This window comes from Rhizobium sp. ZK1 (assembly GCF_047782645.1).
In the GTDB taxonomy this organism is placed as follows: Bacteria; Pseudomonadota; Alphaproteobacteria; order Rhizobiales; family Rhizobiaceae; genus Rhizobium.
In genome coordinates, this window is record NZ_CP180586.1 from 3492880 (window position 1) to 3607253 (window position 114374).

The 114374-nt window shown below is 60.0% G+C and carries 102 protein-coding genes and 2 pseudogenes (2 of these 104 only partly in view); 57 read left to right on the forward strand and 47 right to left on the reverse strand.

Going from position 1 to position 114374, the window contains the following annotated elements; translation table 11 throughout:
• The 11 genes from ACK9YZ_RS17820 to ACK9YZ_RS17870 form a co-directional block, all read left to right on the forward strand.
• Positions 1 to 2946: the 3' portion of a DUF2126 domain-containing protein gene (locus tag ACK9YZ_RS17820; protein WP_416064692.1), read on the forward strand. Its footprint begins 381 nt before the window's first position; the window shows 2946 of its 3327 coding nt (coding positions 382-3327); its start codon lies off the left edge, out of view; its stop codon occupies positions 2944 to 2946.
• A 14-nt stretch (positions 2947 to 2960) separates the two neighbouring features.
• Positions 2961 to 5378 (forward strand): circularly permuted type 2 ATP-grasp protein, encoded by a 2418-nt coding sequence (locus ACK9YZ_RS17825; RefSeq protein WP_416064693.1) that lies wholly within the window; start codon positions 2961 to 2963, stop codon positions 5376 to 5378.
• Complete coding sequence (locus ACK9YZ_RS17830) at positions 5375 to 6262, forward strand: transglutaminase family protein (protein WP_416064694.1); 888 nt, start codon at positions 5375 to 5377, stop codon at positions 6260 to 6262. The genes ACK9YZ_RS17825 and ACK9YZ_RS17830 overlap by 4 nt, the downstream gene beginning before the upstream one ends.
• A gap of 116 nt (positions 6263 to 6378) precedes the next feature.
• Complete coding sequence (locus ACK9YZ_RS17835) at positions 6379 to 7563, forward strand: vWA domain-containing protein (RefSeq protein WP_416064695.1); 1185 nt, start codon at positions 6379 to 6381, stop codon at positions 7561 to 7563.
• A 278-nt stretch (positions 7564 to 7841) separates the two neighbouring features.
• A complete protein-coding gene (locus ACK9YZ_RS17840) occupies positions 7842 to 10301 on the forward strand; it encodes a glycogen/starch/alpha-glucan phosphorylase (RefSeq protein ID WP_416064696.1) in 2460 nt (819 codons plus the stop codon).
• Positions 10301 to 12508 (forward strand): 1,4-alpha-glucan branching protein GlgB, encoded by a 2208-nt coding sequence (gene glgB, locus ACK9YZ_RS17845; RefSeq protein WP_216755918.1) that lies wholly within the window; start codon positions 10301 to 10303, stop codon positions 12506 to 12508. Before ACK9YZ_RS17840 ends, glgB begins: the two co-directional genes overlap by 1 nt.
• A gap of 19 nt (positions 12509 to 12527) precedes the next feature.
• Positions 12528 to 13790, forward strand: a complete 1263-nt coding sequence (gene glgC, locus ACK9YZ_RS17850; protein WP_183735298.1) for a glucose-1-phosphate adenylyltransferase — start codon at positions 12528 to 12530, stop codon at positions 13788 to 13790.
• Between the two features lie 3 nt (positions 13791 to 13793).
• A complete protein-coding gene (gene glgA / locus ACK9YZ_RS17855; protein WP_416064697.1) occupies positions 13794 to 15236 on the forward strand; it encodes a glycogen synthase GlgA in 1443 nt (480 codons plus the stop codon).
• A gap of 6 nt (positions 15237 to 15242) precedes the next feature.
• Positions 15243 to 16874 carry an alpha-D-glucose phosphate-specific phosphoglucomutase gene (locus ACK9YZ_RS17860; RefSeq protein ID WP_416064698.1) on the forward strand — a complete coding sequence of 544 codons (1632 nt, stop codon included), beginning with the start codon at positions 15243 to 15245 and terminating at the stop codon, positions 16872 to 16874.
• Positions 16875 to 16886: 12 nt separating this feature from the next.
• Positions 16887 to 18857, forward strand: a complete 1971-nt coding sequence (gene glgX, locus ACK9YZ_RS17865) for a glycogen debranching protein GlgX (RefSeq protein ID WP_416064699.1) — start codon at positions 16887 to 16889, stop codon at positions 18855 to 18857.
• Positions 18858 to 18944: 87 nt separating this feature from the next.
• On the forward strand, positions 18945 to 19433 hold the full coding sequence (locus ACK9YZ_RS17870; RefSeq protein WP_416064700.1) for a MaoC family dehydratase: 489 nt from the start codon (positions 18945 to 18947) through the stop codon (positions 19431 to 19433).
• Positions 19434 to 19448: 15 nt separating this feature from the next.
• On the opposite strand, the gene ACK9YZ_RS17875 is transcribed toward ACK9YZ_RS17870, so the two are convergent.
• Genes ACK9YZ_RS17875 through ACK9YZ_RS17890 form a run of 4 tightly spaced genes read right to left on the reverse strand, consistent with a single transcriptional unit; the run spans position 19449 to position 24587 of the window.
• The gene (locus tag ACK9YZ_RS17875) at positions 19449 to 19997 is read right to left on the reverse strand and encodes a sarcosine oxidase subunit gamma (protein ID WP_416064701.1); all 549 of its coding nucleotides are present in this window, start codon (positions 19995 to 19997) and stop codon (positions 19449 to 19451) included.
• Entirely contained in the window at positions 19990 to 22983 is a 2994-nt protein-coding gene (locus ACK9YZ_RS17880) for a sarcosine oxidase subunit alpha (RefSeq protein WP_416064702.1), read from the reverse strand. The genes ACK9YZ_RS17875 and ACK9YZ_RS17880 overlap by 8 nt, the downstream gene beginning before the upstream one ends.
• Positions 22980 to 23321 (reverse strand): sarcosine oxidase subunit delta, encoded by a 342-nt coding sequence (locus ACK9YZ_RS17885; RefSeq protein WP_183735305.1) that lies wholly within the window; start codon positions 23319 to 23321, stop codon positions 22980 to 22982. Before ACK9YZ_RS17885 ends, ACK9YZ_RS17880 begins: the two co-directional genes overlap by 4 nt.
• 12 nt (positions 23322 to 23333) lie before the next feature.
• Positions 23334 to 24587 (reverse strand): sarcosine oxidase subunit beta family protein, encoded by a 1254-nt coding sequence (locus tag ACK9YZ_RS17890; protein ID WP_416064703.1) that lies wholly within the window; start codon positions 24585 to 24587, stop codon positions 23334 to 23336.
• Positions 24588 to 24827: 240 nt separating this feature from the next.
• On the opposite strand from ACK9YZ_RS17890, the gene ACK9YZ_RS17895 reads away from it, so the two are divergent.
• Entirely contained in the window at positions 24828 to 25979 is a 1152-nt protein-coding gene (locus ACK9YZ_RS17895) for a FecR domain-containing protein (RefSeq protein ID WP_416064704.1), read from the forward strand.
• A 4-nt stretch (positions 25980 to 25983) separates the two neighbouring features.
• Here the strand turns inward: ACK9YZ_RS17895 and ACK9YZ_RS17900 are convergent, their stop codons facing one another.
• Entirely contained in the window at positions 25984 to 28155 is a 2172-nt protein-coding gene (locus tag ACK9YZ_RS17900; protein WP_416064705.1) for a CHASE2 domain-containing protein, read from the reverse strand.
• Positions 28156 to 28442: 287 nt separating this feature from the next.
• Here ACK9YZ_RS17900 and ACK9YZ_RS17905 point away from each other — a divergent pair, with 287 nt between their 5' ends.
• From ACK9YZ_RS17905 to ACK9YZ_RS17930, 6 genes are all read left to right on the forward strand, one after another.
• A complete protein-coding gene (locus ACK9YZ_RS17905) occupies positions 28443 to 30071 on the forward strand; it encodes an adenylate/guanylate cyclase domain-containing protein (RefSeq protein ID WP_416064706.1) in 1629 nt (542 codons plus the stop codon).
• A 179-nt stretch (positions 30072 to 30250) separates the two neighbouring features.
• Positions 30251 to 30466 carry a 30S ribosomal protein S21 gene (gene rpsU, locus ACK9YZ_RS17910; protein ID WP_003542939.1) on the forward strand — a complete coding sequence of 72 codons (216 nt, stop codon included), beginning with the start codon at positions 30251 to 30253 and terminating at the stop codon, positions 30464 to 30466.
• A gap of 139 nt (positions 30467 to 30605) precedes the next feature.
• Positions 30606 to 31472, forward strand: a complete 867-nt coding sequence (locus tag ACK9YZ_RS17915) for a tetratricopeptide repeat protein (protein ID WP_216755929.1) — start codon at positions 30606 to 30608, stop codon at positions 31470 to 31472.
• A 24-nt stretch (positions 31473 to 31496) separates the two neighbouring features.
• Entirely contained in the window at positions 31497 to 32585 is a 1089-nt protein-coding gene (locus ACK9YZ_RS17920) for an NAD(P)/FAD-dependent oxidoreductase (protein WP_416066765.1), read from the forward strand.
• Positions 32586 to 32780: 195 nt separating this feature from the next.
• Positions 32781 to 34424 (forward strand): sensor histidine kinase, encoded by a 1644-nt coding sequence (locus ACK9YZ_RS17925; protein ID WP_216755930.1) that lies wholly within the window; start codon positions 32781 to 32783, stop codon positions 34422 to 34424.
• A 62-nt stretch (positions 34425 to 34486) separates the two neighbouring features.
• Positions 34487 to 34969 (forward strand): DUF992 domain-containing protein, encoded by a 483-nt coding sequence (locus tag ACK9YZ_RS17930; protein WP_416064707.1) that lies wholly within the window; start codon positions 34487 to 34489, stop codon positions 34967 to 34969.
• A gap of 45 nt (positions 34970 to 35014) precedes the next feature.
• Here ACK9YZ_RS17930 and ACK9YZ_RS17935 read toward each other — a convergent pair whose 3' ends face one another.
• The 6 genes from ACK9YZ_RS17935 to ACK9YZ_RS17960 form a co-directional block, all read right to left on the reverse strand.
• Positions 35015 to 36409 (reverse strand): NAD(P)(+) transhydrogenase (Re/Si-specific) subunit beta, encoded by a 1395-nt coding sequence (locus tag ACK9YZ_RS17935; RefSeq protein WP_416064708.1) that lies wholly within the window; start codon positions 36407 to 36409, stop codon positions 35015 to 35017.
• A 7-nt stretch (positions 36410 to 36416) separates the two neighbouring features.
• Positions 36417 to 36815: a proton-translocating transhydrogenase family protein gene (locus ACK9YZ_RS17940; protein ID WP_007817406.1), complete on the reverse strand. Its 399-nt coding sequence runs from the start codon at positions 36813 to 36815 to the stop codon at positions 36417 to 36419.
• Entirely contained in the window at positions 36815 to 37963 is a 1149-nt protein-coding gene (locus ACK9YZ_RS17945; protein WP_416064709.1) for a Re/Si-specific NAD(P)(+) transhydrogenase subunit alpha, read from the reverse strand. The genes ACK9YZ_RS17940 and ACK9YZ_RS17945 overlap by 1 nt, the downstream gene beginning before the upstream one ends.
• 105 nt (positions 37964 to 38068) lie before the next feature.
• Positions 38069 to 38293 (reverse strand): aa3-type cytochrome c oxidase subunit IV, encoded by a 225-nt coding sequence (locus tag ACK9YZ_RS17950; protein WP_216755934.1) that lies wholly within the window; start codon positions 38291 to 38293, stop codon positions 38069 to 38071.
• 165 nt (positions 38294 to 38458) lie between these two features.
• On the reverse strand, positions 38459 to 39211 hold the full coding sequence (locus ACK9YZ_RS17955) for an N-acyl amino acid synthase FeeM domain-containing protein (protein WP_216755935.1): 753 nt from the start codon (positions 39209 to 39211) through the stop codon (positions 38459 to 38461).
• 143 nt (positions 39212 to 39354) lie between these two features.
• Entirely contained in the window at positions 39355 to 41658 is a 2304-nt protein-coding gene (locus tag ACK9YZ_RS17960) for a putative bifunctional diguanylate cyclase/phosphodiesterase (protein ID WP_216755936.1), read from the reverse strand.
• A 317-nt stretch (positions 41659 to 41975) separates the two neighbouring features.
• On the opposite strand from ACK9YZ_RS17960, the gene ACK9YZ_RS17965 reads away from it, so the two are divergent.
• Together ACK9YZ_RS17965 and ACK9YZ_RS17970 are read left to right on the forward strand one after the other, a co-directional pair.
• On the forward strand, positions 41976 to 42515 hold the full coding sequence (locus ACK9YZ_RS17965; RefSeq protein ID WP_216755937.1) for a TRAP transporter small permease subunit: 540 nt from the start codon (positions 41976 to 41978) through the stop codon (positions 42513 to 42515).
• Positions 42516 to 42536: 21 nt separating this feature from the next.
• On the forward strand, positions 42537 to 44027 hold the full coding sequence (locus ACK9YZ_RS17970; RefSeq protein ID WP_416064710.1) for a TRAP transporter large permease: 1491 nt from the start codon (positions 42537 to 42539) through the stop codon (positions 44025 to 44027).
• Positions 44028 to 44201: 174 nt separating this feature from the next.
• Here ACK9YZ_RS17970 and ACK9YZ_RS17975 read toward each other — a convergent pair whose 3' ends face one another.
• Positions 44202 to 45308, reverse strand: a complete 1107-nt coding sequence (locus ACK9YZ_RS17975) for a TRAP transporter substrate-binding protein (protein WP_416064711.1) — start codon at positions 45306 to 45308, stop codon at positions 44202 to 44204.
• A 289-nt stretch (positions 45309 to 45597) separates the two neighbouring features.
• On the opposite strand from ACK9YZ_RS17975, the gene ACK9YZ_RS17980 reads away from it, so the two are divergent.
• Positions 45598 to 46377 carry a gamma-glutamyl-gamma-aminobutyrate hydrolase family protein gene (locus tag ACK9YZ_RS17980; RefSeq protein WP_416064712.1) on the forward strand — a complete coding sequence of 260 codons (780 nt, stop codon included), beginning with the start codon at positions 45598 to 45600 and terminating at the stop codon, positions 46375 to 46377.
• 55 nt (positions 46378 to 46432) lie between these two features.
• On the opposite strand, the gene ACK9YZ_RS17985 is transcribed toward ACK9YZ_RS17980, so the two are convergent.
• The 4 genes from ACK9YZ_RS17985 to ACK9YZ_RS18000 all read right to left on the reverse strand — a co-directional run bounded on the left by ACK9YZ_RS17985 (position 46433) and on the right by ACK9YZ_RS18000 (position 50362).
• Positions 46433 to 47464 (reverse strand): aldo/keto reductase, encoded by a 1032-nt coding sequence (locus tag ACK9YZ_RS17985; protein WP_416064713.1) that lies wholly within the window; start codon positions 47462 to 47464, stop codon positions 46433 to 46435.
• Between the two features lie 265 nt (positions 47465 to 47729).
• Positions 47730 to 48686, reverse strand: a complete 957-nt coding sequence (locus tag ACK9YZ_RS17990; protein ID WP_216755942.1) for a 2-hydroxyacid dehydrogenase — start codon at positions 48684 to 48686, stop codon at positions 47730 to 47732.
• 24 nt (positions 48687 to 48710) lie between these two features.
• The gene (locus ACK9YZ_RS17995) at positions 48711 to 49733 is read right to left on the reverse strand and encodes a LacI family DNA-binding transcriptional regulator (protein ID WP_216755943.1); all 1023 of its coding nucleotides are present in this window, start codon (positions 49731 to 49733) and stop codon (positions 48711 to 48713) included.
• A 119-nt stretch (positions 49734 to 49852) separates the two neighbouring features.
• Positions 49853 to 50362 carry a MarR family winged helix-turn-helix transcriptional regulator gene (locus tag ACK9YZ_RS18000; RefSeq protein ID WP_216755944.1) on the reverse strand — a complete coding sequence of 170 codons (510 nt, stop codon included), beginning with the start codon at positions 50360 to 50362 and terminating at the stop codon, positions 49853 to 49855.
• An 83-nt stretch (positions 50363 to 50445) separates the two neighbouring features.
• On the opposite strand from ACK9YZ_RS18000, the gene ACK9YZ_RS18005 reads away from it, so the two are divergent.
• The 5 genes from ACK9YZ_RS18005 (at position 50446) to cysE (ending at position 54778) form a co-directional block, all read left to right on the forward strand.
• A complete protein-coding gene (locus ACK9YZ_RS18005; protein WP_416064714.1) occupies positions 50446 to 51237 on the forward strand; it encodes a creatininase family protein in 792 nt (263 codons plus the stop codon).
• A 143-nt stretch (positions 51238 to 51380) separates the two neighbouring features.
• A complete protein-coding gene (locus ACK9YZ_RS18010) occupies positions 51381 to 52445 on the forward strand; it encodes a CobW family GTP-binding protein (protein WP_416064715.1) in 1065 nt (354 codons plus the stop codon).
• Positions 52445 to 53437, forward strand: a complete 993-nt coding sequence (locus tag ACK9YZ_RS18015; protein ID WP_416064716.1) for a WD40 repeat domain-containing protein — start codon at positions 52445 to 52447, stop codon at positions 53435 to 53437. Before ACK9YZ_RS18010 ends, ACK9YZ_RS18015 begins: the two co-directional genes overlap by 1 nt.
• A gap of 4 nt (positions 53438 to 53441) precedes the next feature.
• Positions 53442 to 53924 carry a GNAT family N-acetyltransferase gene (locus ACK9YZ_RS18020; RefSeq protein WP_416064717.1) on the forward strand — a complete coding sequence of 161 codons (483 nt, stop codon included), beginning with the start codon at positions 53442 to 53444 and terminating at the stop codon, positions 53922 to 53924.
• Between the two features lie 41 nt (positions 53925 to 53965).
• Positions 53966 to 54778: a serine O-acetyltransferase gene (gene cysE, locus ACK9YZ_RS18025; RefSeq protein WP_416064718.1), complete on the forward strand. Its 813-nt coding sequence runs from the start codon at positions 53966 to 53968 to the stop codon at positions 54776 to 54778.
• A 12-nt stretch (positions 54779 to 54790) separates the two neighbouring features.
• Here the strand turns inward: cysE and ACK9YZ_RS18030 are convergent, their stop codons facing one another.
• Entirely contained in the window at positions 54791 to 55948 is a 1158-nt protein-coding gene (locus tag ACK9YZ_RS18030) for a GGDEF domain-containing protein (protein ID WP_416064719.1), read from the reverse strand.
• Between the two features lie 101 nt (positions 55949 to 56049).
• Positions 56050 to 57060: a serine hydrolase domain-containing protein gene (locus tag ACK9YZ_RS18035; RefSeq protein WP_416064720.1), complete on the reverse strand. Its 1011-nt coding sequence runs from the start codon at positions 57058 to 57060 to the stop codon at positions 56050 to 56052.
• 163 nt (positions 57061 to 57223) lie between these two features.
• Here ACK9YZ_RS18035 and ACK9YZ_RS18040 point away from each other — a divergent pair, with 163 nt between their 5' ends.
• Positions 57224 to 58189 carry an NAD-dependent epimerase/dehydratase family protein gene (locus tag ACK9YZ_RS18040; protein ID WP_216755951.1) on the forward strand — a complete coding sequence of 322 codons (966 nt, stop codon included), beginning with the start codon at positions 57224 to 57226 and terminating at the stop codon, positions 58187 to 58189.
• 61 nt (positions 58190 to 58250) lie between these two features.
• Here ACK9YZ_RS18040 and ACK9YZ_RS18045 read toward each other — a convergent pair whose 3' ends face one another.
• A complete protein-coding gene (locus ACK9YZ_RS18045) occupies positions 58251 to 58841 on the reverse strand; it encodes a GNAT family N-acetyltransferase (protein ID WP_416064721.1) in 591 nt (196 codons plus the stop codon).
• Between the two features lie 96 nt (positions 58842 to 58937).
• Positions 58938 to 60071 carry an ornithine/lysine decarboxylase gene (odc2, locus tag ACK9YZ_RS18050; RefSeq protein ID WP_183735340.1) on the reverse strand — a complete coding sequence of 378 codons (1134 nt, stop codon included), beginning with the start codon at positions 60069 to 60071 and terminating at the stop codon, positions 58938 to 58940.
• A gap of 530 nt (positions 60072 to 60601) precedes the next feature.
• Between odc2 and ACK9YZ_RS18055 the strand changes: the two genes are divergently transcribed.
• The 3 genes from ACK9YZ_RS18055 to ACK9YZ_RS18065 all read left to right on the forward strand — a co-directional run bounded on the left by ACK9YZ_RS18055 (position 60602) and on the right by ACK9YZ_RS18065 (position 63299).
• Entirely contained in the window at positions 60602 to 61495 is an 894-nt protein-coding gene (locus ACK9YZ_RS18055) for a LysR family transcriptional regulator (protein ID WP_216755953.1), read from the forward strand.
• A gap of 98 nt (positions 61496 to 61593) precedes the next feature.
• Complete coding sequence (locus ACK9YZ_RS18060) at positions 61594 to 62235, forward strand: DUF1007 family protein (RefSeq protein WP_216755954.1); 642 nt, start codon at positions 61594 to 61596, stop codon at positions 62233 to 62235.
• Positions 62229 to 63299, forward strand: a complete 1071-nt coding sequence (locus tag ACK9YZ_RS18065) for a nickel/cobalt transporter (RefSeq protein ID WP_416064722.1) — start codon at positions 62229 to 62231, stop codon at positions 63297 to 63299. The genes ACK9YZ_RS18060 and ACK9YZ_RS18065 overlap by 7 nt, the downstream gene beginning before the upstream one ends.
• A 4-nt stretch (positions 63300 to 63303) precedes the next feature.
• Here the strand turns inward: ACK9YZ_RS18065 and ACK9YZ_RS18070 are convergent, their stop codons facing one another.
• From ACK9YZ_RS18070 to ACK9YZ_RS18080, 3 genes are all read right to left on the reverse strand, one after another.
• The gene (locus ACK9YZ_RS18070; RefSeq protein ID WP_216758935.1) at positions 63304 to 63510 is read right to left on the reverse strand and encodes a hypothetical protein; all 207 of its coding nucleotides are present in this window, start codon (positions 63508 to 63510) and stop codon (positions 63304 to 63306) included.
• An 87-nt stretch (positions 63511 to 63597) separates the two neighbouring features.
• Positions 63598 to 64317 (reverse strand): tellurite resistance TerB family protein, encoded by a 720-nt coding sequence (locus tag ACK9YZ_RS18075; protein ID WP_416064723.1) that lies wholly within the window; start codon positions 64315 to 64317, stop codon positions 63598 to 63600.
• Between the two features lie 131 nt (positions 64318 to 64448).
• Complete coding sequence (locus ACK9YZ_RS18080) at positions 64449 to 65087, reverse strand: 2-dehydro-3-deoxy-phosphogluconate aldolase (RefSeq protein ID WP_416064724.1); 639 nt, start codon at positions 65085 to 65087, stop codon at positions 64449 to 64451.
• A gap of 152 nt (positions 65088 to 65239) precedes the next feature.
• Between ACK9YZ_RS18080 and ACK9YZ_RS18085 the strand changes: the two genes are divergently transcribed.
• The 4 genes from ACK9YZ_RS18085 (at position 65240) to ACK9YZ_RS18100 (ending at position 68166) form a co-directional block, all read left to right on the forward strand.
• Positions 65240 to 65728: a CYTH domain-containing protein gene (locus ACK9YZ_RS18085; RefSeq protein ID WP_416064725.1), complete on the forward strand. Its 489-nt coding sequence runs from the start codon at positions 65240 to 65242 to the stop codon at positions 65726 to 65728.
• On the forward strand, positions 65706 to 66614 hold the full coding sequence (locus ACK9YZ_RS18090) for a CHAD domain-containing protein (protein ID WP_416064726.1): 909 nt from the start codon (positions 65706 to 65708) through the stop codon (positions 66612 to 66614). The genes ACK9YZ_RS18085 and ACK9YZ_RS18090 overlap by 23 nt, the downstream gene beginning before the upstream one ends.
• A gap of 73 nt (positions 66615 to 66687) precedes the next feature.
• Positions 66688 to 67164: a VOC family protein gene (locus ACK9YZ_RS18095; protein ID WP_216755959.1), complete on the forward strand. Its 477-nt coding sequence runs from the start codon at positions 66688 to 66690 to the stop codon at positions 67162 to 67164.
• Between the two features lie 72 nt (positions 67165 to 67236).
• A complete protein-coding gene (locus ACK9YZ_RS18100; protein WP_416064727.1) occupies positions 67237 to 68166 on the forward strand; it encodes a rhodanese-related sulfurtransferase in 930 nt (309 codons plus the stop codon).
• Between the two features lie 8 nt (positions 68167 to 68174).
• Here the strand turns inward: ACK9YZ_RS18100 and ACK9YZ_RS18105 are convergent, their stop codons facing one another.
• Positions 68175 to 70379, reverse strand: a complete 2205-nt coding sequence (locus tag ACK9YZ_RS18105; RefSeq protein ID WP_416064728.1) for an EAL domain-containing protein — start codon at positions 70377 to 70379, stop codon at positions 68175 to 68177.
• A 182-nt stretch (positions 70380 to 70561) separates the two neighbouring features.
• On the opposite strand from ACK9YZ_RS18105, the gene ACK9YZ_RS18110 reads away from it, so the two are divergent.
• Together ACK9YZ_RS18110 and ACK9YZ_RS18115 are read left to right on the forward strand one after the other, a co-directional pair.
• A complete protein-coding gene (locus ACK9YZ_RS18110) occupies positions 70562 to 71032 on the forward strand; it encodes a MarR family winged helix-turn-helix transcriptional regulator (RefSeq protein WP_216755962.1) in 471 nt (156 codons plus the stop codon).
• The gene (locus tag ACK9YZ_RS18115; protein ID WP_416064729.1) at positions 71029 to 71493 is read left to right on the forward strand and encodes a hypothetical protein; all 465 of its coding nucleotides are present in this window, start codon (positions 71029 to 71031) and stop codon (positions 71491 to 71493) included. Before ACK9YZ_RS18110 ends, ACK9YZ_RS18115 begins: the two co-directional genes overlap by 4 nt.
• A 40-nt stretch (positions 71494 to 71533) precedes the next feature.
• Here ACK9YZ_RS18115 and ACK9YZ_RS18120 read toward each other — a convergent pair whose 3' ends face one another.
• Positions 71534 to 72907, reverse strand: coding sequence for a GH1 family beta-glucosidase (locus ACK9YZ_RS18120; RefSeq protein ID WP_416064730.1), 1374 nt, complete (start codon positions 72905 to 72907; stop codon positions 71534 to 71536).
• Between the two features lie 241 nt (positions 72908 to 73148).
• Here ACK9YZ_RS18120 and ACK9YZ_RS18125 point away from each other — a divergent pair, with 241 nt between their 5' ends.
• Positions 73149 to 73556, forward strand: coding sequence for a DoxX family protein (locus tag ACK9YZ_RS18125; RefSeq protein WP_216755965.1), 408 nt, complete (start codon positions 73149 to 73151; stop codon positions 73554 to 73556).
• 79 nt (positions 73557 to 73635) lie between these two features.
• Here the strand turns inward: ACK9YZ_RS18125 and ACK9YZ_RS18130 are convergent, their stop codons facing one another.
• The 5 genes from ACK9YZ_RS18130 to ACK9YZ_RS18150 all read right to left on the reverse strand — a co-directional run bounded on the left by ACK9YZ_RS18130 (position 73636) and on the right by ACK9YZ_RS18150 (position 79797).
• Positions 73636 to 74823, reverse strand: coding sequence for a Gfo/Idh/MocA family protein (locus ACK9YZ_RS18130; RefSeq protein WP_183735361.1), 1188 nt, complete (start codon positions 74821 to 74823; stop codon positions 73636 to 73638).
• 27 nt (positions 74824 to 74850) lie between these two features.
• Positions 74851 to 75906: a sugar phosphate isomerase/epimerase family protein gene (locus tag ACK9YZ_RS18135; protein ID WP_416064731.1), complete on the reverse strand. Its 1056-nt coding sequence runs from the start codon at positions 75904 to 75906 to the stop codon at positions 74851 to 74853.
• A 249-nt stretch (positions 75907 to 76155) separates the two neighbouring features.
• A complete protein-coding gene (locus ACK9YZ_RS18140; RefSeq protein WP_216755967.1) occupies positions 76156 to 77103 on the reverse strand; it encodes a substrate-binding domain-containing protein in 948 nt (315 codons plus the stop codon).
• Between the two features lie 87 nt (positions 77104 to 77190).
• On the reverse strand, positions 77191 to 78195 hold the full coding sequence (locus ACK9YZ_RS18145) for an ABC transporter permease (protein WP_416066766.1): 1005 nt from the start codon (positions 78193 to 78195) through the stop codon (positions 77191 to 77193).
• A gap of 75 nt (positions 78196 to 78270) precedes the next feature.
• On the reverse strand, positions 78271 to 79797 hold the full coding sequence (locus ACK9YZ_RS18150) for a sugar ABC transporter ATP-binding protein (protein ID WP_416064732.1): 1527 nt from the start codon (positions 79795 to 79797) through the stop codon (positions 78271 to 78273).
• Between the two features lie 166 nt (positions 79798 to 79963).
• Between ACK9YZ_RS18150 and ACK9YZ_RS18155 the strand changes: the two genes are divergently transcribed.
• The gene (locus tag ACK9YZ_RS18155; protein ID WP_216755969.1) at positions 79964 to 80995 is read left to right on the forward strand and encodes a LacI family DNA-binding transcriptional regulator; all 1032 of its coding nucleotides are present in this window, start codon (positions 79964 to 79966) and stop codon (positions 80993 to 80995) included.
• A 92-nt stretch (positions 80996 to 81087) separates the two neighbouring features.
• Positions 81088 to 81474, forward strand: coding sequence for an ester cyclase (locus ACK9YZ_RS18160; protein ID WP_416064733.1), 387 nt, complete (start codon positions 81088 to 81090; stop codon positions 81472 to 81474).
• Positions 81475 to 81496: 22 nt separating this feature from the next.
• Here ACK9YZ_RS18160 and ACK9YZ_RS18165 read toward each other — a convergent pair whose 3' ends face one another.
• From ACK9YZ_RS18165 to ACK9YZ_RS18190, 6 genes are all read right to left on the reverse strand, one after another.
• The gene (locus tag ACK9YZ_RS18165; protein ID WP_416066767.1) at positions 81497 to 82117 is read right to left on the reverse strand and encodes a class I SAM-dependent methyltransferase; all 621 of its coding nucleotides are present in this window, start codon (positions 82115 to 82117) and stop codon (positions 81497 to 81499) included.
• Positions 82118 to 82266: 149 nt separating this feature from the next.
• On the reverse strand, positions 82267 to 83577 hold the full coding sequence (gene xylA / locus ACK9YZ_RS18170; RefSeq protein ID WP_216755972.1) for a xylose isomerase: 1311 nt from the start codon (positions 83575 to 83577) through the stop codon (positions 82267 to 82269).
• Positions 83578 to 83682: 105 nt separating this feature from the next.
• Positions 83683 to 85137: a xylulokinase gene (xylB, locus tag ACK9YZ_RS18175; RefSeq protein WP_416064734.1), complete on the reverse strand. Its 1455-nt coding sequence runs from the start codon at positions 85135 to 85137 to the stop codon at positions 83683 to 83685.
• A gap of 21 nt (positions 85138 to 85158) precedes the next feature.
• On the reverse strand, positions 85159 to 86184 hold the full coding sequence (locus ACK9YZ_RS18180) for a LacI family DNA-binding transcriptional regulator (protein ID WP_216755974.1): 1026 nt from the start codon (positions 86182 to 86184) through the stop codon (positions 85159 to 85161).
• Positions 86185 to 86341: 157 nt separating this feature from the next.
• Positions 86342 to 87943 (reverse strand): DHA2 family efflux MFS transporter permease subunit, encoded by a 1602-nt coding sequence (locus ACK9YZ_RS18185; protein WP_416064735.1) that lies wholly within the window; start codon positions 87941 to 87943, stop codon positions 86342 to 86344.
• 23 nt (positions 87944 to 87966) lie between these two features.
• Positions 87967 to 89175, reverse strand: coding sequence for an HlyD family secretion protein (locus ACK9YZ_RS18190; RefSeq protein WP_416064736.1), 1209 nt, complete (start codon positions 89173 to 89175; stop codon positions 87967 to 87969).
• A gap of 151 nt (positions 89176 to 89326) precedes the next feature.
• On the opposite strand from ACK9YZ_RS18190, the gene ACK9YZ_RS18195 reads away from it, so the two are divergent.
• From ACK9YZ_RS18195 to lysS, 5 genes and pseudogenes are all read left to right on the forward strand, one after another.
• Positions 89327 to 90007, forward strand: a complete 681-nt coding sequence (locus ACK9YZ_RS18195; protein ID WP_216755977.1) for a TetR/AcrR family transcriptional regulator — start codon at positions 89327 to 89329, stop codon at positions 90005 to 90007.
• 105 nt (positions 90008 to 90112) lie between these two features.
• Positions 90113 to 90954 (forward strand): annotated as a pseudogene (locus ACK9YZ_RS18200) (GyrI-like domain-containing protein).
• A 101-nt stretch (positions 90955 to 91055) separates the two neighbouring features.
• Positions 91056 to 91805 carry a TerC family protein gene (locus ACK9YZ_RS18205; RefSeq protein WP_216755978.1) on the forward strand — a complete coding sequence of 250 codons (750 nt, stop codon included), beginning with the start codon at positions 91056 to 91058 and terminating at the stop codon, positions 91803 to 91805.
• A gap of 317 nt (positions 91806 to 92122) precedes the next feature.
• A complete protein-coding gene (gene gltX / locus ACK9YZ_RS18210; protein WP_416064737.1) occupies positions 92123 to 93577 on the forward strand; it encodes a glutamate--tRNA ligase in 1455 nt (484 codons plus the stop codon).
• A gap of 22 nt (positions 93578 to 93599) precedes the next feature.
• Entirely contained in the window at positions 93600 to 95096 is a 1497-nt protein-coding gene (gene lysS / locus ACK9YZ_RS18215; RefSeq protein ID WP_416064738.1) for a lysine--tRNA ligase, read from the forward strand.
• Positions 95097 to 95151: 55 nt separating this feature from the next.
• On the opposite strand, the gene ACK9YZ_RS18220 is transcribed toward lysS, so the two are convergent.
• Both ACK9YZ_RS18220 and ACK9YZ_RS18225 read right to left on the reverse strand, forming a co-directional pair.
• Positions 95152 to 95454 carry a hypothetical protein gene (locus tag ACK9YZ_RS18220; protein ID WP_216755981.1) on the reverse strand — a complete coding sequence of 101 codons (303 nt, stop codon included), beginning with the start codon at positions 95452 to 95454 and terminating at the stop codon, positions 95152 to 95154.
• A gap of 16 nt (positions 95455 to 95470) precedes the next feature.
• Positions 95471 to 96223, reverse strand: coding sequence for an SDR family NAD(P)-dependent oxidoreductase (locus ACK9YZ_RS18225; RefSeq protein ID WP_416064739.1), 753 nt, complete (start codon positions 96221 to 96223; stop codon positions 95471 to 95473).
• Positions 96224 to 96355: 132 nt separating this feature from the next.
• Between ACK9YZ_RS18225 and ACK9YZ_RS18230 the strand changes: the two genes are divergently transcribed.
• Complete coding sequence (locus ACK9YZ_RS18230) at positions 96356 to 97267, forward strand: AraC family transcriptional regulator (protein ID WP_216755983.1); 912 nt, start codon at positions 96356 to 96358, stop codon at positions 97265 to 97267.
• Positions 97268 to 97279: 12 nt separating this feature from the next.
• Here ACK9YZ_RS18230 and ACK9YZ_RS18235 read toward each other — a convergent pair whose 3' ends face one another.
• Positions 97280 to 98002: a hypothetical protein gene (locus ACK9YZ_RS18235; RefSeq protein WP_216755984.1), complete on the reverse strand. Its 723-nt coding sequence runs from the start codon at positions 98000 to 98002 to the stop codon at positions 97280 to 97282.
• A 180-nt stretch (positions 98003 to 98182) separates the two neighbouring features.
• Between ACK9YZ_RS18235 and ACK9YZ_RS18240 the strand changes: the two genes are divergently transcribed.
• The 8 genes from ACK9YZ_RS18240 (at position 98183) to ACK9YZ_RS18275 (ending at position 106474) form a co-directional block, all read left to right on the forward strand.
• The gene (locus ACK9YZ_RS18240) at positions 98183 to 99091 is read left to right on the forward strand and encodes a LysR family transcriptional regulator (protein WP_416064740.1); all 909 of its coding nucleotides are present in this window, start codon (positions 98183 to 98185) and stop codon (positions 99089 to 99091) included.
• A gap of 120 nt (positions 99092 to 99211) precedes the next feature.
• The gene (locus ACK9YZ_RS18245; RefSeq protein ID WP_416064741.1) at positions 99212 to 100372 is read left to right on the forward strand and encodes an ABC transporter substrate-binding protein; all 1161 of its coding nucleotides are present in this window, start codon (positions 99212 to 99214) and stop codon (positions 100370 to 100372) included.
• 209 nt (positions 100373 to 100581) lie between these two features.
• A complete protein-coding gene (locus ACK9YZ_RS18250) occupies positions 100582 to 101568 on the forward strand; it encodes an ABC transporter ATP-binding protein (RefSeq protein ID WP_216755987.1) in 987 nt (328 codons plus the stop codon).
• Positions 101565 to 102527, forward strand: coding sequence for an ABC transporter permease (locus ACK9YZ_RS18255; RefSeq protein WP_216755988.1), 963 nt, complete (start codon positions 101565 to 101567; stop codon positions 102525 to 102527). The genes ACK9YZ_RS18250 and ACK9YZ_RS18255 overlap by 4 nt, the downstream gene beginning before the upstream one ends.
• Positions 102517 to 103332: an ABC transporter permease gene (locus tag ACK9YZ_RS18260; protein ID WP_216755989.1), complete on the forward strand. Its 816-nt coding sequence runs from the start codon at positions 102517 to 102519 to the stop codon at positions 103330 to 103332. The genes ACK9YZ_RS18255 and ACK9YZ_RS18260 overlap by 11 nt, the downstream gene beginning before the upstream one ends.
• A gap of 75 nt (positions 103333 to 103407) precedes the next feature.
• Positions 103408 to 104835 carry a gamma-aminobutyraldehyde dehydrogenase gene (locus ACK9YZ_RS18265; protein WP_216755990.1) on the forward strand — a complete coding sequence of 476 codons (1428 nt, stop codon included), beginning with the start codon at positions 103408 to 103410 and terminating at the stop codon, positions 104833 to 104835.
• Between the two features lie 185 nt (positions 104836 to 105020).
• Positions 105021 to 106127 carry a helix-turn-helix transcriptional regulator gene (locus ACK9YZ_RS18270; protein WP_416064742.1) on the forward strand — a complete coding sequence of 369 codons (1107 nt, stop codon included), beginning with the start codon at positions 105021 to 105023 and terminating at the stop codon, positions 106125 to 106127.
• 173 nt (positions 106128 to 106300) lie between these two features.
• Entirely contained in the window at positions 106301 to 106474 is a 174-nt protein-coding gene (locus ACK9YZ_RS18275) for a DUF1328 domain-containing protein (protein ID WP_007817547.1), read from the forward strand.
• A gap of 56 nt (positions 106475 to 106530) precedes the next feature.
• On the opposite strand, the gene ACK9YZ_RS18280 is transcribed toward ACK9YZ_RS18275, so the two are convergent.
• A complete protein-coding gene (locus tag ACK9YZ_RS18280) occupies positions 106531 to 106977 on the reverse strand; it encodes a DoxX family protein (protein ID WP_216755992.1) in 447 nt (148 codons plus the stop codon).
• Positions 106978 to 106990: 13 nt separating this feature from the next.
• On the opposite strand from ACK9YZ_RS18280, the pseudogene ACK9YZ_RS18285 reads away from it, so the two are divergent.
• A pseudogene (locus tag ACK9YZ_RS18285) lies at positions 106991 to 107335 on the forward strand (anti-sigma factor family protein); the annotation flags it as partial.
• Here the strand turns inward: ACK9YZ_RS18285 and ACK9YZ_RS18290 are convergent.
• The 3 genes from ACK9YZ_RS18290 to ACK9YZ_RS18300 form a co-directional block, all read right to left on the reverse strand.
• Entirely contained in the window at positions 107332 to 108000 is a 669-nt protein-coding gene (locus ACK9YZ_RS18290) for a DUF1345 domain-containing protein (RefSeq protein WP_416064743.1), read from the reverse strand. The pseudogene ACK9YZ_RS18285 and the gene ACK9YZ_RS18290 overlap by 4 nt on opposite strands.
• Positions 108001 to 108097: 97 nt before the next feature.
• Entirely contained in the window at positions 108098 to 109063 is a 966-nt protein-coding gene (tal, locus tag ACK9YZ_RS18295) for a transaldolase (RefSeq protein WP_416064744.1), read from the reverse strand.
• The gene (locus ACK9YZ_RS18300) at positions 109047 to 109391 is read right to left on the reverse strand and encodes a hypothetical protein (protein ID WP_416064745.1); all 345 of its coding nucleotides are present in this window, start codon (positions 109389 to 109391) and stop codon (positions 109047 to 109049) included. The genes tal and ACK9YZ_RS18300 overlap by 17 nt, the downstream gene beginning before the upstream one ends.
• 118 nt (positions 109392 to 109509) lie before the next feature.
• On the opposite strand from ACK9YZ_RS18300, the gene ACK9YZ_RS18305 reads away from it, so the two are divergent.
• A complete protein-coding gene (locus ACK9YZ_RS18305; RefSeq protein ID WP_216755995.1) occupies positions 109510 to 110493 on the forward strand; it encodes a sugar-binding transcriptional regulator in 984 nt (327 codons plus the stop codon).
• Positions 110494 to 110516: 23 nt separating this feature from the next.
• Here ACK9YZ_RS18305 and ACK9YZ_RS18310 read toward each other — a convergent pair whose 3' ends face one another.
• Together ACK9YZ_RS18310 and ACK9YZ_RS18315 are read right to left on the reverse strand one after the other, a co-directional pair.
• On the reverse strand, positions 110517 to 111389 hold the full coding sequence (locus tag ACK9YZ_RS18310) for a methylated-DNA--[protein]-cysteine S-methyltransferase (protein ID WP_416064746.1): 873 nt from the start codon (positions 111387 to 111389) through the stop codon (positions 110517 to 110519).
• A gap of 83 nt (positions 111390 to 111472) precedes the next feature.
• The gene (locus ACK9YZ_RS18315) at positions 111473 to 111970 is read right to left on the reverse strand and encodes a DUF2244 domain-containing protein (RefSeq protein ID WP_416066768.1); all 498 of its coding nucleotides are present in this window, start codon (positions 111968 to 111970) and stop codon (positions 111473 to 111475) included.
• Between the two features lie 22 nt (positions 111971 to 111992).
• Here ACK9YZ_RS18315 and nth point away from each other — a divergent pair, with 22 nt between their 5' ends.
• On the forward strand, positions 111993 to 112775 hold the full coding sequence (gene nth, locus ACK9YZ_RS18320) for an endonuclease III (RefSeq protein WP_416064747.1): 783 nt from the start codon (positions 111993 to 111995) through the stop codon (positions 112773 to 112775).
• Here nth and ACK9YZ_RS18325 read toward each other — a convergent pair.
• Complete coding sequence (locus ACK9YZ_RS18325) at positions 112740 to 113318, reverse strand: TetR family transcriptional regulator (protein WP_416064748.1); 579 nt, start codon at positions 113316 to 113318, stop codon at positions 112740 to 112742. The genes nth and ACK9YZ_RS18325 overlap by 36 nt on opposite strands.
• An 83-nt stretch (positions 113319 to 113401) precedes the next feature.
• Between ACK9YZ_RS18325 and ACK9YZ_RS18330 the strand changes: the two genes are divergently transcribed.
• The gene (locus ACK9YZ_RS18330; protein ID WP_416064749.1) at positions 113402 to 113827 is read left to right on the forward strand and encodes a VOC family protein; all 426 of its coding nucleotides are present in this window, start codon (positions 113402 to 113404) and stop codon (positions 113825 to 113827) included.
• A gap of 55 nt (positions 113828 to 113882) precedes the next feature.
• On the opposite strand, the gene ACK9YZ_RS18335 is transcribed toward ACK9YZ_RS18330, so the two are convergent.
• A protein-coding gene (locus tag ACK9YZ_RS18335) for a sulfate transporter family protein (RefSeq protein ID WP_216756000.1) crosses the window boundary here: on the reverse strand, positions 113883 to 114374 show its 3' portion. Its footprint extends 222 nt past the window's final position; the window shows 492 of its 714 coding nt (coding positions 223-714); its start codon lies off the right edge, out of view — the gene reads right to left on this strand; it ends in the stop codon at positions 113883 to 113885.

Genomic DNA, 114374 nt, shown 5'->3' on the forward strand with positions numbered 1-114374 from the left:
AAGGCACTGCTGCCGACGCTCGACTGGTCGCCCGATCAGCCGACGGTGGACATGATCGTGGGCCTCAATGCCCGTCTGCAGCGGCAGATCGGTTATGTGATCCGTATGGAAGCCGGCGTCCAGACGCCGGAGGAGACGCTGGAAACAGCCAAGGGATCCTGCCGCGACACCAGCTGGCTGCTTGTGCAGATTCTGCGCCATCTCGGGCTCGCCGCCCGCTTCGTCTCCGGCTATCTCATCCAGTTGGCACCGGACCTGAAAGCGCTCGATGGCCCTTCCGGTACTGAGGTCGATTTCACTGATCTGCATGCCTGGGCGGAGGTCTATCTGCCCGGCGCCGGTTGGGTCGGTCTCGATCCGACCTCCGGCCTGCTGACCGGCGAAAGCCACATTCCGCTCGCAGCCACACCGCATTACAGCAATGCCGCCCCGATCTCCGGCGGCTATTTCGGCGAGGCCGAAACCGAATTCGCCTTCGACATGAAGGTTTCCCGCGTCGCCGAGCATCCGCGCATCACCAAACCTTTCTCCGATGAGAGCTGGGACGAGCTCAATCAGCTCGGCGAGAAGGTCGACCGCGTTCTCGAAGCCGAGGATGTGCGCCTGACGATGGGCGGCGAGCCGACTTTCGTCTCCATCGACGATTTTCAATCCGACGAATGGAACACCGCCGCAGTCGGACCGACCAAGCGCGAAAAGGCCGACAGCCTGATCCGCAGGCTGCAGGAGCGTTTCGCTCCCGGCGGCTTCCTGCATTACGGCCAGGGTAAATGGTATCCCGGCGAGAGCCTGCCGCGCTGGACCTTCTCTCTCTACTGGCGCCGCGACGGCAAACCGATCTGGCAGAACCTCGATCTGATCGCCGCTGAAGGCAAGGATACCGGCGTCAAGGCCGAGGATGCGGAAAAGCTCCTGACGGTGATTGCCAGGGAACTGGCAATCAAGCCCGATATGGTGCAGCCGGCCTATGAGGATCCTGCAGACTGGATCATCAAGGAAGGCAGCCTTCCCGAAAACGTTGATCCGTCGAATTCGAAGCTGAAGGACCCCGAGGAGCGCAGCCGCATTGCCCGCGTCTTCGCCCGCGGCCTCACCGTGCCGACGGGTTATGTCCTTCCCGTTCAGGTATGGAATGCCAGGGCCGCCGCAAGCCGGACCTGGGTCAGCGAAAAATGGCGCACGCGCCGCGGAAAGATCTTTCTTGTACCGGGCGACAGCCCGATCGGCTATCGCCTGCCGCTCGGCACGCTGCCCTATGTCCCGCCGGCGCGCTATCCTTATATCCACCCCGCAGATCCGTCGATACCGCGCCCGCCATTGCCTGACGTCTTCGTGCCCGCCGGCCGAGCCATGCCAGAAGCATCGTTCCAGACGGACGAAAGCCACGCCGTCCGTGTCGAACAGACCCTTGGCGACATAGGCGGCGCCGTGCGCACTGCCTTGTCGGTCGAACCGCGCGAAGGCCGGCTCTGCGTCTTCATGCCGCCAGTCGAGCGCATCGAGGATTATCTGGAGCTGATCGCGGCTGCCGAAAACGCGGCTGCCGAACTCAAGCTTCCCGTTCACATCGAAGGCTACCCGCCGCCGCAGGACGAGCGCATCAACGTCATCCGTGTCGCCCCCGATCCAGGCGTCATCGAAGTCAACATCCACCCGGCTTCCAACTGGCAGGATTGCGTCGACATCACCACGGCGATCTACGAGGAAGCGCGGGCCACCCGGCTCGGCGCCGACAAGTTCATGATCGATGGTCGCCACACCGGCACCGGCGGCGGCAACCACGTCGTCGTCGGCGCCGCCAATCCAAACAACAGCCCCTTCCTGCGCCGCCCGGACCTGCTGAAGAGCATCATTCTCCACTGGCAGCGCCATCCCTCGCTCTCCTACCTGTTTTCCGGCATGTTCATCGGTCCGACCAGCCAGGCGCCGCGCATTGACGAGGCCCGCCACGACAGTCTCTATGAGCTGGAGATCGCCATGGCGCAGGTCGGAGCGCCGGGTCGCGGTCAACTGCCGCTGCCCTGGCTTGTCGACCGACTGTTCCGAAATCTTTTGACCGATGTCACCGGCAATACCCACCGTGCAGAGATCTGTATCGACAAGCTCTTCTCGCCGGATGGCCCGACCGGGCGGCTCGGCCTCATCGAGTTCCGCGGCTTTGAGATGCCGCCGAACGCACGTATGTCGCTTGCCCAGCAATTGCTGGTGCGCGCGCTGATTGCCCGCTTTTGGACGAACCCCGCCGACGGCAAGTTCGTCCGTTGGGGTACGACCCTGCACGACCGTTTCATGCTGCCGCACTTCGTCTGGACTGATTTCCTCGACGTGCTCGCGGACTTGCGCGAAAACGGCTTCGACCTCAGCCCCGAATGGTTCAAAGCGCAGCTTGAATTCCGCTTTCCTTTCTGCGGCGAGGTCGAATACGAGGGGTCGAAGCTGGAACTGCGCCAGGCGCTGGAGCCCTGGCACGTCATGGGCGAGGAAGGCGCGCCGGGCGGCACCGTCCGCTACGTCGACAGCTCCGTCGAGCGCCTTCAGGTTCGGCTCGAAACGAACAACGCCTCGCGCTACTCCGTCACCTGCAATGGCCGAATCGTACCATTGACGCCGACGGGCACATCGGGCGTGTCCGTCGCCGGCGTGCGTTTCAAGGCCTGGCAGCCGGCTTCCGGCCTGCACCCTGTACTGCCGGTGAATACGCCTTTGACTTTTGATATTTATGATACATGGTCGAAACGTTCGATCGGCGGCTGCATCTATCACGTTGCCCATCCGGGTGGTCGGAATTATGAAACCTTCCCGGTCAACGGCAACGAGGCGGAAGCACGACGGCTTGCCCGTTTCGAACCGTGGGGACATACAGCGGGTGGTTATATTCCACGCGCCGAAACGGTTTCGCCTGAATTCCCGCTGACGCTGGATCTGAGGCGGCCCGCTGGAATTTGAAGAAACTGGGTCTGATGGGCAAGAAGCCTGCACTGGAACTGAGGGACGAGATCGAAGAACGCGCCGGCGCGGATGCGGTCTTCGACTATGCTCCTCTACCCGGCATTGCCGACGAGATGGTGGACAACAACGGTGCCATCCGCCCCGTCTGGCAGCGTTTCCTCTCCCATCTGAACCTTATGCCGGAAAAGGATCTGACCGAGCGCTTCGCCCGCGCCGACCGTTACCTGCGCGATGCCGGCGTCTTCTATCGGGCTTACGGCGCCAAGGGCAGCGGCGAGCGCGCCTGGCCGCTCTCCCACATCCCGGTGCTGATCGACGAGCGCGAATGGCAGGTGCTTTCGGCAGGCCTCGTACAGCGCGCCGATCTGCTCGAAGCGATGGTCGCCGATATCTATGGCGACAACAGGCTTGTTGAGGAGGGCATTGTTCCCCCAGCCCTCATCGCCGCCAACCCTGAATTCCAGCGGCCTCTGGTCGGCGTGAAGCCGGCAACCGGGCACTATCTGCATTTCTGCGCTTTCGAGATCGGCCGCGGACCCGATGGCAACTGGTGGGTGCTCGCCGACCGCACGCAAGCTCCCTCGGGCGCGGGATTCGCACTCGAAAACCGGGTGGCGACCACCCGATCCTTTTCCGACGTCTATGCTGAAACGCCGGTTCACCGCCTCGCCTCTTTCTTCGGTGCTTTCCGCGACGCCCTGCAGACGATGAAACATTCGGGCGACGACCGCATCGCGGTTCTGACCCCCGGCCCGGCCAACGAAACCTACTACGAGCATGCCTATATCGCTCGCTACCTCGGTTTCATGCTGCTTGAAGGCGAGGATCTGACCGTCGTCAACGGTCGCGTCATGGTCCGCACTGTCGCCGGCCTGAAGCCGATCGGCGTACTCTGGCGTCGTCTCGATTCCGCCTACGCCGATCCCCTGGAATTGAACCAGAATTCGCATATCGGCACGCCTGGCCTTGTCGAAGCGCTACGCGCCGAAACCGTCACCATCGTCAATGCGCTCGGCACCGGCGTTCTTGAGACGCGTGCCTTGCTTGCCTTCATGCCCGCCGTCTGTCGTGCGCTGCTGGGCGAAGATCTTCGCCTGCCGTCCATTGCCACATGGTGGTGCGGCCAAAAGGATGAGCGCGACCATGTGGCTGCCAATATCGAGAAGATGGTGATCGGCCCTGCCTATTCCCGCGCACCCTTCTTCGATGACGGCGGCGAATCCGTTCTCGGCTCGTCGCTTCGCGCCACGGCCAGGGATTCGATTTCGGGCTGGTTGGCGAGCGACGGCGCAAAACTTGTTGGTCAGGAAGTCGTTACCCTCTCCACAACCCCCGCCTGGGTCAACGGCAAGCTGACCCCCCGGCCGATGTCATTGCGCGTCTTCGCCGCGCGCACCGCCGCCGGCTGGCAGATCATGCCCGGCGGCTTTGCCCGCATCGGCTCGGGAGACGATGCCGCCGCCATCGCCATGCAGTCCGGCGGCGCGGCCGCCGACGTCTGGATCGTCAGCGACAAGCCGGTCGAGCGCCACACTCTCCTGCCCGCCGAAGGCAGCTTCACCCGCAACATGCCGGGGAGCCTGCCGAGCCGCGCGGCCGACAACCTCTTCTGGCTGGGCCGCTATATCGAGCGCGCAGAAGGGGCGCTGCGCATCCTGCGCGCCTGGCATGCGCGTTACGCCGAGGCCGCCGACCCGAACCAGCCGCTGCTGGCAGACGTCACCGAATATCTGGCCGCGGTCGATATCGACACGGCCGAACCGGTGCCGGAATCGCTGCTGCGCAATATCGATAGCGCCGTCTATTCGGCGAGCAATATCCGCGACCGCTTCTCGCCCGACGGATGGCTGGCCCTGAACGATCTCGCCAAGACCGCCCGCCGTTTCCATACCACGATTACATCAGGCGACGACGCCAGCCATGCGATGACCATCCTGCTGCGAAAACTTGCGGGCTTCGCCGGTCTCGTGCACGAAAACATGTACCGCTTCACCGGCTGGCGTTTCCTCTCGCTCGGCCGATACATCGAGCGCGGGTTGCACATGACGCGTCTTCTCGGTCACATGTCCGGCCCGGAAGCACCCGATGGCGCGCTCGATATGCTGCTCGAAATCGGTGATAGCGTCATGACCCACCGCCGCCGCTACAATGTGAACACCGCGCGGCTGACGGTGACCGACCTCCTGGCGCTCGATCCGCTCAACCCGCGCTCGATCCTCTTCCAGATGAACGAGATCCATCGCGAGGTCGAACAGCTGCCGAATGCCTTCATCAACGGCCAGATGTCGCCTTTCTATCGCGAGGCGATGCGCCTGCATTCCGGCCTCGCCGTCATGACGCCGGAAACGATGAGCGGCGATGTCTATCACCGGCTGGAGCATGAGTTGGAACACCTCTCCGACCTCCTGGCGCAGACCTATCTCGGATGACGGCCGTGCTCTACGATCTCACTTTGCATATGGGCTATGCCTACGACACGCCGGCATCTGGCGCGCGCCACATCATGCGCCTCATGCCGCTCTCGCTGCCGAACCGCCAGCGCCTTGTCGCAGGCTCGATCAGCATTTCGCCGCAGCCGGACGAACAGTCCCATTTCGTCGACTTCTTCGAACATCCGGCCACATCCTTCCTGCTGCGCTCGCCACATGAAACGCTCGATATCCGCATGCAGGCCCGTGTGCAGGTCGAAAGCCAAGCCATATCGGCGGACTTCTCGCCGCTGCTGGCCGAGCTCCCGGAGGACGTCGCCGGAATCTGGTCACTCGATCCGGGATCGCCCCACCATTTCCTTGGCGACAGCCCGCGCCTGACCGAAACCAAGATCATCAGTGAGTACGCAAGGACCTGTATCCAGCCTTCGCTGACGGTGATACAGATCGCCTATGCGCTTTGTGCCCGCATCAACGAGGATTTCACCTACGATTCGGAAGCGACGAGTGTCGAGACGACGCCGCTGGAAGCCTTCAAGCTGAAGCGCGGAGTCTGCCAGGATTTCACTCATATCATGATCCTTGCATTGCGCAGCCTCGGCATTCCCGCCGGCTACGTTTCCGGCTTCCTGCGCACCATCCCGCCACCGGGCAAGGAACGGCTGGAGGGGGCCGATGCCATGCATGCATGGGTGCGCGTCTGGTGCGGCGAGACGGCCGGCTGGATCGAGCTCGACCCCACCAACAATATCCCCGCCGGAACCGACCATATCGTCGTCGCCTACGGCCGCGACTATGCCGACGTCGCTCCCGTAATTGGTGTACTCAAAAGCTACGGAAGCCAGCGTTCCGTGCAGGCGGTAGATGTAATTCCGCTGAAATAATCCCGAAATAGGAAAAAACGGCCGGTTGCCTACAATTTTAGATACAGGGTTTAGCACCCATTAGATTAATCCGATCCATGAATGGCGCCTAGTTAGGTTCCTTTGGATCGGTGGGCATGATGAACACCCTGCATTCGCATTTTGATCGGCTGCGGCACGACCGAGGCGGCAATTTCGGCATCATTACAGCCATCCTGCTGCCTTTGCTAATTGGTACAGCCGGGTTCGCAATCGACACGATGAACATCATCGCTTCGCAGCGTCAACTCCAGGAAGCCGCCGACGCAGGAGCTCTTGCAACGGCCACCGCACTTGCTGCCGGAAAGGTCACGACCGATGATCAGGCGAAGGCCTTGGCCAAGGACTTCGTCACTGGCCAGATGGCAAATTACGTCGATGCAGCAACTATCAGCGCCATTAAGTCATCTACGACCGTAAACATTGACACGACTACCTCGTCAAACGGCAAAAGCTACAAAATCGCGGTCAACGCGTCTTATCCGCTGAGCCTTACACCTTTCATGAACGTCCTGGGATTCAAGACGTCGACGATCGCGGCGGCAAGCACGACAAGTAGCGGCATCAACCAAGAGCGCAGTGCCGTTTCTCTCACACTCGTGCTCGACGAATCCGGCTCCATGCTCGCCAATACCGGCACCAAAATCGTTCCGACTACGAGCTGCCAGCAATATAATAGCAGCGGTCAGTCGATCGGGACGAAGAGCCCGTGTTACGTCAAGAAGATCGACGCACTGAAAACGGCCGCCAATCTTCTTCTCGATCAGCTAGACAAGGCCGATCCGCAATCTAAATACGTTCGCACCAACGCCATCGCATGGAGCGGGACCGTCCAGGACTATAATAATTTCAATTGGGGCACGTCCAAGACGAGGACGGAAGTCATCAATACTATGTCGGCTGGCGGCAACACGGAATCGGCAGCCCCGATGCTGCAGGCCTACAACGGCCTTAAATCGACGGGCGCGGGCTCTGAGTCGAAAATTCAGTCGGATGCTGGCAATACAAAGCTCACGAAATACATCGTCTTCATGACGGATGGTGAAAATAACAAGTCTACATCCGATACAAATACGCTGACGACCTGCACCAATGCCAAGAATGCCGGGATCAAGATCTATTCGATCGCCTTCATGGCACCAGCCGCCGGGAAAACCTTGCTTAGTACCTGCGCCAGCGGTAGCGCCTACTATTTCCAGGCAGAAAGCATGAACGACCTTATCTCCGCGTTCCAGGCCATTGGTCAGAATGCGGCGGCCGACAAGACCCTGCTGACCCAGTAGTTACAGCACGCATTTACCACCAACAAAAAGCCGCTCCGGAACAAACCGGCGCGGCTTTTCGTTTAAGCTTTATTCGGCCTATCAGATCGGGAAAACCGATTGAAATCAAGTCCCTTGGGCCTGTCGAATATGAAGGTTCCGCAAATTTTTCGTTTGCCCAATTACCTTGTTGCAAGTGCGTGATAACGGTGCATAAACTGCCCTGTCGGTGTAAGCGACAAATCGATTGAATCAGGCGTAAGATACTGTAACCAAATAAAAATTGGCGAGACCTGACCATGAATACTGTTTCGAAGCCGATCATTCCCGCCCCCGCTCCGCGCAGTTCCCGGCCGGAAATCCTGGCTGAGGAAATCATCGAGCGCCTGACCTACCGTATCGGAAAGGACGCCAAGGTCGCCAAGCCGCATGACTGGCTGACGGCAACCATTCTTGTCGTGCGTGACCGCATCATCGACAAGTGGATGGAGTCCACCCGCAAGGTTTACGAAACCGGCGCCAAGCGCGTCTATTACATGTCTCTCGAATTCCTGATCGGCCGCCTGATGCGCGATGCCGTATCCAACCTCAACCTCATGGAAGAGGTGAGCGATGCGCTCGCTTCGCTCGGCGTCGATATCAACGTCATTGCCGGCCTCGAACCGGATGCTGCCCTCGGCAACGGCGGTCTCGGCCGTCTCGCAGCCTGTTTCATGGAGTCGATGGCAACTGTCGATGTCCCGGCCTATGGCTATGGCATCCGCTACGTCCACGGCCTCTTCCGGCAGCAGATGGCAGATGGCTGGCAGGTCGAACTGCCGGAAAACTGGCTTGCGCACGGCAATCCCTGGGAATTTGAGCGCCGCGAGAGCGCCTATGAAATCGGCTTTGGCGGCTCGATCGAGGTCATCAGCGGCCATGATGAGCAACCGCGTTACGTCTGGAAGCCCGCCGAGCGCGTCATCGCCGCCGCCTTCGATACGCCGGTCGTCGGCTGGCGCGGCAAGCGCGTCAATACGCTTCGCCTGTGGTCGGCCCAGCCGATCGATCCGATCCTGCTCGACGCCTTCAATGCCGGCGACCATATCGGCGCTCTGCGCGAGAGCAACAGGGCTGAAAGCCTGACGCGCGTTCTCTATCCGGCGGATGCAACGCCTGCCGGCCAGGAACTGCGCCTGCGCCAGGAATATTTCTTCTCGTCCGCCTCGCTGCAGGACATCCTGCGCCGTCACCTGCAGCAGTATGACGACTTTACCTCGCTGCCGGACAAGGTGGCGATCCAGCTCAACGACACCCATCCGGCCGTTTCAGTCGCCGAACTGACGCGACTTCTCTGTGACGTGCACGGCCTGGATTTCGATACGGCCTGGGATATCACCCGTCGTACGTTCTCCTACACAAACCACACGCTTCTTCCCGAAGCGCTGGAAAGCTGGCCGGTTCCGCTGTTCGAGCGCCTGTTGCCGCGCCATATGCAGATCATCTATGCGATCAACGCCAAGATCCTGATCGAGGCGCGCAAGAGCCGCAATTTCTCCGATACGGAAATCCGCTCGATCTCGCTGATCGATGAAAGCGGCGACCGCCGCGTGCGCATGGGCAACCTCGCCTTTGTCGGCTCGCATTCGATCAACGGCGTCTCGGCACTGCACACGGACCTGATGAAGGTCACGGTCTTCGCAGACCTGCACAAGCTCTACCCTGATCGCATCAACAACAAGACCAACGGCATCACGCCGCGCCGCTGGCTGCAGCAGTGCAACCCCGGCCTGACCAGCCTGGTGCGCGAAGCGATCGGCGATGAATTCCTCGACGACGCCGAGAAGCTGAGGGCGCTCGACAAGTTCGCTACCGACCCGAGCTTCCAGCAGAAATTCGCTGCTGTGAAGCGCACGAACAAAGTGGCGCTTTCCAATCTCGTCGCCAGCCGCATGGGCGTGAAGCTCGATCCGTCGGCCATGTTCGACATCCAGATCAAGCGCATCCACGAATACAAGCGCCAACTCCTGAACATCATCGAAGCCGTGGCGCTTTACGACCAGATCCGCTCGCACCCGGAGCTGGACTGGGTACCGCGTGTCAAGCTCTTCGCCGGCAAAGCGGCGCCGAGCTACTACAATGCCAAGCTCATCATCAAGCTCATCAACGACGTTGCGCGCACCATCAACAACGACCCATCGGTCCGCGGCCTGCTGAAGGTCGTCTTCGTGCCGAACTACAATGTCTCGCTAGCGGAAGTCATGGTTCCGGCCGCCGACCTATCCGAGCAGATCTCGACGGCAGGCATGGAAGCGTCGGGTACCGGCAACATGAAGTTCGGCCTGAATGGCGCACTGACGATCGGCACGCTCGACGGCGCCAATGTCGAAATGCGCGACAATGTCGGCGAAGACAATATCGTCATCTTCGGGCTCCAGGCCGATGAAGTCGCCAAGATCCGCAGCGAGGGCCATAATCCACGTGCGATCATCGAGGGTTCGCGGGAGCTATCCCAGGCGCTGGCCGCCATCAGCTCGGGTGTCTTCTCTCCTGACGATCGCAACCGCTATACCGGCCTTATCGACGGCATCTATTCTCACGACTGGTTCATGGTCGCCGGCGATTTCGACGCCTATGCCGCCGCCCAGCGTGAGGTCGATCAGATCTGGACCAACCAGTCCTCCTGGTATGAGAAGACGATCAATAATACGGCGCGGATGGGCTGGTTCTCTTCCGACCGCACGATCCGACAGTATGCCGACGAGATCTGGAGAGCTTGATGAAGCCGCCGAAAGCCGCCCCTGAAGTGAAGCTTCCCTGGGAAATTTCGGCAGACGAGATCGCGGCAATCCTCAGTGGCTCGCAGGCCAATCCTTTTGCCGTCCTGGGCGTACACCAGGCCGGCGAGGCCTTCATCGCCAGGTGCTTCATTTCGGGTGCGGAAGCCGTCACCGCAATGACGCTGGATGGGACACCGATCGGCGATCTCCACCAGCTCCATCCGGACGGCCTCTTCGGCGGCCAGGTTTCCATCACCAAATTCCAGCCGGTGCGCTATCGTGCCCGGCGCGCCGACGCCGAATGGGCCGTGACCGACCCTTACAGCTTCGGCCCGGTGCTCGGCCCGATGGACGATTATTACGCCCGTCAGGGTTCGCATCTGCGGCTTTTCGACAAGATGGGCGCCCATCGCATCAAGCACGAGGGTGCAACCGGCATCCACTTCGCCGTATGGGCGCCGAATGCGCAGCGCGTCTCCGTCGTCGGTGATTTCAACAATTGGGATGGTCGCCGCCACGTCATGCGCTTCCGGTCCGACAGCGGCATCTGGGAAATCTTCGCCCCCGACGTGCCGCTCGGTGTTCCCTACAAATTCGAGATCCGCGGTCACGACGGCGTGCTGTTGCCGCTGAAGGCCGATCCCTTTGCCCGCCGCAGCGAACTGCGCCCGAAGACGGCTTCCGTGACGGCCGCCGAGCTTTTACAGGAATGGCAGGACGAGCCGCATCTGAAGCATTGGCGCGAAACCGACAAGCGCCGCCAGCCGATCAGCATCTATGAGGTTCATGCCGGCTCCTGGCAGCGTCGCCAGGACGGTTCCATGCTGTCTTGGGATGAGCTTGCCTCGAGCCTCATCCCCTACTGCGTCGATATGGGCTTCACCCATATCGAATTCCTGCCGATCACCGAGCACCCCTACGACCCCTCCTGGGGCTACCAGACGACCGGCCTCTATGCCCCGACCGCCCGCTTCGGCGAGCCGGAGGGCTTCGCCCGTTTTGTCAATGGCTGTCACAAGGTCGGCCTCGGCGTCATTCTCGACTGGGTGCCGGCGCATTTCCCGACTGATGAGCACGGCCTCGGCTGGTTCGACGGCACAGCACTTTACGAACATGCCGACCCGCGAAAGGGCTTCCACCCGGACTGGAACACGGCGATCTATAATTTCGGCCGCACGGAAGTCGTGTCCTACCTTGTCAACAACGCACTCTACTGGGCCGAGAAATTCCATCTCGATGGCCTGCGCGTCGATGCGGTCGCCTCGATGCTCTATCTCGACTATTCGCGCAAGCACGGCGAATGGATCCCGAACGAATATGGCGGCAACGAAAATCTCGAAGCCGTCCGCTTCCTGCAGAACCTCAACACCCGAATCTATGGCGAGCATCCTGGCGTCATGACCATCGCCGAGGAATCGACCTCCTGGCCGAAGGTTTCCCAACCGGTTCATGAAGGCGGCCTCGGCTTCGGTTTCAAATGGAACATGGGCTTCATGCACGACACGCTGAGCTACATGAGCCGCGAACCGGTGCACCGCAAGCATCACCATAACGAACTGACCTTCGGGCTGCTCTACGCCTATTCGGAAAATTTCGTCCTGCCGCTGTCCCATGACGAAGTCGTGCACGGCAAGGGTTCGCTGATCGCCAAGATGCCGGGCGACGACTGGCAGAAATTCGCCAATCTGCGCGCCTACTACGCTTTCATGTGGGGCTATCCCGGCAAGAAACTGCTCTTCATGGGACAGGAATTTGCCCAATGGGCTGAATGGAGCGAAAACAAGTCGCTCGACTGGAACCTCCTCCAGTATCGGATGCACGAAGGCATGCGCCGCCTGGTGCGCGACCTCAACTTCACCTACCGCAGCAAGGCAGCGCTCCATGCGCGCGACTGCGAAGGCGACGGTTTCGAATGGCTGATCGCCGACGACTACGAGAACTCAGTCTTCGCCTGGCTGCGCAAGGCGCCCGGTCAGAAGCCGGTTGCCGTCATCAGCAACTTTACGCCTGTCTATCGCGAGAATTACTCGATCCGGCTGCCTTCGTCGGGACGCTGGCGGGAAATCCTCAATACCGATGCCGACATCTATGGCGGTAGCGGAAAAGGCAATGGCGGGCGCGTGCAGGCCGTCGATGCCGGCGGCGAGATAAGCTGCTCGATAACCCTGCCGCCACTGGCGACGATCATGCTTGAACCCGAGAATTAGTGACTGGTGGGAGGAGAAAATGGTAGAAAGACGCATTCAGCCACTTGCCCGCGATGCAATGGCCTATGTTCTCGCCGGCGGCAGGGGAAGCCGCCTCAAGGAGCTGACTGACCGGCGCGCCAAACCGGCCGTCTATTTCGGCGGCAAGGCGCGCATCATCGATTTCGCATTGTCCAATGCCTTGAATTCCGGCATCCGCCGCATCGGTGTCGCCACGCAATACAAGGCGCATTCGCTGATCCGCCACATGCAGCGCGGTTGGAACTTCTTCCGTCCGGAACGCAACGAAAGCTTCGACATTCTGCCGGCATCGCAACGCGTTTCCGAAACGCAGTGGTATGAAGGCACTGCCGATGCCGTCTATCAGAACATCGATATCATCGAGGATTACGGCGTCGAATACATGGTCATCCTCGCCGGCGACCATGTGTACAAGATGGACTACGAATACATGCTCCAGCAGCATGTCGATTCTGGCGCCGACGTGACGATCGGCTGCCTGGAAGTGCCCCGTATGGAAGCGGTCGGTTTCGGCGTCATGCATGTCAACGACAAGGACGAGATTTTCGCCTTCATAGAAAAGCCGGCCGATCCTCCAGGCATTCCGGACAAGCCGGATTTCGCTCTCGCCTCCATGGGCATCTATGTCTTCCGCACGAAGTTCCTCCTTGAGGCGTTGCGCCGCGATGCCGCCGATCCAACCTCGAGCCGCGACTTCGGCAAGGATATCATCCCCTATATCGTCGAGCATGGTAAGGCGGTCGCCCACCGCTTCGCCAAGTCCTGCGTCCGCTCGGATTTCGAACACGAGCCCTACTGGCGCGACGTCGGTACGATCGACGCCTATTGGCAGGCCAATATCGACCTGACGGCGATCGTTCCGGCCCTCGATATCTACGACAAGTCCTGGCCGATCTGGACCTACGCCGAAATCACGCCACCGGCGAAATTCGTCCATGACGACGAAGACCGCCGCGGTTCGGCAACGTCGTCCGTCGTTGCAGGCGACTGCATCATTTCAGGCGCAAGCCTCAACCGGAGCCTTCTTTTCACCGGCGTACGGGCCAATTCCTTCTCCAAACTGGATGGAGCGGTCATCCTGCCCAATGTGAAGATCGGCCGGCGCGCGCAACTCAAGGATGTTGTGATCGACCATGGTGTCGTCATTCCGGAAGGTCTCGTCGTCGGCGAGGATCCGGAACTCGATGCACGGCGCTTCCGACGGACGGAAAGCGGCATTTGCCTGATCACGCAACCGATGATCGACAAGCTGGATATCTGACTTATGAAAGTTCTTTCGGTTTCGTCCGAAGTCTTCCCCCTGATCAAGACAGGGGGCCTTGCCGATGTGGCAGGCGCCCTGCCGATAGCCCTCAAATCCTTTGGCATCGAAACCAAGACGCTCATGCCCGGCTATCCCGGCGTCATGAAACTCTTGCAAAATCCGGCCGTCAGACTGGAATTTTCCGATCTTCTGGGCCAGCCGGCACGCGTGATCGAGGCCCAGCATCAGGGTCTCGATATTCTCGTCCTCGATGCTCCTGCCTATTACGACCGTCCCGGCGGCCCCTATCTCGATGCAAACGGCAAGGATCACCCCGATAACTGGCGCCGCTTCGCAGCCCTTTCGCTGGCGGGTTCCGAGATCGCTGCAGGCCTGCTGCCTGGATGGCGGCCGGATCTCGTGCATGCGCACGATTGGCAAGCCGCCATGGTGCCGGTCTACATGCGCTATTATCCGACGCCAGAACTGCCGAGCATTCTGACGATCCACAACATCGCCTTCCAGGGCCAGTTCGGCGCCGATATCTTCCCACACCTTCGTCTGCCGCCCCACGCTTTCGCTACCGAAAGCATCGAATATTACGGCACGGTCGGCTTCCTGAAGGGTGGCCTGCAGACCGCCACGGCCATCACCACAGTCAGCCCCTCCTATGCCGACGAAATCCTGACTCCGGAATTCGGGATGGGCCTGGAAGGCGTCATCGCCAGCCGTCGTGACGTACTGCATGGCATTGTCAACGGCATCGACGCCGATATCTGGAATCCGGCGACCGATCCGGTCGTCCACACCCACTACGGCCCGACGACGCTGAAAAACCGCGTCGAAAACCGCAGGTCGATCGAGGAGTTCTTCCATCTTGACCATGACGACGCGCCGATATTCTGCGTCATCAGCCGCCTGACCTGGCAAAAAGGCATGGATCTCGTCGCAAGCGCTGCCGACAAGATTGCCGCCTTCGGCGGCAAACTCGTCGTTCTCGGATCCGGCGAAGCGGCCCTCGAAGGCGCGCTGCTGGCTGCCGCCCACCGCAATCCCGGTCGCATCGGCGTTTCCATCGGTTATAACGAGCCGATGTCGCATCTCATGCAAGCCGGCTGCGACGCGATCATCATCCCCTCGCGCTTCGAACCCTGCGGCCTCACTCAGCTCTATGGCCTGCGCTACGGCTGCGTGCCGATCGTGGCGCGCACCGGCGGTCTCAACGATACCGTAATCGATGCCAATCATGCCGCACTTGCAGCAAAGGTGGCGACAGGCATACAATTTGCACCTGTAAACGAAGAAAGCATGCTGCAGGCACTGCGCCGCGCCATGCACCTCTACGCGGATCAAAAAGTCTGGACCCAATTGCAAAAGCAGGGCATGAAGTCGGATGTCTCTTGGGAGAAGAGCGCCGAACGTTATGTTGCCCTGTATTCAAGCCTCGTCTCGAAAGGCATGTGAACTAAAATGATCAAGTCCGTTCCCACCACGCCCTATCAGGACCAGAAACCCGGCACTTCAGGTCTACGCAAGAAGGTTCCCGTCTTCCAGCAACCGAACTATGCTGAGAACTTCATCCAGTCGATCTTCGATTCGCTGGAAGGCTATCAGGGCAAGTGCCTGGTCATCGGCGGCGACGGACGCTACTACAACCGCGAAGTCATCCAGAAGGCGATCAAGATGGCCGCCGCAAATGGTTTCGGCAAGGTCATGGTGGGCAAGGGCGGCATTCTTTCGACACCCGCAGCCTCCCACATCATCCGCAAGTACAAGGCCTTCGGCGGCATCATTCTCTCGGCGAGCCACAACCCAGGCGGCCCGACAGAAGACTTCGGCATCAAGTACAATGTCAACAATGGCGGTCCGGCACCGGAAAAGATCACGGACGCGATCTTCGCCCGCTCCAAGGTGATCGAAAGCTACAAGATCGCCGACTTCGCCGACGTCAATATCGACCGCATCGGCAAGGAAGAGCTGCCCGGCGGCATGATCCTCTCGGTCATCGACCCGGTCGAGGACTATGCCGCGCTGATGGAAGAGCTCTTCGATTTCGGCGCGATCCGCAATCTGATCAGCCTCGGCTTCCGCATCGCCTTCGACGCCATGAGCGCCGTTACCGGCCCTTACGCCAAGGAAATCTTCGAGAATCGTCTTGGTGCTCCGTCGGGTTCCGTGCGCAACTTCATGCCGCTTCCGGATTTCGGCGGCCATCACCCGGACCCGAACCTCGTTCATGCCAAGGAACTCTATGACGAGATGATGGGTGAGGATGCGCCCGATTTCGGCGCCGCATCCGACGGCGACGGCGACCGCAACCTCATCATCGGCCGGGGCATTTTCGTAACCCCGTCCGACAGCCTTGCTATCCTCGCCGCCAATGCCAACCTGGCGCCGGGCTATTCCGGCGGTCTCGCCGGCATTGCCCGCTCCATGCCGACATCGGGCGCGGCCGACCGCGTCGCCGAAAAACGCGGCATCGGCATCTACGAAACGCCGACCGGCTGGAAATTCTTCGGCAATCTGCTCGACGCCGGCATGGCGACGATCTGCGGTGAAGAAAGCGCCGGCACCGGCTCCAGTCATGTCCGCGAGAAGGACGGGCTCTGGGCTGTATTGCTGTGGCTAAACGTTTTGGCCGTGCGCGGCGAAAGCGTGCAGGACATCGTCACCCAGCACTGGCAGACCTACGGCCGCAACTACTATTCCCGCCATGACTACGAAGGCGTCGACAGCGATGCTGCAAACGGCCTTGTCGATAATCTGCGCAGCCAGCTTTCCACCCTGCCTGGCAAGACCTTCGGCGATCTGACCGTCGAGAAGGCCGACGATTTCGCCTATCACGATCCGGTCGACAAGTCGGTCAGCGAACATCAGGGTATCCGCGTCCTCTTCCAGGGCGGCTCCCGCGTTGTCTTCCGTCTTTCCGGCACCGGCACGTCTGGCGCAACCTTGCGCGTTTATATCGAGTGCTACGAGCCGGATTCGACTCGCCATAATATCGAAACGCAGGAAGCGCTCGCAGATCTGATCGCAGCCGCCGAAAGCATCGCTAACATTCGTGAGCGCACGGGCCGCAACGAGCCGACCGTGATCACCTGATCCGGGGGGCATATGGGGGGCAACAGTTCCGTGCAGGGCGGCGCCATCGTCTTCGAAACGGGCGTTGAATTTTCTGTTTGGTCGCATCATGCAGCGCAGATCGATCTCTGCCTCTTCGATGATGACGACAAGGAATATGCAAGGCTCCCCATGGCTCGCGACAGCGGCCATGTCTTCCGTCTTTTCGCCGACAGTGTGAAGGAGGGCGCCCGCTATGGCTACCGCGCGGACGGCATCTACGCCCCGGATAACGGCCTCTGGTTCGACCCTTCGAAACTGCTGATCGATCCCTATGCCAAGGCGGTGGACCGGCCCTTCCATTACGATCCGCGCCTCGGCATTTTCGGCGAGGATACGCAACATCTGATGCCTAAGTCGGTCGTTACCAAAGACGCGCCCGTCAAAATCCGAAAGCCGTTCTTTAAACCGGGCGGCTTTATTTATGAGGTGGCGGTCAAGCCCTTCACCGTCCTGCATCCGGAAGTGCCGGAAGTTCAGCGCGGCACGGTCGCCGCTCTTGCCCATCCCTCCGTTATCGCTCACCTGAAGCGCATTGGCGTCGATGCCGTCGAGCTGATGCCGATCACCGCCTGGATCGACGAGCGGCATCTGCCGCCACTCGGACTGACGAACGGCTGGGGCTACAATCCTGTTGCGTTCATGGCACTCGATCCGCGCATCGTGCCGGGCGGTATTGCAGAGCTCAGCGACACGGTGGCTAGACTGCATGAGGAAGGCATTGCCGTCATTCTCGACCTCGTCTTCAACCATACAGGCGAGAGCGACCGCTACGGCGCAACGCTGTCGCTGCGCGGCATCGACAATCTCAGCTACTACCGTCATGCGCCGGACCGGCCGTCTGTGCTCGTCAACGACACCGGCACCGGCAATACGGTTGCCTGCGATCATCCCTATGTTCAACAGCTCATCATCGACAGCCTGCGCCATTTCGTGCGCAATGCCGGTGTCGACGGTTTCCGCTTCGACCTTGCCCCCATTCTCGGCCGCACAGAAAACGGCTTTGAGCGGAATGGCACGCTGGCCGCGATCCTCACCGACGATCTGCTCACCGATCGCATCATGATCGCCGAACCCTGGGATATCGGCCCAAGCGGCTATCAGCTCGGCAATTTCCCGGCGCCCTTCCTGGAATGGAATGACCGCGCCCGCGATGACGTCAGATGCTATTGGCGCGGCGATGGCTGGAAGACAGGTTCGCTCGCAACCGTGCTGGCCGGCTCGTCGAACATCTTCTCAGCCAATGGCGGAACAGCGACCCGCAGCGTCAATTTCCTCGCGGCCCATGACGGCTTCACGCTCATGGATCTCGTCTCCTACAGCGGCAAGCACAATGAGGCGAACGGCGAGAACAATCGCGACGGTCACAACGAGAACCATTCGTGGAATAACGGCGTCGAAGGCGAGACCGCCTATCCCGTGATCCGCGAGCGCCGCAAGGCCGATGTCATGGCGCTCATCTCTACGCTCTTTGCCAGCCGCGGCAGCATTATGCTCACGGCGGGCGATGAAGGCGGACGCACACAGCATGGCAACAACAATGCCTATTGCCAGGACAATGAAATCACTTGGGTCGATTGGAAGCTGCTGGACGAAGACCTGATCGCCCATACCGCCTTCGTCGCTACGCTTCGTCGCCGCTTCTCGGTATTCTCCGATCTGACCTTCTTCTCTGGCAATGGTGATGTGGAATGGATATCTCCTTCCGGTGAACCGATGACAACAGGCGAATGGGAAACGCCCCCGCTCTCCACCCTCGGCATGATACTTGCGACCCGCGATCGTTCTTCCCGCAAGCAGACCCGCCTCGCCGTCCTGTTTAATCGCTCCGAGCAGCATCAGCTATTCACTCTTCTCTCAGCCGGCGAAGCAAACTGGCGCCAGCTTCTGCCCGGCGAGACGCGAAACGTCGCTGCCCGTGTCATGGTGGAACCGCGTTCAGTCGCCTTTTTCGTGGAAAATTGATCCACGTCACCGGCCTGCGAGAATCGTTGTCGCAATCGTCATGAATGCGCGATAAGGCTTGCGACTGCGGCTTTTTACGAGGAATGCATGGTCACGGAAATTTCGCTCTCGGATGTCCGGGAGCTGGTTGGCACGGAAACAGGATTATCTGACTGGATACTCGTCGATCAGAAGATGATTGATGCCTTTGCCGGGGCAACCGGCGACCATCAGTTCATTCACGTCGATCCTGTTCGCGCAGCAGCCGAAAGCCCTTTCGGCGGCACCATCGCCCATGGTTTCCTGACGCTCTCTTTGCTTTCGACGATGAACTACAACTGCTTGCCCAAGGTGCGCGAGCAGACCATGGGCATCAATTACGGCTTCGACAAAATCCGCTTCATGTCACCGGTCAAAAGCGGCACCCGCATCCGCGGCCACTTCGTGCTTTCGGATGCCCGCTTCAGGGGCGCCGGCATGCTGATGACAACCTATGACATCTCGATCGAAATCGAGAACGAAAAGAAGCCGGCGCTCACCGCCCGCTGGATCACGATCATCCAGTTCGACCCAAAGGATCGACCGGAAGACGCTTAAGGCAAGCTGCGGAGCTTAGTGCCCCGCATCCTCGGCACCCTCTGCCAGCAGCCCGAAAACATAATCCGAAAACGACCGCCAGCATTCCACCCGGAACGTATCGTCCTCGGTTCGAAAGAGCACGATCTCGGCCTTGCCGAAGATCGTCCGCGAGCAGGCGCCCACCGGAAAGACTTCGAGCGAGAGGTCCTGCGGGCAACCAGCGGATAGGGTTACCCCTGCGCCAGGTCCCGAGACGATGATACCGACATTGCGATGGGACACGTCAACTGCCGAATGAAGAGCGTCGGCACCAGTGAGAAGTGCAGGCAGGTCCGAGCCGGCCTCGTCGATCACGAGCCATTCATCCGGTCCAAGCCAAAGTACCGAGCGCCCCGCAGCGCGACCAGACGTCTTGGGTGCAGTCGGCAAAGCCACTCCCAAAGCGGAGGAGAGTGCCGATACGGATTCACCCGGCGCGCGCAGCGAAAGACGGCTGGCGACTGGCGCCACCGTCACGCGCACCGTCGCCGAACCGGCAAGGAGACCGGAAAGCGCCGGTTTGCGAATTGCGACCTCAGCCATGGATACGGCCTCCTTCCTTGTCAAAGAACACCAGATCCGTCACCTCGACCGGAATTGTCCGATCCGGCATAGGCACATAGAGCGTCTCGCCCATGAGGTTGCGCCCGCCTTCAACCAATGCAAAGGCGATGGAGCGGCCACAATTTTCCGACCAGTAGGCCGAGGTCACATGACCGAGCATCGTCATCGGCTTCGGCTGGTTCGGGTTGGCAACGATCTGCGCCCCCTCTTCGAGCACCAGCTTCTCATCCTTGGTGGCAAGACCAACGAGCTGCTTGCGACCTTCCTTCACAAGGTCCGGGCGCTTCAGGCCGCGGATACCGACGAAGTCCGCCTTCTTCTTGGAAACAGCCCAGGAAAGTCCCGCATCGTCGGGCGTCACGGTGCCATCCGTATCCTGGCCAACAATGATGTAGCCCTTTTCGGCACGCAGCACATGCATGGTCTCCGTGCCGTAGACGCAGGCGCCGAGCGGCTCGGCATTGGCCCACACGGCCTCCAGCACCGACTGGCCGTAGTCGGCAGGCACGTTGATTTCGAAGCCCGTCTCGCCGGTGAAGGAGACACGGAAGAGCCGCGCCGGAACGCCGGCTACATTGCATTCCGCAACACTCATATGCGGGAAGGCTTCATTGGAAATATCGAGACCCTCGACCAGCGGCGCTACGATGTCGCGCGCCTTCGGCCCCTGCACGGCGATCACGGCCCATTGCTCGGTCACCGAGGTCAGCCATACCTTCAGATGCGGGAATTCCGTCTGCAGGTAGTCTTCCATATGGTTGAGAACACGCGGCGCCCCCCCGGTCGTGGTCGTCACATGGAAGCGATCCTCGGAGAGACGGCCGACGACGCCGTCATCATAAACGAAACCATCCTCGCGCAGCATGATGCCGTAGCGGCACTTACCTGGTTTCAGCGTATCCCAGGCATTCGTGTACATGAGGTTCATGAATTCGGCGGCATCCGGCCCGACGACCTCGATCTTGCCGAGGGTAGAAGCGTCGAAAATACCGGCAGCGTCGCGTGCCGTCCGGCATTCGCGGGCAACGGCCTGATGCATCGTTTCGCCGGCACGAGGATAAAACCAGGCGCGCTTCCAGTTGCCGACATCTTCGAAGATCGCGCCCTTGGCCTCCTCCCAGGCGTGCAGGGGCGTCTTGCGCGTCGGGTCAAACAACGGCCCACGCGAATGCGAGATCAACGCACCATATGTCACCGGCGTATAGGGCGCGCGGAAGGTGGTGAGACCCACCTGCGGAATATCCTTGCCGAGTGTTTCGGCAGCGATCGCCAAGCCATGCATGTTGGAAAGCTTGCCCTGATCGGACGCCATGCCGTTCGTCGTGAAGCGCTTGATATGCTCGATCGAATGCATGCCCTCGCGCACAGCAAGGCGGATATCCTTGGCGCAGACGTCGTGCTGGAAGTCGATGAAGGCCTTGGCATTCGTGTCCGGCCCGGCACCTTCGGCCGCACCGATCATGCCACCCGTCCAGTTGAAGGCCTGCTCGACCGAAATCCCGATCTTGCTGCCCGCCTGTCTGCCAACAGCCCGCGCCATCAGCTCGCCGGCGGCAAGCGATTCCTCGACGGTTTGCTGCAGGCCGTCCGTCCCGTTGCATGCGCCGACGGAAAGGCAGTCCTGCGCGTAGGTGCCGGGCAGGAAACGCTGCGTCTCCGCATCGAAGGCAACCTTGCCCCGCGACTGCGAGAAGAGATGTACAGAGGGTGTCCAGCCGGCGCAGACGAGCAGCGCATCGACGGCGATCTTGCGTGGCGAACCACCGCCGTTGCGCGCCACCGTCATAGAGGAGATGCGCAACGCGCCCGATGTGTTGACGACCGACTGGCCGGTCAGCACATCGATACCGAGCGCACGAGCCTCAGTGAGCACCGCCGCACCCGGCGCTTGCCTGATATCAACGATCGCTGCAATCGACACACCTGCGCGCTTCAGGTCAAAGGCAGCCTCGTAAGCCGAGTCATGCGCGGTATAGATACCGACCTTCTGGCCGACCGCGACTCCATAATGATTGAGATACATGCGGCCAGCCGAGGCGAGCATGATACCCGGCCGGTCGTTATTCGGAAATACCATGTGCCGCTCGATCGCCCCGGTCGCAAGCACAACGCGCTTGGCGCGGACCTGCCACAGCCGTTCGCGCGGCAGATCGCGGGTGGGACGAGCAATATGGTCCGTGACCCGTTCGACGAGGCCGACGAAATTGTGGTTGTAGTAGCCGAAGGCTGTCGTGCGGGTCAGGACCTGCACATTCTCCATGGCCTTCAGCCGCGCAAGGGTCTTCTGTACCCAGGCGTAGCCGTCAAGCCCATCCACCTTGACGCCAACATCGAAACGCAACGCCCCGCCGGCTTCCGCCTGCTCGTCGCAAAGGATGACTTTGGCGCCGGCTTCTGCAGCGGCAAGTGCTGCAGAAAGCCCGGCAATGCCGGCGCCGGCGACCAGCACGTCGCAATGAGCGTAGCGGCTGGCGTAATGGTCAGGATCGCCCTCTGTGGGTGCGACGCCAAGGCCGGCAGCGCGGCGGATCATCGGCTCGTATACGCGTTTCCACGCGGCCCGAGGCCACATGAAGGTCTTGTAGTAGAAGCCCGCTGCGAAGAAAGGCGAGAACAGGTTATTGATCGCACCGATATCGAAGGAAAGCGACGGCCAGCGGTTCTGCGACTTCACGATCATGCCGTCGAAGACTTCCTGCACGGTTGCCCTGACGTTCGGCTGCTTGCGGGCGCTGTCGCGCGCGACATCGATCAATGCATTCGGCTCCTCGGCGCCAGCCGAAAGAATGCCGCGCGGGCGATGATATTTGAACGACCGGCCGACAAGGTGCACGCCATGGGCAATCAGGGCTGAGGCAACAGTATCGCCTTCGAGCGCCGTATAGCTGTTGCCGTCGAAGGTGAAACGCGCGGTCCTGGCGGGCGTCAGCCGGCCCTTGCCGGCAATACGGTTCGCGCCGCTCATTGGGCCTCTCCTTCAACAGCTTCATAAGTTTCGACCGGCGCATGCGGCTCGGCCGCAGTCCCGATGTCAGGCTTCGGTTCACCGGCCTTGTAGGTCATGATGAACTTGTCGCTCACGGTATCGCGCGCCGCGTTGAAGAAGCGCCCGCAGCCGTGCATGTGCCGCCAGCGTTCAAAGATCAGGCCTTTCGGATTGTCGCGCAGGAAGAAATATTCCTCGAACGCTTCATCCGAGATCGAAGCGATATTGGTCGGCCGAGCGATATGGGCGTCACCGGCTCCACGGAACTCGAGCTCGGAGCGCTCTTCCTGACAGTAAGGGCAGTAGATCAGCAGCATGTCGTCCTCCTGTCAGTGCGCGACGGCGGCAGCTGCCGCCTCGTCGATCAGCCGGCCGGATCGGAAGCGCTCCAGCGTCAGCCCGGCATTGAACTTGTGCGGCTCGTCGCGGGCGATCAGGTGGGCGAAGAGATTGGCCGAACCCGGCGTCGCCTTGAAGCCGCCAGTACCCCAGCCGCAATTGACGTAAAGCCCCGGAACGGGCGTCTTCGACTGGATGGCCGAACGATCCGGCGTGTTGTCGACGATACCGCCCCATTGGCGCATCATCTTCACGCGGCGGAACATCGGGAAGAGTTCGCAGATTGCATCCAGCGTATGCGTGATGATCTGCAGGCCGCCGGTCTGGGAGTAGGAATTATACTGATCCGTGCCAGCGCCGATGACGAGTTCGCCCTTGTCGGACTGCGAGATATAGGCATGCACCGTGTTCGACATCACGACGCAAGGGAAGATCGGTTTGAGCGGCTCGGAAACCAGCGCCTGCAGCGGGCTCGATTGCAGCGGCACGCGCACGTCCGCCATCTTCATGACCGTTGTCGTGTGACCGGCGGCCGAAACGCCGACCTTCTTTGCGCCGATGAAGCCCCTGTTGGTCTCGACACCGGTCACGCGTCCGTCCGGACCGCGGCGGATGCCGGTGACTTCGCAATTCTGTATGATGTGGACGCCACGATCGGACGCCGCACGCGCATAACCCCAGGCAACGGCATCGTGACGTGCCGTACCGCCGCGACGCTGCAGGGCTGCACCGTTGATCGGATAGCGCGCCGTCGCCGAAATATCGAGCGGCGGGCAATAGGCCTTGGCCTGCTCCGGCGCCAACCATTCATTGTCGATACCGTAAAGCCGGTTGGCATGGATATGCCGCTTGAAACTCTGCATGTCGTGCACATTGTGCGACAGCATCATGACGCCACGCGGCGAATACATGACATTATAGTTGAGCTCCTGCGACAGCCCTTCCCAGAGCTTCATCGAGTGCTCGTAGATATGCATGCTCTCTTCATAGAGATAGTTGGAGCGAATGATCGTGGTGTTGCGGCCGGTATTGCCGCCGCCGAGCCAGCCCTTTTCCAGCACCGCCACATTGGTGATGCCATGCTCTTTGGCGAGATAGTAGGCCGCGCCCAGCCCGTGACCGCCGCCGCCGATGATGATGACGTCATATTCGGGTCGCGGCTCCGGCGAGGTCCACTGCTTTTCCCAGCCCCTGTGCCCGCGCAGAGCCTCCCGCGCTACGGCAAAAACCGAATATTTCCGCATCCGCCATCATCTCCTTCAGGCAAAAGCTGTTCGTCGTGGCCATACAAATCGCAAATCGAATTGCGGCACAACGGTTCTTTTGCGACGTGAAAGAGCTTTTGTTTTGACACGACGACAGCTGCACCACCTCCATTTGTGGCCGTCTCCCTTCGCAAAAGCGGCATAACCCTTTTCTCACCCAACAGGGCAGGCAGAAGCGACCGACTGCAAATGCTAATGTTCCGATATGTGGAGTGTCACATGTTGGGTTTGCGTAGCAAAGGGATCGCGGGCTTCTGCCTCGCGCTGTTGAGCGCATGGCCTGCGCTTGCCGCAGAGCCCGTCGGCCAGGCAACCCTCATCAAAACCGAAGTAAGCGGACAGGCCGGTCCGATCATCGTCAATGACGAGGTCCATCGCAACGAGCGTATCCGCACCTCCCAATCGGGGCTCGGCCAGTTCGTCTTCCGCGACGGCACCAAGCTTGCCGTCGGGTGGGGCTCGTCCGTTGTCATAGACAAATATGTTTACGACGATTCCGACTCCGTCAAACGCCTCTCCATCAAGGCGGCCAAGGGCACGTTCCGCTGGGTCAGCGGCAACTCGAAATCCTCGGCTTACCAGATCCAGACGCCGGCGGGCACGATCGGCGTGCGCGGCACCGCTTTCGATTTCTATGTCGGCCCTGACGGTACGACTGCCGTGGTGTTGCTGAACGGTGCGGCCAGCTTCTGCGGCCCGGGCGGCTGCCGGCAATTGCAGCAGCGTTGCGATTGCGTCATTGCGCGGCCGAACGGCAACATGACGGATGCGCAACCCGTCAACCGCGCCGTGCTGCAGCGACTGGGCAACCAGCGCGCCCTTCCCTTCCTTTCCGGCAATCAGAGTCTATCAGGCGGCCTTGGCCTGCTTGGCGGCTGCCGGATGGCCTCGGTTGAGCCCGAGCGCAAAGACCGGCTTCGCCAGGAACCCCGGCCACGGGATCCGGATCCCCCACCCCAGCAGCAACAGCAGAAGCCGGATGATCCGCCGAAGCAGCGGCCGGAAAAACCGCATCACGATAAGCCGCATCATGACAAGCCTCACCATGACAAACCAAGGGACGGCTGGCACGACAAACACGACAAGTATGGCTGGAAGAATAAGGACGATAGAGGCGATCACGGAAGGCCGGACCGGCACGACGGGTCCAATCGTGCGGACAGACATGGCGCGTCTGACAGGCCAAGCCGTACGGAAAGGGCAGATAACCATCAGGACCAGCCGAGCAGACAGGAAAGAGGCGGTGGTGAAAACCAGACCGCCGGCAACGACCAGGGCACGGGAAGAGATCGGGATCGCGACCACCGTGGCCATGACCGGAATCACGGCTGGGGCGGAAACGGGAGCAGGGACTGGAATCGCAATCGCTGACTGATTATTCAACGGCCTGGTTTTCCGGCAGATCGATTTCCTCCCGGAAATGATCATTCCTGCCCGATATCCGCTCGTAGAATTCGGTGAGACCGGGCAAGACCTGTACTCCGGCGAGCTTTGCCGCACCGATCAGCTTGCGGCTGTTCCTCGAGCGCACACGCAAGGCACTCATCACGTCTTCATGGACGAGATGCAGGGCACCAAATTCCGGCGAGGTGGCGACCTTCTCGTCGCCGATCACGGCAAAGATCTGCGTTCGGCTGCTCTTTCCCTTGAGCGGAATGGCTCCCGCCTCCAAGAGCGCCGCGCCGCTCTGTGCCCGCGCCGTGCTGTCGGAGATCAGGATATCGAAACCGACGTCCTTGCAGCAGGACTCGATGCGCGCCGCGACATTCACGGCGTCACCAACCGCCGAATAGTTGAAGCGCGTCTTTGCGCCCATATTTCCGACACAGGCAAGGCCGGTATGGATGCCGATACCGATCCTCACCTGTCGGGCGCTGCCGAAACCGAAAGCATCGCCGGCATTCAGCTCGGCGAGCGTCTCGCGCATGGCAAGTGCCGCCCTCAGCGCTTTTGCTCCATGATCCGAAACATCGACCGGTGCATTCCAGAACGCCATGATGGAATCGCCGATGAATTTATCGAGCGTTCCCTCGTTCCCGATAACATGACGGCTCAGCGCATCGAGCAGCGTATTGAGAAACTGGACGACGGCGGTCGGCGTCAGCCTTTCACTAATTTCGGTGAAATTGCGCACATCGACGAACATCATGGTGAGCTCTCGCTCGTCCCCGCCAAGCTTCAGCGCATCGGGCGTGTGCTCGATCCTGTGGAGGAGCGAAGGCGAGAGGTAATGGCCGAAGGCGCGCCGCACCTCCCGTCGCTCCCTGTCGATGACGAGGATGCGGAACGATGTTGCTGCAAAATGCGTGATGGAGCCGCTGACGATCGGCGCCAACGGATCGAACAGCAGACCGGTATAGAGAAAGCAGAACCACGAAGCGGCAAGCGCCATCGCGGTGATCGCCAGGCCGCAGACCAAAGCCACGGCCGGACTGACGAAGGTTGTGACAAGAACAAGCAGGAAACCGAGCACGGCAATGGAGAGAATCTCCAGCCCGTCGGCCCAGTCCGGCCGTGACAGGTAGCGGCCCGAGAGGATCTGCTCGACCGTCTGTGCCTGTAGCGAAACACCGGGCACATTTTCTCCGAGCGCGGTGGTGCGGATATCCTGCAGTCCGACCGCCGACGTGCCGATGAAGATGATGCTGCCTTCGATCTGAGCAGCAACATCAGGGGCCGCTCCGCCGGCAGCAAGGACCTTTCGGGCCGAGATATAACGTTCCGCCCGGTTCGGCGTCACATAAAGCCAGATCTCTCCGGCAGCCGTCAGCGGGACGATGAAATCACCGATCTTCGCCGAGGTGATGATCCCTGCCCGGTCTGGCGCGCCGGCCAGCACATAGGTCGAAGCACTCTGCACTACCCGCAACGCTTCGATCGCAAGATTGGGATAAAACTGTTCACCATCGCTGAGGAACAGCGGCACTGCGCGCACCACCGATGACGGGCTGCCGGGATTGAGACTGACATGGCCAAGCCCCGCGGCATTCGCCTCCAGCCTCGGCCGGAGCGGCGTCGAAGCGTTAAGATGCGGAGGTGCTGACAGCGGACTTTCGCCGATAAAAGCAAAACCGGCCTTCACCGGCGGCTTGTAATTGCCTTCATTGGAAAGCCCGAAGCCGAGAACGACTGGCTTTCCTTCGATCGATTGCGCGAATATCTCGTCATTGTCAGGCAATTGCGCCGCGAGCGATGGATCGACGCCCTCCACTTCCTGGATGACATTGCGCGGCGACATTCGGTCGGGCTCGGCGAAGATGACGTCGAAGGCGATGGCCGCCGCTCCCATGTCGGAGAGACGCTCGACCAGCGTCGCCAGCCTGTCGCGCGGCCAGGGCCACTGGCCGAACTCCCGCAGGGAAGCCTCGTCGATATCGACCACCCGAACCGGCATCGCTTCGAAGCTGCGCGGCACGAGGCGCTGATACTCATCGAAGGTGACGTCGCGGATCTGCTTCAGCACCGGTGGATCGCTTGCGCGGAACATCGCAAGCGCGGCCACGATGATCAGGCCGATCAGCACACCGATCTGCTGCAAGCGCGTCATGTTTTGCCCGACCTCCCCGCCGCAGGCAGGCTACGCCTGTTCGACGTCAAAGACCATTCGCTCATGCGCACAAGCTGAAAAACAAACAGACGGCAATACAGGATCCGCCCATCGGCACTGGCCCAGTATTTTCGCTGAGATGTAACGGCAACACACCACGGTATTACTTCCAGATTTGGTCCTCGCTTTCGGCCCGACCTACAAGCGTCGGCCTTGCCGCGCACGCGACGAAATGTTTCTGTGTCTCAGGGGATTTAACAATGCGATTGATGTCGAGGGGATGAGCCATGGCAGATCCGCAAGGAGAGACCACGGCAAGAACTGCCGAAGATTCGGCTTTCACCGCGCGCAGAAGCGGCTACTGGCTGGTCGTCGTCGTGCTGGCGATGCTTGCCGGACTGCCGCTTGCTGTCTGGCTCGATATCAGCAATCTTTCCGAAAGCGCTCTGCGCCGGCAGGCACGGGACATGAGTTCGCTTGTCACAAGCATCCGCTCCTATTATTCGGCGAATGTCGTCGGCCGAGTGCTTGCCGCCCATCAGGCAGGTGACGTCAACGGCACCGTCGTCTCCCACAACTATGCCAATATTCCAGGCGCCATTCCGCTGCCGGCGACGCTTTCGCTGGAACTCGGCGACGTCATCAAGGAGCAGCAGGCCAATATTACCTATCGCTTCCTCTCCGACCTGCCCTTCAAGAACCGTGCGCCTCACGATCTCGATAGTTTCGAAAAGGCGTCGCTCACGGCTCTGCGCACCAATTCCGGCCAGACGCTGACGGATCTCATCCGCGTCGGATTTACCGATACCCTGCGGCTCATCACACCTGTCGTCATGGGTCAGGCCTGTGTAGCCTGCCACAATACCCATCCTGAAAGCCCGAAGAAAGACTGGAAGGTGGGCGATGTGCGCGGCATCCAGGAAGTCATCATCCGTCAGCCCTATGCGAGCAATATCCTCGCCTTCAAATATCTGCTCTGCTACTTCTTCTTCGTCGCCATCATCGGCATCAGCTTCATCGTCCTGCAGCGTCAGCAGACGCGCGTCATCCATAGCGCCAACCGCGACCTTGAAGCCGCAAACGAATTCCTCGCCAGCGTTTCTCTCAAGATTTCCCGGTACCTGCCGCCGCAGATCTACAAGAGCATCTTCAGCGGCCAGAAGGATGTGGTCGTCCACACCGAGCGCAAGCGCCTGACGATCTTTTTCTCCGACATCAAGGATTTCACCGCGACGACAGAGCGCCTGCAGCCGGAAGCACTGACGGAGATGCTGAACGAATATCTGACCGAAATGTCCGCCATCGCACTTAACCACGGCGGCACGGTGGACAAGTTCATCGGCGATGCGATGCTGGTGTTCTTCGGCGATCCCGAGACCAAGGGGCCGGAGGAAGATGCCAAGGCATGCCTGCGCATGGCGGTGGACATGCAGCACCGGCTCGGTGAACTGAAGGACAGATGGCGCAGGAACGGCACCGAGGAGCCCTTCGTGGTACGCATGGGGATCAACAGCGGTTACTGCAACGTCGGCAATTTCGGCAGCAACGACCGCATGGACTATACGATCATCGGCGCCGAAGCGAACCTCGCCGCCCGCCTTCAATCGATCGCCCAGGGCGGCGAAATCGTCATCAGCTACGAAACCTATGCGCTGGTGAAGGATATCGTCGACGCCCATCCCCTGCCGCCGATTACCATGAAGGGGATCCAGCGGGAGATCGTACCTTACGCCGTGGACGGGCTGATGCTCGGCACCAATCAGAAGAGCCGCGTTCTGAGCGAACATCTGGCCGGCCTGGACCTGCATCTGGACATGGCCCGGCTTGAGCCCGCCGACCGTTCCCGCGTGATAGCCGCGCTGAAGGAAGCGATCGCCGCGCTCGACGAAACCAAGCCCGAGACGGCGCGTTCCTAGCGCCCTGTAATCATGGGCGGCATTTTTCCGCCCATTCGCACATGCCGTCTGGACTTCACTCCCTCGATCTGCTATCCCGCTTCACCAATCGCAAGGCTGCGGCCGCGCGAACGTTATATTTTTGCCCCAGGCGCTGCGCCGCCTTCCGGCATCAACCAAACCAAAGGAACGTGATTCTCGTGCAGGTACTTGTCCGCGATAACAATGTTGACCAGGCTCTCCGCGCTCTCAAGAAGAAGATGCAGCGCGAAGGCATTTTTCGCGAAATGAAGATGCGCGACTACTACGAGAAGCCGTCGCAGAAGCGTGCTCGCGAAAAGGCTGAGGCTGTTCGTCGTGTTCGCAAGCTGGCCCGCAAGCGCGCGCAGCGCGAAGGTCTGGTTGCAGCACGCTGAGGCGGTGCCGTCGTTTTTTCGACGTTTTCAGGTGCATGTGTGGCGGGGGCGATGAGTTTCGCCGCCGCCTTTTTTAGTTTGCTGCTGAAGATTGCATATCCGCCTTGCCGGATATGATGCATGGGGAAAGCGAGCCCGAATGGCTATAATAACCTTCAATCCGTCCCGCTCGTTGCGTTCGCAGAAATCGGTCTTATTTGCCTCTCTGGCTCTTATCGCCGCACTTGGCCTTGCCGGTTGCGAAACGACCAACACGTCTGATGCTGTGATCCGCATCGACAAGGCGCAGGGCTCGCAGGAAAACATCGCGTCGCTGACGGCCGTCATCAATGCCAATCCGCGCGATCCGGAAGGCTATAATGTCCGCGGTTCCGCCTATGGTCGCGCCGGCGAGTTCCGCAAGGCGCTCGACGACTTCAATACCGCGCTGCAGATCAATCCGCGTTTCTTCCAGGCCTATGCCAACCGCGCGCTGGTCTACCGCAACATGGGTCAGCAGGCGCAGGCGATCGGCGATTACAATGCCGCGCTGCAGATCAATCAGAGCTATGACGTCGCCTATATCGGCCGCGGCAATGTCTACCGCATGGCCGGCCAGGACGATCAGGCCTTCAACGATTTCTCGAAAGCGATCCAGCTCGGCACGACAGATGGCCGCGCCTACCACAACCGTGGCCTGATCTATCAGAAGCGCAATCAGCAGGATAAGGCGATCGACGACTTCTCGAAGGCGATCTCGCTCTCGCCGAACTCGCCCGAGCCCTATAATGGCCGCGGCATTTCCTATATCGCGCTGAACGACGACGACAACGCCTTCGCGGATTTCAACCACGCGATCGAACTGAATGGCAACCTCGCCGAATCCTGGGCAAACCAGGCTCTCGTCTACGAGCGCCGCGGCGAGAAGGATAAGGCAATCCGTTCCTACCGCCACGCTGTCGGCCTCGATCCGAAGTACCAGCCGGCCCGGGACGGCCTTGCCCGCGTCGGCGGCACGGCCGGCTAGCAGAAACAGGAAGAGGTGATGACGATGACAGCGAAACCGCATGTAATCGTCGTCGGCGCCGGCATCATTGGCGCCTCCATCGCCTGGCATCTCACACGCAAGGGTGCAGCAGTCACCATCATCGGCGAAGAACTCGGCGGCGTGGCGACACCTTGCTCTTTTGCCTGGATCAATGCGAGCTGGGGCAATCCTGAATTCTATTTCCATTTCCGCCGCAGGGCGATGGCCGAATGGAAGCGGCTGGCGCGGGAACTGCCCGGCCTGCCGCTTGCCTGGTGCGGCGGTCTCTGCTGGGATATGCCGCCGGCCGATCTCGAAGCCTATGCCGATGAGCATGGCCGTTGGGGCTACGGTATCACCCGGCTGAACCGGGAGGAAAGCGCGCTGCTCGAACCCGGCCTCGGCGAGTATCCGGATTTCGCCCTCCATGTCGCAGAAGAGGGCGCGGTCGAGCCCATTGCCGCCGCACGTTTGCTGCTTGCGGATGCCGAGGCGCATGGTGCGACGTTCGTTCATGCCACGGTCAACGGTCTGCTGCAGAGTGGCGGACGAATCATCGGGGTCGTCACGTCGGAAGGCATGCTCGAAGCCGATCATGTCGTGCTGGCCGCAGGCGCAGGCGCAGTTCCGATCGCTGCCTCGGCGGGAATAACATTGCCGCTCTCCACGCCGGCCGGCCTGATCGTGCACTCCCGTCCTGTCTCGAAACGCTTGAACGGCCTCGTCATGACACCGCGTCTGCATATGCGCCAGACAGCGGAGGGCCGAATCATCGCCGGCACGGATTTCGGTGGCGGCGACCCCGGCGAAGACCATCAGGCAAGCGCTGCGGAACTCTTCGCACGCGTGAAGGCGACGATCATAGACAATGGCGATTTGACGTTCGATTTCTTCACTATCGGCTATCGCCCGACACCGGCTGATGGTTTCCCCATCATCGGAAATGCTGGCCTGCCGGGTCTTTATGCCGCGGTGATGCACTCCGGTGTCACACTTGCTCCGCTTGCAGGCCTGCTTGCCGCCGACGAGCTTCTGTCAGGCAAGAGTGACGAAAGCCTCATGCCCTTCCGGTTGCAGCGCTTCGCCGACGCAGAACAGTCGGGAAAAAATTGACGATTTTACACCTGACTATTTTAGTAGGTTGCAACCAAATGCCCTGCCCCCTAACATGGCCTTGCTTTAATAGCGGGCTATTGGGCGGTACGAATGTAAGGGGCGTTTGCGAGTGATGCGGATTCTTGCTTTCGTGACGGCAGGCGAAACCGTGCTTCCGCAACATCAAGCCCCGACAGACCGGGGGCGGCATCGATGAAGTTTGCCGTACGTCTTTTCCCGAAAGCTTCGATCGGAACATATCTCGTCGCCATGGCCGTGGCGATTGCACTGCCGATCTTCGCCTTCGTTGCCCTTCTCCTCATGCAGCTGGAGGACAATCAGCGGTCCACGCTCAAGCGCGAAACCGCGCAGGATGCGCTGGCGCTGTCGCGAACCATCGATCGCCAGCTTCAGGATATGGCCACGACATTGCGGCTGCTGTCCTCCTCTCCCGAACTGGAGGGCGGCGACTATGAGTCTTTCTACAACCGTACGGAAACGGCACTGCGCGGCGATACGCTCTATGTGATCGCCGTCGACAGGACCGGGCAGCAATTTCTCAATACTCGTCGCGACTTCGGCACCCCGCTTGGCAAGATGACGAATCCAGCGGCTCTCGAAGCCGCCATGAAATCTGGCCGGATCGAAGCCTCGGACGTCTTCATGGGCGCAACGAGCGGCACGTGGGTCTATAACGTCACGCTGCCGCGTGACGAGGATCCTGTCGCCGCGCTGATCATCACCCAGAATGCCAGCGACCTCGCAAAACTCGTCACGACCGAAGGTCTTGCATCCGGCTGGTCGGCAGCGGTGATCGATCAGGGTGGTCATGTCGTAGCAAGCCGCGGCCCCGCCAATCTGCAGCCCGGCGAACCCTTCGACCCGCGTATTCTGCCATCGCTCGTCGCTTCCAGCGGCGTTTTCGAAGACAGCGACATCCTCCCGCACGCCATGCTGGGCTATGCGCAGATTCCCGGCTGGTCCTGGAAGACGGTGGTATGGGGGCCGATCGCAACTGCACAAGCACCGATCGTCAGCACTTGGCGCTTCCTGCTGATCGGCGGCCTCGTGCTGCTGCTCGTCGCCGTGCTTGCCACCTATGCCGTTGCCCGGCAGGTCCGCTCCACGATCCGTGAAATTGCCGACATGGCAAACCGGCTCGGCGAAGGCCATATCGTCTCGCCGGTCGAAACCAGCGTTATCGAGGCCAACCAGGTGGCGATTGCGCTTTCCAATGCCTCTTTCGACCGTAGCCAGAGCGAGGACCGGCTGCGCTTCGTCATGCATGAACTGGTCCATCGTACCAAGAACCTGCTGACGCTTGTTCTCGCCATGATGCGTCAACTCTCCAAGCGGGCCGACAGCGTCGAGACATTCCGGCTAGCCGTCGCCCATCGCCTTGAAGGGCTCGTGCGCTCGATCGAGCTTCTGACAGGCGAGCAGTGGTCCGGCGTCTCGCTGCATCGCGTCATCGATATTCATCTTCAGGCTTTTCCGCAGGCCCGTGAACAGGTGAAAATCGAGGGTACGGATTTTATCCTCAAGCCCGATGCCGTTCAGAACCTCGGCCTGGCACTGCATGAACTTGCTACCAACTCGGTAAAATACGGAGCGCTGTCCGTGCCTCAAGGCCGTGTGCGTTTCGAATGGCAGCCGGCAGAGGACAACATGCTGCGTTTCACCTGGACTGAAAGCAGCGGTCCGGTGGTCAAACCGCCGGCGCGCACCGGCTTCGGCACCACCGTCATCAAGGCACATGCCGCCGCCGCTTTCCGGGGCAAGGTCGATATTGACTTCCGCCCGGAAGGTCTCGTCTGGATCCTCACCGCCCAGCGTGGGATGATGGAGCGCGATTAGCGCGACCGGAACAATCACTGCAACCGCCCGTTTCGAACAGGTCATTCAAAAGGAGAAGGACCATGTTCAAGCAAACCATGATTGCTGCGGCAGTCGTTTCGGCTGCAGCCTGGGCCGGGTCCGCCGCAGCTGCCGACTATATGTCGCTTGGCCGACTCGTCTGCGGATCGGATGGTGGCCAGGGGCTGATCGTCACGTCTGAGAAGAACCTGATCTGCACCTATACGCCAGCTTCCGGCGGCCCGAAGGCGGTCTATGCCGGCAAGATCGAGAAATTCGGCATCGATATCGGCCAGACCGGCAAGAGCGTGATGATCTGGCAGGTGCTTGCCAAGACCGGCACCAATGTTCCCGATTTCGCGCTGACAGGAGAATATTACGGCATTGGCGCCGATGCCAGCCTCGGTGCCGGCGGAGGTGCCAAGGTCATTGCCGGCGGCACCAACAAGGCCTTCATGCTGCAGCCACTGAACCTGCAGGCCCAGGAGGGTCTCAATCTCGCCGTCGGTGTCGAGAAGATGACACTGGTGCCGGGCGAAATCTGATCGCTCGCGGCGCAAATGAAAAGCCCGGCGAAGCGGGCTTTTCGATTAATGAGTGATCGCCTTGTTGATCTCTTCCGTCACCTTCTTGGCATCGCCAAGCAGCATCATCGTGCCGTCCTTGTAGAACAGCGTGTTGTCGATGCCGGCGTAGCCCGAGCCGAGCGAACGCTTGACGAACAGGCAGGTCTTGGCCTTATCGACGTCGAGGATCGGCATGCCGTAGATCGGCGAGGTCTTGTCGTCGCGCGCCGCCGGGTTGGTGACGTCGTTGGCGCCGATGACATAGGCGACATCGGCCTGGGCGAATTCCGAGTTGATGTCCTCAAGCTCGAAGACTTCGTCATAAGGCACATTGGCCTCGGCAAGCAGCACGTTCATATGGCCGGGCATGCGGCCGGCAACCGGATGAATCGCGTACTTCACTTCCACGCCGTTCTTCTTGAGATTATCGGCGAGTTCGCGCAGCGCATGCTGTGCCTGCGCCACCGCCATGCCGTAACCAGGCACGATGATGACTTTCGAGGCATTCGCCATAAGGTAGGCCGCATCCTCGGCCGAGCCGAGCTTGACGGTCTTGTCCGAGTTATCCGCCGCACCACCCGACGTCTCGCCGCCGAAACCGCCAAGGATAACGGAGATGAAGGAGCGATTCATACCCTTGCACATGATATAAGACAGGATCGCGCCCGAGGAACCGACCAGCGCGCCGGTGACGATGAGCGCCAGATTGCCGAGCGTGAAGCCGATGCCGGCGGCGGCCCAGCCCGAATAGGAATTCAGCATCGACACGACGACTGGCATGTCGGCGCCGCCGATCGGCACGATCAGGAGCACGCCGAGCGCCAGCGACAGAGCCACGACCGCCCAGAAGTCGAAATGGCTTTCCGTCACCGCCAGCCCAATGATGAAGAGCACGATCAGGGCAAGCAGGGTGATGTTGATCAGATGCCGAAAGGGCAGCAGGATAGGCTTGCCGGACATGCGCCCGTCGAGCTTAAGAAAAGCGATGATGGAGCCGCTGAAGGTCAGAGCACCGATCGCCACGCCGAGCGCCATTTCGATGCGTGCTTCAGTGTGGATCTGACCGATCTCGCCGATTCCGAAGGCATCAGGCGTATAGAGCGCCGATGCGGCAACCAGAACCGCGGCAAGGCCGACCAGCGAATGGAAGCCGGCCACGAGCTGCGGCATCGAGGTCATGGCGATGGTGCGGGCGATATAGGCGCCCGCACTGCCGCCGATGGCAAGACCGAGGATGATGAGGACGAAGCCGCCGAAATCAGGCGTTGCCAGCACCAGTGTCGTGAGGATCGCAATCCCCATGCCGATCATGCCGTAGAGATTGCCCTTGCGGCTGGTGGCCGGATGCGAGAGCCCGCGCAGCGCCAGAATGAACAGCACGCCGGAGACGAGATAAAGGAAGGCTGCAAGATTGGTCATCGATGCCTCACTTGTCCTTCTTGCGGTACATCGCCAGCATGCGCTGCGTCACGAGGAAGCCGCCGAAGATATTCACCGAGACGAGCACGAGGGCCACGAAACCGAAGCCTGTCGCAAGCCCGCTGGTCGAAATGCCGACTGCAAGCAGCGCACCGACGACGATGACCGAGGAGATCGCGTTGGTCACGGCCATCAGCGGCGTATGCAGCGCCGGCGTCACCGACCAGACGACGTAATAGCCAACGAAGATCGACAGTACGAAGATCGCGAACTGGAAGACGAAGGGATCGATCGCCCCGCCGGTTGCGGCACTTGCCGCCTCAGGTGCCTGGGCAGCAGCGGTGATAACCGCGGTGACGGCTTGGTCGAGCTGTTCCAGCGCCTTGTCCATTGCTTCACTGGCCATCAGTTATCCCCCTTCTTGGCGCCGCCGAATGCCGGATGCACGACATCCCCCGCATAGGTCAGCATCGTCGCCTTGATGAGCTCGTCTTCGAGGTTGAGCACGACCGATTTCGTTTCCTTGTTCACCATCGTCTCCAGGAAGGTGACAAGGTTCTTGGCATAAAGCGCGGAGGCACTGGCGGCCACACGGCCCGCCATGTTCGAGAAGCCGACTACCTTCACGCCTTCGACATCGGCGACCTCGCCCGCGACCACGCCTTCGATATTACCGCCACGCTCGACCGCGAGATCGACAGCCACCGCACCCGGCTTCATCGAAGCCAGCATGGCGCGGGACACCAGCCGCGGCGCCGGACGGCCGGGGATGAGTGCGGTCGTGATGACGATGTCCTGCTTGGCGATGTGCTCGGCGACGAGTGCCGCCTGCTTGGCTTGGTATTCGGTGGACATTTCCTTGGCATAGCCGCCGGCGGTTTCCGCCGCCTTGAACTCTTCGTCCTCGACGGCGATGAACTTGGCGCCGAGCGAGGCGACCTGTTCCTTGGCCGCGGGGCGAACATCTGTCGCCGAGACGGCGGCGCCAAGGCGGCGCGCCGTCGCGATCGCCTGCAGACCGGCAACGCCCGCACCCATGACGAAAACCTTGGCGGCGGGAACCGTGCCTGCCGCCGTCATCATCATCGGCATGGCTCGGTCATAAACGACGGCAGCTTCGATGACGGCCTGATAGCCGGCAAGATTGGCCTGGGATGACAGCACGTCCATCGACTGCGCGCGGGTGATGCGCGGCATCAGTTCCATGGAGAAGGTGGAAAGGCCCGATCGAGCCATCGCGGCAACCGCCTCGTCATTGCCATAGGGATCCATGATGGCAATGACGACGGCACCGGTCTTGTAACCGGAAATTTCGCTTTCGCTCGGCCGGCGGACCTTGAGGATGACATCGGCGGACGCTGCATCCGCGAATGTGCCGATTGCAGCACCCGCGGCCTCGAACTCGCTGTCCGGAATGCGGGAAAGCGTTCCAGCGCCTGCTTCGACGATAATATCGAAGCCGAACGACTTTATCTTTTTCACGGTTTCGACAGACGCGGCAACGCGCGTCTCATCATCAGTGATTTCCTTTGCTACGAAAATGATATTCGCCAACTGCCCCCTCCTCCGGGTCAGCTGGACCGTCGCAGGCTGCTCGCCTGCTCGGGCCAAGCATCTACTTCACAAAGTTCGGAAAACTTGTCTTCCCGCGGGCCGCACTTAGCGGAGCAGGAAGATGCCGGCGACGAGAATGATGAGGAAGACGAGGATGCCGCCGAGGAAGCCGGCGCCGCCGAAGAAACCTGCAGTCATGGCAAGCATCAGGGCAATTAGAAGCATCGTGCCGTATTTCGTGCCGGCAATGAACATGTCGTAGGTCTTTTCATGTTCCTTGTAGTCCATCGGCGCGCCGGTCTCGACCGGTCCGGTATGATGTTCGGCCATGAATATCGTCTCCCTGAAATGCCTTAGCACTGCCTGATTCCCTTGCCTCAGCAAGGCAAATCCCTACCCGCAGGGATTACACAATGACGGGCGAAAGCGCAATGCATGAGAATGCCGCAGGAACGCCCTTCTCCTGATACGGAGAGGGCATTTCCTATGGAAGAGTCAAAGCGGCAGATCCGTTCCGAGCTGGCCTTCCGGCACGAAACGGGCGGTGGGAACGATGGTGAGCGACGGCAGCGTGTTTTCCGCGCCGCGCGCGAACATCATCCGCTGCTCACTGGCGCTGGAAATGAAGAAGGGATAACGCGTAAGAAGCTTGCGGCCGACCTCGATGACGTTGGTCGCCATCAGCGTCATGTCGATCCCGTAATTTTTGGCCTTCTGGCCCGGCACGACGGTGTCTGCATAGAAAACACGCTTGTAGAATGCCGCATGCGGCGGGCGGACGAACTGCAGAACCCGATGTGCGCGGAAATGCGCGGCCGCGACGATGCTTGGCCGCAGCGTCAGGTAGGGAATCCAGGTCAGATCGGCAGTCAGATCGGGATCGGCGGCAAAACGCGCCGGATCGATTAAGCTTAGGCCTGCATCGAGAAGCGCATCGATTGCTTCTGGGAAGGCGCCTGCCGACTGGCTAACGCGATGTTCCGGTGTCACATGGTGAATACGGATCGTGCTGACGAGTTCGCCGTAATAATAAAGCCCGAAAACATGAGCATGGCTGTCGAAATCCGTGTCGTCGAGCAGTCCCTTCGGGGCCAGCGCCAGCGTGTCATGCGCCTTGTAGGCCTTGTAACGCAGCCGCTCGACATCCTCCATGTCTTCAGTGCTTTCGACGCGGCGATATTCGACATTATCAAGAACTTCGAGAACCTTTTTCGAAAAGTCACTCGTACTCAAAGGGACAGACGCCATAGATGCACCCCGTTGTTAACGGGTCATTAATCATACCACATTCATTAAAGCGCAAGATTTGATAAAAATTTGGGGCATATTTGAATCATTAAGGTTAATGGCCGCGAATATGCCCGTGGTCGTACCGCCAGATATGGCCCTGATCAGGCGACCTTGGCGCGGCGACGCGGCGCCGCGCGGCGGTTGAGAGCTTGGGAGAGGATGCCGATTTCCTTCGAGGGAACCGGCGGGGAAAAGACGTAACCCTGTATGAGATCTGTGCTGCGGTGCTTGTTGAGAAGCGCCAGCTGCTCCGGGGTTTCGACCCCCTCGACGACGATCTTGAGACCGAGCTCGCGGGCAAGGTGGACCGTGCCGCGCAACAGTTTCAGGCGGCGCGTATCTTCGACGATGTTACGTACGAAGGAGCGGTCGATCTTGACGATATCGAGCGGCAGAGTGTCGAGATAGCTGAGGCTGGAGAAGCCCGTGCCGAAATCGTCGATGGCGATGGTGATGTCGCGGCTGCGCAATTCGGCAAGGATGGCGCGCACGACCGCCGGCTCGTCGATCAGGCTGCTTTCGGTGATTTCCAGATGCAGGCGCGACGCCTTAAGACCCGAGTGCTCCAGCGCGTCCGAAACGACCGACAGGATGTCCGCATCACGCAAGTCGCGCGCCGATAGGTTGACCGAAACGGCGATATGATCCGGCCAGCTCATGCATTCTTCGCAGGCCTTGAAGAGTACGAACCGCGTAATCTGCGAGATGATGCCCATCTCTTCGGCAAGGCGGATGAAGACGTCGGGCGGAATGTATCCCTTTTCCGGATGTACCCAGCGAGCCAGCGCTTCAGCACATTCGATGCGCAGGCCATCGGCCTTGAACATCGGCTGGAAGACGAGATGAAGCGCATTTGCAGCCACGGCCTCGCGCAGATCCGCCTTGAGCTTCTGCTGCTCGATATAGCGGCCATCCATTTCGCGCTCGAAACCGGCAATTCCGCCCTTCAAGCGCGACTTGCTTTCGAACAGTGCAAGATCAGCCTTAACGCTCCATTCGTCCATGGCGAAGGCGTTGCTTTCGAGAACGGCGTACCCGGCACTGAGCGAGACGAGGAAGGTTACCTCGTCGACTTCATATTGACCCTGGATCGTAGCGTGCAGCTTACGGATGTCGGCATCCAGCACCTGCCGGTCACGCGCATGCGGGAAGAAGAGGATGAATTGATCGCCCATCAGGCGGCCGACGATGGCGTTGCCGGCCATCTCCTTGACCCGCATGGCGATGGCGCAGAGCAGGTGGTCGCCGGTCACGTGCCCCCGCATGTCGTTGACATGCTTGAACTCGTCAATATCGAGGATCATGAAGCCGACAGGACCGCGTTTCTTCGGATGTCTGGCGAGATAATCCTGCACGAGATGGCCGAAATATTCGCGGTTTGGCAGGCCGGTCAGTGCGTCGAAGCGCACCATGTGCAGGATCTTCTGCTCGGCCTTCACACGGCTCGAAACGTCTTCGAAGATCAATACGGCACCGCCATCTGCGCGTCGGCTCGCGGAAAATTCCAGCGATAGCCCCTCGGGGAAATGGATGAGCGTACGCGACAGGCTGCCTTCGGCAACCTGCGTCAGCTGCCGCAGGATCAGCTCCGGCTGCGAAGCGTCCATGAAGCTGTAGCGGGCGCCATAACGCAACACCGCGCCGAGATCGCGATCCTTCAACCGATCCGGTGCCCCGATCTTGAGGAGCTCGCAGGCCTTGCGGTTGATGACCTGGATCCGGTTCTCCGTATCGACCATGACGAGGCCGTGCGGCATGTTGTTCAACGCAGTGTCAAAGCGCTCGGCGATCGAGGCAATCTCACGGCGCGCGATCACATTCTCATAGAGGAATTCACGTACACCGGTCGCCATGGCCCGTGTCGTCAGCCAGAACGGTATGAGGAAGACCGACAGGATGCCGCGGTAGAAATCGAGCGTCATCACGCTGCAGATGATCATCGGCAGGCAACAGGAGAATGTCTGCAGGTCGACCGCCATGCGCGAGCCATAATTGCGGCCGACGACGGAAACCATCGTCGCCATGGTCACTGCGATGCAGGCGAGCTCGGCAAAGGAATCGCGCGTGAAGAAGATGGCATAGCCGCTGCCGATACCGAGGAGTGTCGTCGTGCCCGCTGCTCCGACCACAAGAACCTTCTCCCACCGCTCGATCTCCGCAAAGGACAGCCTGTCCTTGTTTACCTTGTCGAACAGGCGGAAGATCGCCATGCGGGCGCAGAACACCACGATGAAGGCAACTGCCAGGAGTATATAAACGGAAGACTGAGTTTTGGCGGCGACGGCAAGGAAAGTTGCCGAATGTACAATGACGCCAGCCAAAAGCGTCATGCGGTTCCCGGAGAGAGAACTCACAAACGACAGATACACATCCTTAGGGACCCTGTTCGGGTTATGTGGCTTCATCCATACTTTCCCTGTGCGCGGGGAATGTAAACCGAACCCTTTAAAAATTGATTTCAAACGGTTCAAACATTTGGTCAATTTTTCTAAAACCATAGGATGAACTGCACATCCGGCACGCGATATTGCAGCTTTATCGCGAGATTAATGAAAAATATATCCGCGCGAAAGTTGCCGGAATTTTCACCGGGATCACAGGGGTCTGGCCGCATAAGACTATACTCCAAGGCGGGTCATTTATCCTTCCAATTTCAAAAACCCTGTTCTACACCGGTTGCAGGGGAGAACTGCCGAAACGGCAAGACAATAAGGGGAGGCGAATGTCGGTATTCCTGGCCGCCAGTCGGCTGATCGACTCGATCAGCCAGTTCATGGGCAAACTTTCCGAATACATGGTGCTTTTCTGCTGCCTGATCAGCGCCGGAAACGCCATCGTCCGCTATGCCTTCAACTACAGCTCGAACGGCTGGCTCGAGATCCAGTGGTATCTCTTCGCCTTCGTCGTGCTGCTCGGCGCCTCGCATGCGCTGCGCAACAACGAGCATGTCCGCGTCGACCTGATCTATGGTTCGGTTTCCGACAGGGCGAAGATCTGGATCGACGTCATCGGCCTCATCCTCTTCCTCATTCCCGTCTGCGTCTTCCTCACTTGGGTCTGCTGGCCCTTCTTCGCGCTTTCCTACCAACAGGGGGAAATATCGGGCAACGCCGGCGGGTTGATCCGCTGGCCAGTCAAGCTGATCCTGGTCGCCGGTTTCGGCCTGCTTTCCCTTCAGGGCGTTTCCGAGCTGATCAAGCGGATCGCAGCCCTTACCGGCCATATCAACATCGACACGAAATACGAAAAGCCGCTGCAATAACGCGCGCCTGGAGGAACGGATTTGTTTGATTTCGGTATCATTCCGCCGGCCATGTTCCTGGGCATGGTCGTCTTCATGCTCTACGGCTTTCCGGTCGCCTTTTCGCTGGCCGCCGTCGGCCTGTTCTTCGGCATCGTCGGCATCGTCACCGGCCATTTCGGTGCGGTCTGGTTACAAGCACTGCCGCCGCGCTTCTTCGGCATCGTATCCAACGACCTCTTGCTCGCCATTCCCTTCTTCACCTTCATGGGTGCGATACTGGAGCGCTGCGGGCTGGCCGAGGATCTGCTTGAGGGCACCGGCAAACTCTTCGGCGGCATTCCCGGCGGCCTCGCCTATGCAGTCATCCTCGTCGGCGCCGTACTCGGCGCGATCACCGGGACGGTCGCCGCCTCGGTCATCACCATGGGTGTGATTTCGCTGCCGATCATGCTGCGCTACGGCTACAATCCGCGCCTTGCCACCGGCGTCATCGCCGCCTCCGGCACAATCACTCAGGTGATCCCGCCCTCGCTGGTACTCGTCGTTCTCGCCGACCAGCTCGGCAAATCGGTCGGCGACATGTATCGCGGCGCAATCGGCCCCTCGATCCTGCAGGTGGCGATCTTCGTGCTCTTCATTCTGGTGCTGTCGATCGTCCGGCCAAAATCGATGCCACCGCTGCCAAAGGAAGTGCGCGGCGACTTCAATTGGGCGCTGCTCATGAAAGTGCTGATGGGCATGGTGCCCTCGATCGTGCTGATCTTCCTGGTGCTCGGCACGATCTTCATGGGACTTGCGACGCCGACGGAAGCCGGCGCGCTCGGCGTCGTCGGCGCCATGGCGCTCGCAGCCATGAACCGGCGCCTGACGTGGCCGCTGATCCGCGAGGCGATGACATCGACCACGCACATCACCTCCATGGTTGTGATGATCCTGATCGGCTCCACCTGTTTCAGCCTGGTCTTCCAGGGCATGGACGGCTCGCGCTGGATCGAGCACATGCTATCGGGTATTCCCGGCGGCCCGGTCGGTTTCCTGATCTTTGTCAACATTTTCATCTTCATCCTCGCCTTCTTCCTCGATTTCTTCGAGATCGCCTTCATCGTCATCCCGATGCTGGCGCCGGTCGCATCCAATCTCGGTATCGACCTGATCTGGTTCGGCGTCTTGATCTGCGTGAACATGCAGACGAGCTTCATGCATCCGCCCTTCGGCTTCGCGCTCTTCTACCTGCGCTCCATCGCCAATAGGGATGTCCGCACCAAAGATATCTACCTTGGCGCCCTGCCCTGGGTCGGCATGCAGCTCATTCTCGTGGCAATCGTGATCTTTTGGCCGGAATCGGTCACCTACTGGCTGGATCACGGCCCGAAGGTGGATCCGAACTCGATTAAGATCGAAGTACCGGACTTCGGTGGCCAGCTGGGCCTGCCGCCATTGGGAGCCCCAGGTGGAGGAGGGTCTCCGCAGATTCCAGGCCTGACCTTACCGACGCTGCCAAGCACACCTCCGTCGCCACCTGCGCAGTAGAGCAATTCCAGCAAAAATGCGCAGCGGTTCCGAACCATGAATTCTTTGTGACAACAAAGGGATAGAGAATCCCCGTATTCGATGAGAACTGGAAATGACCCATCGAAAACAAAAGCCCCGAATTTTTGTCCGGGGCTTTTTGATCGGTGGCCTGACTAAGAAGCGACAGTCGCCTTATAGTTTGCCTGCACGTTGCTGGATCATCATGAACGTATCGAAAGTGTATTCCGAGAGCTGCATCCAGAGATAGGCATCCCGCTTGAATGCCGTCTGATCGTCGTAGATCTTCCTGAAATACTGGTTCTTCGAGGAGATGTCGCCATAGATGCCGGTTGCAGCCTCGAAGGATGCTTCCATGATTTCCTGGCTGAAGGGACGAAGTGTGGCACCCTCCGCGACGAGCTGCTTCAGCGCGCCAGGGTTCTTCATATCGTATTTCGCCATCATCTTCGTGTTGGAATAAGTGCAGGCATCAGCCAGGATCGTCTGGTAATGCTTCGGCAGGCTGTTCCATTTTTCGAGATTGAAGAAGGCGTGAATCGCCGGACCGCCTTCCCAGAAGCCGGGATAATAGTAGTACTTGGCAACCTTGTGCAGGCCGAGCTTCAGGTCGTCATAGGGGCCAACCCATTCGGATGCATCGATCGTGCCCTTTTCCAGAGCCGGGTAGATGTCGCCGCCAGCAATCTGCTGCGGGATGACACCGAGCTTTTCGAGCACTTTGCCCGCAAGACCGGCAATCCGCATCTTGACGCCCTTGAGATCGTCGAGCGTGTTGATTTCTTTGCGGAACCAGCCGCCCATCTGCACGCCGGTATTGCCTGCCGGAAGGCCGTAAATGCCCTGCGTAGCATAGAACTCGTTCATCAGGCTGATGCCGTTGCCTTCGAAGAACCAGGCATTGGTCAGGCGCGCATTGAGGCCGAAGGGAAGGGCCGTACCGATCGCATAGGTCGGATCCTTGCCGACAAAATAGTAGGAGCAGGTATGCGCTGCCTCGACCGTGCCGGCGCTGACCGCGTCGGCTGCCTGCAGGCCGGGCACGATTTCACCGGCTGCGAAAGGCTGGATCGTGAAATTGCCGCCAGTGGCATCGGAAACATGCTTGGCAATATCTTCAGCGCCGCCATAGATCGTATCCAGGCTCTTCGGAAACGACGAGGTCATACGCCATGCAATCTTTGGGTTTTCCTGCGCAATTGCAGGTGCTGCCAAAGCAGTTGCGGCAACGGCTCCGGCGCCGGCTGTTCCCGCCTTTTTCATAAATGAACGACGATCCATCAAAAACCTCCCATACAGATGGCACTGCGTGGCAATCCTCACCCCTACCCGCAGCAGGGGCAAAGCTAAGCATGGCGGAAGAAGCGTTTCAAGCTTTCGTCTATTAGTCTTTGGGATCACGACGCTTCTGTGGCAGGCCTCGCCCATCCATCGGAATCAGCAGCTTAGCGCGCCCTGATATCGGTCGCACAGCAGGAACCGCCGCAATTTGGCCACCGCTTGAAGCCAAGCGTTGACTTACCGGCCATTCTGGCCGCAGAAACGTCCGATATCTTTCTCAGGGGCGAAAATGACGAAACCGATCGTTGCGATTCCTGCCGATATCCGCAGTCTCGACGGTGCGACTTGGCATGCCGTACAGCATCAATATGTACGCGCGGCCCTGAATGCCGCCGGCGTGATGGCTTTCATCATTCCCGCCTTCGAGGAAGGGTACGACACGGATGCGATCCTCGACCGGGTAGACGGCGTGCTGGTATCCGGCTCAGCCAGCAATGTGCACCCCTCGCTCTACGGCCTCGAAGCTACCGAAGCCGACGGCCCCTTTGACCCGGCCCGCGACGCCACGAGCCTGCCGCTGATCCGCCGTGCGATCGACCGCGCCATTCCACTTCTTGCCATCTGCCGCGGCATTCAGGAATTGAACGTTGCCCTTGGCGGCTCGCTTGCCAGTGAAATCCAGGAGCAACCTGGCATCTGGGATCACCGTAAACCCGATGTCACGGATCGCGACCATATGTACGCGATCCGCCAGAGCGTTTTCATCAGGGAAGGCTCCTGCATTGCCGGTATCGTCGGCGCCGGCGAGATCCGCGTGAACTCCCTGCATCGGCAGGCAATCGCCAGGACCGCGCCGCGCCTTCAGGTGGAAGCAACGGCAGAAGACGGCACGATCGAGGCCGTTTCCGTCGTCGGCGCCAAGGCCTTTGCCGTCGGCGTTCAGTGGCATCCGGAATATTGGGCCGAGACCGACAAGCCCTCAAACAAGCTCTTTACCGCTTTCGGCGACGCGGTCCGGGGTTACGCCGCGAGCAGGCTGTCGCCGTTGCGGGCGCAGGCAACCGCGTGAAACAGAAAGGCCGCCGGATCGCTCCGACGGCCTTGTTTCTTTCTGATCGAATGGCTCAGCGACCGCCTTCGATCTTGCGATGACGCTGACTGGCGCCGTGGACACCATAGGGATATTGCCCCGGTGTCGGCGCACTGATCTCATTGAGCGTCGCCGTCTCCTCCTGTGACAGCACCAGTTTCGCAGCCTCGAGATTGTCGGCAAGCTGTTCTGAGGTGCGGGCGCCGAGGATGACAGACGTCACGGCCGGACGTGCCGCGACCCAGGCGAGCGCCACCTGCGCCATGCTGACGCCACGTGCCCTGGCGATCTCTTCGACTGTGGCGATGATCGCCCAGGTGCGCTCCTGCTCATTGCGGGCCGCATAGGCTTCGCCGCCGCGATTGGGATTTTCGCCGAGGCGTGTAGCACCCGTCGGCATCTCGTCACGCTTGTACTTACCGGTCAGCCAGCCGCCGCCGAGCGGCGACCATGGCAGCAGCCCCATGCCGGCATCCTTGCAGGCATCGACGATCTCGTGCTCGATGTCGCGCATCAGCAAGTTATATTGCGGTTGCAGCGTTACCGGACGCGTATAGCCCTGGGCCTTGGCGATTTCGGAAGCCTTGGCGATATGCCAGCCGACGTAGTTGGAGAAACCATAATAGCCGATCTTGCCGGCGCGGACGGCATCGTCAAGGAAGCGCAGCGTCTCCTCAATCGGCGTCAGGGCATCCCATGCATGCATCTGGTAGAGATCGATATGCTCGACGCCCAGACGGCGCAGCGAGTCGTTGAGCGCCTGATTGAGGTGACGGCGGGAAAGACCGATATCGTTCGGCCCGTCTCCCATCGGGAAACGGCCCTTGGTGGCGATCACCGCCTGTTGTGCCTGCGTCGGGCGAGCCTTGAGCCAACGGCCGATGATTTCCTCCGATGCACCGGCGCTGTAGACGTCTGCAGTATCAATAAAATTGCCGCCCCAGGCGAAGTAGTCGTCGAGCATTTTGAAGGAAGCCGCCTCATCGGATTCCTTCCCGAAAGTCATGGTACCCAGGCAATATGCGGTGACGACGGCCCCGCTGGGACCGAGCTTGCGATAATCCATTTCTGCCTCCTTCCAGAAAACGCCGGCTGCCGGCGTGAAAAAAACGCCGGACGGAGCAGACGCTCCCCGATCAAATCGCTATGTATAAGCTTGAGACGGCGAAATGCCGCCGATGACAGTTACGGCCGCAACAAACGGGCGCGACCGGAACTGACCATAACCAATCCCTCCCGGCCTACCAAGTAGGGAAACGGGAAAAACTCCAAGGAAAAAAAGGAAAAAGCGAAAGCTCCCGCCGTCTTCGCAGAGGGAGTGCATGGGTGCCCTAGTTCTTGACGGGCGTTTCCGCCACCGGGGTAACCGGCTTGCCCTGTTCGAACCAGGTGATCAGGTTTGCTGCCACCAGATCCGCCATGGCATTGCGCGTCGGAACCGAAGCCGAGGCCACATGCGGCAACAGGACCGTATTCGGCGCGGCGATCAGCCCCGCCGGCACGTTCGGCTCGTCATAGAAAACATCCAGGCCGGCAGCACCGATCGTGCCGGCATTCAGCGCGGCGATCAGGTCATCCTCATCGACCGTCCATCCACGGCCGACATTGACCAACACGCCGTCAGGGCCGAGCGCGGAGAGAACTTCCGCATTGATCGTCTTATGCGTCTGCGGCGTCTTCGGCACGATCGCAATCAGCGTATCGACGGCCTCGGAAAGCCCTTTCAGTGTCGGCTGGTAATCATAGGGCGCATCGGCATGACGCGAGCGGGTGTGATAGCTGATCTTCACCTTGAAGGGTTCCAGCCGCTTGGCAATCTCAAGGCCGATACGTCCGAGGCCGTAAAGGCCGACATGCCGGCCCTTCAGCGAAAAGCGCGTCAGCGGATAGGAAGCGCCCTGCTTCCAGTTGCCGTCCCGCAGCCAGTTCTCCGCCTTGGGGATTTCGCGGATGGTGTTGAGCAGAAGCGCAATCGCCGTATCGGCAACCTCGTCGTTCAGCACGTCGGGCGTATTGGTGACGATGATGCCTCTCGAGCCTGCGAGCTTGGCATCGATGCCATCATACCCGACGCCGAAACTGGCGACGATCTCGATAGAAGGCAACTGCTCGAACCACGCAGCCGGAAAGGCTCCGCTGACTGCCACACCGCGAATGTGTTTCGCTGTCTCGGCATCGAGCTTGAGCGTCTCGTCGCGATCGACGGTTATCACCTCGAAGCGGTCCTTAAGCTGGGCGAGAACGCGATCATGCATCTTCCCGGGAACGAGAACGGCGATACGGGACATGGCTTTTCCTCTTGGATTCGGCGGTCAGCTACGCGGCCGATAGGGACTGGTGGACTGGCGGATACGCATTTCCGGCTTGATGAGATGGATGCCATCAGGCTCATGGCTGCCGGCAAGCCGATCAAGTAGGGCGCGGGCGGCAAGACGTCCAACCTCGGTCTGGCCGTTCCAGACGGTGGTCAGCGCCGGCGTCGCAATCGAGGCCTCTTCCAGGTCGTCATAGCCTGTGACCGAAATATCGCGACCGGGCACGAGACCGGCGCGGGCAATGCCGTTCATCAGGCCGATGGCGACCAGATCGTTCCAGCAGACGGCCGCCGTCGGCTTCTGCGGCAGGGAAAGGAAATGCACCGCGGCTTCGAAACCGCCCTGCTTAGAACGCGGGCCGGGAATGCGCAGGTTCGGGTCGACCTCGATGCCGGCCTTGCGCAGCGCATTGACGTAACCCTGATAGCGGTCGCGTCCTGTCGAGGTCTGGTCCGTGCCACCGATCATCGCAATCGTCCGATGGCCGAGACCGATCAGGTGGTTGGTGGCAAGCGAAATACCGTAACTGTCGTCGCCGCGATAAGTCGGCACATCCTGACTGTCCATGGAGCGGGCGACGAGGATGGCCGGCATGCCGTTTTCCTCCGCAAGCTGGATATCTTCCGGCGGCGTACCGATCGCGGGCGACATAATCACGCCATCGCCGCCAAGCTGCAGCAGGGTCTCGATGAAGGTGCGCTGCTTTTCGACGGAATCGTAATGGTTGGAAAGAATGAAGGTGTGTCGGCTGCGGTCGAGTTCGCTTTCGATCGCCTTCAGGATCTCCCCGTAGAACGGGTTCATGATGTCGTGGACGACGACACCGATAATGCCGGAGCGCGAGGTACGAAGGCTGGCAGCGCGGCGATTGTAAATATAACCCAGTGCGCGGGCCTGTTCCTTGATCTTTTCGCGGGTATTGCCTGCAACGAGGGGACTATCGCGTAAGGCCAGGGAAACGGTCGCCGTTGATATGCCGAGCGTTTCGGCAATCGTCGAAAGCTTGATCTTCTGAGCCACGTCTCCTCCTCCAGGCAACGCGTGAAGCCGACAAAGGACTGCCGCAGCGCAGCGACCGCCTTAAAAAATTTAATTAAAAGATTTAAGCGGCACAGGCAATTCGCCTTTTGAGGAAATTTTCAATCTTCCTCATCTTCCTCGGCATGCATCGCCTCGGCCTGCAGATTGGCATCGATCGCCTTCAGCAGCCGCACCAGATTGCGGATTTCCTTTTCGGAGAAATCGAGTGTCGCAAGCTTGTCGCAGGAGGAGGCGGCAAGCTCGATCGCCTGCACGCTGCCGCGGCCGAGTTCAGTGAGATAGACCTTGGTGAGCCGGGCATCCTCGGCATCGGGCTTGCGCTCGAGGAAGCCTTGCGCCTCCATGCGGCCGATGGTGCGGGTCATGGTGGGTGCCTTCACGCCAAGCTTCTGGGCAAGTCCGCCGGCGGTCATCCCGTCGCTTTCGGCAAGCGAAAGAATGACACCGTCCTGGCCGGCATAGAGACCGCTTTCGAGCAGGTTGCGTGACAGGACCGTGCGCATGGAACGGGCAGCCTGCGTCAGGGCCGGCGAAAGATCGGCGAGCGTATACTCGGTCTGATCCTTCTTTTTCTTGTGCTTCTTGCCGTCCTTATGCTTCTTGCCCATTGCCATCCCTTTGATCTTTAAGCACTGCCCAGGCTGCGCTATGACATTGCCCATCATCTCGTCATAAACAAGAGGCAACGCCCGTGTTGGTTCCGTCGTTCCGTTTCGAGGACAATGATCCGGCGCTCGCTCCTGAGGCTCGCCACCACTGGATCGCGGTCCTGCCGCTCGGCGCCCATGAACAGCACGGTCCGCATTTGCCCTTCGAAACCGACACATTGATCGCGCAGGGCATCGTCAACAGGCTGAAAACCGCCCTTCCGGCCGGTTTGCCCATCACCGTACTCCCCATCGAATCGGTCGGCTACTCCTTAGAGCACATGGATGTTGAAGGAACGAAGACGCTCTCTTTTGATTCAGCCGTAAAGCGTTGGCTCGATATCGCTGAAAACCTCTCGAAGCTCGGCATCCGCAAATTCGTGATGCTGAATGCCCATGGCGGCAACTCACCGCTCATGACCATCGTCGCCACGGAAGCGCGCGTGCGCTTCAACATGCTGGCCGTCGCCACCAGTTGGACCCGCTTCGGCCTGCCGGAGGGCATCATTTCACCTCAGGAAAAGGCGATCGGCATTCACGGCGGTGATATCGAAACATCCGTTATGCTGGCCTTGTATCCGGACAAGGTGGATATGGACAAAGCTGCCGATTTTCCCTCTCGCCAGACAGACTTTGCCGAGCGCTTCAAGCACCTGCGCGCCTATGGCCCGCATGCCTTTGGCTGGAAGATGTCGGATCTCAATCTGCAGGGCGTGGCCGGCAATGCCGCTAAGGCTACGGCGGAAAAGGGCGAAGCGCTGATTATCCATGCCGTTAACGGGTTGGTGGAGCTGCTGCAGGATATCGACGCCTTCGACGCAGAAACGCTGCGATGACCATCAGCTTTGCACAAAGGGCAATGTGATCTTATAACATACAAAACCCTTTGAACTGCCGCTTCCAAGCGCCTATATGAAACCGACCCATTCAGGCCCCGGACATTGCCCTCGGGGTCAAGGCCCCATTCCCAGAGGTTCTCATGACCGACGCGATCCAGACACAGCAGAAGCCCATCCCCGTTACCGTGCTCACCGGTTATCTCGGCGCGGGCAAGACGACACTGCTCAACCGCATTCTTTCCGAAAGTCACGGCAAGAAATATGCTGTCATCGTCAACGAGTTTGGCGAGATCGGCATCGACAACGACCTGATCGTCGAATCCGACGAAGAAATCTACGAAATGAACAATGGCTGTGTGTGCTGCACGGTCCGCGGCGACCTGATCCGTGTCGTCGAAGGCCTGATGCGCCGTCCCGGCCGCTTCGATGGCATCATCGTCGAAACCACCGGCCTTGCCGATCCGGTTCCGGTTGCCCAGACATTCTTCATGGATGACGACGTGCGCGCCAAGACCGAACTCGATGCCGTCGTCGCCCTCGTCGATGCCAAGCATCTGCCGCTGCGCCTGAAGGACAGCCGCGAGGCCGAGGACCAGATCGCCTTCGCCGATGTCGTCATCATCAACAAGACCGACCTCGTGACGCCGGAAGAACTGGCTCAGATCGACGATATCGTGCGCGCCATCAACCCGGCCGCCCGCGTCTACAAGACCAGCCGCTCCGGCGTCGATCTCGCCCGTGTGCTGGATCAGGGTGCCTTCAATCTTGAGCGCGCACTGGAAAACGATCCGCATTTCCTCGAGCACGGCCATGACGATCATGTCTGCGGCCCGGATTGCGATCATGACCACCATCATCACGATCATCATCACGATCACCACGGCGAGATGTCGGCCATCCATGACGTGACGGTTCAGTCCGTTTCGCTGCGCGGCGGCGAAATGAACCCGGAGCGCTTCTTCCCCTGGATCCAGAAGATCACCCAGACGCAAGGCCCGAACATCCTGCGCCTCAAGGGCATCATCGCCTTCAAGGATGACGCCGAGCGCTATGTCATCCAGGGCGTGCACATGATCATCGAAGGCGATCACCAGCGTCCCTGGAAGGACGGCGAAAAGCACGAGACCCGTCTCGTCTTCATCGGCCGAGATCTCGATCGCGCAAAGCTGGAAGAATCCTTCAAGGCGTGCGAGGCGGCCGCCTGATGCCAACAGTTGCACCGCTTGATCTCGACGGCCACATTCTGGCCGTCGAATTTTTAGGTGATGTCCCCTTCTTCGCGAGCGCCAGCGGTACCTTTCACCGGCTCGAAGGCAGCGACAAGGTCATCGAAGCCCATCAGGGCATGTTGACGGCGATCCGCGATCCCTACAGCGAGAGCCTGATTTCGGGCGGCGAGGATGGCAAGGTGCTGCGCATCGATGCTAATGGCAGTGTCAGCGAGATCGCATCCGCCCCGCGCAAGTGGATTTCGCAGGTCGCCGCCGGCCCGCAGGGCGCTGTCGCCTATTCCTACGGCAAGAGCACGCTGGTGCGCCTCGCCGATGGCACGACCAAGGATTTCGCGGAAGAGCGCACGGTCGAAGGCATTGCCTTTGCACCGAAAGGCCTGCGCATAGCCGCAGCCCGCTATAACGGTGTTTCGCTGCACTGGGTCGGCATGAGCGCCAAGCCTGTTGATCTCGAATGGAAGGGCGCCCATACCGGCGTGACCTTCTCGCCTGATGGTAATTTCCTCGTCACCTCGATGCAGGAAAACGCGCTGCATGGTTGGAAGCTTGACGTAAAATCGGGCACCGAAGCCCGCCATATGCGCATGACCGGCTATCCCGCCAAGGTCAAATCGCTCTCCTGGTCCGCCAAGGGCAAGTGGCTCGCATCGTCGGGTGCACCGGCCGCCATCGTCTGGCCCTTCCAGGGAAAGGACGGCCCGATGGGCAAGGCGCCGCTGGAACTCGGCACCCGCGCCAACATCATGGCGACCGCAGTGAAATTCCATCCGGCAGAGGATATCCTCGCCATCGGTTTCATCGACGGCATGATCCTCGCCGTCCGTCTCGCCGACAGCAAGGAAGCGCTATTGCGCCGCCCCGGCAAGGGCGCCATCACCAGTATGAGCTGGAGCAAAAACGGTAAGCTGCTCGCCTTCGCCTCCGAAGCCGGCGATTGCGGCGTGGTAAATATCGCAGCGGACTGATTCCATGGCGGTCGAAGTCGCACCTTTGGATGCCGGGCATATGTATCAGGCGGCCATGGTGCGGCGCGTTGCGCTATGGCACGCACTACCGCACCTTCGCGATGTGCACACGCCTGAGGAAGACGAAGCCCATTGGCGAACGCATCTGCTGTCGGAATACACGGTTCTCGGCGCCTTCCTCGACGGTGGGCTTGCCGGCGTTATTGCCTACGGAAATGGCTGGATCGAGCAGCTCTATGTTCTGCCCGATGTCCAGGGCATGGGGATTGGCACAAGGTTTCTCTCTTTGGCGGTAAACGACATGAACGACATCCGTCTCTGGACCTTCCAGAAAAATCGCCGAGCTCGCGCCTTCTATGAAGCGCGTGGCTTCTCATCCGTCGAGGAAACCGACGGCAGTGGCAATGAGGAAGGAGAGCCTGACGTGCTCTACCATTGGCGTCGCCTGCCGGAACCGGTGTATGGTGCTGATCCACTCCGCCACTGAACACTTGGCTGTGCCCAGAGTGCAAGAACAAGGATCCGGGAATGCAAGCTCCGAATAACGCCGCCGCCAAGGAGTTGGGCGCCTTCGCGTCCGTCTGGTCGGCGATCCGTGCCGAAGCGACGGATCTCGCGACGCGTGAGCCGACGCTGCGAACTTTGCTCGAAACGCATGTCATCGGCGCAGAAAGCGATGCTGATATCATCGCGCATGTGATCTCCGCACGCCTCGCGGTGGCAAAGATCGATGCCCAAGACCTTTTCCGGCTGTTTCACGGCATATTGCTGGAACATGCCGATATCCGCGCGGCCATTGAAGCCGATCTTCTGGCGGTGCGCGAACGCGACCCCGCCTGCACCACCTATCTGCACGCACTTCTGAACCTCAAGGGCTTTCACGCCCTGGAGACGCATCGCATTGCCCATGCCCTCTGGACCGACGGCCGCTTCGAGATTGCGAGCTGGCTTTCCAACCTCGCCTCGCTGGTCTTCGGCCCGGATATCCATCCGGCGGCAAGGATCGGTTCCTCGATCATGCTGGACCATGGCTCGGGCATCGTGATTGGCGAAACAGCCGTCATCGAAGATGAAGTCTCTATCCTGCAGAACGTAACGCTTGGCGGTACGGGGAAGGAGACAGGTGATCGCCACCCGAAGATACGCCACGGCGTGATGATCGGCGCCGGTGCGAAGATCCTCGGCAATATCGAGATCGGTGCTTTCAGCAAGGTCGCGGCTGGAAGTGTCGTGCTGAAGCCGGTCCCGGCGCATTGCACAGTCGCCGGCGTTCCGGCAGCCGTCGTGCGCATCCATCGCAATGATGAGATCCCCGCAGAGACCATGGATCAGAATATCTGAAAGCCAGGCCGCTCAGGCAGCCTGCTGGTTTTCCCCTGAGGCTTCGACACGGTTGCGGCCCTCGCGCTTCGAACGATAAAGCGCTTCATCTGCTCTCTGCACCAGCCGGTCGAAATCCACGGTGTTTTCCCTGCGCGTGGCGACGCCAATGCTGAGCGTCGGAGAGATTGCCAGATCCGGCATCTGCATGACGGCTGCCGCAAAGGAGAGACGAATGCGGTTGGCAATCGTGACGGCCTCGTCCTGATCGACATTCCGAAGCACCGCAAGGAATTCATCGCCGCCCTGCCGAGACAGCAGATCACTGGACCGCATGATGCCCTTCGACACGGCAGCAAAGAGCCGCAGGACCTCGTCGCCGGTGGCATGACCGTGCTGATCGTTCAACTGCTTGAAATGATCGATATCGATGATGAGCAGCGATACCGGCTGAGCGCCAAGCAACGGCACATGCTGAGCAAGGCCGCTGCGGTTGAGCGTTCCAGTGAGTGGGTCGTGATGGGCAAGCTCGATGAGCTGATTCCGGCTTCGCTCCGCCGCCATCAACACCATCGCCATGCTGCGCAGCATGATGAAGGCGACAGCCGATACCGCCATCCAGCTGTGGATCACGCTGCTGCCGAAGGGATCCGGTCCGCCGATGTCACCGGTGGCGGCCAAGAAGCTGCGTACCGCGAAGATGGCCGCGGTGGCGACGTAGAGGCCGCAAAGAATGGCCGCCGAATAGAGCTTCTCACAGCGGACGATGCCTGCAGCTTCCCTGACGATGGTGAGATCGCAAAGGCAGCAGATCACCGAGACATAGAGCAGGCGTTCAGATATCGCCGAGGGATCGCTGATGAAAAGCGCCACCGGCATGCTGGCGCTGACGATCACGATCCAGAAATAACGCCGATGGATGGGATGGCCGGCAAAAGCGCGCACCGCAAAGAACATCAGCATGTAGCCGACGATGGTCAGCACATTGCCGGCGTCGACGGAGACATAATTGGGAACGAGATTGCGCAGCGCGACGAGGAAAGAACCGATGCCGACGAGCAGGTTGCTCGCACCCCACCAGAGCGGCCAGCGTTCGAAGCGGCCTGTTGCATAGGCGGCAAACTGCAGAGCGCTCAAAACGACGCAGCTCACCGCAACGATGAAATAGATTGTCCGCAGATCCAGCAGCATCGAGCCTGTCCCGAAGTCCCATGCGGCGAACCCTACAGGAAGCAATTTGCAGTTTGATTGGACGCTTCGCTAAAAATTTAGCGACGTCTCGTTTTTCTGCGTCAGGTTGCCCGTACCGTGCCGATGATGTCAGCCAGCAGGCCGTGCAGCGAATCACGGTAGCCGTTGCGGGCGGAAGGGCCGCTCTCTTCCGAGGTCATGACCACGGTGAGATTGAGCGACGGTACGATATAGAGCATCTGCCCACCGTAGCCCCAAGCGAAATGCACCTGCTCTCCGCCGATCTGCCGAGTGAACCAGCCATAGCCATATTCGTCGCCGGAGAAGCGCGAATTGGTGCGGTACTGCCAGGACTGGGCGACCCAGTCCGCCGGAACCACCTGTTTGCCATCGGCCGTACGCCCGCCATTGCGGTAGAGCTCGCCGAAGGCAAGCAGGGATCGGGCGCTCATCGCCATCTGGTTGCCGCCGAGATAGATGCCCTGCGGGTCACGCTCCCACGCACCGATGCGGAAACCCTCGACAGGGCCGAGCCATTCCCGCGCCAGCGCCAGCGTCGACTTGCCACCAACCTTGGTGAGAATGGCTGAGAGAAGATGCGTGGAGGCCGTGGAATAGAGCATCTCCCCGCCCGGCTGACCGGTGAAAGGTTGCGCCAGTGCAAAGCGCACCCAGTTGCGAGAGGAAACCCAGCGCCCGTAATTCGCCCCCGACAGGCGATCCAGCCCCGCCTGCATGGAGAGAAGATTGCCGACCGTGATCTCGTTGAGGCGAGGATCCGGACGAACGGGCAGATCCGCCTTCAGGATCGGCGCGATCTTCTGGTCCGGTCCTTCCAGCAGGCCCTTGCCGATGGCAATCCCGACCAGTGCCGAAATGATCGACTTCGAGGCGGACTTGATATTGGTCGATTCCGATGGCTTGTGGCCGCGATAGCCATGCTCTGCCACCACGCGCCCATCACGAGCGACAACGACGGTTTTCAGAGGCTTCAGCTCGTCCCGACTTCCGAGGCTGTCCAGAAGAACTGGGACGGAGCCCGCCGCCTGCTGAGCGGCAGCGGCAATCGGGACGAGCAGTAGAAGAAGTAAGAAAGCAAGGCGCTTGATCATGGAGCGATGAGCTAGCGCAAGTGGGCGACGAAATCAGCAGCAGAGACCGGCGATTCACGCGGACGTGAAACTATATGATCCGCGCACTGACCACTTGCAGTCTCGCGAAGCGGCACGACATACTGCACATGACCAGCCCACCTGCGCATCTGGAGGAGACAGCATGGCCCGCGTGATCGTCATCGGAGCAACAGGACATGTCGGCACCTATCTCGTGCCTCGCCTGGTCGAGGCCGGCCATGAGGTGGTGGCGATCAGCCGCGGCGCGGCCGCGCCCTACAAGACGAGTGAAGCGTGGAGCCGCGTCGATATAAGACACATGGATCGCGCAGCGCTCGAGGCCGAAGGCCGCTTCGGCCATGAGATCCGTGCGCTGAATGGCGAGATCGTCATCGACATGATCTGCTTCACGCCTGACAGCAACGAACAACTGACAACCGCCCTCGAAGGCCATGTCGGCCATTTCCTTCACACCGGGACGATCTGGACGCATGGTTTCTCCACCGTCGTCCCGACGCCCGAGGAGGCGCCGAAGAAGCCCTTCGGCGACTACGGCGTGAAGAAAGCGGCGATCGAAGCCTATCTGTTGCGGATGGCGCGGGAGAGGAACTTCCCCGCAACCCTCATCCATCCCGGCCATATCGTCGGTCCCGGCTGGAGCCCTCTGAACCCGGCAGGTCACTTCAATCCCAATGTTTTCACGACACTGGCGCGCGGCGAAACCCTCGCCCTGCCGAATTTCGGCATGGAAACCGTACATCACGTCCATGCCGACGACATTGCCGAACTCTTCATGGCCGCCATTGCCAAGCCGCAGGCGGCGATCGGCGAGGCCTTCCATGCGGTTTCGGAAAAGGCAATCACGCTACGAGGTTATGCTGAGGCGATGGCCGCATGGTTTGGCGAGGAAGCGAAGCTGGAATTCCTCGCATATGACGCCTGGGCGGAAAAACAGATCCCGGAAGAAGCGAGAGCAACCTGGGAACACATCGCCCGCAGCCCCAATTGCTCGATGGAAAAAGCCCGTCGGCTGCTTGGCTTCACCCCACGGCACAGCTCGTTGCAGGCTGTGCAGGAAGCCGTCCGCTGGCTGATTGACAATGGCCGGATACAGACAACGGCTCCCTGATCCCCAGACGACGTCCCCGAAGCAAAAAGCCCCTCCCGGAGATTGGGAGGGGCTTTGCCGGTCAGGCCGCCTTCCGGACCGTCGCGCCAGCCAGCATACGTCCCGAAGGGACGATCATACCAGCCGCGCCGCCAAGCCAGCCCTCAACAAGTTCGAGCGCCAGAAAACGCGAACGTTCGAAGGGGCCGGGCATGACTAGGTGACGAGCCTTTTCGGCGAAGAAGCCGAAACGCTCGTAATAATCCGCATCGCCGACGAGGAGGATTGCACCGTGGCCGCGCTTTTTTGCTTCGAGGATCGCCGCTCGCATCAGTGCAGAACCGATACCCTTGCCGCCATGTTTGCCATCCACGGCGAGCGGGCCGAGCAACAGCGCATCGAGCGGCGAGCCTTCGTAATTGATGCCGGCTTCGACATTCCACAAGCGCACCGTGCCGATGACACGGCCGTCGCGGTCACGCGCGACCAGCGCTAGGCCCTCGGCCGGGACGCGGTTGCGGCGGATCATTTCCGACGACTTCTTGCGACGATCCGGACCCATGACGCGATCGAGCAAGCTCTCGCGAGCGACGACATCGGACGGATTTTCCACGTCGATGGTGAAAGCAACAGGCGCAAAGAATGCGCGGACAGAATCAAGAACAGCGGCCATCTTGGCCTCCCGTACCCAATACCGTTATCAGCGGTGATGACTGGAAATTGTGAAGTTGCCGCCCCGGCTGATTACGGGGCTGGCAGAAACAGGACCTTAGATGACGTAGGCCTTCAGCGGCTCGAAGCCGTTGAAAGCGACCGCCGAGTAGGTCGTCGTATAGGCGCCGGTGCCTTCGATCAGAACCTCGTCGCCAATCGTCAAGGATATCGGCAGCGGATAGAGGTTCTTTTCGTACAGCACATCGGCAGAGTCGCAGGTCGGGCCGGCGATCACGCAGGGTTCCATTTCGTCGCCGTCACGCTCGGTGCGGATCGGGTAACGGATGGCCTCGTCCATCGTTTCGGCGAGACCGCCGAATTTTCCGATGTCGAGGAAAACCCAGCGGGCGTCGTCATTATCAGACTTCTTGGAGATCAGCACGACTTCAGCCTTGATGACGCCGGCATTGCCAACCATGCCGCGACCCGGCTCGATAATCGTCTGCGGGATCTGGTTGCCGAAATGCGTGCGCAGCGCCTGGTAGATCGACTTGCCGTAAGCTTCTGCCGACGGAACGTCGCGCAGGTACTTGGTCGGGAAGCCGCCGCCCATGTTGACCATCTGCAGGTGGATGCCCTGCTTGGCAAGTTGAACGAAAACACGCTTGGCATCGGCAAGGGCCGAATCCCAAGCATCGACCTTAGTCATCTGCGAGCCGACATGGAACGAGACGCCGTAGGACTGCAGGCCGAGCTGATGAGCGTAGACGAGAACGTCGACGGCCATCTGCGGAACGCAGCCGAACTTGCGCGACAGCGGCCATTCGGCACCTTCGCCATCGGTCAGCACGCGGCAGAAAACGCGAGCGCCTGGAGCCGCACGGGAAATCTTCTCGACTTCTTCGTGGCTGTCGACGGCAAAGAGGCTGACGCCAAGCGCATGGGCGCGGGCGACATCGCGTTCCTTCTTGATCGTGTTGCCGTAGGAAATACGGGCCGCGGTCGCACCGGCTTCGAGCGCCATTTCGATTTCTGCGACGGACGCGCAATCGAAATTGGAGCCGAGGCCCGCGAGCAGTTTCAGCACTTCCGGGGCCGGATTGGCCTTGACGGCATAGTAGATAGCGCTGTCCGGCATGGCGTGACGGAAGGCATGGAAATTGTCGCTGATGACGTCGAGGTCAACCACGAGGCAGGGACCGTCGGGACGTCGGGTTGCGAGAAAGTCGCGGATGCGCTGGGTGGTCATATCGATTCCCTCTTCCAATTCCAGAGCTCCGGCATGAACCGGAGGACAAAGGGCATACAAGAACCGCTCAGGAACCAGCCGGTGGAGACCCCGGATCCTTGACGGCGCTTGATGCGCGAATAGTGAACCAACGCCGCTGACGCGGTATAGGTTCGGCTTTGTCTGCCATGGATTGGAGGGAGTATCCCTGCCGCACTTCCGGCAATGAAGGTGTGCCTCTTCAGTAACCCCCGCTGATGGAAAGCAGGGAGAGAACAAAAAGGCCCGCACCGTCGTTGCTTCAGGCGTCCTCGCATTTTCCGGTTGGCCGGAATAGCGACTGGAGGGGTTAATTCCAGGTACCTTACCGATTTCCTCACCAATTCGAGGGTTCGGCGGACACCCATGGGCACGTGCGACTTTGGGCTGAGTGGGAAATAAGAATATTCGCCTTCACAATCAAGAGAAATTTTGACGTGCGGCCCAAAAAAATAATTGAACGATGAGGGACAATTTGTTCAACCTCCTTCAACAGATTTGGAGGACCGCTTATGGACACCCTGACCCGCATACGTGCCTTCATCGATGTTGTTGAAGCAGAAGGCTTTTCCGCCGCGGCGCGACGCACGGGGCGCTCAAAGGCGCTGCTCTCAAAATACGTGCGTGAACTGGAAGACGAACTGGGCGCTCTGCTGCTCAACCGCACCACCCGGCAGTTCTCCATGACCGAAGCTGGCCACACCTATTATCGCACAGCTTCCGACATACTGAAGGAGATCGACAACCTTGCCGATCTCGTGCGCGAGAACAATGCGCAGCTGAAGGGCCGCCTCAAGGTCTCCGTACCGCGCACCTTCGTCGATGCGGATGTCGGCCAGTCGTTGATCGATTTCGCCAAGGAAAATCCGAACCTGCAGCTGGAGATCGCCGCTGATGACCGTTTCGTCGACCTGATCGAGGAAGGCTTCGACGTTGCGGTCCGCGTCACCAAGCTTGAAGATTCCGGCATGATCGCCCGCAAGATTTCCGATTTCCGCGTGCATATCTGCGCCACGCCGGAATTCCTGGAGCGGTACCCCAATATCGAGCACCCGAGCGACATCTCCAATGTGCCGTTCATCGTCGACACCAATTCCCGCAGCCAGGCAAGCATCCGCTTCTACAATCCCGACAGCACCTCCTTTGCGGTCGCCGTTTCCGGCCCGATGGAAGTCAACAGCCCGCATGCCACGCTGCGCGCCGCGCTGTCGGGGATCGGTATTGCGTTGATTCCTGACTTTATCGCCCGCAAGCCAATCGAAGACGGCCGGCTGGTGACGTTATTCAACGATTATATTCCGACCGACCGCGGCATCTATGCCGTCTATCCGCACCGGCGTTATCTGCCGGCAAAGGTGAGAATCTTCGTGGATTACCTCCACAACTGGTTCAAGAAACATCCCTGAAGCGGGCAGGTGCGCGCCCAAGCGTCGCAGGGGCGGTCCCAATTCCGTCCCATTTTCTGGTGAGAGATCACTCCAACCGAACAGGGCAGCGGGTAAACATGAAACGATCGACACTTCTGACGGCTGGGCTTCTTTCGCTTGTCCCCGCCACCGCCTTCGCCCATCCGCATATCTTCGTGGAGGCCCGGCTGGAAGTCGTCGCAGCACCTGACGGCAGCATTCAGGAACTGCGCAACGTCTGGCGTTTCGACGAGGTCTTCTCCTCCTCGGTCGTCATGGATTTCGACAAGAACACCGATCTGAAGCTGGAGCCGAACGAACTTGCCGAGGTCGGCAAGACCGTTCGGGATTCGCTTGCCGATTACGATTACTACATGAACCTGACGATCAACGGGAAGAACATCACCGTCCAGAAGCCCGATATTATCCATGTCGATTACAAGGATGGCCAGCTCTTGATGTTTTTCGCCGTCAAGCCGGTCGAAAAGATGCCGCTGAAGGGCAAGCTCACCTTCGGCGTCTACGACCCGACGCTCTACACCTCAATCGATTTTCCGACCGACAACGAGCTTGCCATGGTCGGGACCAACTTCCAATCCTGCAAGCACGCGGTCGTGCGCCCGGACGCGGACGAGGTGATCTCGGAAAACAAGCAATCGCTGACCGACGCATTCTTCAACGATCCGACCGGCACCAATATGTCGAAGCTCTTCGCCACGCGGCTGGAGATCACATGCTGACAAAACGCCTGCCTCTCGCCCTGCTCGCGCTTGCCATCATGGCTGCCGCCGCTCACGCCCAATCGCCGCTCGGCATCGGCACGGCGGAGCCGAGCTTCCAGCCGACAGGCGGGCCGCTGGCGCCTCTTTTTCTCTATGTCAACTACGAGCAGCAGGCCTTCTACCGCGCCCTGACCAACGCGCTGAAGGAAATGCGCCAGGATCCCTGGCAGCTCTCTTCGCTGATCGGCCTTTCCTTTGCCTACGGCGTCTTTCATGCCGCCGGCCCCGGCCACGGCAAGGCCGTCATCTCGTCCTACATGATCGCCAACGAAGTCGAGCTTCGACGTGGCGTCGTCATCTCCTTCATCTCCGCCTTCGTTCAGGGCGTCATGGCGGTCGTGCTCGTCGGCGGCGCCTGGCTGGTGCTGCGCGGCACCGGCATCACGCTGACCATGGCAACACAGGCCATGGAAATTGCCAGCTTCGTGATGGTGATCCTCTTCGGCGGTTGGCTGCTTTTCCGCAAGCTGCGCTCGATCGCCGGTAGCCGGCCGCATAGGCACCTGATGGCAACGCCAGCCGGCCCCGTCAGCATGATGCTGAATTGGAAGGATAATGTCGCCGAGCGCCAGAGCGCCGATTTCAGCTTCAACGGCAAGGCGCAGGCGGTCGAGCGCGGCCACACCTATGTGCCCGGCATGGTCTGCGAGACCTGCGGCAACGCCCATGTGCCCGATCCTTCGCTCGTCAGCGGCGACAAGTTCAGCATGCGCGAAGCCTGGTCGGCTGTCATCGCCGTGGGCTTACGCCCCTGCTCCGGCGCATTGCTGGTCATGACCTTCTCACTGCTGAACGGGCTTTATCTCGGCGGCGTGCTCTCGGTCGTCGCCATGTCGCTCGGCACCGCGATTACGGTTGCGGTTCTCGCCACACTTGCCGTCACCGCCAAAAGTACTGCTGTACGCCTCTCCGGCCGCGGCTCGTCAGCCTCCATCTGGATCGGCAATGCGATCGAGATACTGGGCGCAATTCTCGTAATCCTGATGGGTGTGTTGCTGCTCGGAGCCTCCCTGCAGGGATAGGCCCTCAGGGCTTCTTGCTGTGCTGGTAGCGCGCCCGCAGCCAGAATATACCGAAGAAGCACATCAACAGGCAGACGCCGACGATGACGGCCAATGTCGGCGAGAAACTGCCGATCCATAGCACGATGGTCGGCAGGAAATAGATCACCAGCCCAGCACAAACCAGAATGATAGCGGCTGCAATTGCCTGCGAACGGCTTTCCGGGCTCATGGACATGCTCACTCCTCTTGTCCGGGAGTGGAATAGGCCAGCCGCCTCGCAAAGGCAACCGGCCCTGATACTGCTGGAATCGTGATGCTATTGGGACAAAGTGACCTTGGCGGAAGAAACCGTCGCCTCGATATGATCGACAAGCTGATCGGGAAGACCCAGCCTGCCGGCGAGCAGATCGAGATAGCCGCGTTCGGCGCGCGAATCCGGATCGATCGTCAGGCGCGAGGCGGTGTAGAGTTCGACCTTCTGCTCCTCGGTAACGGCGGCTGAGACAAGCGCATCGATATCCGTCGGCTCCGAAAGCTCGTGCTCGATGAAGGTCGCTGCCTCCCCGCTGACATCGGCGGCTTTGACCTTGTCCATGATGAGGGCGCGCTCCGCATCGTCGATATGGCCATCGGCCCTGGCGGCGGCGATCATCGCACGGATGAGGACGAGCACGAATTCATTGCTGTTCGCGGGTGAACCCGAGCCGAAACCGGATTCTGCAGGCGGCGGCAGGAGCACGGGATTGTTGGCCGTCGGCGCATCTGACGGTGCTGCAGGCGCCTGTCCGGCCTGATAGTTCTTCCAGGCCTGGTAGCCGAGACCTGCAATGGCTGCGAGACCGCCGATGGTGATGGCATTGCCCGCGATGTTGCGGCCGGCCTTGGTGCCCAGAAGGACGGCGGCAAGCGCGCCAGTCTTCAAGGGATTGTCCTTCGCCATCTGGATCGCATCGCCGGCCCGGTCGCGCACACTGCCGCCCACACCCGGCACCTGAGATCCCAGAAGCTGCTCGAGTAGTTTCTTCGCGTCGAACATGTCCTCACCTTCTCCCTGTTTTAGAGGCTGGAGCAGAACATAGGTTTGCGACTGCCGAAATACAAACGAGGGCGGCGCGGCCACCCTCGTTCAAAATCTATCGGCGTTCAAAACCGGAAAGCCTCGAGAGCTCAGCCCTTCAGCGCGAAAGCTTCCGAAGCAAGCTTGGTGATACCTGCCCAGTCGCCCGCCGCGACCAATTCCTTCGGCGCGACCCACGAACCGCCGACGCAGATGACGTTCGGCAGAGAGAGATAGTCATTGGCATTCTTCAGCGAGATGCCCCCGGTCGGGCAGAAAAGCGTGCCAGACAGCGGCGAGGACAGCGCCTTCAGATAGGCAGCACCGCCGGCCTGCGCAGCCGGGAAGAACTTCAGAACCTGGTAGCCTTCTTCGCGCAGCGCCATGACCTCGCTTGCGGTCGCTGCACCCGGCAACAGCGGCACCGGAGAATCGGCGGCGGCATCCAGAAGCTCCTGGGTCGTACCGGGGCTGACGATGAACTTGGAACCTGCCTGCAGGGCGGCTTCCCAATGAGCAGCGTTGAGGATCGTGCCGGCGCCGACTTCCGCGCCTTCCACTTCAGCAGCAACGGCGCGGACGGCATCGAGAGCGGCCGGCGTGCGCATGGTGATTTCGATGGCCTTGAGACCACCGGCGACAAGCGCGCGCGCAAGCAGCACGGCCGACTTCGCGTCATCGACGATAAGAACCGGAACGACAGGCTGGAGTTTCAGGATGGAAAGGAGTTTCTCTGTCTTCTCGCCCATGGCCGCAGTTTCCTTGAAACGATTGAAATCGGGTTTCGAATAACGCCCTCATAAAGGCTTGTCGAGATAAAACCATCCTGCGCGACAAGACAGGTGTTAAATCACTATAAATTGGGTTACCGTACCGCAATCGTCACAAAAGGTTCATTCGTATGGCGAAAGAGATCGAACGGAAGTTCCTCGTGCGCAGCGATGGTTGGCGCTCCGCAGTTCAGTCGAAATCGGTCCTGAAACAAGGCTATATCGCCTCGATGGACGACCGCTCGGTACGCGTCCGGATATCGGATGAAAAGACCGCGCGGTTAACGCTGAAAATCGGCCGGAGCAGCCTTACCCGCGACGAATTCGAATATGAGATCCCCGTTTCCGACGCCGAGGAATTGCTGGAAAACGCCATCGGCATCGTCATCGAAAAGACGCGTTACCGCGTGCCCCACGAAGGTTTCGTCTGGGAAGTCGATGTTTTCGCCGGCGCCCATCGCGGTCTCATCATAGCCGAGGTCGAGATGCAGGCCGAGACCGACAATCCCTCCCTGCCGGCCTGGATCGGCCGGGAGGTAACAGGTGACTTCCGCTATTCCAATCAGGCACTTGCCACAGAATTCGAGCACGACAGGCATGGGCTATCGCATACGGCCTAAGGCCGACTTTACGGACGAGTTCCAAAGCGCGGCCGTAGAACAGCTCACGCGTGCCATCACCGTTCTGGAGAAACGGCCGGAAGGCACCCATGAGGCGATCCACTCTTTTCGCAAGAATATGAAGCGGCTGCGTTCGCTCTATCGCCTCGTGTCCCACCAAGCGCCGGATTTCCAGAAGCGGGAGAATGCGCGACTGAGAGACACAGCAAGGTCGCTCTCGGCCATCCGCAATGCCGCAGCAATCGTCGACACTGGTCGTTACCTGCAGGAGAATGCTCGCAACGCGGAAGAGGCAGAGGCGCTCGGTCGCATCGTGTCCATTCTGGAAGCGCGCCGCGACTGGATGGCGGAAGCCGAAAGCGACCTCGAGCAGCGGCTGCATGATACCGCCGGCACGCTGCGGGAGGCGATCGCAGCACTCGACGATATCACCTTCGACAAGAGCCACCGCAAGAATGCCCGCATGTTGGCAAAGAGCTGGCGCCGGACGGCATCGCGTGCACGGAAGGCGCTGGATGCCTGCCACGAGGATGCAGCGGCTGAAGATTTTCACGAATTGCGCAAGCGCACCTATGACTACCGGCTCTATCACGCGCTTCTGCGCGATCTCTGGCCGAGCGCGATGAAGGCCAAGCGCGACTGCGCCAAGGACCTCGTCGAACGCCTCGGGCATATCAACGATCTCTCTGTGCTTTCAGGTCTCGTGGAGGCAGAACCGCAGCTCTTCACCCGCAACGACGATCTCGCCCATCTGCTGGATTCCATCATCTTCCGCCAGCAGGAGGCTAGGCGCGAGGCGCTGCTCTGCGCCGAAACGCTCTACGGCGATGAGCCGGATGATGAAGCGCAACGTCTCGAGCTGCTCTGGATCTCGATCCGCAATTGATGCAATTGTCTGTTGACCTCAACAATGGTTGAGGTTCTAGCCTCAGCCTATCGATAAAACTGCTGAGGAAGATATGTCTGCCAATAACGCCATGACGCCGCAAATCCAGGGCATCTACGAAACCCATCTCACCGTCGCCGACCTCAGGACTTCCATATCCTTCTACCGCGATATTCTGGGCCTGGAGCTCGCCGCGGAATTTCCCGAGCGCCGTATTGCCTTCTTCTGGGTGAACGGCAAGAAGAACGCCATGCTCGGCCTCTGGGAAACCGGTACCGGTCCCTTGAAGATGCGCCTGCACATGGCCTTCCGCCTGTCGCAGGAGGAAATGATGCGGGCGCCGGCGCTGCTGATCGACAAGGGCCTGAAGCTGCATGGCTTTCACGGCGAGCCGATCACCGAAGCGATCGTCATCGGCTGGATGCCGGCGCTGTCGCTTTACTTCCACGACCCTGACGGACATTCGATCGAATTCCTGCACGTGCTCGACGAAGAACCGGATGCTGCGTTTGGCATGCGATCCTATGCCGAGTGGAAGGCGCGCGGATAGGCCGCAATCCCACAATACCGTCTTTGCGTAATGTCATTGCGCAGGGACGGCATATTCTGTATTTCCACGCGCATGACCGACAATGCGACCCAAACAAGCCCCTTCCTGGTGGCGGCGCTCTATCATTTTGTATCCCTGCCGCGCTTCGAGAGCCTGCAGGCGCCGTTGCAGGCCCTATGCGAGGAGAATGGCGTGAAGGGCACGCTTCTGCTTGCCCATGAGGGTATCAATGGCACGATTGCGGGACCGGATGCCGGCATCCATGCCGTCCTTTCCTTCCTGCGCGCCCAGCCGGAATTTACTGCCTTGGAGCATAAGGAAAGCCGTGCTTCCAAAATGCCGTTCCTGCGTATGAAGGTGAAGCTGAAGAAAGAAATCGTCACGATGGGCGTCGAGAACATCGATCCCAACAAGGTGGTCGGAACCTATGTCGATCCCAGTGACTGGAATGCGCTGATCTCGGATCCCGACACGGTCGTCATCGACACCCGCAACGACTACGAGACGGCGATTGGCATCTTCCGCGGCGCGGTGGACCCGAAGACCAAGACTTTCCGCGAGTTTCCGAATTGGGTGCGCAACAATCCCGGTCTGCACAACAAGCCGAAGATCGCCATGTATTGCACTGGTGGCATCCGTTGCGAGAAGGCCACGGCCTTCATGAAGGAACAGGGCTTCGATGAGGTCTATCACCTCAAGGGCGGCATCCTGAAATATCTGGAAGAAGTGCCGCAAGAAGAAAGCCTGTGGGATGGCGCCTGCTTCGTTTTCGACGAGCGCGTTTCTGTCGAGCACGGACTGAAGGAAGGCGAGCACAAGCTCTGCCACGCCTGCCGCAATCCGATCACGGCAGAAGAGGTCACCTCGACCTACTACGAGGAAGGCGTTTCCTGCAGAAATTGTTACCATACGCGGAGCGAAGAAGACCGCCTGCGCTATCGTCAACGCCAGCACCAGATCGCGCTCGCCAAGAAGCGCGGCCAGAAGCATATCGGCACCTAAGGCGGACTTTAACGGGCAAGGCGGCGCTGCGGCTGAACCTCGCGGCGTTCCCGCAACAGCTCGTTGATCTGGTCGGCAGCCATCGGCTTGCCGAAGAAATAGCCCTGCAGGCTGTCGCAACCAAAGAGGCGAAGCGCGATCGCCTGCTCCTCCGTCTCGATGCCTTCGGCGGTGACGGGAATATCCAGCGCGCGAGCAAGTGCGACCGTCGCCTGCAGCATTTCCCGCTGCTGGCCGTTGCCGGTGATGTCGGTCACGAGCGAGCGGTCGATCTTGATGCGGTCGAAGCCGAACTGCCGCAGGTAGCCGATCGAAGAGAAGCCGGAGCCGAAGTCGTCGAGCGCCACCTTGACGCCGAGCGACTTCAATCGCTCGATCGACTGGCGCGTACGCTGCGGGTTCTGGATCATGTAGCCTTCGGTGATCTCCAGCATGACGCGGCTCGCCTCGATCTCCGTCTGCTTCAGCACATAGCGAACATAATCGGTGAAGGCCGGATTGCGGAACTGGCCCGGTGAAACGTTGACCGAGATCTTCAGTTCCGGCCACTGTTTTGCCGTTTCGCAGGCCTTGCGCAGCACGAATAGCCCGAGGGATTCGATGAGCCCGCTGGTCTCTGCGATCGGAATGAAAACCTCTGGCGAAACCGGACCGTGGCCAGGCCGATTCCAGCGTACCAGTGCCTCCACGCCATTCGTCTCATGAGACGCTGCGTCGACGAGCGGCTGATAGGCAAGGGTGAGATCGCCGCTTTCGATCGCCATGCGCAGATCGAGCTCCAGCGCATTGCGCTGCGCGCGATCGGTATCCATGGCCGGATCGTAGAGCGTCATGCGGGCGCGACCGGCTTCTTTTGCCTTGTACATGGCGAGATCGGCGCAGCGCACCAGTTCTTCGCGGTCGATCGAGCCGAGCGGCGACATGGCGATGCCGATGCTGGCGCCGACCACGACGATCCGCCGACCGACCTCCAGGGGTTCGGCGAGGAAATCGAGGATCTGCTCCGCAAGCTGAAGTGCGGCGGCATTTTCCGCATCCGAAAGGAAAGCGATTGCGAATTCGTCGCCGCCGATGCGCGCGAGTACGGCACCATCGGGGATCAGCACATCCAGTCCCGCCGCAACAGCGCGGATCAGCTGATCACCGGTGCCGTGGCCATAGCTGTCGTTGACTTCCTTGAACCCGTCGAGATCGAGATAGAGCAGCAGGACATTCCGCTTCGTGTGCCGCGCTTCCGCGACGAAACTGTCCACCGCAAGGCTCAAGCCATCGCGGTTGGAAAGACCACTCAGGCGATCGCGAAGTGCTTCTTCACGCGCACTGTTTTCCTCCGCCTTCAGGCGCCGCCCGGCCAGCCAGCCGATGATGAGCAGGACGACGAAGAACAGGCCGACAAGACCAAGCGCCTGAATGACCATGGGCCGGACCTGCGCATAGCCGATATCGCCAGGCGAACGCGACACCCAGACAAGCTTGCCAACAACCGCACGAGCGGGGTCTGCGATCTCGACGGAATAGGCCGAAGCAGAATCCGCAGGCACGAGCCGCAACCCGTTCAGCACATAAGTAGTGCCGAGAGCAGATACCTTGGCATCATCGAGATGCCGAGCGAAAATCAGATAGCGATGCTGACCGGCAGGCGCGTTCAACGCACCGGACTTCTCGCGCACAAGCGCGATGCCGACAGCCGCGATACCCTTTTCGGTCCTGATGAAGCCGGTCGCCTCCGGCTTGCCGTTGGCGTCAACTGCACGAACCTTATCCAAAAGCAGCCAGAGGGACGGGGTAAAGAAATCGCTGACCGGCTTTTGCATGGGCAGGCCGTCCTGATAGGCGATGACGGTCTTCTTCTCGTCGTCGATGACGATAGCCATGTCGAAGAGAGAGCTGTTGACGGACATCTCACCGTAATTGCTGATCGTCCATGGCGTGCCATCCGGCTTGTAGACATTGGCAGCCGCGTCATCCCAGGCGGCATAATCGTCGAGCGTGGCGGCAAGCTGATTTTCGAAGGTCTTGAGTGCACCGATCGTGGTTTCGCGCGAACGCTCTTCGTCGAGCACATTGGCATTTTCGGAAACACGTTCCAGCGCCGTCAGCACCATGACGGTGACAACGGCGACAATGACCGCAAAGGAAAAAAGCACACCAGTAACCGTGGTATGACGGCCCAAACCCGATCCGTTGCTTCTAGACCTCAAGACTGGCGGCAATTCATATAACTCCCCGTTCAGGAAACCTTCGCAGTCAACGGTCAAGAAACGCTTAAAATCATGAGAACAATCGAGAATCCGGCTCAGGATCTACCTGAATATCGCACACCACGGCATATTGACAACCAGTTTCCAATAATGGTAACTAGTTTCCATAAAATCGCTATGGAGAGCCGAAAGTTTTGAAGCGCACGATCGAAGCGGACCTGCTGACGGACATTATGCTGATGGTCTTCCGAATCAATGGACGACTATTGGATGGCGGCGATCGGCTCGGTGCACCGCTGAACCTCACCAGCGCTCGCTGGCAGGTGCTTGGTGCGATCTCGCTGTCTTCCGGAAACGTCACCGTCCCGGTCATCGCCGAGATGATGGGCATGACGCGACAGGGCGCCCAGAAACAGGTGAACAAGCTGGAAGAGGACGGCTTCATCGAAAAACGAGCGAACCCGCGCCATCAGCGCTCGCCCTTTTATGGACTGACACCGCAAGGCGCGGAAAGCTATGCACGGATAACCGACTTGCATACCGGTTGGGCCAACAGACTTGCCGATGGGCTGGATGCATCGGATCTCCGCACCGCGCTCAGTCTCCTGAACAGTTTCGACCAACGGCTGGCGCTCGACGCCACGGAAAGCGAGGAGCAGACATGAAAACGATCATTCATGCCGGCGCAGGCACTCTGGCGATGATCCTGATTGCGGGTTTTCTGACCGCAACGCTGATCTGCGAACTGCTTCTGAATGAGACGGCCGTCCTTCTGGTCAAAGAGGCGATCCTTGCCGGCATCTGTTTGCTGATCCCAACGATGGCAATCACCGGCGGCAGCGGCTTCTCGCTGGCCGGCGGCCGTCATTCGCCGGCTATCGACAGGAAACGCAAACGGATGAAGCTCATAGCCGCAAACGGGCTGCTGATCCTCCTGCCATTGGCAATCCTGCTCTATCTGCGCGCGGCGGCGGGTCTGTTTGACGGTCTTTTCTACACTATGCAGGCGCTGGAGGTACTGGCCGGATCGGTCCAGCTCGCGCTCCTTGCCCGGAACTTCCGCGATGGACGAAGGATGACGAGGAGCAAACGCCGCGCCACGGCAAAGACGTTCCGCACGATCTGAAACGGCGGGGCACCCGTGCCCCACCGGAAATCTTCCGTTCTCACACGGCCTTGTGGTTGCCCTTCGGGAATTGGCTCGCTAATTCGCGATACCACTTGCCGCTCTTCTTGACCGTACGAACCTGCGTTTTGTAATCGACGTGAACGAGGCCGAAGCGCATGCGATAACCTTCTGCCCATTCGAAATTGTCCATCAGGCTCCAGGCGAAGTAGCCGCGCATGGGATAACCGTCCTTGATCAGATCGGCGACGACATTGAGATGGTCGCTGACATAGTCGAGGCGCATCACATCGTCGACCTCGCCGTTGACGACGCCGGTATTGTCGCAGGCGCCGTTCTCGGTGATGTAGCACTCCGGCAGATCGTAACGGCGATAGAGGTCCTCGACGACCAGCTTCAAGCCCGGCGAATAGACTTCCCAACCGATATCCGTCTTTACGTCGCTTGCCGGAGGCGCTTCCATCGTCCAGGGGAAATCGCCCCTGCGGCTGGCATCGTCGACAACGCGCTCGGGCTTGTAGTAGTTGAGACCCCACCAATCGAGCTTCTGGTTGATGATCCTGAGATCGCCATCTTCGATGACGGGCATGCGGTCGCCGAGCGCTTCGACGAATTCCTTCGGATATTCGCCCTTGAAGACCGGATCGAAGAAGGCGCCGTTGTGGAACTGATGGGCACGCTCACCGGCAGCAAGATCGGCAGCACTGTCAGACCCCGGAATGATCGAGGAGGCGTTAAGCACCAGGCCGACCGGCACGCCAGGCGCCTCCGAACGGATCGCCTCGACGCCGAGGCCGTGCGCCAGGTTCATGTAATGCATGGCGTGAAGGGCCGCCTGCACATTGCGCTCGCCCGGCGCATGAATGCCGTAGAGGTGGCTGAGCCAGACGATGCACCACGGCTCGTTGAAGGTCGCTACGCTGTCGAGGCGGTCGCCAAGGCGGCTCATGACAGTCTTTGCATAGCGCTGATAGGCATAAGCGGTCGAACGCGCCGTCCAGCCGCCGTCACCGGCGAGCAGCAGCGGCAGATCCCAGTGGTAGAGCGTCGCGAAAGTCTTGATGCCGCGTGCCTTGCAGCCATCGACGAGACGATCGTAGAAATCGAGGCCGGCTTCGTTCACCGGGCCTGTGCCATCAGGGATGATGCGCGGCCAGGCGATCGAGAAGCGATAGGCGTCGACACCCATATCCTTGATGAGATCGAGGTCCTGCTCCAGCCGGTTATAGTGGTCGCAGGCGACATCACCGTTATCGCGATTATAGACGCGGCCGGGCATGTTGCAGAAGGCGTCCCAGATGGACGGCTTGCGGCCATCGGCCTTGCTGCCGCCTTCGATCTGAAAGGCAGCGGTGGCAACACCGAAGGTGAAATCACCGGGGAAGCGGTCGGCAAGCTTTTTCGGATCGATCATCTCTGAATCCCATCTCTCAGTTATGGACTGACCGTTTGCCCGGGGTTTAGCCAAGCCCGCGCCCAAAGTACAGGCCGGCAGCACGAAAAACTGCAACGTTACAGGAAGAAAGGCGACAGAACAGCAAGGCTGTCACAAGCCACTCTTCCGGATCTCATAACGCCAATGTCAGCAGTCGTGATTTGCCGTCGCAACCCTGATCCTTACACGGAAAAGAGCATCGCAATATGAAAGGAAACGAATGCTCTCCTCGATCCATCTGCTGCAGCCGCATCTCCTGAGCCTGCTGCGCATCGTCTCGTCCCTCGTGCTTTTCAGCTACGGAACGCAGAAGATCCTGCTTTTCCCGACTGCGGCAAGCGTGCCGCCCGTCGGCTCGCTGTCCTGGGTTGCCGGCCTCATCGAACTCACGCTCGGCTTTCTGGTGCTGATCGGTTTCCAGACCCGCATCGCAGCCTTCGTGCTTTCCGGCTTGATGGCCTTTGCCTATTTCATCGGCCATGCATCGAAGAGCTTCTTCCCGGCGCAGAACGGCGGTGTTGCCGCAATTCTGTTCTGCTTCGTCTTCCTTTATCTGGTCGCCGCCGGCGCCGGCCCCTTCAGCGTCGATAACCTGCTGAAACGCGGCCGCACCACGGTTGCCGCCTGATCACCGAAAAAGAAAAACGCCGGAGCGATATCGAATCGCCCCGGCGTTTCTACTGGCATGCGCTTGATAGCGCAGAAACTCAGACCTTGACCCAGGCGCCGTTGCGCTTCGAGGAGGCGACGCAGGCCTCGACGAAAGCGACACCCTTCACGCCGTCATCGACTGTCGGGTAGACCACGGCCTTGTCGACGGCCTTGCCCTTCTTGTGGGCGTTGATAGCGTGCGCGGCTTCCGTATAGATCGTCGCGAAGGCTTCGAGATACCCTTCCGGGTGACCCGAGGGAACGCGGGAAACGCGGGCAGCGGCAGCGCCGGAACCAGCACCGTTACGGGTAATCAGTCGCTTGGATTCGCCGAACGGCGTATACCAGAGATAGTTCGGATCCGCCTGAACCCATTCGAAACCACCCTTGGTGCCGTAAACGCGCACCTTGAGGCCATTCTCATGACCCGGCGCCACCTGGCTGCACCAGAGCATGCCCTTGGCCGGCTTTTCCGAACCCTTGGCCTTGAAGCGCAGCATCACATGGGCGTTGTCATCGAGACGACGGCCCGGCACGAAACTGTCGAGGTCTGCAGCAAGGCTGTCGAGCTCGAGGCCAGTGATGAACGAGGCCAGGTTATAGGCATGTGTACCGATATCGCCGGTGGAGCCGCCGACGCCGGACTGTGCCGGGTCGGTGCGCCATGCAGCCTGCTTCTGGCCGGACTGCTCGATTGCTTCCGTCAGCCAGTCCTGCGGATACTCGGCCTGGACGATACGGATATCGCCGAGTTCGCCATTGGCAATCATCTCTCGGGCCTGACGCACCATCGGGTAGCCAGTATAGTTATGCGTCAGGATGAACAGCGCGCCGCTTTCGTCGGCAACTTTCTTCAGCTTCTTGGCGTCGGCAAGGTTTGAAGTCAGCGGCTTGTCGCAGATGACATGGATGCCGCGGCGCAGGAATTCCTTGGCAGCGTCATAATGCACGTGGTTCGGCGTCACGATGGAGACGGCTTCGATGCCGTTCTTCAGCTTGGCTTCGCGAATCGCCATTTCCCGGTAGCTGGAATAGGTGCGCGACGGATCGAGACCGAGATCGCGACCGGACTGAACAGCCTTTTCCGGTGTCGATGACAGCGCGCCGGCGATCAGATCATACTGATCGTCGATACGTGCGGCGATGCGGTGAACGGCGCCGATGAAGGCCCCTGCTCCGCCGCCCACCATGCCGAGCCGGATGCGCGGCTCGCGGGTCTGTTCGGATGATGCTTCGATTGCCATGATATTCTCCTCGAAATCCCGATCCGCTTACGACAGACCGAGCATGCGCCGGTTTGCGGCCTGATCGGTTCCGCCGGCCGCGAAGTCGTCGAAGGCCTTCTCGGTCACGCGGATAATATGCGCCTTGACGAATTCGGCGCCTTCACGCGCGCCATCTTCCGGATGCTTCAGTGCGCATTCCCATTCGACCACGGCCCAACCGTCGAAGTTGTTGGCAGTCATCTTGGAGAAGACGGCGCCAAAATCGACCTGGCCGTCGCCCAGCGAACGGAAGCGGCCGGCGCGTTCGACCCAGCCCTGGTAACCGCCGTAGACGCCCTGGCGTCCGGTCGGATTGAACTCCGCATCCTTGACGTGGAACATCTTGATCCGGTCTTTGTAGATGTCGATGTTATCGAGATAATCGAGGCACTGCAGGACGTAGTGCGACGGATCGTAGAGCATGTTGGCGCGCGGATGATTGCCGACGCGCTCCAGGAACATCTCGTAGGTGATGCCGTCGTGCAGGTCTTCGCCCGGATGGATTTCGTAACAGACGTCGACACCGTTTTCGTCGGCATGATCTAGGATCGGCTTCCAGCGACGGGCAAGCTCGTCGAAGGCGGTCTCGACGAGACCGGCAGGACGCTGCGGCCACGGATAGATGAAAGGCCAGGCGAGCGCACCAGAGAAGGTCGCATGCGCCTTCAGGCCGAGGTTCTTGGAAGCGGTCAGCGCATACTTGACCTGCTGCACGGCCCATTCCTGTCGCGCCTTCGGATTGCCACGCACTTCGGGCGCCGCAAAACCGTCGAAGGCTTCGTCATAGGCCGGATGAACGGCAACGAGCTGGCCCTGCAGGTGGGTGGAAAGCTCGGTGACCTCGACGCCGTTTTCACGCGCCTTACCCGCGAATTCATCGCAGTAATCCTTTGACGTCGCCGCCTTTTTGAGGTCGATGAGCTGGCTTGCCCAGGTCGGAACCTGCACGCCCTTGTAGCCGGTGTCGGCCGCCCATTTGGTGATCGCATCCCAGGAATTGAAAGGTGCTGCATCGCCCGCGAACTGCCCGAGGAACAAGCCGGGTCCTTTGATCGTCTTCATGTCAGTTTCCTCCCTGAATATCGATCGTAAACGTTTTCGATAAATCTTAGCGCGCCGTTCGGTAAAGAAAAGGCGCCTCCCCGCCAATGCGAAGGATTTAGCGGGTGAGCCAAAAATCAACGCGGTCTGGACCTAACCACGCTCGCCACAGAACGGCAAGAGGTACGTGCCGCATTTTGACTTCAACTTGCCTGAAGGCATGAAAAATGCGCCCATTCTTTCGAATGGGCGCATGCGTGAAAGCAGTAATCAGAACGGAGAATCCGGGAAGTAGAAGTTCTCGGCATTCTCCTTGGTGACGAGCGTTGCGTCGAGGATATAGTTGCCGTGAACCGGAACCTGATCGTAGAGCGAAGCAGCGGTCAGTTCCATGGCCGTGCCGACCATTGCCGGCGGATAGAGAACGTCGACCGGGATCATCTTGTCTCCATCCATGACTTTCTTGATCATGTCCTTGGAGCCGGCGCCGGCGACCACGTACTGGATGTCGGTGCGCTTGGCCTGCTCGATGGCCTGAAGGACGCCGACAGCCATGTCATCATCCTGGCACCATACGACGTCGATCTTCGGATATTTCGTCAGATAGTCCTGCATGACCTTGAAGGCATCGTCGCGGTTCCAGTTGCCATACTGGCGATCGAGAACCTTGACCTTGGAGCCGGCGATCCCCTTGTCGAAGCCGTCCTGGCGCTGCTGATCGATCGGGATTGGCAGACCGCGGATGACGACGACCTCAGCTTCCGGGGTTTTTTCGGCAATGTACTTGCCGGCGACTTCGCCAAGTGCCGGGTTGTTGCCGGCGACGTAGAGGTCACGCACGGAATTGTCGTTGTTCGACGGCGCGCGGTCGACGAGCGCAACGAACTTGCCCTTGCCCTTGACTTCCTTGATGGCGTTGACGAGCGGATCCGGATCCGACGGCAGGATGACGAGTGCGTCGATGCCCTGCGTGTCGAGGTCCTGCACTGCATTTGCCTGCGTTGCGGCATCCGGCGAGGTTTTGACGATGACGTTCAGGCCCGGATGTTCAGCCATCAGCTTCTTGGCAACGCGTTCTGCATGGAACACGACACCCGATGTCCAGCCGTGGTCGGCAGCCGGAATGGACACGCCGATCGTGTAATTCTTATCCTGGGCGTAGGCTGCGCCGGCAAAAGCCACCCCCGCAACAGCCAGACCCAACATGAGCTTGCGCATGCTATTTCCTCCCAAAAATATCAGGGACTTGTCCAATCCGAACCGGGTGCCCTGGATAGCCCGGCCAATCCGAGAAGCAGGCTTGTCTTACGATTTGCGGACCAGCGACCGCTGCACCAGCATGGCGATGATGATGATCGCGCCCTGGATCGCGCCGATGAGATATTCGCTGATGAAGTTCGAAAGCAGCATGATGTTACCGACGAGCTCAAGAATGAAGGCGCCGCAGATCGTGCCCCACACGCGGCCCGCACCACCCTTCAGCGCCGTACCACCGACGACCACGGCCGTAATCGCCTGCAGCTCCCACAGGATGCCTGTTGTGGCCGAGGTCGAGCCGAGGCGCGGCACATAGAGCAGCACGGCAATCGCCACGCAAAGGCCCTGGATGACGAAGGCGATCGTGCGCACACGGTTGACCGCAATGCCGGAATAGCGGGCGACGTCGCTGTTCGAACCGACAGCCACGACATGGCGGCCGTAACGCGTGCGGTAGAGGATGAAGGCCGCAACGGCAGTGACAGCAAGGATGACAGCGATCGGTACCGGAATGCCGAGGATATTGCCGAAATAGGCCGGACGATAGAGCGTCTGGATATCAGCCGAGCGCAGCGTGATTGCGCCGCCCTGCGACAGCCATGTCGTCAAGCCGCGATAAATGCCCATCGTGCCGAGGGTAGCAATGAAGGGCTCGATCTTACCGACCGTCGTGATGAGGCCGTTTGCGAGACCGCAGAGCGCACCGGCAATCACGGCGAAGACGACAGCCGCCGTCAGCATCAGCACCGGATCGGCGATGACGCCGGAATTGATGAGCAGAATCATCAGGCTCGCAACGAAGGCCACCATGGAGCCAACGGAAAGATCGAGGTCGCCGGCGGAGATCACGAAGGTTGCGCCAACGGCGATGATCGCAATAAAGGCGCAGCGGGTCGCGACATTCGTAAGGTTGGTGATGCCGATGAAATTCGGATTGACCAGCGCGCCCACGATGAGAAGCAGGGCCAGTGCGGCAAAGGGCGCAACCGCTCGCAGATCGACATCACGCCAGGATCTGCGCCGGATTTCCCTGGTCTCCTCGTTAACACTCATATCCAAAACCAACCTCCCGTCCCATGACTGCTGGGCATCTTGTTTATCGCGCGGTGCGCCCGTACCCTGCCGGCGTCAGGCGGCCGCCTGACGCTTGAGTCCTGCTGCGTAACGCATGATTTCCTGTTCGGAAATTTCATCCCCTTCCAGGATGCCGACGATCCGGCCTTCGCGCATAACGGCGACGCGCGTGCAGAGACCGATAATCTCGGGCATTTCCGAGGAAACGACGATGATCGACCGCCCGTCGCGGGCGAGCGCCGAGATGAAATGATAGATCTGCTGCTTAGTACCGACATCGATGCCGCGCGTCGGCTCGTCAACGATGATGATCTGCGGTTCGGTCTCCATGACCTTGGCGAGAAGCAGCTTCTGTTGGTTGCCACCCGACATGCGGCCGGCAATGATATTGCCGTCACGCACGCGGATGTCGAACCGCCGCTTGGCCTTGGCAAGTGCGGCCGCCTCGCTGCTCGGGCTCAGATAACCATGGCTGACATGCCGCTCGAGCGACTGCAGTGTCAGGTTGGCGATCATGCCCGAGCCGAGCAAAAGCCCCTTCGACTTGCGATCCTTGGTCATATAGGCAAGGCCGGCGCGATTGGCCGCGCGCGCATCGCCCGAGTGCACGCTTTCCCCGTGGATGACGACTTCGCCCGACAGACGCGAGCGCAGGCCGGCGACCGCTTCCATCAATTCCGTGCGGCCGGAGCCGATCAAGCCGGAGAAACCGATGACTTCGCCCTTGCGCACCTCGAAGCTCGCATCCTGTACGTAGCCGGTAGACACCGCGCTGACGCGAAGAACCACTTCCTCGTCCACATTGGGCTCGACCTTAGCGGGATAGAGGCTGGAAAGCTCACGGCCGACCATCAACTGCGCGATGGATTCCCCATCAAGCATGGAGGTCGGCGCCGTTTTGACCCACTGGCCGTCACGCAGCACCGTGACCTTGTCGGTCAGCTCCATGACCTCGTCGAGCTTGTGGGACACGAAGACGAAGCTTGTGCCCTGCTCGCGCAGCTTGCGCACCTGCTTGAAGAGCATATTGGTTTCTTCTCGCGACAACACGGCCGTCGGCTCGTCCATGAAGACAACACGGGCATCACGGCTGATCGCCTTGGCGATCTCGACCATCTGCTTGTCGGCGATCGAGAGCGAGCTGATCATCGCATTCTCGTCGACATGCGAACCAAGCACATCCAGCACCCGGCGAGTCTCCGCGCGCATATATCTGCGATCGAGCACACCGAAATGCGTAACTTCGCGGCCAAGAAACAGGCTCTCGGTCACGGTCAGATGTTCGGCGAGATTGAATTCCTGATGGATGATGACGATCCCGAGCGCTTCGGCCGCGCCGTTCGGCGGCAGCACCACGGGCTTGCCGTCGAGCACGATTTCGCCCGACGTCGGCTGCTCGAAGCCGGAGAGGATCTTGACGAGAGTGGATTTGCCGGCGCCGTTTTCACCCATCAGCGCATGGATTTCACCAGCGCGAAGATCGAAATTGACGCTGAAAAGAACCTGCACGCCGCTGAAAGACTTGCAAATGCGCCGGGCGGACAACACCACCGGTGCAGCCTCTGCGGTATCCACGGTCATGATTTCCTCCTGCGGCTCCCATCCGCTTATGTTGGGCATATGTAAACCTTTACATCAAGCATGTAAAGGTTTACATCGTGGATTTACACAGATCTGTTGTGCGGCACCTTTGACCTCCCGGCAAGTCTGTGTAGTGTGCGGCGAAGACAGCCCAAGGCGGAGCCCCGTGTCGAATTCCACGCCCGCAACAATCGAAGACGTCGCCCGGATCGCCGAGGTTTCCATCGCGACGGTCTCGCGGGCAATCCACATGCCCGAAAAGGTGGCCAATTCCACACGGCTGAAGGTCAACCAGGCAATCGCCATCACCGGTTATACGACCAATGCCATGGCGCGCAGCCTGCGGCTCGGCCGTTCCAATATGATCCTTGTGGTGGCGCCCGATATCGGCGACCCTAACTTTTCCAACATCCTGATCGGCTTGGAGAATGAGGCTCGTGCCCATGGCTATGGTATCCTCATCGGCCATACGCAGAACGATGCGCAGCGCGGCCTCGAATATCTGAAATTCTTCAGTTCCAACCAGGCGGCGGGACTCATCCTTTTCACCGGCATCCTGCCCTTCGGTCATCAGACTGTGACGGCGCAACTGCCGCCGAGCGTCGGCGTATTCGAACCTGTATTCAATGGTGGCATCCCCTATGTCGGCGTTGACGATATCGAGGGCGCAAGGAAAGCCGTTGACCTGCTCCTGGCCGAAGGACACCGCAAGATCGCCTTTATCGGCGATTCCCGCACCCGCCTCGCCTACAGCCGCCGCCGGCAAGGCTATGACGCCGGTCTCGACGCCGCCGGCGTGCCGAAAGACACGCGTATCGTGCTGGAAGGCGACGGCACGATCGAGAGCGGCCGCCACGCCGTGGAGCAACTCTTCATGCGCGATACGCTCCCCACCGCCTTCATGTGCGTCAACGACCAGACAGCGATCGGCGTCATGATCGGCCTCAATGCCCGCGGTTACAATATCCCGCAGGACTTTTCCGTGACCGGCTTTGACGACGTGCCACAAGCCGTTTTCATGAGCCCGTCGCTGACGACCATTCGCCAGCCGCGCACAGCGATCGGCAAACAAGCCATGGCGCTGCTCCTTGAGCTTCTCTCCAACGGCCGACCGGCCGAAACGGAAATCCTGCTGCGGCCGGATCTCGTTGTGCGTAATTCCGTCTCTGCGCCGCCGCGCAACTGGCAGAAGCGGTAGGCTCGAAGCCGCTGCCAATGATTTGCTATTGCCCGAACTCAATGCTGTCCTAATTTGGCGACGGACTCCTTTGTAAAGACGAGGCAACCGAAATGTCACGAGATCTGCTGGCCGACAGATACCGAGGTTACATTGCCTGCCTGAACGGCCAGGATTGGGATAATCTGGGAAACTTCGTCCACGAGCGTGTTCGCTACAATGGCAAGCCCATCGGCCTGTCTGGCTATCGGGAGATGCTCAAAGACGATTTTCGCGCTATCCCCGATCTCTTCTTCGACATTCAACTGCTAATCTGCGAGCCGCCGCGTGTGGCAAGCCGTTTGCAGTTCAACTGCACCCCGAAGGGCGAGCTGTTCGGTCTTCCAATCAACGGCAGGAGGGTGCAGTTCGCCGAAAACGTCTTCTACGAGTTCCTGGATGAAAAGATCGAAACCGTCTGGTCGGTCATAGACAAGGCCGCGATCGAATCACAACTTTGAAACTTCCAGGGTTCCTCTGCGATCATGCAATTCGCCTGAACGTGCTGAATTGAAATCTCTGCACGCTGTCCCAAGGTGTCGAATGATCGTGGCGGCGGCTGTCGATCAGCTCGAAACCTGCTCCCAACAGTTCCAGCAGACTGTCCGAACTATGGCGCGCAACTGGCAGACCGCTGCACTTTTCCGGCCCATCAAGGGCGAAAGTTCCCATAATCAGAGAGCCGCCGATGTTCAGCGCGCGTTTCAGTCGCTCGATGTAGGCCGCTTGTTCAGCCGCATCGGTCAGAAAATGGAAGGCTGCGCGATCGTGCCAGATATCATAGGCCTGCGGCGGCTCCCAAAGAGTGGCGTCGCCGGCAATCCACGTCACCTCGTCAGCCTTGGCGCCGAGACGCTTTTGCGCCGCATTGAGCGCAGCCGCCGAGAGATCGAGCACAGTCACATCGACGAACCCTTCAGCAAGAAGGCCGTCAACCAGCCTTGAAGCGCCGCCGCCGACATCGACGATAGCGTCAGATCGTTTTGCCTTAACGAAATGAATCAGATCGAGAGAAGGCGCAGGGCATTCCTGAAACCAGCTGACATCAGCCTCGCCTTTGGTCGAATAGACATTTTCCCAATGCAGTTTGCGATCGTCCGTCATGAAGCGCCCCAAGCGTTTTCTCCATCGCCGCTGATGGCATCCCAGATTTCCCTCTGCCCGACCAGTACAACTAGCCAACGTTCGCCTTCGCAAATGAAAAAGCCGGGAAGCTTTCGCTCCCCGGCTCTTCAAATAATCAAAACCGCCGATCAAACGTAGCGGTTGACGATATTTTCGAGCAGCTCCTGCTTGCCGGACTTCGGCTGCGGGTTGACGTCCTTGCTTTCGACCCACTGCGTGATCTCATCCAGCGAATATTCGCCGCGGAAGAGCTTCTGGCCTTCGGCCGAATTCCAGCCGGCATAGCGGTCTGCGAGCGGCTGCGACAGAGCCTTGTCTTCGAGCATCTTGGCAGCAGCCTTCAGGCCGCGGGCACAGCAATCCATGCCACCGATATGGCCGATCAGCAGGTCTGCCGGATCGAGCGACTGACGGCGCAGCTTCGAATCGAAGTTGGTACCGCCCGTCTTGAAGCCGCCGCCCGCCAGGACGTAGTAATAGGCCAGAGCCATTTCCGGAACATTGTTCGGGAACTGGTCGGTATCCCAGCCGGACTGGTAGTCGTTGCGGTTCATGTCGATCGAGCCGAAAATGCCGAGCGCGTTTGCGAGCGCCAGCTCATGCTCGAAGGAATGGCCTGCGAGGATCGCATGGCCCTGCTCGATGTTGAGCTTCACTTCGTTTTCGAGGCCGTGCTTCTTAAGGAAGCCGTAGACGGTCGCGACGTCGTAGTCGTACTGGTGTTTGGTCGGCTCCTGCGGCTTCGGCTCGATGAGGATCGTACCCTTGTAGCCGATCTTATGCTTGTACTCGACAACGAGGTTGAGGAAGCGGCCGAGCTGGTCGAGTTCGCGGCCGATGTCGGTGTTGAGCAGCGTTTCATAACCTTCGCGGCCGCCCCACAGAACGTAGTTCTCGCCGCCGAGCTTCTGCGTGGCGTCGATGCAGGTCTTCACCGTCGCGGCGGCGAAAGCAAAGACGTCCGGATCCGGGTTGGTGGCAGCACCCGACATATAGCGGCGGTTGGAGAAGAGGTTCGCCGTGCCCCAAAGCAGCTTGGTGCCGGTAGCCGCCTGCTTCTCGGCGAAGTAATCGACGATCTCGTTCAGATTCCTGGTGTTTTCGGCAAAGTTCTTGCCTTCCGGACGAACGTCGGCGTCATGGAAGCAGTAATAGGGCGCGCCGAGCAGTGAGAAGAATTCGAAAGCGACGTCAGCCTTCAGCTTTGCGGCCTTCATCGTGTCTTCGAACCACGGACGCAGGAAGGTCTGACCGCCGAAGGGGTCGCCGCCCGGCCAGGTGAAGGTGTGCCAGTAGGCGACGGCAAAACGCAGATGGTCTTCCATGCGCTTGCCAAGAACGATTTCATCCGGCTGGTAGTGGCGGAAAGCCAGCGGGTTGGTGCTGTCAGGGCCTTCGTACTTCACTTTCTGGATATCGCCGAAAAATCCGGTGCTCATTGGGGTTCTCCTTGGGTTTGTCGTTCAGTCTTATCGTCAGTACCGTGCGCCCCCCTCATCCGGACCTTCGGGGCAGGCGGATGAGGGGGCCATCGGCTCAGCTTCTCAATGCGCCAGCGACTTGATCGCCGGATAGGTCGCGCGGTAGCGCTTGTAGGCATCTTCATAGGCGCCCGAGAGTGCCGCAACCGGTTCGATCGTGCCAGCCGTGACCGGCGGTGTGCAGACGGCAACCGGATCGGCACCCATTGCGGCAATGAGGCCGAGGCGAGCAGCACCGAAGGCGGCGCCGAAATCGCCGTCTGCCGGCAGGTCGACGGGAACGCCGAGCGCGGTCGCAATCGAGGCCAACCAATAGCGCGAGCGCGAACCGCCGCCGATCGCCGTGACACGGGAAATATCCGTGCCGGCCGAACGCAGGGCTTCCAGATTGTCGCGGATCGCGAAGGACACGCCCTCCAGCACTGCCTGGGTCAGCACTGAGCGGCTGCTTTCATGCTCGAGGCCGATAAAGGCGCCACGGATGACCGGATCATTATACGGCGTGCGCTCGCCTGAGAGGTAAGGCAGGAAGGTCACGCCGGTCGGCGCCTTCAGGCTTTCGCCGAGTTCGCCGGTGAGATCGGCGGCCGACTTGCCGGTGACCGAAGAATGCCAGTTCAGTGCATCGGTCGCCGACAGGATGACGCCCATCTGATGCCAAGTGTTCGGCAGCGCATGGCAGAAGGCATGCACGGCGCTTTCCGGCTTCGGCAGGTAGGCGGCGTTGGCGGCAAAAAGAACGCCTGACGTGCCGAGCGAAACAAAGGCCGCACCATCGCTGACCGTGCCCATGCCGCAGGCCGAAGCCGCATTGTCGCCGGCGCCACCGGCAACGACGACATCGCCCGAAATACCCCAGGCCGAGGCGAGTTCGGCGCGCAGCTTGCCGGCCTGCTCCGTGCCTTCGATCAGCGTCGGCATCTGCTTCTCATCGAGATTAGTGGCAGCCAGCAGTTCGGACGACCACTTGCGCTTGCCGGTATCCAGCCAGGACGTCCCGGCCGAGTCCGACATTTCCGAAATATGTTCACCCGTTAGCCAGAGACGCAGATAGTCCTTCGGCAGCAGGACCTTGGCAACCTTGGCGAAGATCTCGGGCTCGTTCTTGGCGACCCAGGCAAGCTTCGGTGCGGTGAAGCCGGGGAAAACGATATTGCCGCTCAGCTTGCGGAAGCGCGGATCGGCATCGAGCGCGGCCGCCTCGACATAGGAACGCGTGTCGTTCCACAGGATGCAGGGGCGCAGCACCTTGTCGGAGGCGTCAAGCAGGGTTGCGCCGTGCATCTGGCCGGAAAGGCCGATGCCCTTCACCGCGGCAAGCTCCTTCGGGTGTTTGGCTTTGAGGCCGGCGACAGCTTCTTCGGTAGCGCGTACCCAATGGGCCGGTTCCTGTTCGGACCAGCCGGAATGCGGGCGCGAGACGTCGAGCGAACCATTGGCGGAGCCGATGATCTTCTGATCGCCGTCGATCAGCATCGCCTTGACGCCCGAAGTTCCGAGATCGAGACCCAGATACATGTAGTATTTCTCCCTTTGCCGTTACGGCAGGTTGTCTTTCAGGAATATGTCGAGGCGGATGCGCTCCTGCGCGTCGATGACCGCAAGCCCGTCCGCCTTTGCCTTGAGAACACGGATCGCGCTGCGCACCTCATGGCCGGCATCCTGATTGAGGATTGCGTCGATAGTGCCATCGAGAAGAGCTGCGCGCGTGTGCGCCGTCAATTCATGGGCAATCACCGTCAGCGACCTGTCTGCCGCCTTTTCCTTTAGTGCCCGAATAAGGCCGCGATTACCGGCGCCCAGGCTGTAGATGCCGATAATGCCATCGTTCTTGCCGAGCGCATCGGCAATCAACATATGGGCGACTTCAGGATCGTCCCGACCTTCGAGCACCGGCAGCAGATGCAGCGCCGGAAACTCCTGCGCCATGACAGATGCAAAGCCCTCCAGGCGCTCGCGATGGTCGCGCACCAGCATGGAGCCGGCCAGAACGGCGATCTCGCCCTTCGCGCCGCCAAGGAAGCGGCCGAGTAGACGCGCAGCGGTGCGCCCCGCGGCGATGTTGTCGACGCCGGCATAATGATGACGCAGCGATCCCGTCAGATCGGAAACGAGAGTGACGACCGGAATGCCGTCATGAACCAGCCGGTCCACGGCAGCACGCACATCGGGCGCATCCGTGGCAACAAGCGCCACCCCGGCAGGCTTTTCGGCATCTACTGTTTCCAGCTCGCGCACCAGCGCCTGCGGATCGAAGGCAGGCACTTCGACGATGCGGATATCCGTACGCTCGATAGCCGAGCGCGCGATCGCCGCGCGGATCTCGGCATTCAGACCGTGCATGAAGGAGTTGTCGCTGGCGGGCAGGATGAAGGTCAGCGGATAGACGCGGCCCTTGGCAAGGTTTGCAGCCGCCACGTCGCGCACATAGCCGAGATCGCGGATGGCTGTCTCCACCTTCTCCCGCGTCACGTGGCGCACGCCCGGCCGCTGGTTCAGAACCCGGTCCACGGTCGCGAGACTGACACCCGCCGCAGCGGCGATATCATGAACGGTTGGCCTCATCATTCCTCCTGACGAGACCATTAGCGCTAATTTTGATGTACGTAAATCAAAAAATACGTGAGCTGGAAAACACCCTCGCTGAAGGAACAGAGAAACCACTCATGTTAAAAGGAAAAAGGCCCTCCGAAGAGGGCCTTCTTGCAATGACGGCCGGAGGTCAGTGGCCGCCACCGCCTCCCCCGCCGCCTTGCGGCGCGGGTTTCTTGATCATGACGACGCCAAGGATCATCGCCAGAAAAAGCACCGTCAGCATCAGGAAGATATCGCTGAAGGAAAGGATCATCGCCTGTTTGGTGGCCAAGCCAACCATCTGCTTGACCGCGACGTCGGCGCCATCCAAACCCCAATTGTTGAAGTTGGCGGTCATGTTGTTCATCTGGTCGATCGCGGCCGTATTGCCCCAATGGACGTTTTCGCGCAGCCGCTCGTAATGCACGTCCTGGCGGGTGGTGAGCACGGTATTGATGACTGCAAGACCAACGGCACCGCCGAGGTTACGCGTCAGATTGAAGAGGCCGGAAGCGCCGCGGATACGCTGCGGCGGCAGGGTGCCGAGCGCGATGTTGTTGATCGGCACCATGCACATCATCAGGCCGAAACCGCGCAGGATCTGTGGGATGAAGAGCTCGTAGAAGTCCCAGTCCTGCGTCAGATGCGTCATGATGTAGGTGCCCGCCGCAAAGCTCACGAAGCCGATCGCCATCATGAAACGCAGATCGAGCTTGGTCGACAGCCGGCCGGCAATCGGCGCGGTGAAGAACATCGCAAGACCCGACACGAACATCGTCTCGCCGATCATCTGCGAATCGTAGCCGCGGATACGGCCAAGATAGACCGGATAGATATAGGTGAGTCCGTAAAGGCCGATACCCATGACGAAGGAAAAGACCGAGCCGAAGGAAAAATTTCGGTTGGCGAAGGCCGTCAGATCGACGACCGGGAATTCCACCGTGAAGGCGCGGTAAAAGAAGACGATGCAGGCGCCGACCGAGGCAACGGCACCTGCGACGATGTAGCTGTCGTTGAACCAGTCGTTCGAATTGCCTTCCTCAAGCACATATTCCAGCGAGCCGAGAAAGATGCCCATGGCAAACAGCCCGTACCAGTCGAACTTCTTGAAGAGCGACAGTTCCGGCTTGTCGAAATCGATAAAGTTCCAGGTGACGATCGTGACGATGATACCGGGCACGATGTTGACCAGAAACAGCCAGTGCCAGGAGAAGGCGTGGCTCAGGTAACCGCCGACTGTCGGGCCGATGGTCGGCGCAAGCGTGGCGATGAGACCGATGATCGGCGAGACGATCGAACGCTTCGACGGCGGGAAGATCGTGAAGGCGGCCGCGAAGACCGAGGGGATCATGCCGCCGCCGATGAAGCCCTGAATGGCACGGTAGACGATCATCTGGTCGATATTCGTCGCCGTTGCGGCCAAAGCGCTCGCCATGGTGAAACCGGCGGCAGAGATGGCGAAGAGATATCGCGTCGAGATGATGCGCGCCAACGTGCCCGAGAGCGGGATCATGATGACTTCTGCTATCAGGTAAGCCGTCTGCACCCAAGCGACCTCGTCCGTACCGGCAGAAAGGCCTGCCTGGATTTCGGCCAGCGAGGCAGAGACAATCTGGATGTCGAGGATCGACATAAACATGCCGAGCACCATCGCGAAGAAGGCGATAAGCTTCCTCGGATCCATGCGATCTGCGGCATGCGCGTGCGCTGCCGGGATCGACCCTACCGCTGCTGTCGCACTCCCGGCCATGGGACTACCTCCGCCCTAGGGGCTTACTTCACCGGCGCCGTGCGTGTGTCTACGTCGACGACGACGCTGAGACCGGCGCGCAGGCGGCCGCTGTCAAGCGCATCCTGTGGCAGGGCGATACGAACCGGCACCCGCTGGATGATCTTGGTAAAGTTGCCCGTCGCGTTTTCCGGCGGCAGCATCGAGAAGACCGAACCGGAAGCCGGCGAGATCGATTCGACGGTGCCGACGACAGGGTAATCGCTGTAGGCGTCGACATGGACGTTCACCTTCGAACCGGGCACGAGATGCTGGATCTGCGTTTCCTTGAAGTTGGCGTCGATATAGAGCTGACGGGTCGGCACCAGCGCCATGAGCCGCTGGCCGGGCGAGACGAGATCGCCTTCCTGAACCGAACGGTTACCGACAACGCCGTCATAGGGCGCCTTCAGTACGGTGAAGGAGAGGTCGCGGGCGGCCTTGTCGCGCTGGATTTCCAACGTGCGGACAGAACCCTCGGCTTCCTTGCGCTGGGCTTCGAGGATGGCAATGTTGGCCTGGGCAGCAACGATATTCGCATCGCCGCCGGCAAGATTTGCCTTCGCCTGATCGAGAGCCGTATTCGCATCATCGAGATCTGCGGTGGTGCCGACCGACTTCGCCTGCAGGTCGCTCTGACGCTTCTGCTTGATTTCCGCGCCGCGCACAGTGGCTTCGAGGGCAGTCTTCTGCGCCTGGGCCTGCACGAGGCTCGCCTTGGCGCCTTCGATCTGCGCATCGATGCGGCTGAGCGACAATTGCTCGGTTTCGATCTGAGCATTGGCCTGATCGAGGGCGTTCTGGTAGTCGCCGTTATCAAGGGTAGCGAGAACGTCGCCTGCCTTGACTTCCTGGTTGGCGACAACATTCACCTTCGCGACATAGCCGGTAACCTTCGGCGAGATCGTCGCGATATCACCCTCGATATAGGCGTCGTCCGTCGACACCATGAAGCGGCCGTTGGTCCACCAGTCGTAGCCGTACCAGCCGGCACCGCCGAGTAGCGCCAGTACGACGACGGGCAGTACGAAGCTGCGGCGCTTTTTTGGAGCAGCCGGTGCAGGTGCGACAGCAGGCGCGGACTGCGCAGGAGCCGTCTGCGGTGCCTCTGCCTTCGGGGCTTCGGCGGGAGCTGCGATTTCCGCTTTCACCTCTTCGGCGCCGGCATTTTCGCTGACAATGCGCGCGACGTTGCTTTTCTGGTTGGTCGACATTAACGGCTACCGATCTGGAGTAAAATAATCGAACTGAACGGTTCGGTTCAGTTGACATAAAGGGTTTTTGACATCATATCAAGATGCATAGAACCAATCGGTTCGATTTCTCTAAAAGAAAACACGAATTCGCCAAGACGGTTAAGGAGACATGACACTGAAGCCCGAGGATACCGCCGTATTCAGCCCACCCAATCCGGGGGGCCGCTTTGCTGCGGGTGAGGATCCCGCCAAGCGCCAGCAAATCCTTGATGGTGCCCGGCGCGTGTTCATGAAGATGGGCTTCGATGCGGCCAGCATGAACGATGTGACCCGCGAGGCCGGCGTTTCCAAGGGAACGCTCTATGTCTACTTCGCCAACAAGGAAGAACTCTTCCACGCCATGGTCGAGACCGAGCGCGCCGCCTTCGTCGCGGCTGTGCGCACGGTCCTTGCGGAACACGACGATGTCGAGGCCGGCCTGTACGAATTCGGGATGACCTTCGTCATCCATATGACCGAAGACAAGGTCATTGATGCCATGCGCACCGTGCTCGGCGTGCGTGAGCGCATGCCCCTTCTCTGTCAGCGCTTCTTCAAGGGTCCGCAGAACCTGCGCACCATCATGCACGACTTCCTGGAGAAGCATGTGCAGGCAGGCACCTTGAAGATCGATGATATCGATCTTGCGGCCGGGCAGTTTCTCGACCTTGCAAGCGGCAGCTTCTTCAAGCTGCGCCTCTTCGGCATTATGGAAGGCCCGCCACCACGCAACGAGATCGAACGCGTCATCCGCGGCGCGATCCATGTATTCATGGCGGCCTACGGCGTTCGCGAACACGAACCCGCCTGATCCGTTTCTCCACGCCGATTGGTTTTCCGCCGGATTTGCGCAATAGCTATCAAATCCGGCTGCCGCATTTCCACTAGGAATAAGGCGGCAACCAAGGGAGAGGAAATGAGCGCCATCGGACGGGCGATATGGTTCATCGAGAGTCATTTCGAAACCGATATAAGCCTCGACGAGATCGCAGAAGCCGCCGGATTGTCGCGCTATCATCTGTCGCGCGTCTTCGGTCTGGTGACCGGCCATTCGATCAGTGGCTATATCCGTGCGCGGCGTCTGAGCGGTGCCGCGCTGTCCCTCATCTCAGGCTCATCCAGCATTCTCGAGGTTGCCATCGGCGCGGGCTATGGCTCGCACGAGGCTTTCACCCGTGCCTCCCGCGACCAGTTCGGCATGACGCCGGACGCGGTGCGACGACAGGGGCACATTCGCAATCTTGTTTTGATGGAGCCTGTCAGGATGAAAACCGCAAACCTCAACGATCTCGAACCGCCCCGTTTCGAAAGCCTCCCGCCGATGCTTTTTGCCGGCCTGCAGGAAACCTATACCTATGGCGGCAACGCTGCGATCCCCTCGCTGTGGCAGACATTCAACCAGCATTTCGGCCATATCCCGAGCCAGAAGGGCAATGTCGCCTACGGGATCTGCACGCATATAGACGGCGAGGTCGAGAAATTCCGCTACATGGCCGCCGCCGAGATATCCGATGCCGATGATCTGCCGGAAGAGTTTGCGACATTGAAGCTGCCGGCCCAGCGCTACGCCGTCTTCTCGCATCGCGGTCACGTCTCCGGCATTCCCGCCACGATGGACCTGATCTTCGGTAACTGGTGGCCGACTTCGGGCCTCGAACATGGCAGCATGCCCGACATGTTGGAACGCTATGATGACCGCTTCGATCCCTATACGGGGGGATGGGTGTGACGGAAATCTGGTTGCCGATCAAGGAATAAAAGCCCGATGGTTTTCGTATACCCCCTTGCGGTGCTTGCCTGGCAGGTCCGTAACGATAGATTGTCCGCGTCCTTAGGTGACGCAAGGGGGAAATACGCCGATGCAGGATATCATGACGCTCATTCAGGACCCGGCTGCCTGGGTGGCGCTTGTCACGCTCGTGGTAATGGAAGTGGTTCTCGGGATCGACAACCTCATCTTCATCTCCATCCTCACCAACAAGCTGCCGCCTGAACACCGGGAAAGAGCCCGCAAGACCGGTATCGCCCTTGCTCTTGTCATGCGTCTTGCTCTGCTTGGTACGGTCGCCTGGATTGTCCAGCTCACCGAACCGCTCTTCGAGCTTTTCGGCCACGGTTTCTCCTGGAAGGACCTGATTCTCATTGCCGGCGGTCTCTTCCTCGTCTGGAAGGCCACCAAGGAAATTCACCACAATGTCGATCCTGAGGATCATCAGGAGAATTTCATCGCAGGCGCGACAGGCACGAGCTTTGCCTCGGCAATCGGTCAGATCCTGCTGCTCGATCTCGTCTTCTCGGTGGACAGCATCATCACCGCCGTCGGCATGACCCCACATCTGCCGATCATGATCATCGCCGTCATCGCCGCCGTCACGGTCATGCTTGTCGCCGCAACGCCGCTCGCCAATTTCATCGAGCGGAATCCGACGATCGTCATGCTGGCGCTCGCCTTCCTGCTGATGATCGGCACGACGCTGATCGCCGATGGCATGGGCTTCCACGTGCCGAAGGGCTACGTCTACGCCGCCATGGCCTTCTCGGCCCTCGTCGAGATGCTGAACATGCTGGCGAGAAACGCGCGCCGGCGAAAGCGCGAGGGCGGCCACTAAGGCTGCCCATCCATCTCAGACCCGATTGTTACCTCCGCCTTCCTCGGTAAGGCGGAGGTCCATCTATGCATCCGCAGCCTCATCTCAAAGAACAGACCATCCGAAGCGGCCGCCGGGAGGTCGGATGAAGTCCGCCGAAAGCGGTTTTTCTTGACGCGCCCTTTTGAATATGGCCTAAGCGCAACCATCAGGATAATCGACGGATTATGCGGGCAGATGCCCTTATTCCAGCCGATTTCCGACAGATATCTGCATTCTCCAGGCCGAACGTCGCTTTCATTGAAAAGCCGCTCGGCATTCATTGACGGGCACATAAAATGACAGCTTCCGGCGTCCGCGTCCGCATCGCTCCCTCGCCGACCGGCGAGCCGCATGTCGGTACCGCTTACATCGCTCTTTTCAACTATCTCTTTGCCAAGAAGCACGGCGGCGAGTTCATTCTGCGCATCGAGGATACCGACGCGACGCGCTCGACTCCGGAATTCGAGACCAAGGTGCTGGATGCGCTGAAGTGGTGCGGGCTGGAATGGAAGGAAGGCCCTGATATCGGCGGCCCCTACGGTCCCTATCGCCAGTCCGACCGCAAGGACATGTATCAGCCATACGCCCAGGAACTGCTGGACAAGGGCCATGCCTTCCGCTGTTTCTGCACGCCAGAGCGACTGGAGCAGATGCGCGAAAGCCAGCGTGCTGCCGGCAAGCCGCCGAAGTATGATGGTCTCTGCCTGACCCTCAAGGCAGAGGAGGTCACCTCGCGCATGGCGGCTGGTGAAACCACCGTGATCCGCATGAAGATCCCGACCGAAGGCTCCTGCGACTTTACCGACGGCGTCTACGGCGAGGTTTCCATTCCGTGGGATTCCGTCGACATGCAGGTGCTGATCAAAGCCGATGGCATGCCCACTTATCACATGGCCAACGTCATCGACGACCATCTGATGAAGATCACCCATGTCGCGCGCGGCGAGGAGTGGCTCGCGTCCGTGCCGAAGCACATTCTGCTGTACCGCTATTTCGGCTGGGACCAGCCGGTGTTCATGCATCTGTCGCTGATGCGCAACGCCGACAAGTCAAAGCTGTCGAAGCGCAAAAACCCGACCTCGATCTCTTACTATTCCGCGCTCGGCTATATCCCCGAAGCGCTGATGAACTTCCTCGGGCTGTTCTTCATCCAGATCTCCGAAGGTGAAGAACTGCTGACCATGGATGAGCTGTCAGAAAAGTTCGACCCGGAAAACCTCTCCAAGGCCGGTGCGATCTTCGACATCCAGAAGCTCGACTGGCTGAACGGCCGCTGGATCCGCGAAAAGCTGTCGGAAGAAGATTTCCGCGCCCGCGCACTCACCTGGGCGATGGAAAACGACCGTCTGACGGCCGGCCTTCGCTTGTCGCAGACGCGCATTTCCAAGCTCGGCGAATTGCCTGATCTCGCCGGCTTCCTGCTGAAGTCCGATCTCGGCGTGCAGCCCTCCGACTTCGCCAAGATCAAGTCGCCACCGGAAGAGATCCTCGAGATCCTCAATACCGTCCAGCCGGATCTCGAAAAGATCCTGGAATGGAATGTCGAGACGATCGAGGCCGAACTGCGCGCCATCGCCGACCGCATGGGCAAGAAGCTGAAAGTCGTCGTCGCACCGCTCTTCGTTGCCGTTTCCGGCTCGTCGCGCTCGCTGCCGCTCTTCGATTCCATGGCGATCCTCGGCCGCTCGGTCGTGCGCCAGCGCCTGAAGCTCGCCTCGCAGGCAGTGGCCGCCCTCGTCGGCTCGAAGTAAGAACAGTCAGAGGATTTCGACAATGGCTGACAACAAGACCGAAAACACCCTTTCCTCCGACGCAACGGAAGTGCGCGCCCAGAAGCTGAAGCTGCTGCGCGAGCAGATCGGCGACGTTTATCCGGCGCATTTCCACCGCACGCTGACCAATGCCGAATTGGCCGCGAAATACGAGAGCCTGGAACCCGACGTCGAGACACAGGATGTCGTGACGGTCGCCGGCCGCGTTTACTCGTCGCGCAACTCCGGCATGTTCATGGACATCCACGACGCCGGCGGCAAGATCCAGATTTTCAGTCACAAGGACACGACCCCCGAAGAAGCGCGTGCGCTTCTGCCGATGATCGATATCGGCGATATCATCGGCGTCACCGGTGTCGTGCGTCGCACCAAGCGCGGTGAACTGACGATCAACGCCCAGAAGATCGAGATGCTGACCAAGTCGCTTCTGCCGATGCCTGAGAAGTGGCACGGCCTCTCCGACATCGAGCTACGCTACCGCAAGCGTCACCTCGACATCATGACCAATGAGGAATCGAAGCTGCGCTTCCAGCAGCGCTCGAAAATCCTCTCCGGCATCCGTCGCTTCATGGAAAATGACGGCTTCATGGAAGTCGAAACGCCGATGCTGCATTCGGTCTATGGTGGCGCCACCGCGGAACCGTTCAAGACGCATCACAACACGCTGAAGCTCGACATGTATCTGCGCATCGCGCCGGAACTGTTCCTGAAGCGCACGCTGGTTTCGGGCCTCACCGACAAGGTCTTCGAGATCAACCGCAACTTCCGCAACGAAGGCGTCTCCACCCGGCACAATCCGGAATTCACCATGATGGAGTGCTACTGGGCCTATGCCGATTACGAGGACATCATGGACCTCGTCGAGCGGCTGTTCGAGAGCCTGGCACTCTCCATCCACGGAACGACGGAATTCCCCTTCGGCGACAAGACCATGTCCTTCAAGGGTCCGTTCAAGCGCGTTCCGATGCCTGACGCCGTCAAGGAAGTGACTGGTATCGACTTCCTGGCGATGAAGACCGACGAGGAAGCCCGTGCTGCCGCCAAGGCCGCCGGCTTCGCAGTCGAGAAGGACTGGACCTGGGGCGAATGCCTGGCCTTCATCTTCGAAGAGAAGGTCGAGCAGACGCTGATCCAGCCGTCGCACGTTACGCATTTCCCGAAGGACATCTCGCCCTTCGCCAAGGAGGTGCCGGGCGAGCCGCGCCTCGTCGAACGTTTCGAAACCTATTGCAACGCCTGGGAGCTCGGCAATGCCTTCTCCGAACTCAACGATCCGGAAGAACAGCGCCGCCGCATGGTGGAGCAGCTCGAACAGGCTCATGCCCGCGGCGAGAAGGAAAAGCAGCTCGACGAGGAATTCCTTGATGCAATCGACCAGGGCATGCCGCCCGCCGGCGGTCTCGGCATCGGCGTCGACCGCCTGATCATGCTGCTCACCAACGCACCGTCGATCCGCGACGTCATTCTCTTCCCGGCCCGCCGCAGCAAGGCGGACTGAGACCCGAATTTCCCGGATAAGAAAAAGGGAGCGGCCGAAAGGACGCTCCCTTTGTTTATGATGACTGGTGAAATACCGAGCCAATCGTCCATGAAACGGTGGTTTGATCAATCACCTCGTGCACGGGCGAATCCGCCAACTCGCGCATGAGCCGGCTGGCGGAATCCGATGCCTGCCTCGCGGTGTGCCAGATCACCATATCGGTAATAGTGCCATCCTCGTGTTCCACCATGATCCTTGAGCGGAAGCCCGGCTGCCGGAGCAGCCAGGGTTCGACATCAGCATTGGCCGCCAGAAAATCCTGAGCGACGAGCCCATCCTTCAAACGAAAAGAGGTTATTTCGATTGCATGTGCCATGTGTGCCAGTCTCAGCTCAGATCATATATCCGCCCGCGACCTCGATCGTCTGCGCGTTGATCCACACGCCATCGTCGGATGCAAGCATGGCGATGACGCGGCCGACATCTTCCGCCTCGCCGATACGGCCAAGCGCGGTCTGCGAGGCAAGCAGTGCTGCAAATTCCGGATTCTTGTCCAGCGCCGCGTCGGCAAGATTGGTGCGGATGGGGCCAGGCGAAATGGCATTGGCGCGGATCCTGCGGCCGCCGAATTCCTTCGCCTGATAACGGGTCAGCGTCTCAAGTCCAGACTTGAGGGCCGCATAAGGCGCAACGCCGGCCGTTGCGACGCGAACGGAAGCGCTCGTCACGTTCAGGATCACGCCGCCGTCCGCCATCAGCGGCAAGAGCGCCTGCGTCAGGAAGAACGGTCCCTTCAAATGAACATTCATGAGGGCGTCGAACTGCTCGTTGGTTACCGTCTCCATGAGATTGAACATGCCGAAACCGGCATTATTGACGAGGCAGTCGAAATCGCTGCGCCCCCAATAGGTGGAAAGCAGCCGTTTGACCTCTTCCACGAAAGCGGGGAAGCTGTCGGCGTCGCCGACATCGAGGGCAAGAGCCACGGCCTGACCGCCTTTGGCCTTGATCTCGGCAACGACCTCATCTGCACCCGGCTTGTAGCTGTTATAGGTGAGGACAACGCCCATGCCGCGTCTTGCGCATTCCTGCGCCGCTGACTGGCCGATGCCACGGCTTCCACCGGTGATGATTGCAATCTTCATCTCTGTCTCCTTTGCTTCGATGGTCGGAAGCTATGCGAAACGGCCAGAAGACACTCCGCCGGAAACTGCCTCGTTCTTGCCTATTCCTGCTTTTGTCTTGCGCGTGATCACGTGCTGGTCCAGGATTTGGACATGGAAACAATGCTCCGTGAATTGCGCCGCTTGACCGCCCATGCTGAAAATCGTCCTACGGAGACCGGCATACCCGGGATCCTGATGGTCAAGGGAGAGATCCCCGAACACAAGCTCGGCACCGTCTATGAACCGATGGTCAATTTGATCCTCGATGGCAGCAAGACGCTGACGATCGCCGGCCGCGACTATTATTATGATCCCGCCAGCTATTTCGTGATCTCGGTCGATATGCCGGCAACCGGCATGGTGCGGCAGGCTGGCCCCGATCGGCCCTATATCGGCGTCAGCCTTTCGCTCGATCCGGCACGTGTCGCGGCCCTTCTCATGGATATTCCACCGCAATCCCTGGATATTCCACCGCAATCCTATGTGCCGGGGCAGAGCGGTGGCTATTCCGTTTGCCGCATGACTCCGGAACTTTTGAATGCATGGCTGCGAATGCTGCAGCTGATGGAGCGTCCACAGGATATTCCCGCCCTCGCCCCGGCCTATGAGCGCGAGATCCTCTATCGCGTGCTTCAAGGACCGCAGGGCTGGATGCTGCGCGATATTGCGGCACCCGACAGCGCCCTGTCGCAAGTAAGGCTCGCAATCCGCTGGGTTCGTGAACACTACACCGAAGCGATCGAGGTCGAAAAACTCGCCACCTTCGCCTCCATGAGCGTCTCGGCCTTTCACCGCCATTTCAAGGCCGTGACGGCGATGAGCCCGATCCAGTACCAGAAGCGTATCCGTCTGCTACAGGCCCGCCAGTTGCTGATTGCCCGATCTGGAAACGCATCCTCGGTCGCCTATGCCGTAGGCTATGAGAGCGCTTCACAATTCACTCGGGAATATGCGCGCCTCTTCGGCCAGCCGCCGGCGCGCGATGTATCTTCGATAAGAGAAAATATCAGGCCGGCAGCCTGATCGCAATCGGACCTAGTGGCCGCTCTTGGCAGGCGCGTCCTCTGCGGGAGCAGCTTCCGCCCGAGCGGCTGCATCCTTGGCCGCTTGCTCTTCAGCAGACGGCTCCTCAGGTTCTTTGGCCGGCACGGCGCCTGCCGCCTTGCCCTCTCCCTTGGTGGAGGCGACGGCAACAGGATCGATACAATCGGCCGGATCCTTGAGGCTGGCGTTCAGCGCTGCGATCTGATCGTCCGGCAGGTCGATGCGTTCGCCATAGAAGAGGCCTTGCTCGCTCGCCTTGCCGTCGTAGTAACGTGCCGTATAGGGCTTATCATTCAGCCCTTCGACCATCTTGTCGGGATGCGCGATATAGACCACGTCGGCGCCGATCGCCCGGCCCCGAATATCCGAACGCAGCGTCGGACCGTTTTCATCGAGTACGACAACCTGCACGAGGTCGGGTTTCTGCGTTTCATAGACGGCCTGGGCGACACGCAACGCCGTCTTGATGCGCGTCACGCCGTCGACAGGCTCGGTCTTGATATATTTGCGGACCCAAACATGGTCCTGCTTCTTGATCGTTACGAGATTGACGTCGGTACAAGCCACGCCATCGGCGGATTCCTCGTCGCCCAGCAGCCTGTCCTTGCCGACATAAACTGCAGCGCCGCCGGAAACGCCCGCTAGCAGAGCGCTACCACCGATGATCAAAGCCAATTTCCGGGAAGGCCGGAATATGCGCAGTAAGGCCTTCACGCCAACTGCTCCGCCATCTGAAAACTCCAACGCAATACAAGTGACTGTGAAGCTAAGGGAAATGACGTTTCCGAATCTTTAAATGGGCGGCCCGACTTTGTCTCAAATTGGCAAAATACCAAAAAAGGTCCAGCCGTTCCCGAGCTTGCCAGACCGCTTGAGCCCATGCTCTAAAATACCATGGCCTTCACGCTTCGCCAGATTCAGTATTTTGTCGCCGTTGCCGAACAGGGCTCTGTCACGCGCGCGGCGCAGAACCTGTCGATCTCCCAATCCTCGATCACCGAAGCGCTGAAAGAACTGGAAAACGACCTTGGCGTCGTGCTGTTCGAGCGTCACCCGCGGGGACTCTCGATCACCCATAATGGCCACCAGTTCCTGCGGCATGCCACGAAAATCCTGGCATCGGTCTCGGATGCCCGCACCAGCTTTTCCGGCCAGCAGAACATACCCTCCGGCACGCTCAACATCGGCGTCACCTCGCTCGTCGCAGGTTATGTGCTTTCCGACCTGCTCGCCCGCTATCGCCGCGCCTGCCCCGGCGTCGAGGTCAGCGCCATCGAGGACAACGGCAGTTATCTGGAACATCTGCTCGTCGGCGGCGAGTTGGATGTCGCTGTCATGGTGATTTCAAATCTGCGCGATCGCATGGCCCTGCAGGCAGAGATCCTGGAAACCTCGCCCTATCGCCTGTGGCTGCCGATGGGCCACCCGCTGGTTTCTGCCGATATCATCTCCATCGCCGACATCGCTCGCGAGCCGTTGATCATGCTGACGGTTGACGAGATCGAGGAGAATACCGGCAAGCTGTTGACCGCACTCGGCGCCCGTCCGCACGTCGCCTTCCGCACCCGTTCGGTGGAAGCCGTGCGCAGCCTGGTCGCGACGGGTGCAGGCGTGGCGCTGCTCCCCGATCTCGTCTACCGCCCCTGGTCGCTGGAAGGCGACCGTATCGAAAGCCGTGATGTTTCCGGCTCCCTGCCCGTCGTGCAGGTCGGCATGGTTTGGCGCAAGGGCTCCAGCCTGCCGCAGGCCGCACGCGATTTCGTGGCCATCGCCGAGAACATGCGATCGGGGCGATCCCGCTAGATATCGGAAATTCCGATATCGCCTTTCTGATAAATGAATTTGCGAAACCGGCCGTTCCGCGTCACCTTTTCTTTCGGGAACAAAACGCCGCAAAAGCGGCACCGAACCGGGAGACAGACGATGAAGCATCTTCTGAAATCGTGCACTGCTGCGCTCGCGAGCCTGAGCTTTGCGACACAGGTTGTCGCTGCCGAACCGCTGAAGGAATTGGGCAAGGGTGAAGGCGCCGTCAGCATCGTTGCCTGGGCCGGCTATATCGAGCGCGGTGAGACCGACAAGAATTACGACTGGGTCACCGATTTCGAAAAGGAAACCGGCTGCAAGGTTTCCGTCAAGACCGCCGCCACCTCGGATGAAATGGTGGCGCTGATGAACGAAGGCGGCTTCGACCTCGTCACTGCCTCGGGCGATGCGTCGCTTCGCCTCGTCGCGGGAAAACGCGTCCAGCCCATCAACACCGATCTCATCCCGAGCTTCAAGACCGTCGATAAACGCCTGCAGAATGCGCCCTGGAATACGGTGAATGGCGTCCACTACGGGGTGCCCTATCTCTGGGGGCCGAACGTGCTGATGTACAACACCGACACGTTCAAGGATAAGGCGCCGACGAGCTGGAATATCGTCTTCGAGGAACAGAACCTGCCTGATGGTAAGTCCAACAAGGGCCGCGTTCAGGCCTATGACGGCCCCATCTACATCGCCGATGCCGCTCTGTATCTGATGGCGCACAAGCCCGATCTCGGCATCAAGGACCCTTATGAACTCAACGAGGAGCAGTACAAGGCTGCCCTCGATCTGCTGCGTGGCCAGCGCAAGATCGTCTCGCGCTACTGGCATGATGCGATGATCCAGGTCGACGACTTCAAGAATGAAGGCGTCGTCGCCTCCGGCTCCTGGCCCTTCCAGGTCAACCTGCTGCAGGCCGACAAGCAGAAAATCGCCTCCACCTTCCCTGAGGAGGGCGTCACCGGCTGGGCCGACACGACCATGCTGCACGCCGACAGCGAGCATCCGAACTGCGCCTATATGTGGATGGAGCATTCCCTGAAGGCGAAAGTACAGGGTGATGCCGCCGCCTGGTTTGGCGCCGTACCCTCGGTTCCGGCCGCCTGCAAGGGCAACGAACTCCTGACCGATGCCGGCTGCAACACCAATGGCTTTGATCACTTCGACAAGATCAAGTTCTGGAAGACGCCGGTCGCCAAATGCGCAAGCGAAAGCGAATGCGTACCCTATCATCGCTGGGTCTCGGATTATATCGGCGTGATCGGCGGGCGGTGACGCCAAGCCGATCCATGTAAAAAAGCCCCTTCCCCAATCCCTCCCCACAAGGGGAAGGGCCAGAGTGGCACCGCCGCATTCCTGCCGAAACGCCGAAAGGTTTGAGCGCGGGCGCGGCAGATTAAGCCCCTCCCCCTTGTGGGGAGGGGTTTGGGGCGGGGTCTTTTTGAAGATCAAAGCCTCTCAGATAATACAGCTCCGGAGCCCCCATGACGTCAGCCGTCCGTTTCCAGAAGGTGTCTCGCCATTTCGGTGCAGTGCGCGCCGTCGATGGCGTCGATCTTGAGATCGTGCCCGGCGAATTCTTCGCCATGCTCGGCCCGTCCGGATCCGGCAAGACCACCTGCCTGCGGCTGATTGCGGGTTTCGAACAGCCGACATCGGGACATATCGAGATCTTCGGCGAAACCGCCGAGGGCATTCCGCCCTATCGCCGCAACGTCAATACCGTTTTCCAGGATTACGCACTCTTCCCGCATCTCGATATCCTCGACAACGTCGCCTACGGGCTGATGGTCAAGGGCGTCGGCAAGGCGGAGCGGATCAGGGAGGCAGAGAAGGCACTGGAACTCGTGAAGCTGCCGGGCTATGGCAGCCGCCGCCCCGGCCAGCTCTCCGGCGGCCAGCGGCAGCGCGTGGCGTTGGCCCGCGCTCTCGTAAACAAGCCACGGGTGCTTCTGCTGGACGAACCGCTCGGAGCTCTGGACCTGAAGCTGCGCGAGCAGATGCAGGAGGAACTGAAGAGCCTGCAGCGCGCGCTCGGCATCACCTTCATCTTCGTCACCCACGATCAGGGCGAGGCGCTCTCCATGGCCGACCGCGTTGCGGTCTTCAACGATGGCGGCATCGTCCAGCACGGCACGCCACAGGATATCTACCGTCGCCCGAAGACACGCTTCGTCGCCGATTTCGTCGGCTCGTCGAATGTCATTTCTCCCGATGTGATGACGGTTCTCGGCGGCGAGAAACGCTGGGCGAGTTTGCGGCCGGAAGCAATCCGCCTCGCGGCTGACGGCATTGAAGCCAGGGTCGAGAATGCCAGCTTCCTGGGTGCCTCAACCCGCCTCACTGTCGATATCAAGGGATCGCACCTGCATGTCATGCTGCCGGCCGGCAGTGATATCCCTGATATCGGCACCGCCATCCGTCTCGCCTGGCAGCAGGGCGACGTGCACTATATGGATGACGCGGCATGACGGCGCTGGCGATCACCAAGCCGCAAACCTCGATCCTGCCGCGGCGCGGCGGTTTCTTCAGCCGCCTGTCGGACAATTTCTGGCGCCACCCGAAACTGCTCCTGTTGCTGATGCTGACACCGCCGCTGCTCTGGCTCGGCATCATCTATGTCGGCTCGCTGATCGCGCTCCTGCTGCAGAGCTTCTTCTCGATCGACGATTTCTCGGGAATGGTGAATTACGAGTTCACCCTCGATACCTATGCGCAGCTTTTGAACCCCGGCAATTTCGACATCATCGTCAGAACCATCCTGATGGCCGCGCTGGTAACGATCGCCTCGGCCATCGTCGCCTTCCCGATCGCCTATTACGCCGCGCGTTATGCGCAGGGAAAATGGAAGGCTCTCTTCTATCTCGGCGTCATGCTGCCGCTCTGGTCGAGCTATCTCGTCAAGATCTATGCCTGGAAGCTCATCCTTGCCAAGGAAGGCATCCTCACCTGGCTCTTCGACAAGCTCTATCTGTCCTGGCTGCTCGACGGCGTCCTCGCCTTGCCAGTCGTCGGCGGCAATTCGCTTTCCGTCAGCTACCTCGGCACCTTCATCGTCTTCGTTTATATCTGGCTGCCCTACATGATCCTGCCGACGCAGGCAGCACTCGAGCGGGTGCCCGGCAACCTGATCGAGGCATCAGCCGATCTCGGTGCCACCCCGCACCAGACCTTCCGAACCGTACTTTTCCCGTTGGCTCTGCCCGGCATCGTCGCCGGTTCGATCTTCACCTTCTCGCTGACCTTGGGCGACTACATCATTCCGCAGATCATCGGCTCATCGCGCCTCTTCATCGGCCAGGCGGTCTATACGCAGCAGGGGACCGCCGGCAATGTGCCGCTCGCCGCGGCCTTCTCGGTCGTACCGATCGTCATCATGGCGATCTATCTCTGGCTCGCCAAACGCATGGGGGCTTTCGATGCGCTCTGATCGCATGCAACGTTCCCCAACGCTTTTGAAGATCGCCGCTGCCGGCGGTCTGCTCTTCCTGCATCTGCCGATCCTGTTGATCTTCGTCTACGCCTTCACGACGGAAGAGAAGAGCTATCAATGGCCGCCGCCGGGCCTGACGCTGCAATGGTTCGGCATCGCCTGGAATCGCCCGGACGTCTGGTCGGCACTTGGTCTCTCTCTACAGGTTGCCTGCATTGCGACGGCGATCGCGCTCATCCTCGGCACGCTCTGCGCAGCCGCCGTCAGCCAGACGAAATTCTTCGGCCGCGAGGCGATCTCGCTGCTCGTCATCCTGCCGATTGCGCTGCCCGGCATCATCACCGGCATTGCGCTGCGCTCCGCCTTCAGCCTGTTCGACATCCCCTTCTCGGTCTGGACGATCGTACTAGGCCACGCCACCTTCTGCGTCGTTGTCGTCTACAACAATGCCGTCGCTCGTTTCCGCCGCACGTCGGGCTCGCTGATCGAGGCCTCGATGGATCTCGGTGCCGACGGCTTCCAGACCTTCCGCCATGTCATCCTGCCGAATATCGGCACGGCGCTTCTGGCTGGTGGCATGCTAGCCTTCGCCCTGTCCTTCGATGAGGTGATCGTCACCACCTTCACCGGCGGCCAGCAATCCACCCTGCCGATCTGGATGCTCGAAGAACTGATCCGCCCACGCCAGCGCCCGGTCACCAATGTGGTCGCCATGGTCGTCGTGCTCGTCACCTTCCTGCCAATCCTGGCAGCCTATTACCTCACGCGCGATGGCGATCAGATCGCCGGCGCCGGCAAATAACCCGGAGCGGGATCGGAAAGTGTCAAACGCTTTCCTGCCCCCGTCTCGCTCCACCAACGAACAAGGAGAACGCCCATGGACACGCAAATGCTGATCGGTTCGCGCTTCGAGACCGGCACGGAAACGGAAGAGCACATCCTGAACCCGAAGACCGGCGAAACTGTGCTGAACCTCGCCGAAGCGTCGCTCGGTCAGATCGATGCTGCCGTCGATGCCGCCGAAAAGGCCTTTGTCACCTGGGCACAGACGACCCCGTCCGAACGCTCTGCCTATCTCTTGAAGATCGCCGACGCCATTGAAAGGGATGCAAAGGGCTTTGCCACGCTGGAGGCGCTGAACTGCGGCAAACCGATCAATGCCGTGCTGAATGACGAAATCCCAGCCATCGTCGATTGCTACCGCTTCTTTGCCGGTGCAGTGCGCAATCTGCATGGACCGGTCGCAGGCGAATACCTTCCCGGCCACACCTCGATGATCCGCCGCGACCCGATCGGCATAGTCGGTTCGATCGCGCCGTGGAATTATCCGCTGATGATGATGGCCTGGAAGCTGGCGCCTGCCATCGCCGGCGGCAATACGGTCGTTTTCAAGCCGTCCGAACAGACGCCGCTGACAGCACTCAAGATGGCCAAGCTTCTCTCTGACATTCTCCCCGAGGGCGTTGTCAACGTCATCCTCGGACGCGGCGAGAGCGTCGGCAACGCGCTGATCAACCATCCGAAAATCGATATGGTGTCGATAACAGGCGATATCGCAACCGGCAAGAAGGTGCTGCAGGCCGCCGCCAAGACGGTCAAGCGCACCCATCTGGAGCTTGGCGGCAAGGCGCCAGTCATCGTCTTCGACGATGCCGATATCCAGGCCGTCGTCGCCGGTATCCGCACCTTCGGTTATTACAATGCCGGCCAGGACTGCACGGCCGCCTGCCGTATCTATGCCGACGCCAGGGTTTACGACAATTTCGTCTCCGACCTGACATCCGCTGTCTCAAGCATCCGCTTCAACCAGGCCGACGACACGCAGAACGAAATCGGCCCGCTGATTTCCAAGCGGCAGCGCGATCGGGTCGAGAGCTTCGTCACCCGCGCTTCCGAGCACAAGCACATGGAAATCACCACCGGCGGCAAGACCTCCGGTGACAAGGGTTTCTTCTTCGCGCCGACGGTTGTTGCCGGCGCCACGCAGGAGGATGAGATCGTCCGCCGCGAAGTCTTCGGCCCTGTCGTCTCGGTCACCCGCTTCACCAATGTCGAGGATGCAGTGACCTGGGCGAATGACAGCGATTACGGCCTAGCCTCTTCCGTTTGGACCAAGGATATCGGCCGCGGCATGAAGACCGCCGCCCGCCTTCAATATGGCTGTACTTGGATCAACACCCATTTCATGCTGGTCAACGAGATGCCGCATGGCGGTTTGAAACAGTCAGGCTACGGCAAGGATATGTCCGTCTACGCTCTGGAAGATTATACAGCTGTCCGTCACGTGATGATCAATCACGGATAGTTGAACAAGAGCCTCCTGTTCCGCTGCAAAAGTCACTGCCGCCATCAGTGACTTTTGTCACTTTGTCATAATACAACTGCAAATACTGTTTTTCGAACGTGGAATTGCCGTTTCACCGTATATGGCAAGCCGCGATAATATGATTCTTGGTCGGATCAAAGAAATCGGTCAGGCATTACTTACACATGGCGACGCCCATCGATATCTTCGAGCTCGAAAAAGCCCTGGACGGATTACTGGAATCCGCACTTGTACCTGATAGCTGGGAGCGCACGCTGCAGCAGATCAGTCAGGCGACTGGTTCCGTTGGAACGCATATCATGCCGGTTCGGGGAAAATTCCCCGCCGGCTTCCTGAGCACGCCGAATTTGCTGGAGGCCTTCCAGGTCTATTTTTCCGAAGAATGGCACAAGCGCGATTTCCGTGAGCGCGGTCTGGCGGTTGCGATGGCCAAAGGTGTCGCCATCGAACACGACATCGCCAGCGAGGAAGAATTCAAGAATCAGAGCTTCTATACGGAGTTTCTGGCCCGCTTCGGCTTTCGCTATTCCGCCATGGTGGGCTTTACCGCCGGCGATACGATGATGAGTCTCAATCTGCAGCGCCGGATCGAAGACCAGCCTTTCGATCGCGACGATGCGCAGTTGCTCATAAAAATGCAATCGAGGCTGACCGCTGCGGCCGAAATCATCCGCGCGCTGCAAGTCGCCAGGATCGACAGCATGAGCGAAGCCTTCGAACTCGCCGGTACCGCGGTCATCTTCTTCGACCGGGCTGGGCGTATCGCTCGGCTGAATCAGCGGGCGGAGAGGCTACTCGATGGAAATATCCGTGTTGTGGATCGGGAACTTGTCGCGACCAGTCAGGAAGAAACAGGGCTCCTGCGCCGCCACCTGCAGGCAATCCTCTCAAAGGAGCCTTTCACCAATCCGGCCGTCTCCACGCCGGTTCTGTTCTCACGCCCGGGAAAGGCGCCACTGGTCATCCGCGCCCAGCGGTTGAACGGCGTGCCGGCCGAACTCTTCTCGCATTCCGCCGCTGTCGCCATCATCACGGATCTTTCCGAGCGGGCGAGCCCAAGCCGCGATCTGCTGCGACAGCTATTCGCACTCACCCCTCAGGAAACGACGGTCGCGCGCCTGCTCATGGATGGTTCGTCACCGCGTCAGATCGCCGAAATATGCGGACTGACCTATGAGACGACGCGCGGCTATGTGAAAAAGGTTCTCGCCAAGACTGGCACGCAGCGCCAGTCTCAACTCATCTCGCTGCTCTCAAGCCTGAAAACCTAGGCCTGATTATAGAGCGCAAGTAGTTCCCAGTCACCTTCCCAGACCATATCGAGCGCCACATAGATGATGATGGCAAGGCCGATCCAGCCAAGGAACGACGTTCCATTTTAAACGATTTGGAACAAAATCCGCTTCGATGCGTCTTCCTCCAAAAATCACGGAGGAAGATATCCATGCTGAAATGGGCTCTGATATTTCTGGTCATTTCGATTGTTGCCGGCTTTTTCGGCTTCTCCGGCATTTCCGCGGCAACAGCGACAATCGCACGCGTACTGTTCGGCATATTCCTCGTCGTCTTCCTGATCTTCCTCATCCTGGCGCTGATGGCAGGACAGGCGATCTTCTAGCCAGCAGTTCATTCCGGCTAGCTGGCTGGCCTGCCGGCGGCTTCGAGACAAGTTCGTTAGAGCACCGCCCTAAGCCACGGATGCACTCCTTTCGCCTGCCGTTTCACGAGACTGTCGATCGACACCGATCCTGCACCGGAAACCGCCAGCACAAACATTCCGCCGGCGATTGCAAGATCCTTTTCGAAATGCAGCAGCTCGTTCTGGCTTGCGAAATTGGTGTGGAACAGAAAAGCCGTCGCGAGGCAGAACAGCCCCAGGGCAGCCGCGCCAAGCCGGCTGAGGAGGCCAGTGGCGATGGAGAGGCCGGCGCCGAGTTGTAGGGCAATCACGCCAAAGGTCACCAGTGCTGGCAAGCCAAGCTTTTCGAAAGTGGCAAGGGTCGCGGTGATGTCTGCGATAAGAGACGCTCCCTCATGCAGGAAGATCAGGGATAGCAGAAGCCTACCCAGAAGAAGAATGAGGTCGGCCAGACGAGGCCGGCTTGAAGCGTTTTCCATCATATCCTCCACTGACGAAGCGCTGACTTCGGATCAGCATACCGTAAAACCCTGGTTCAACGGCAAGATCGATTTCTCGCCGCCTGTCAGCGATCTCGCCAAGGACGGCTTCCCGTTGGTCGGCGGTCGTGGCGATTATATCGGCGGCCGCGCCCGTTGCGGCCCTCGTCTACCGGCGCCATGGCCACATCATCAACCTGTTCATCTGGCCTGCGACGTAGTCGACACAAACGAGCAGAGCCTATGACGGCTACAATATAATATGGTCGGATGGCGGACTGATGTTGTGGGCGATTTCGGATGTCGCCTCGGGCGATCTTGCCGAGTTCGAACGCTCTTCAGGAGCGCCGCAAGACTCTAAAGCAGGCTTGCGCCGACATTGATCGCAAGCGCGAGAATGGTGGTGTTGAAAAGAAACGACAGAAGCGCATGCAGCAGGGTCAGCTTGCGCATGGCTGTCGAGGTGACGGCCACATCGGCTGTCTGCGCCGCCACGCCGATGGTGAAGGAGAAATAGAGGAAGTCCCAATAAGCAGGCTCCTCGATATCGTCGGGGAATTTCAGCCCGCCGCCCTTGTCCGGTCCGCCATAGTAATAATGCGCATAATGGATCGTGAAGAGCGTGTGCAGGAAAAACCAGGAGATCATGATCGTCAGGATCGCTGCGGCCGCACGCCAGAGCGCGATATTGGCCGGCGCGTCCTTGATCGAATGAAGCTCGATGCCGATGCCGGCAATACTGGCAAGGGCCGCCGCGATCGACAGAAAGAGCAGGAACGTGTCGGAAAAATCGAGGTCCGCAGATCGCTTGCGGATGCTCTGGATGGTGGCCCGAAGCATCTTGCGCCAGCTCAGCCCGATGAAGACGATCGCCGAGGCGTTCCAGCCAAACAGGATATTGCTGGCGCTCACCTCCCGGGAGGTCAGCAGCAGAAAGACGATGAAACCGCCGAGCACCGAAAGGATGAAGCTTGCATGCTTGTAGGCAAGCGAGACCAGCGAATTTCCGTCATCCCCGTCAGCCACTGCAATCCTCCGGCCTCCATGTCCTTGATATCAACACGAAAAAGGCGCAGATGCCAGCGGCACCCGCGCCTTTCATCAAAGTGCAGCTTGCGCGGCGTTAAGCGGCGGCGAGCTGCAGTTCCTTGCGGACCTGGCTACGCAGCGTGCCAAGATCCTTTGCGAATGCCCTGATACCTTCGGCAAGCTTTTCGGTCGCCATCGCATCTTCGTTCATCATCCAGCGGAAGGTCTTTTCGTCGACCGTAACCTTCGGAGCCGGCTTGATCGTTTCCGGCGACAGCTTGCGCTCAAGCTTACCCTGGTCGTTCGACAGTTCGTCGAGCAGGTTCGGAGCAATCGTCAGACGATCGCAACCGGCCAGCGCTTCGATTTCGCCGGTGTTGCGGAAAGAGGCGCCCATGACGACCGTCTTGATGTCGTTGGCCTTGTAGTAGTTGTAGATGTCGCGAACGGACAGAACGCCCGGATCTTCCTCGGCAGTGAAATCCTTGCCCGTCGACTTCTTGTACCAGTCAAGGATGCGGCCGACGAAGGGCGAGATCAGGAACACGCCGGCGTCAGCGCATGCAATCGCTTGGGCCTTCGAGAAGAGCAGCGTCAGATTGCAGTCGATGCCTTCCTTCTCCAGGATTTCGGCGGCGCGGATGCCTTCCCAGGTGGAAGCAAGCTTGATGAGAATGCGATCCTTCTCGATGCCGCGCTCCTTATACGCCGCGATGATGCTGCGGGCCTTCTTGAGCGAAGCTTCCATGTTGAAGGACAGATCGGCATCGACTTCGGTCGAAACACGGCCGGGAACCAGCTTGACGAGTGCTGCACCAACGGAGATTGCAAGACGATCGGCAACGGCTGCAGCCGCAGCATCCGCATCGCCGCCGAGTTTCTTGCCCCAGGCGATCGCTTCCTTCATGTCGTCGGCGAACATGTCGGTGCCGAGTGCCTTGAGAACGATGGATGGGTTGGTCGTGCAATCGACCGGTTTCAGGCGAGCAACAGCCTGAATGTCACCGGTATCGGCAACCACGGTTGTGATCTCGCGGAGTTGGTCAAGCTTGGATGTCATGGTCAAAATCCTTTTTGAACTTGGGCTGCGGACCGGCGCGAGTTCCGCCCGGCAAATAGGTGATCTGAGGACCGATGGTTTGCGTGCTGCAGGCGAAAAGACGCGCCGCCGTCACGGATGAGTCATAAACGTGAGAGACATTGGCGGTGTTCCCAGGCGCATTGATCCAACCAGCGGAAAACGACAAGCGCATCACAAGCGATGCCGCCTGCGGCTGAAAGGCCGGTCGTGACTTTCCGCATGCCCGCACATTGCCCTCCTCGGACGGACAAGAACGACGTTGTCGACCATGACTATCGCCGCTCTTGCAACGAAAAGTCAAGGACATTTGTGCATTTCAATTGACATAAGTGTCACTCCCGGCATTATCGCGGGAACAAAGCCGATATCGCAACCTTATGCTATTGATGGCAAAGATCTAGGGCGAAATCGGCGCGGGAGGAGATGTGGTCAAGCTGAAACGCGGCACGCATACTGCCTATTCCGAAGCCTCGTCGCTCAGGCTGCGGGCCGCATGGCTTTATTATAACGAGGGCCTGACCCAGAAGGATGTCGCCGAACAGCTCGGCATCAGCCGCACCACCGTCATCCGCCTGCTCGACGAGGCGATGAAACGCAGCGAAGTGCAGATCTGGATCAACGATTCCATTGGCGACTGCGTCGAGCTGTCGGTCGAGCTCGAGCGGGCTTACGGGTTGGACGAGGCTATTGTCGTGCCGCAACCCGCCAATTGCGACGTCAATTCCCTGGCAAAGAATGTCGGTCTGGCGCTCGGCCGGTTCCTGTCGGAGGCCATTCCGGACGATTACACGATCGGTGTCGGGTGGGGCCGCACCATGACCGCCTCGCTCGCGAGCTTCCGCCCGCCGCGCCGGGACAATTGCAAGATTGTCTCCCTGCTCGGCGGCATCGTCGCCGTCCACCAGACGAACCCGATCGACTACACTTGGCGGCTGGCAAACCAGCTTGGCGCCGAGTGCTACATGTTCCTCGCCCCGCTGCTCGTCGATTCGACCGAGACCAAGCGCAACCTCATCGAAAAATGCGGGCTCGACACGATCTATCGGCTGGCGGAAAACCTCGATCTCGCGATCGTCAGTTGCGGCGATATCGGCCCGCATTCGACCTCGCTCTCCGAGGGCTGGATTTCGAAGGCCGAGTTGCAGCAGTTGATCGATGCCGGCTGCGTCTGCGACACCATGTTCAACTTTCTGGACAAGGACGGCAATTCCGTCGACCATTCGATCAATCAGCGGGTGATGTCCGTGGATCTCGATACGCTGAAGAAGGCGAAGCACATCGTGCTGTCCTCCGGCGGCGCACACCGCGCCGTCGCGATCCGCGCGACGATCAAGCGGGTCGGCTGCAACACGCTGATAACGGATGAGAGTGCGGCAAAAGCGCTGCTGGAACTCGCCGAAGCCGCCTGAACGGTCTCGACCTATCGCGTCGGTCAGGCGTGCGCCGATTCCCAGCCAAGCATCGCCCGCTTGCGGGTGAGACCCCAATGGTATCCAGTCAATGCCCCGTTCTTGCCGAGTGCGCGGTGGCAGGGCACGACGAAGGAAATCGGGTTGGCCCCGACCGCCGCACCGACGGCGCGCATGGCAGTCGGCCGGCCGATATCCTTGGCGATATCGCTATAGGTCACGGCCTTGCCGAAGGGGACTTTCAAGAGGCTCTGCCAGACGCTGACCTGGAAATCCGTGCCGATCAGGACGACCCGCAACGGCTGGTCAGATGTCCAGCGGCCCGGCTGGAAGATACGCTCAGCATAGGGTGCTGTCGCTTGACGGTCCTCGACATAATCCGCATTCGGCCAGCGGCAGGTCATATCTTCGAGACAGGCCTTTTCATCGCCGGAATCGCTGAAGGCGAGGCCTGCAAGGCCGCGGTCCGTGACCATGACGAGCGCCGTCCCGAACGGGCAAGTGTGGAACCCGTAACGGATTGTCAGCCCACCGCCTTTCGCCTTCCATTCGCCCGGAGACATTGCCTCATGTGTGACGAACAGGTCGTGCAGGCGGCTCGGGCCTGAGAGACCGACCTCGATCGAAGTTTCGAGCAGCGGCATTTCTTCCCTGCGCAGCAGACGCTTGGCGTGGTCGAGCGTCACGGCCTGCAGGAAGGCTTTCGGCGACAGGCCGGCCCAGCGCGTAAAGGTCTTCTGGAGCTGCGTCGGCGACTGGTGTAGCCGAGCGGCAATCGCTTCCAGCGACGGCTGGTCGCGATATTCCTCGCTGATGAGTTCGATGACCTGACGAACAATATCGTAATCAGGGCCATCAGGAGTGACATCTGTGTCGAGCTTCGCGATCATGTTCATCGTTTTTCTCCTTTACAAAGGAGATAATCAAGGTCGAGCAGCCAAGCCACCCGTTTCTTGCGCCCCGATTCTTACGCAATGCCTCAAATACGCTGTCTCACCGTTGCCAGTGCGCCCTTGAAGGCCTTGGCGAAGCTCTCGCGATCGTCAGGATTGAGGAAGGAGCCGACATCGGTGCGTTTGCCCTCCCCGAAAATATGCATGGAGAGAATGCCGATCTCCTGATGTCGGCGCACGAGAAAGCGCGTCCAGAACGGATTGAAGTGATGCTCGATCATGCGGCCTGAGGGGGAGAACTTGCGCACCGCAACATCGGTGCGTGAAACCGTCACCTCTTCCCGCACCCTGCCGGACCGGTAGTTCAGCCAGAAGGCACCATAAAGCAGCAGGAAATCCAGGCCGAAGAAGAAGCCGATCGGCCAGGCGCCGGTCACGGTGAAGAACATGCCGTACACGAAGCAGATCGCGCCGGAGATGCTGAGCATCACCTTGAAGCCCTTCCGCCCGAGCGAACGGTAGGGAAAGAGTTCGGCTGCAAAAACCGGCTGATCGTTGCGCCTGTCGGCGTTGCTTTCCATCATGGCCGCCGAGTATAGATTTTCCATGGCGAATCCGAAACTCAAATCCATTACCAAACCGTCGCAAGACTCGAATGTGATCGTCAGGCGCAAGCCGGCGGCGGCGGTGAAGACCGTCTATTCGCTTGCCGAACGCGAGGAGATCTTCCGCCGCTTCTCCATTCAGCGTCCGGAGCCGCGGGGCGAACTGGAACACACCAATCCCTTCACCCTCGTCGTGGCGGTGGCGCTCTCCGCCCAGGCGACCGATGTCGGCGTCAACAAGGCGACGCGCGCGCTCTTCAAGGTCGCCGATACGCCGCAGAAAATGCTCGATCTCGGCGAGGAAAAGGTCCGTGACTACATCAGGACGATCGGGCTTTATCGCAACAAGGCGAAGAACGTCATTGCGCTCTCGCAGATGCTGGTCGACGAGTTCGGCGGCAAGGTGCCTGAAACGCGGGAAGAGTTGGTTCGCCTGCCGGGCGTCGGCCGAAAGACCGCCAATGTCGTACTATCAATGGCTTTCGGCCAGGCGACGATGGCCGTCGACACCCACATCTTCCGCATTGCCAACCGCATAAAGCTCGCACCGGGCAAGACGCCCGACGAGGTGGAAGAGCGGCTGATGAAGGTCGTGCCGCAACACTACCTCTATCACGCCCATCACTGGCTGATCCTGCATGGCCGCTATACTTGCAAGGCCCGGCGGCCGGAATGCGAACGCTGCGTGATCGCCGATATCTGCAAATCGCCGGAAAAGAGTTGCGATATCCCGGCACCGCTGGTCGAACTACCTCCGCAGGTGATCGGCGAGGCCGTCGAGTAGGGCAACAATCGCCCTCTCGTATTCTTCACGCCTGCCGCCCGCTTCGATGGCGATTGCTGCGCGGTCGAAGCCGGCTGACAGCAGAGCCGTCAATGGCCCGAGCAGTGTGCCGGCCTGCGGCAGACAGGCTTCGAGCCCTGCCCGCAATGTCGCTTCTGTAGTCTCGACATCGATCTGCGTGGCCGCAGACGCACCAATCACCGCCGGCGCTTCGAGCAGAAGCAGCCGTGTCCGCCCTGCCACCGCCATCCCATCGAAATAGGCTGCGGCACCTGCAAGCAGTGCCGCACGCGGTTCGGTTTCCGGCTTTGCGCGCTTCTCGATCTCTTCGGCGACATCAGCAGCCTCTCTTTCGATCACCGCCCGGAAAAGTGCCTTCTTGTGTTCAAAGTGATGGTAGAGAGCCCCGCGCGTGACGCCGGCTGCCGCAACGATGTCAGGCGTCGCCGTCGCCGCATATCCCCTCTCGACGAAAAGCCGGCGCGCGGCATTCATCAGGGCCTGTCTGGTCTGTTCGGTTCTCTCACGATTGCTACGACTCATGACTCTTCTTTACATACAATCTGTATGTATGTTAATTACAAAAACATACAGACCGCACGTAAAGATGCGAAGGAGGAAAAGCGATGAAATCGACGAGCTACTATCCTGTCATCATGACGGATGACGTTGCCGGTACGGCTGCCTTCTATTGCCGCCATTTCCGTTTCCAGCGGCTGTTCGACAGCGACTGGTACATTCATCTGCAATCGATGGAGGATGAACATGTGACGCTCGCCGTGCTTGATGGCAGCCACGAAACCATTCCGGCTGCGGGCCGCGGCAAGGTCTCCGGGCTTCTGCTGAATTTCGAGGTAGAGGATGTGGATGCGATCTACGCTGCCTGCACAGCGGCCGACCTGCCGATCCTGCGCGAGATTCGCGACGAGGCTTTCGGCCAACGCCATTTCATTACCGCCGACCCGAACGGCGTGTTGATCGACATCATCAAGCCGATCCCGCCGAGCGCCGAATACGCAGCGATGTATGACGCGACAGCGTTACCCGGTTAGAGCAATTCCAGCAGCAAAAGTGTTCAGTGGTTCTGCATCCGGAATGGCGTGAAAACTAAGCTCGGAAACCAGGATCGCGCGCCGAGATCAGCTTGTGTAGATGCACCATCATGCCGGCAGCAAAGAGCGGTGTGAGCAGGTTGACGATCGGGATCGCGAGGAAAAGTGCGATCACCAGACCGCCGAGAAAGACGGTCGGACCATGCTTGGCGCGAAACAACCGCGCCTCCGGTTGCGAACGGAAACGCATGGCCGCGAACTCGAAGAATTCCCGCCCGAGCAGGTAGCCGTTCACCAGGAAGAAGGCCACGAGATTGATGCCGGGAATGAAGAGCAGGAAGAGCGCGATGATATTGCCGACGATGACCACGCCGAGGAATTTGAGCGAGCTTGCCATTGCAGGACCGAGCGGCATGGCCTTGCCAGGCGCCTCCTGCGGATAATCCCGCTTTTCGATCACCTCCGCGACGTCGTCGAGAAAGAGGCCGGCTATCAGAGCGGTGACCGGCGAAAGCAGCAGTGCCAGGCCAAGCGCAAGGCCTATGCC

What these genes read in the sequence shown, in the direction of transcription:
- glgA (WP_416064697.1), top strand. Translation starts at nt 13,794, where the DNA reads ATGAAAGTTCTTTCGGTTTCGTCCGAAGTCTTCCCCCTGATCAAGACA.
- ACK9YZ_RS18070 (WP_216758935.1), bottom strand. Translation starts at nt 63,510, where the DNA reads ATGAGCCCGGAAAGCCGTTCGCAGGCAATTGCAGCCGCTATCATTCTG.
- xylA (WP_216755972.1), bottom strand. Translation starts at nt 83,577, where the DNA reads ATGAGCACCGGATTTTTCGGCGATATCCAGAAAGTGAAGTACGAAGGC.
- ACK9YZ_RS18220 (WP_216755981.1), bottom strand. Translation starts at nt 95,454, where the DNA reads ATGGCACATGCAATCGAAATAACCTCTTTTCGTTTGAAGGATGGGCTC.
- ACK9YZ_RS18190 (WP_416064736.1), bottom strand. Translation starts at nt 89,175, where the DNA reads ATGTCGACCAACCAGAAAAGCAACGTCGCGCGCATTGTCAGCGAAAAT.
- ACK9YZ_RS18150 (WP_416064732.1), bottom strand. Translation starts at nt 79,797, where the DNA reads ATGACCGTGGATACCGCAGAGGCTGCACCGGTGGTGTTGTCCGCCCGG.
- ACK9YZ_RS18185 (WP_416064735.1), bottom strand. Translation starts at nt 87,943, where the DNA reads ATGGCCGGGAGTGCGACAGCAGCGGTAGGGTCGATCCCGGCAGCGCAC.
- ACK9YZ_RS17955 (WP_216755935.1), bottom strand. Translation starts at nt 39,211, where the DNA reads ATGGCGTCTGTCCCTTTGAGTACGAGTGACTTTTCGAAAAAGGTTCTC.
- ACK9YZ_RS17840 (WP_416064696.1), top strand. Translation starts at nt 7,842, where the DNA reads ATGAATACTGTTTCGAAGCCGATCATTCCCGCCCCCGCTCCGCGCAGT.
- ACK9YZ_RS18310 (WP_416064746.1), bottom strand. Translation starts at nt 111,389, where the DNA reads ATGAACATGATCGCGAAGCTCGACACAGATGTCACTCCTGATGGCCCT.
- ACK9YZ_RS18225 (WP_416064739.1), bottom strand. Translation starts at nt 96,223, where the DNA reads ATGAAGATTGCAATCATCACCGGTGGAAGCCGTGGCATCGGCCAGTCA.
- ACK9YZ_RS18085 (WP_416064725.1), top strand. Translation starts at nt 65,240, where the DNA reads ATGGCGAAAGAGATCGAACGGAAGTTCCTCGTGCGCAGCGATGGTTGG.
- ACK9YZ_RS17935 (WP_416064708.1), bottom strand. Translation starts at nt 36,409, where the DNA reads ATGACCAATCTTGCAGCCTTCCTTTATCTCGTCTCCGGCGTGCTGTTC.
- ACK9YZ_RS18010 (WP_416064715.1), top strand. Translation starts at nt 51,381, where the DNA reads ATGACCGACGCGATCCAGACACAGCAGAAGCCCATCCCCGTTACCGTG.
- odc2 (WP_183735340.1), bottom strand. Translation starts at nt 60,071, where the DNA reads ATGACCACCCAGCGCATCCGCGACTTTCTCGCAACCCGACGTCCCGAC.
- ACK9YZ_RS17890 (WP_416064703.1), bottom strand. Translation starts at nt 24,587, where the DNA reads ATGCGGAAATATTCGGTTTTTGCCGTAGCGCGGGAGGCTCTGCGCGGG.
- ACK9YZ_RS18000 (WP_216755944.1), bottom strand. Translation starts at nt 50,362, where the DNA reads ATGGGCAAGAAGCATAAGGACGGCAAGAAGCACAAGAAAAAGAAGGAT.
- ACK9YZ_RS18165 (WP_416066767.1), bottom strand. Translation starts at nt 82,117, where the DNA reads ATGACGGACGATCGCAAACTGCATTGGGAAAATGTCTATTCGACCAAA.
- ACK9YZ_RS18140 (WP_216755967.1), bottom strand. Translation starts at nt 77,103, where the DNA reads ATGCGCAAGCTCATGTTGGGTCTGGCTGTTGCGGGGGTGGCTTTTGCC.
- ACK9YZ_RS18020 (WP_416064717.1), top strand. Translation starts at nt 53,442, where the DNA reads ATGGCGGTCGAAGTCGCACCTTTGGATGCCGGGCATATGTATCAGGCG.
- ACK9YZ_RS17875 (WP_416064701.1), bottom strand. Translation starts at nt 19,997, where the DNA reads ATGGCTGAGGTCGCAATTCGCAAACCGGCGCTTTCCGGTCTCCTTGCC.
- ACK9YZ_RS18260 (WP_216755989.1), top strand. Translation starts at nt 102,517, where the DNA reads ATGCGCTCTGATCGCATGCAACGTTCCCCAACGCTTTTGAAGATCGCC.
- ACK9YZ_RS17940 (WP_007817406.1), bottom strand. Translation starts at nt 36,815, where the DNA reads ATGGCCAGTGAAGCAATGGACAAGGCGCTGGAACAGCTCGACCAAGCC.
- ACK9YZ_RS17975 (WP_416064711.1), bottom strand. Translation starts at nt 45,308, where the DNA reads ATGGATCGTCGTTCATTTATGAAAAAGGCGGGAACAGCCGGCGCCGGA.
- ACK9YZ_RS17920 (WP_416066765.1), top strand. Translation starts at nt 31,497, where the DNA reads ATGACAGCGAAACCGCATGTAATCGTCGTCGGCGCCGGCATCATTGGC.
- ACK9YZ_RS18060 (WP_216755954.1), top strand. Translation starts at nt 61,594, where the DNA reads ATGAAACGATCGACACTTCTGACGGCTGGGCTTCTTTCGCTTGTCCCC.
- ACK9YZ_RS17985 (WP_416064713.1), bottom strand. Translation starts at nt 47,464, where the DNA reads ATGGATTATCGCAAGCTCGGTCCCAGCGGGGCCGTCGTCACCGCATAT.
- ACK9YZ_RS17830 (WP_416064694.1), top strand. Translation starts at nt 5,375, where the DNA reads ATGACGGCCGTGCTCTACGATCTCACTTTGCATATGGGCTATGCCTAC.
- ACK9YZ_RS17960 (WP_216755936.1), bottom strand. Translation starts at nt 41,658, where the DNA reads ATGAAGCCACATAACCCGAACAGGGTCCCTAAGGATGTGTATCTGTCG.
- ACK9YZ_RS17870 (WP_416064700.1), top strand. Translation starts at nt 18,945, where the DNA reads ATGGTCACGGAAATTTCGCTCTCGGATGTCCGGGAGCTGGTTGGCACG.
- ACK9YZ_RS18045 (WP_416064721.1), bottom strand. Translation starts at nt 58,841, where the DNA reads ATGGCCGCTGTTCTTGATTCTGTCCGCGCATTCTTTGCGCCTGTTGCT.
- ACK9YZ_RS18030 (WP_416064719.1), bottom strand. Translation starts at nt 55,948, where the DNA reads ATGCTGCTGGATCTGCGGACAATCTATTTCATCGTTGCGGTGAGCTGC.
- ACK9YZ_RS17900 (WP_416064705.1), bottom strand. Translation starts at nt 28,155, where the DNA reads ATGACGCGCTTGCAGCAGATCGGTGTGCTGATCGGCCTGATCATCGTG.
- ACK9YZ_RS18265 (WP_216755990.1), top strand. Translation starts at nt 103,408, where the DNA reads ATGGACACGCAAATGCTGATCGGTTCGCGCTTCGAGACCGGCACGGAA.
- xylB (WP_416064734.1), bottom strand. Translation starts at nt 85,137, where the DNA reads ATGTATCTGGGTCTCGATCTCGGAACTTCGGGCGTCAAGGCGATGCTG.
- ACK9YZ_RS18325 (WP_416064748.1), bottom strand. Translation starts at nt 113,318, where the DNA reads ATGAGTCGTAGCAATCGTGAGAGAACCGAACAGACCAGACAGGCCCTG.
- glgB (WP_216755918.1), top strand. Translation starts at nt 10,301, where the DNA reads ATGAAGCCGCCGAAAGCCGCCCCTGAAGTGAAGCTTCCCTGGGAAATT.
- ACK9YZ_RS17860 (WP_416064698.1), top strand. Translation starts at nt 15,243, where the DNA reads ATGATCAAGTCCGTTCCCACCACGCCCTATCAGGACCAGAAACCCGGC.
- ACK9YZ_RS18230 (WP_216755983.1), top strand. Translation starts at nt 96,356, where the DNA reads ATGGAAACAATGCTCCGTGAATTGCGCCGCTTGACCGCCCATGCTGAA.
- ACK9YZ_RS18115 (WP_416064729.1), top strand. Translation starts at nt 71,029, where the DNA reads ATGAAAACGATCATTCATGCCGGCGCAGGCACTCTGGCGATGATCCTG.
- ACK9YZ_RS17915 (WP_216755929.1), top strand. Translation starts at nt 30,606, where the DNA reads ATGGCTATAATAACCTTCAATCCGTCCCGCTCGTTGCGTTCGCAGAAA.
- ACK9YZ_RS18330 (WP_416064749.1), top strand. Translation starts at nt 113,402, where the DNA reads ATGAAATCGACGAGCTACTATCCTGTCATCATGACGGATGACGTTGCC.
- ACK9YZ_RS18100 (WP_416064727.1), top strand. Translation starts at nt 67,237, where the DNA reads ATGACCGACAATGCGACCCAAACAAGCCCCTTCCTGGTGGCGGCGCTC.
- ACK9YZ_RS17950 (WP_216755934.1), bottom strand. Translation starts at nt 38,293, where the DNA reads ATGGCCGAACATCATACCGGACCGGTCGAGACCGGCGCGCCGATGGAC.
- ACK9YZ_RS17905 (WP_416064706.1), top strand. Translation starts at nt 28,443, where the DNA reads ATGGCAGATCCGCAAGGAGAGACCACGGCAAGAACTGCCGAAGATTCG.
- glgC (WP_183735298.1), top strand. Translation starts at nt 12,528, where the DNA reads ATGGTAGAAAGACGCATTCAGCCACTTGCCCGCGATGCAATGGCCTAT.
- ACK9YZ_RS18275 (WP_007817547.1), top strand. Translation starts at nt 106,301, where the DNA reads ATGCTGAAATGGGCTCTGATATTTCTGGTCATTTCGATTGTTGCCGGC.
- ACK9YZ_RS18195 (WP_216755977.1), top strand. Translation starts at nt 89,327, where the DNA reads ATGACACTGAAGCCCGAGGATACCGCCGTATTCAGCCCACCCAATCCG.
- ACK9YZ_RS18090 (WP_416064726.1), top strand. Translation starts at nt 65,706, where the DNA reads ATGGGCTATCGCATACGGCCTAAGGCCGACTTTACGGACGAGTTCCAA.
- glgX (WP_416064699.1), top strand. Translation starts at nt 16,887, where the DNA reads ATGGGGGGCAACAGTTCCGTGCAGGGCGGCGCCATCGTCTTCGAAACG.
- ACK9YZ_RS17980 (WP_416064712.1), top strand. Translation starts at nt 45,598, where the DNA reads ATGACGAAACCGATCGTTGCGATTCCTGCCGATATCCGCAGTCTCGAC.
- ACK9YZ_RS18125 (WP_216755965.1), top strand. Translation starts at nt 73,149, where the DNA reads ATGCTCTCCTCGATCCATCTGCTGCAGCCGCATCTCCTGAGCCTGCTG.
- cysE (WP_416064718.1), top strand. Translation starts at nt 53,966, where the DNA reads ATGCAAGCTCCGAATAACGCCGCCGCCAAGGAGTTGGGCGCCTTCGCG.
- ACK9YZ_RS18240 (WP_416064740.1), top strand. Translation starts at nt 98,183, where the DNA reads ATGGCCTTCACGCTTCGCCAGATTCAGTATTTTGTCGCCGTTGCCGAA.
- lysS (WP_416064738.1), top strand. Translation starts at nt 93,600, where the DNA reads ATGGCTGACAACAAGACCGAAAACACCCTTTCCTCCGACGCAACGGAA.
- ACK9YZ_RS17825 (WP_416064693.1), top strand. Translation starts at nt 2,961, where the DNA reads ATGGGCAAGAAGCCTGCACTGGAACTGAGGGACGAGATCGAAGAACGC.
- ACK9YZ_RS18120 (WP_416064730.1), bottom strand. Translation starts at nt 72,907, where the DNA reads ATGATCGATCCGAAAAAGCTTGCCGACCGCTTCCCCGGTGATTTCACC.
- ACK9YZ_RS18130 (WP_183735361.1), bottom strand. Translation starts at nt 74,823, where the DNA reads ATGGCAATCGAAGCATCATCCGAACAGACCCGCGAGCCGCGCATCCGG.
- ACK9YZ_RS18160 (WP_416064733.1), top strand. Translation starts at nt 81,088, where the DNA reads ATGTCACGAGATCTGCTGGCCGACAGATACCGAGGTTACATTGCCTGC.
- ACK9YZ_RS17835 (WP_416064695.1), top strand. Translation starts at nt 6,379, where the DNA reads ATGATGAACACCCTGCATTCGCATTTTGATCGGCTGCGGCACGACCGA.
- ACK9YZ_RS18035 (WP_416064720.1), bottom strand. Translation starts at nt 57,060, where the DNA reads ATGATCAAGCGCCTTGCTTTCTTACTTCTTCTACTGCTCGTCCCGATT.
- ACK9YZ_RS18180 (WP_216755974.1), bottom strand. Translation starts at nt 86,184, where the DNA reads ATGAGGCCAACCGTTCATGATATCGCCGCTGCGGCGGGTGTCAGTCTC.
- ACK9YZ_RS18270 (WP_416064742.1), top strand. Translation starts at nt 105,021, where the DNA reads ATGGCGACGCCCATCGATATCTTCGAGCTCGAAAAAGCCCTGGACGGA.
- ACK9YZ_RS18255 (WP_216755988.1), top strand. Translation starts at nt 101,565, where the DNA reads ATGACGGCGCTGGCGATCACCAAGCCGCAAACCTCGATCCTGCCGCGG.
- ACK9YZ_RS17930 (WP_416064707.1), top strand. Translation starts at nt 34,487, where the DNA reads ATGTTCAAGCAAACCATGATTGCTGCGGCAGTCGTTTCGGCTGCAGCC.
- ACK9YZ_RS18040 (WP_216755951.1), top strand. Translation starts at nt 57,224, where the DNA reads ATGGCCCGCGTGATCGTCATCGGAGCAACAGGACATGTCGGCACCTAT.
- ACK9YZ_RS18250 (WP_216755987.1), top strand. Translation starts at nt 100,582, where the DNA reads ATGACGTCAGCCGTCCGTTTCCAGAAGGTGTCTCGCCATTTCGGTGCA.
- ACK9YZ_RS18205 (WP_216755978.1), top strand. Translation starts at nt 91,056, where the DNA reads ATGCAGGATATCATGACGCTCATTCAGGACCCGGCTGCCTGGGTGGCG.
- ACK9YZ_RS18315 (WP_416066768.1), bottom strand. Translation starts at nt 111,970, where the DNA reads ATGATGGAAAGCAACGCCGACAGGCGCAACGATCAGCCGGTTTTTGCA.
- ACK9YZ_RS17885 (WP_183735305.1), bottom strand. Translation starts at nt 23,321, where the DNA reads ATGCTGCTGATCTACTGCCCTTACTGTCAGGAAGAGCGCTCCGAGCTC.
- ACK9YZ_RS18080 (WP_416064724.1), bottom strand. Translation starts at nt 65,087, where the DNA reads ATGGGCGAGAAGACAGAGAAACTCCTTTCCATCCTGAAACTCCAGCCT.
- ACK9YZ_RS17880 (WP_416064702.1), bottom strand. Translation starts at nt 22,983, where the DNA reads ATGAGCGGCGCGAACCGTATTGCCGGCAAGGGCCGGCTGACGCCCGCC.
- gltX (WP_416064737.1), top strand. Translation starts at nt 92,123, where the DNA reads ATGACAGCTTCCGGCGTCCGCGTCCGCATCGCTCCCTCGCCGACCGGC.
- ACK9YZ_RS18145 (WP_416066766.1), bottom strand. Translation starts at nt 78,195, where the DNA reads ATGAGTGTTAACGAGGAGACCAGGGAAATCCGGCGCAGATCCTGGCGT.
- ACK9YZ_RS18075 (WP_416064723.1), bottom strand. Translation starts at nt 64,317, where the DNA reads ATGTTCGACGCGAAGAAACTACTCGAGCAGCTTCTGGGATCTCAGGTG.
- ACK9YZ_RS18280 (WP_216755992.1), bottom strand. Translation starts at nt 106,977, where the DNA reads ATGATGGAAAACGCTTCAAGCCGGCCTCGTCTGGCCGACCTCATTCTT.
- ACK9YZ_RS18055 (WP_216755953.1), top strand. Translation starts at nt 60,602, where the DNA reads ATGGACACCCTGACCCGCATACGTGCCTTCATCGATGTTGTTGAAGCA.
- ACK9YZ_RS18135 (WP_416064731.1), bottom strand. Translation starts at nt 75,906, where the DNA reads ATGAAGACGATCAAAGGACCCGGCTTGTTCCTCGGGCAGTTCGCGGGC.
- ACK9YZ_RS18095 (WP_216755959.1), top strand. Translation starts at nt 66,688, where the DNA reads ATGTCTGCCAATAACGCCATGACGCCGCAAATCCAGGGCATCTACGAA.
- tal (WP_416064744.1), bottom strand. Translation starts at nt 109,063, where the DNA reads ATGACATCCAAGCTTGACCAACTCCGCGAGATCACAACCGTGGTTGCC.
- ACK9YZ_RS18245 (WP_416064741.1), top strand. Translation starts at nt 99,212, where the DNA reads ATGAAGCATCTTCTGAAATCGTGCACTGCTGCGCTCGCGAGCCTGAGC.
- ACK9YZ_RS18015 (WP_416064716.1), top strand. Translation starts at nt 52,445, where the DNA reads ATGCCAACAGTTGCACCGCTTGATCTCGACGGCCACATTCTGGCCGTC.
- ACK9YZ_RS17925 (WP_216755930.1), top strand. Translation starts at nt 32,781, where the DNA reads ATGAAGTTTGCCGTACGTCTTTTCCCGAAAGCTTCGATCGGAACATAT.
- ACK9YZ_RS17965 (WP_216755937.1), top strand. Translation starts at nt 41,976, where the DNA reads ATGTCGGTATTCCTGGCCGCCAGTCGGCTGATCGACTCGATCAGCCAG.
- nth (WP_416064747.1), top strand. Translation starts at nt 111,993, where the DNA reads ATGGCGAATCCGAAACTCAAATCCATTACCAAACCGTCGCAAGACTCG.
- ACK9YZ_RS18065 (WP_416064722.1), top strand. Translation starts at nt 62,229, where the DNA reads ATGCTGACAAAACGCCTGCCTCTCGCCCTGCTCGCGCTTGCCATCATG.
- ACK9YZ_RS18300 (WP_416064745.1), bottom strand. Translation starts at nt 109,391, where the DNA reads ATGTCCTTGACTTTTCGTTGCAAGAGCGGCGATAGTCATGGTCGACAA.
- ACK9YZ_RS17895 (WP_416064704.1), top strand. Translation starts at nt 24,828, where the DNA reads ATGTTGGGTTTGCGTAGCAAAGGGATCGCGGGCTTCTGCCTCGCGCTG.
- ACK9YZ_RS17990 (WP_216755942.1), bottom strand. Translation starts at nt 48,686, where the DNA reads ATGTCCCGTATCGCCGTTCTCGTTCCCGGGAAGATGCATGATCGCGTT.